This window comes from Flavobacterium frigidimaris (assembly GCF_002217275.1).
In the GTDB taxonomy this organism is placed as follows: domain Bacteria; phylum Bacteroidota; class Bacteroidia; order Flavobacteriales; family Flavobacteriaceae; genus Flavobacterium; species Flavobacterium aquidurense.
On sequence record NZ_MUGV01000001.1, the window covers coordinates 87,440 to 202,782 of the forward strand.

Annotated in this window: 100 protein-coding genes and 2 tRNA genes (2 of these 102 running past the window's edge); 36 read left to right on the top strand and 66 right to left on the bottom strand. The window is 33.5% G+C overall.

What is annotated here, in order from left to right:
• On the top strand, window positions 1–44 hold the 3' end of the coding sequence (locus B0A65_RS00395; protein WP_074660887.1) for a hypothetical protein. The gene continues 1,192 nt to the left of window position 1, outside the view; 44 of the gene's 1,236 nt are visible here — the last part of the coding sequence; its start codon lies off the left edge, out of view; its stop codon occupies window positions 42–44.
• A gap of 148 nt (window positions 45–192) precedes the next feature.
• On the top strand, window positions 193–1,194 hold the full coding sequence (locus tag B0A65_RS00400) for an NAD-dependent epimerase/dehydratase family protein (protein WP_074660886.1): 1,002 nt from the start codon (window positions 193–195) through the stop codon (window positions 1,192–1,194).
• Window positions 1,195–1,203: 9 nt separating this feature from the next.
• Here the strand turns inward: B0A65_RS00400 and B0A65_RS00405 are convergent, their stop codons facing one another.
• The 3 genes from B0A65_RS00405 to B0A65_RS00415 are packed head-to-tail and all read right to left on the bottom strand — an operon-like array spanning window position 1,204 to window position 3,748.
• Window positions 1,204–1,662: a DUF4296 domain-containing protein gene (locus tag B0A65_RS00405; RefSeq protein WP_074660885.1), complete on the bottom strand. Its 459-nt coding sequence runs from the start codon at window positions 1,660–1,662 to the stop codon at window positions 1,204–1,206.
• A 9-nt stretch (window positions 1,663–1,671) separates the two neighbouring features.
• A complete protein-coding gene (locus B0A65_RS00410) occupies window positions 1,672–3,012 on the bottom strand; it encodes a dihydroorotase (RefSeq protein ID WP_074660884.1) in 1,341 nt (446 codons plus the stop codon).
• A 10-nt stretch (window positions 3,013–3,022) separates the two neighbouring features.
• Window positions 3,023–3,748: a polyprenol monophosphomannose synthase gene (locus B0A65_RS00415; protein WP_074660882.1), complete on the bottom strand. Its 726-nt coding sequence runs from the start codon at window positions 3,746–3,748 to the stop codon at window positions 3,023–3,025.
• A 105-nt stretch (window positions 3,749–3,853) separates the two neighbouring features.
• Between B0A65_RS00415 and B0A65_RS00420 the strand changes: the two genes are divergently transcribed.
• From B0A65_RS00420 to B0A65_RS00430, 3 genes are all read left to right on the top strand, one after another.
• Window positions 3,854–4,546, top strand: coding sequence for a DUF4271 domain-containing protein (locus tag B0A65_RS00420; protein ID WP_074660880.1), 693 nt, complete (start codon window positions 3,854–3,856; stop codon window positions 4,544–4,546).
• Between the two features lie 14 nt (window positions 4,547–4,560).
• Window positions 4,561–5,310 carry a uroporphyrinogen-III synthase gene (locus B0A65_RS00425; protein ID WP_074660879.1) on the top strand — a complete coding sequence of 250 codons (750 nt, stop codon included), beginning with the start codon at window positions 4,561–4,563 and terminating at the stop codon, window positions 5,308–5,310.
• 200 nt (window positions 5,311–5,510) lie between these two features.
• The gene (locus B0A65_RS00430) at window positions 5,511–5,981 is read left to right on the top strand and encodes an Lrp/AsnC family transcriptional regulator (RefSeq protein ID WP_041518480.1); all 471 of its coding nucleotides are present in this window, start codon (window positions 5,511–5,513) and stop codon (window positions 5,979–5,981) included.
• A 441-nt stretch (window positions 5,982–6,422) separates the two neighbouring features.
• Here the strand turns inward: B0A65_RS00430 and B0A65_RS00435 are convergent, their stop codons facing one another.
• A complete protein-coding gene (locus B0A65_RS00435; protein ID WP_074660877.1) occupies window positions 6,423–7,109 on the bottom strand; it encodes a zinc metallopeptidase in 687 nt (228 codons plus the stop codon).
• A gap of 274 nt (window positions 7,110–7,383) precedes the next feature.
• Entirely contained in the window at window positions 7,384–10,305 is a 2,922-nt protein-coding gene (gene leuS / locus B0A65_RS00445; RefSeq protein ID WP_074660874.1) for a leucine--tRNA ligase, read from the bottom strand.
• 313 nt (window positions 10,306–10,618) lie between these two features.
• Between leuS and B0A65_RS00450 the strand changes: the two genes are divergently transcribed.
• The 7 genes from B0A65_RS00450 to truB all read left to right on the top strand — a co-directional run bounded on the left by B0A65_RS00450 (window position 10,619) and on the right by truB (window position 17,320).
• On the top strand, window positions 10,619–10,966 hold the full coding sequence (locus B0A65_RS00450; protein WP_074660873.1) for a winged helix-turn-helix domain-containing protein: 348 nt from the start codon (window positions 10,619–10,621) through the stop codon (window positions 10,964–10,966).
• A gap of 87 nt (window positions 10,967–11,053) precedes the next feature.
• Window positions 11,054–13,609, top strand: coding sequence for a TonB-dependent receptor (locus B0A65_RS00455; RefSeq protein WP_074660871.1), 2,556 nt, complete (start codon window positions 11,054–11,056; stop codon window positions 13,607–13,609).
• 12 nt (window positions 13,610–13,621) lie between these two features.
• Complete coding sequence (locus B0A65_RS00460) at window positions 13,622–14,215, top strand: molybdopterin-dependent oxidoreductase (protein ID WP_074660869.1); 594 nt, start codon at window positions 13,622–13,624, stop codon at window positions 14,213–14,215.
• Window positions 14,216–14,519: 304 nt separating this feature from the next.
• Complete coding sequence (locus B0A65_RS00465) at window positions 14,520–15,395, top strand: cell division protein FtsX (protein ID WP_074660868.1); 876 nt, start codon at window positions 14,520–14,522, stop codon at window positions 15,393–15,395.
• Between the two features lie 81 nt (window positions 15,396–15,476).
• Window positions 15,477–15,734: a DUF3098 domain-containing protein gene (locus B0A65_RS00470; RefSeq protein ID WP_074661028.1), complete on the top strand. Its 258-nt coding sequence runs from the start codon at window positions 15,477–15,479 to the stop codon at window positions 15,732–15,734.
• A 93-nt stretch (window positions 15,735–15,827) separates the two neighbouring features.
• Window positions 15,828–16,625: an undecaprenyl-diphosphate phosphatase gene (locus B0A65_RS00475; protein ID WP_074660866.1), complete on the top strand. Its 798-nt coding sequence runs from the start codon at window positions 15,828–15,830 to the stop codon at window positions 16,623–16,625.
• Window positions 16,625–17,320 carry a tRNA pseudouridine(55) synthase TruB gene (gene truB, locus B0A65_RS00480; RefSeq protein ID WP_074660864.1) on the top strand — a complete coding sequence of 232 codons (696 nt, stop codon included), beginning with the start codon at window positions 16,625–16,627 and terminating at the stop codon, window positions 17,318–17,320. Before B0A65_RS00475 ends, truB begins: the two co-directional genes overlap by 1 nt.
• A 371-nt stretch (window positions 17,321–17,691) precedes the next feature.
• Here the strand turns inward: truB and B0A65_RS00485 are convergent, their stop codons facing one another.
• Window positions 17,692–18,309: a thioredoxin family protein gene (locus B0A65_RS00485; protein WP_074660862.1), complete on the bottom strand. Its 618-nt coding sequence runs from the start codon at window positions 18,307–18,309 to the stop codon at window positions 17,692–17,694.
• A gap of 191 nt (window positions 18,310–18,500) precedes the next feature.
• Here B0A65_RS00485 and pyrH point away from each other — a divergent pair, with 191 nt between their 5' ends.
• The 3 genes from pyrH to B0A65_RS00500 all read left to right on the top strand — a co-directional run bounded on the left by pyrH (window position 18,501) and on the right by B0A65_RS00500 (window position 22,462).
• A complete protein-coding gene (gene pyrH / locus B0A65_RS00490) occupies window positions 18,501–19,208 on the top strand; it encodes a UMP kinase (protein WP_026983543.1) in 708 nt (235 codons plus the stop codon).
• Window positions 19,209–19,283: 75 nt separating this feature from the next.
• Window positions 19,284–19,847: a ribosome recycling factor gene (frr, locus tag B0A65_RS00495; RefSeq protein WP_074660859.1), complete on the top strand. Its 564-nt coding sequence runs from the start codon at window positions 19,284–19,286 to the stop codon at window positions 19,845–19,847.
• Between the two features lie 119 nt (window positions 19,848–19,966).
• A complete protein-coding gene (locus B0A65_RS00500; protein WP_074660857.1) occupies window positions 19,967–22,462 on the top strand; it encodes a DUF5686 family protein in 2,496 nt (831 codons plus the stop codon).
• Between the two features lie 138 nt (window positions 22,463–22,600).
• Here B0A65_RS00500 and B0A65_RS00505 read toward each other — a convergent pair whose 3' ends face one another.
• The 4 genes from B0A65_RS00505 to B0A65_RS00520 form a co-directional block, all read right to left on the bottom strand.
• Complete coding sequence (locus B0A65_RS00505; protein WP_074660856.1) at window positions 22,601–24,871, bottom strand: cation:proton antiporter; 2,271 nt, start codon at window positions 24,869–24,871, stop codon at window positions 22,601–22,603.
• A gap of 113 nt (window positions 24,872–24,984) precedes the next feature.
• Entirely contained in the window at window positions 24,985–25,704 is a 720-nt protein-coding gene (locus tag B0A65_RS00510; protein ID WP_074660854.1) for a LytR/AlgR family response regulator transcription factor, read from the bottom strand.
• Window positions 25,667–26,428 carry a sensor histidine kinase gene (locus tag B0A65_RS00515; RefSeq protein WP_074660852.1) on the bottom strand — a complete coding sequence of 254 codons (762 nt, stop codon included), beginning with the start codon at window positions 26,426–26,428 and terminating at the stop codon, window positions 25,667–25,669. Before B0A65_RS00515 ends, B0A65_RS00510 begins: the two co-directional genes overlap by 38 nt.
• Window positions 26,429–26,670: 242 nt before the next feature.
• Window positions 26,671–27,000, bottom strand: coding sequence for a DMT family transporter (locus tag B0A65_RS00520; RefSeq protein ID WP_074660851.1), 330 nt, complete (start codon window positions 26,998–27,000; stop codon window positions 26,671–26,673).
• A gap of 181 nt (window positions 27,001–27,181) precedes the next feature.
• Between B0A65_RS00520 and B0A65_RS00525 the strand changes: the two genes are divergently transcribed.
• From B0A65_RS00525 to rpoN, 3 genes are all read left to right on the top strand, one after another.
• Window positions 27,182–29,566: an efflux RND transporter permease subunit gene (locus B0A65_RS00525; protein WP_074660849.1), complete on the top strand. Its 2,385-nt coding sequence runs from the start codon at window positions 27,182–27,184 to the stop codon at window positions 29,564–29,566.
• A 408-nt stretch (window positions 29,567–29,974) separates the two neighbouring features.
• A complete protein-coding gene (gene asnS, locus B0A65_RS00530; RefSeq protein ID WP_074660847.1) occupies window positions 29,975–31,420 on the top strand; it encodes an asparagine--tRNA ligase in 1,446 nt (481 codons plus the stop codon).
• Between the two features lie 131 nt (window positions 31,421–31,551).
• Entirely contained in the window at window positions 31,552–33,012 is a 1,461-nt protein-coding gene (gene rpoN / locus B0A65_RS00535) for an RNA polymerase factor sigma-54 (RefSeq protein ID WP_074660846.1), read from the top strand.
• A gap of 955 nt (window positions 33,013–33,967) precedes the next feature.
• Here the strand turns inward: rpoN and B0A65_RS00540 are convergent.
• Both B0A65_RS00540 and B0A65_RS00545 read right to left on the bottom strand, forming a co-directional pair.
• Window positions 33,968–34,414 carry a hypothetical protein gene (locus B0A65_RS00540; RefSeq protein ID WP_074660844.1) on the bottom strand — a complete coding sequence of 149 codons (447 nt, stop codon included), beginning with the start codon at window positions 34,412–34,414 and terminating at the stop codon, window positions 33,968–33,970.
• 29 nt (window positions 34,415–34,443) lie between these two features.
• A complete protein-coding gene (locus tag B0A65_RS00545) occupies window positions 34,444–35,034 on the bottom strand; it encodes a thymidine kinase (RefSeq protein WP_026983557.1) in 591 nt (196 codons plus the stop codon).
• Window positions 35,035–35,271: 237 nt separating this feature from the next.
• On the opposite strand from B0A65_RS00545, the gene B0A65_RS00550 reads away from it, so the two are divergent.
• The 8 genes from B0A65_RS00550 to B0A65_RS00585 all read left to right on the top strand — a co-directional run bounded on the left by B0A65_RS00550 (window position 35,272) and on the right by B0A65_RS00585 (window position 43,618).
• Window positions 35,272–36,351, top strand: a complete 1,080-nt coding sequence (locus B0A65_RS00550) for a hypothetical protein (protein ID WP_074660842.1) — start codon at window positions 35,272–35,274, stop codon at window positions 36,349–36,351.
• A gap of 110 nt (window positions 36,352–36,461) precedes the next feature.
• Window positions 36,462–37,181 carry a 16S rRNA (cytidine(1402)-2'-O)-methyltransferase gene (gene rsmI / locus B0A65_RS00555; protein ID WP_074660841.1) on the top strand — a complete coding sequence of 240 codons (720 nt, stop codon included), beginning with the start codon at window positions 36,462–36,464 and terminating at the stop codon, window positions 37,179–37,181.
• A 136-nt stretch (window positions 37,182–37,317) separates the two neighbouring features.
• On the top strand, window positions 37,318–37,662 hold the full coding sequence (locus B0A65_RS00560) for a HopJ type III effector protein (RefSeq protein WP_074660839.1): 345 nt from the start codon (window positions 37,318–37,320) through the stop codon (window positions 37,660–37,662).
• A gap of 262 nt (window positions 37,663–37,924) precedes the next feature.
• Window positions 37,925–39,625 carry a single-stranded-DNA-specific exonuclease RecJ gene (gene recJ / locus B0A65_RS00565; protein ID WP_074660837.1) on the top strand — a complete coding sequence of 567 codons (1,701 nt, stop codon included), beginning with the start codon at window positions 37,925–37,927 and terminating at the stop codon, window positions 39,623–39,625.
• Entirely contained in the window at window positions 39,615–40,895 is a 1,281-nt protein-coding gene (locus B0A65_RS00570) for an MFS transporter (RefSeq protein ID WP_074660835.1), read from the top strand. The genes recJ and B0A65_RS00570 overlap by 11 nt, the downstream gene beginning before the upstream one ends.
• Window positions 40,896–41,810: an alpha/beta fold hydrolase gene (locus B0A65_RS00575; RefSeq protein WP_074660833.1), complete on the top strand. Its 915-nt coding sequence runs from the start codon at window positions 40,896–40,898 to the stop codon at window positions 41,808–41,810.
• 159 nt (window positions 41,811–41,969) lie between these two features.
• On the top strand, window positions 41,970–42,326 hold the full coding sequence (locus B0A65_RS00580) for a hypothetical protein (protein ID WP_074660832.1): 357 nt from the start codon (window positions 41,970–41,972) through the stop codon (window positions 42,324–42,326).
• Between the two features lie 83 nt (window positions 42,327–42,409).
• The gene (locus tag B0A65_RS00585) at window positions 42,410–43,618 is read left to right on the top strand and encodes a cytochrome c3 family protein (RefSeq protein WP_074660830.1); all 1,209 of its coding nucleotides are present in this window, start codon (window positions 42,410–42,412) and stop codon (window positions 43,616–43,618) included.
• Between the two features lie 5 nt (window positions 43,619–43,623).
• Here B0A65_RS00585 and B0A65_RS00590 read toward each other — a convergent pair whose 3' ends face one another.
• From B0A65_RS00590 to B0A65_RS00600, 4 genes are all read right to left on the bottom strand, one after another.
• A complete protein-coding gene (locus B0A65_RS00590; protein ID WP_074660829.1) occupies window positions 43,624–44,367 on the bottom strand; it encodes a UDP-2,3-diacylglucosamine diphosphatase in 744 nt (247 codons plus the stop codon).
• Between the two features lie 122 nt (window positions 44,368–44,489).
• The gene (locus B0A65_RS00595; protein ID WP_074660827.1) at window positions 44,490–44,942 is read right to left on the bottom strand and encodes a 6-pyruvoyl trahydropterin synthase family protein; all 453 of its coding nucleotides are present in this window, start codon (window positions 44,940–44,942) and stop codon (window positions 44,490–44,492) included.
• A gap of 31 nt (window positions 44,943–44,973) precedes the next feature.
• A complete protein-coding gene (locus B0A65_RS23190; RefSeq protein ID WP_207556385.1) occupies window positions 44,974–45,150 on the bottom strand; it encodes a hypothetical protein in 177 nt (58 codons plus the stop codon).
• A gap of 345 nt (window positions 45,151–45,495) precedes the next feature.
• Window positions 45,496–46,260 (bottom strand): enoyl-CoA hydratase/isomerase family protein, encoded by a 765-nt coding sequence (locus tag B0A65_RS00600; RefSeq protein ID WP_074660825.1) that lies wholly within the window; start codon window positions 46,258–46,260, stop codon window positions 45,496–45,498.
• Between the two features lie 227 nt (window positions 46,261–46,487).
• Between B0A65_RS00600 and B0A65_RS00605 the strand changes: the two genes are divergently transcribed.
• Together B0A65_RS00605 and B0A65_RS23080 are read left to right on the top strand one after the other, a co-directional pair.
• Window positions 46,488–46,561, top strand: a tRNA-Ala gene (locus tag B0A65_RS00605).
• Window positions 46,562–46,961: 400 nt separating this feature from the next.
• Entirely contained in the window at window positions 46,962–47,099 is a 138-nt protein-coding gene (locus B0A65_RS23080; RefSeq protein WP_207556386.1) for a hypothetical protein, read from the top strand.
• 88 nt (window positions 47,100–47,187) lie between these two features.
• On the opposite strand, the gene B0A65_RS00615 is transcribed toward B0A65_RS23080, so the two are convergent.
• The 9 genes from B0A65_RS00615 to B0A65_RS00655 form a co-directional block, all read right to left on the bottom strand.
• Complete coding sequence (locus tag B0A65_RS00615) at window positions 47,188–47,895, bottom strand: DUF6090 family protein (protein ID WP_074660822.1); 708 nt, start codon at window positions 47,893–47,895, stop codon at window positions 47,188–47,190.
• A 35-nt stretch (window positions 47,896–47,930) separates the two neighbouring features.
• Window positions 47,931–48,749: a DUF5694 domain-containing protein gene (locus B0A65_RS00620; protein ID WP_074660820.1), complete on the bottom strand. Its 819-nt coding sequence runs from the start codon at window positions 48,747–48,749 to the stop codon at window positions 47,931–47,933.
• A gap of 426 nt (window positions 48,750–49,175) precedes the next feature.
• Window positions 49,176–50,369, bottom strand: a complete 1,194-nt coding sequence (locus B0A65_RS00625; protein ID WP_074660819.1) for an AbiH family protein — start codon at window positions 50,367–50,369, stop codon at window positions 49,176–49,178.
• A gap of 13 nt (window positions 50,370–50,382) precedes the next feature.
• Complete coding sequence (locus tag B0A65_RS00630; protein WP_074660817.1) at window positions 50,383–50,868, bottom strand: hypothetical protein; 486 nt, start codon at window positions 50,866–50,868, stop codon at window positions 50,383–50,385.
• Window positions 50,869–50,907: 39 nt separating this feature from the next.
• Window positions 50,908–51,843, bottom strand: coding sequence for a type I restriction enzyme HsdR N-terminal domain-containing protein (locus B0A65_RS00635; protein ID WP_074660815.1), 936 nt, complete (start codon window positions 51,841–51,843; stop codon window positions 50,908–50,910).
• An 842-nt stretch (window positions 51,844–52,685) separates the two neighbouring features.
• Window positions 52,686–53,642 (bottom strand): lipid A deacylase LpxR family protein, encoded by a 957-nt coding sequence (locus B0A65_RS00640; RefSeq protein WP_074660814.1) that lies wholly within the window; start codon window positions 53,640–53,642, stop codon window positions 52,686–52,688.
• Window positions 53,632–54,405, bottom strand: a complete 774-nt coding sequence (gene mtgA / locus B0A65_RS00645) for a monofunctional biosynthetic peptidoglycan transglycosylase (protein WP_074660812.1) — start codon at window positions 54,403–54,405, stop codon at window positions 53,632–53,634. The genes B0A65_RS00640 and mtgA overlap by 11 nt, the downstream gene beginning before the upstream one ends.
• A 22-nt stretch (window positions 54,406–54,427) precedes the next feature.
• Window positions 54,428–59,299: a T9SS-dependent choice-of-anchor J family protein gene (locus tag B0A65_RS00650; RefSeq protein ID WP_074660810.1), complete on the bottom strand. Its 4,872-nt coding sequence runs from the start codon at window positions 59,297–59,299 to the stop codon at window positions 54,428–54,430.
• Between the two features lie 43 nt (window positions 59,300–59,342).
• On the bottom strand, window positions 59,343–60,455 hold the full coding sequence (locus B0A65_RS00655; protein WP_074660809.1) for an NAD(P)/FAD-dependent oxidoreductase: 1,113 nt from the start codon (window positions 60,453–60,455) through the stop codon (window positions 59,343–59,345).
• 698 nt (window positions 60,456–61,153) lie between these two features.
• Between B0A65_RS00655 and B0A65_RS00660 the strand changes: the two genes are divergently transcribed.
• Window positions 61,154–63,055 carry a S9 family peptidase gene (locus B0A65_RS00660; protein ID WP_074660807.1) on the top strand — a complete coding sequence of 634 codons (1,902 nt, stop codon included), beginning with the start codon at window positions 61,154–61,156 and terminating at the stop codon, window positions 63,053–63,055.
• 180 nt (window positions 63,056–63,235) lie between these two features.
• Window positions 63,236–65,671 carry an ATP-binding response regulator gene (locus B0A65_RS00665; protein WP_074660806.1) on the top strand — a complete coding sequence of 812 codons (2,436 nt, stop codon included), beginning with the start codon at window positions 63,236–63,238 and terminating at the stop codon, window positions 65,669–65,671.
• An 80-nt stretch (window positions 65,672–65,751) separates the two neighbouring features.
• On the opposite strand, the gene B0A65_RS00670 is transcribed toward B0A65_RS00665, so the two are convergent.
• From B0A65_RS00670 to pdxA, 13 genes are all read right to left on the bottom strand, one after another.
• Window positions 65,752–67,107: a sigma-54-dependent transcriptional regulator gene (locus tag B0A65_RS00670; RefSeq protein ID WP_074660804.1), complete on the bottom strand. Its 1,356-nt coding sequence runs from the start codon at window positions 67,105–67,107 to the stop codon at window positions 65,752–65,754.
• A 127-nt stretch (window positions 67,108–67,234) separates the two neighbouring features.
• Entirely contained in the window at window positions 67,235–67,525 is a 291-nt protein-coding gene (locus B0A65_RS00675) for a hypothetical protein (RefSeq protein ID WP_074660802.1), read from the bottom strand.
• Between the two features lie 14 nt (window positions 67,526–67,539).
• Complete coding sequence (locus tag B0A65_RS00680) at window positions 67,540–67,833, bottom strand: hypothetical protein (protein ID WP_074660800.1); 294 nt, start codon at window positions 67,831–67,833, stop codon at window positions 67,540–67,542.
• Window positions 67,834–67,851: 18 nt separating this feature from the next.
• Window positions 67,852–68,142 carry a hypothetical protein gene (locus B0A65_RS00685; protein ID WP_074660799.1) on the bottom strand — a complete coding sequence of 97 codons (291 nt, stop codon included), beginning with the start codon at window positions 68,140–68,142 and terminating at the stop codon, window positions 67,852–67,854.
• A 26-nt stretch (window positions 68,143–68,168) separates the two neighbouring features.
• Complete coding sequence (locus B0A65_RS00690) at window positions 68,169–68,465, bottom strand: hypothetical protein (protein ID WP_074660797.1); 297 nt, start codon at window positions 68,463–68,465, stop codon at window positions 68,169–68,171.
• A 56-nt stretch (window positions 68,466–68,521) separates the two neighbouring features.
• Window positions 68,522–68,818 (bottom strand): hypothetical protein, encoded by a 297-nt coding sequence (locus B0A65_RS00695; protein ID WP_026983586.1) that lies wholly within the window; start codon window positions 68,816–68,818, stop codon window positions 68,522–68,524.
• A 78-nt stretch (window positions 68,819–68,896) separates the two neighbouring features.
• Complete coding sequence (locus B0A65_RS00700; protein WP_074660795.1) at window positions 68,897–69,193, bottom strand: hypothetical protein; 297 nt, start codon at window positions 69,191–69,193, stop codon at window positions 68,897–68,899.
• 297 nt (window positions 69,194–69,490) lie between these two features.
• A complete protein-coding gene (gene accC / locus B0A65_RS00705; protein WP_026983588.1) occupies window positions 69,491–70,837 on the bottom strand; it encodes an acetyl-CoA carboxylase biotin carboxylase subunit in 1,347 nt (448 codons plus the stop codon).
• 104 nt (window positions 70,838–70,941) lie between these two features.
• Complete coding sequence (gene accB / locus B0A65_RS00710) at window positions 70,942–71,427, bottom strand: acetyl-CoA carboxylase biotin carboxyl carrier protein (RefSeq protein WP_074660794.1); 486 nt, start codon at window positions 71,425–71,427, stop codon at window positions 70,942–70,944.
• Window positions 71,428–71,450: 23 nt separating this feature from the next.
• Entirely contained in the window at window positions 71,451–72,449 is a 999-nt protein-coding gene (locus tag B0A65_RS00715; protein ID WP_074660792.1) for a beta-ketoacyl-ACP synthase III, read from the bottom strand.
• A gap of 173 nt (window positions 72,450–72,622) precedes the next feature.
• Entirely contained in the window at window positions 72,623–72,817 is a 195-nt protein-coding gene (rpmF, locus tag B0A65_RS00720; protein WP_007137315.1) for a 50S ribosomal protein L32, read from the bottom strand.
• 9 nt (window positions 72,818–72,826) lie between these two features.
• Entirely contained in the window at window positions 72,827–73,378 is a 552-nt protein-coding gene (locus tag B0A65_RS00725; RefSeq protein ID WP_074660790.1) for a YceD family protein, read from the bottom strand.
• A 106-nt stretch (window positions 73,379–73,484) separates the two neighbouring features.
• Window positions 73,485–74,534 (bottom strand): 4-hydroxythreonine-4-phosphate dehydrogenase PdxA, encoded by a 1,050-nt coding sequence (pdxA, locus tag B0A65_RS00730; RefSeq protein ID WP_074660789.1) that lies wholly within the window; start codon window positions 74,532–74,534, stop codon window positions 73,485–73,487.
• A 57-nt stretch (window positions 74,535–74,591) separates the two neighbouring features.
• On the opposite strand from pdxA, the gene B0A65_RS00735 reads away from it, so the two are divergent.
• Window positions 74,592–75,182: a riboflavin synthase gene (locus B0A65_RS00735; RefSeq protein WP_074660787.1), complete on the top strand. Its 591-nt coding sequence runs from the start codon at window positions 74,592–74,594 to the stop codon at window positions 75,180–75,182.
• 35 nt (window positions 75,183–75,217) lie between these two features.
• Here the strand turns inward: B0A65_RS00735 and B0A65_RS00740 are convergent, their stop codons facing one another.
• From B0A65_RS00740 to B0A65_RS00760, 5 genes are all read right to left on the bottom strand, one after another.
• Window positions 75,218–75,472, bottom strand: coding sequence for a hypothetical protein (locus B0A65_RS00740; RefSeq protein WP_123890242.1), 255 nt, complete (start codon window positions 75,470–75,472; stop codon window positions 75,218–75,220).
• Between the two features lie 183 nt (window positions 75,473–75,655).
• Window positions 75,656–75,729, bottom strand: a tRNA-Ile gene (locus B0A65_RS00745).
• A 147-nt stretch (window positions 75,730–75,876) separates the two neighbouring features.
• Window positions 75,877–76,281 (bottom strand): methylmalonyl-CoA epimerase, encoded by a 405-nt coding sequence (mce, locus tag B0A65_RS00750; RefSeq protein ID WP_074660784.1) that lies wholly within the window; start codon window positions 76,279–76,281, stop codon window positions 75,877–75,879.
• Window positions 76,282–76,315: 34 nt separating this feature from the next.
• Window positions 76,316–78,667, bottom strand: a complete 2,352-nt coding sequence (locus tag B0A65_RS00755) for a hypothetical protein (protein ID WP_074660782.1) — start codon at window positions 78,665–78,667, stop codon at window positions 76,316–76,318.
• Entirely contained in the window at window positions 78,627–79,631 is a 1,005-nt protein-coding gene (locus B0A65_RS00760) for a hypothetical protein (RefSeq protein ID WP_089069597.1), read from the bottom strand. The genes B0A65_RS00755 and B0A65_RS00760 overlap by 41 nt, the downstream gene beginning before the upstream one ends.
• Before the next feature lie 174 nt (window positions 79,632–79,805).
• On the opposite strand from B0A65_RS00760, the gene B0A65_RS00765 reads away from it, so the two are divergent.
• Both B0A65_RS00765 and B0A65_RS00770 read left to right on the top strand, forming a co-directional pair.
• The gene (locus tag B0A65_RS00765; RefSeq protein WP_074660781.1) at window positions 79,806–81,494 is read left to right on the top strand and encodes an Ig-like domain-containing protein; all 1,689 of its coding nucleotides are present in this window, start codon (window positions 79,806–79,808) and stop codon (window positions 81,492–81,494) included.
• Between the two features lie 14 nt (window positions 81,495–81,508).
• Window positions 81,509–81,946: a cytochrome c oxidase assembly factor Coa1 family protein gene (locus B0A65_RS00770; protein WP_074660779.1), complete on the top strand. Its 438-nt coding sequence runs from the start codon at window positions 81,509–81,511 to the stop codon at window positions 81,944–81,946.
• Here the strand turns inward: B0A65_RS00770 and B0A65_RS00775 are convergent.
• From B0A65_RS00775 to B0A65_RS00795, 5 genes are all read right to left on the bottom strand, one after another.
• Window positions 81,943–82,710, bottom strand: coding sequence for a nitrilase family protein (locus tag B0A65_RS00775; protein ID WP_074661025.1), 768 nt, complete (start codon window positions 82,708–82,710; stop codon window positions 81,943–81,945). The genes B0A65_RS00770 and B0A65_RS00775 overlap by 4 nt on opposite strands.
• Window positions 82,711–82,733: 23 nt before the next feature.
• Entirely contained in the window at window positions 82,734–83,507 is a 774-nt protein-coding gene (locus tag B0A65_RS00780) for a DeoR/GlpR family DNA-binding transcription regulator (protein WP_074660777.1), read from the bottom strand.
• A gap of 136 nt (window positions 83,508–83,643) precedes the next feature.
• Window positions 83,644–84,390: a succinate dehydrogenase/fumarate reductase iron-sulfur subunit gene (locus B0A65_RS00785; RefSeq protein ID WP_074660776.1), complete on the bottom strand. Its 747-nt coding sequence runs from the start codon at window positions 84,388–84,390 to the stop codon at window positions 83,644–83,646.
• 48 nt (window positions 84,391–84,438) lie between these two features.
• Entirely contained in the window at window positions 84,439–86,439 is a 2,001-nt protein-coding gene (locus B0A65_RS00790) for a fumarate reductase/succinate dehydrogenase flavoprotein subunit (protein ID WP_074660774.1), read from the bottom strand.
• An 11-nt stretch (window positions 86,440–86,450) separates the two neighbouring features.
• Window positions 86,451–87,116, bottom strand: a complete 666-nt coding sequence (locus B0A65_RS00795; protein ID WP_074660772.1) for a succinate dehydrogenase cytochrome b subunit — start codon at window positions 87,114–87,116, stop codon at window positions 86,451–86,453.
• A 363-nt stretch (window positions 87,117–87,479) separates the two neighbouring features.
• Between B0A65_RS00795 and B0A65_RS00800 the strand changes: the two genes are divergently transcribed.
• Window positions 87,480–88,841, top strand: coding sequence for a hydroxymethylglutaryl-CoA synthase family protein (locus B0A65_RS00800; RefSeq protein ID WP_074660771.1), 1,362 nt, complete (start codon window positions 87,480–87,482; stop codon window positions 88,839–88,841).
• Between the two features lie 198 nt (window positions 88,842–89,039).
• Here the strand turns inward: B0A65_RS00800 and B0A65_RS00805 are convergent, their stop codons facing one another.
• The 7 genes from B0A65_RS00805 to B0A65_RS00840 all read right to left on the bottom strand — a co-directional run bounded on the left by B0A65_RS00805 (window position 89,040) and on the right by B0A65_RS00840 (window position 95,083).
• Window positions 89,040–89,219 carry a hypothetical protein gene (locus B0A65_RS00805; protein WP_074660769.1) on the bottom strand — a complete coding sequence of 60 codons (180 nt, stop codon included), beginning with the start codon at window positions 89,217–89,219 and terminating at the stop codon, window positions 89,040–89,042.
• A gap of 509 nt (window positions 89,220–89,728) precedes the next feature.
• On the bottom strand, window positions 89,729–90,289 hold the full coding sequence (locus tag B0A65_RS00815) for a hypothetical protein (RefSeq protein WP_074660766.1): 561 nt from the start codon (window positions 90,287–90,289) through the stop codon (window positions 89,729–89,731).
• 101 nt (window positions 90,290–90,390) lie between these two features.
• On the bottom strand, window positions 90,391–91,131 hold the full coding sequence (locus B0A65_RS00820) for a LytTR family DNA-binding domain-containing protein (protein WP_074660764.1): 741 nt from the start codon (window positions 91,129–91,131) through the stop codon (window positions 90,391–90,393).
• On the bottom strand, window positions 91,131–91,568 hold the full coding sequence (locus B0A65_RS00825; protein WP_074660763.1) for a GNAT family N-acetyltransferase: 438 nt from the start codon (window positions 91,566–91,568) through the stop codon (window positions 91,131–91,133). The genes B0A65_RS00820 and B0A65_RS00825 overlap by 1 nt, the downstream gene beginning before the upstream one ends.
• Before the next feature lie 46 nt (window positions 91,569–91,614).
• Window positions 91,615–92,673 carry a GTP pyrophosphokinase gene (locus B0A65_RS00830; protein WP_074660761.1) on the bottom strand — a complete coding sequence of 353 codons (1,059 nt, stop codon included), beginning with the start codon at window positions 92,671–92,673 and terminating at the stop codon, window positions 91,615–91,617.
• A 623-nt stretch (window positions 92,674–93,296) separates the two neighbouring features.
• A complete protein-coding gene (locus B0A65_RS00835; RefSeq protein WP_074660758.1) occupies window positions 93,297–94,547 on the bottom strand; it encodes a leucine-rich repeat domain-containing protein in 1,251 nt (416 codons plus the stop codon).
• Window positions 94,544–95,083 (bottom strand): hypothetical protein, encoded by a 540-nt coding sequence (locus B0A65_RS00840; protein WP_074660756.1) that lies wholly within the window; start codon window positions 95,081–95,083, stop codon window positions 94,544–94,546. The genes B0A65_RS00835 and B0A65_RS00840 overlap by 4 nt, the downstream gene beginning before the upstream one ends.
• Before the next feature lie 520 nt (window positions 95,084–95,603).
• Between B0A65_RS00840 and B0A65_RS00845 the strand changes: the two genes are divergently transcribed.
• Complete coding sequence (locus tag B0A65_RS00845; protein WP_074660754.1) at window positions 95,604–96,896, top strand: aminopeptidase P family protein; 1,293 nt, start codon at window positions 95,604–95,606, stop codon at window positions 96,894–96,896.
• A 212-nt stretch (window positions 96,897–97,108) separates the two neighbouring features.
• Window positions 97,109–97,888: an alpha/beta fold hydrolase gene (locus tag B0A65_RS00850; protein WP_074661021.1), complete on the top strand. Its 780-nt coding sequence runs from the start codon at window positions 97,109–97,111 to the stop codon at window positions 97,886–97,888.
• 508 nt (window positions 97,889–98,396) lie between these two features.
• On the opposite strand, the gene B0A65_RS00855 is transcribed toward B0A65_RS00850, so the two are convergent.
• From B0A65_RS00855 to porZ, 11 genes are all read right to left on the bottom strand, one after another.
• The gene (locus B0A65_RS00855; RefSeq protein WP_074660753.1) at window positions 98,397–101,162 is read right to left on the bottom strand and encodes a PD-(D/E)XK nuclease family protein; all 2,766 of its coding nucleotides are present in this window, start codon (window positions 101,160–101,162) and stop codon (window positions 98,397–98,399) included.
• Window positions 101,163–101,225: 63 nt separating this feature from the next.
• A complete protein-coding gene (locus tag B0A65_RS00860; protein ID WP_074660751.1) occupies window positions 101,226–102,707 on the bottom strand; it encodes an OmpA family protein in 1,482 nt (493 codons plus the stop codon).
• Window positions 102,708–102,819: 112 nt separating this feature from the next.
• Entirely contained in the window at window positions 102,820–104,013 is a 1,194-nt protein-coding gene (gene kbl, locus B0A65_RS00865; RefSeq protein ID WP_074660749.1) for a glycine C-acetyltransferase, read from the bottom strand.
• A gap of 71 nt (window positions 104,014–104,084) precedes the next feature.
• Window positions 104,085–107,243, bottom strand: coding sequence for a UvrD-helicase domain-containing protein (locus B0A65_RS00870; RefSeq protein ID WP_074660748.1), 3,159 nt, complete (start codon window positions 107,241–107,243; stop codon window positions 104,085–104,087).
• Between the two features lie 146 nt (window positions 107,244–107,389).
• Complete coding sequence (locus tag B0A65_RS00875; protein ID WP_074660746.1) at window positions 107,390–107,986, bottom strand: lipoprotein signal peptidase; 597 nt, start codon at window positions 107,984–107,986, stop codon at window positions 107,390–107,392.
• A gap of 87 nt (window positions 107,987–108,073) precedes the next feature.
• Window positions 108,074–108,454, bottom strand: coding sequence for a TraR/DksA family transcriptional regulator (locus tag B0A65_RS00880; protein WP_026983623.1), 381 nt, complete (start codon window positions 108,452–108,454; stop codon window positions 108,074–108,076).
• A 9-nt stretch (window positions 108,455–108,463) separates the two neighbouring features.
• Window positions 108,464–111,865, bottom strand: a complete 3,402-nt coding sequence (gene ileS, locus B0A65_RS00885; protein WP_074660745.1) for an isoleucine--tRNA ligase — start codon at window positions 111,863–111,865, stop codon at window positions 108,464–108,466.
• 130 nt (window positions 111,866–111,995) lie between these two features.
• Complete coding sequence (gene recO / locus B0A65_RS00890; protein ID WP_074660743.1) at window positions 111,996–112,709, bottom strand: DNA repair protein RecO; 714 nt, start codon at window positions 112,707–112,709, stop codon at window positions 111,996–111,998.
• A gap of 84 nt (window positions 112,710–112,793) precedes the next feature.
• Window positions 112,794–113,825, bottom strand: coding sequence for an alginate O-acetyltransferase AlgX-related protein (locus B0A65_RS00895; protein ID WP_074660742.1), 1,032 nt, complete (start codon window positions 113,823–113,825; stop codon window positions 112,794–112,796).
• 3 nt (window positions 113,826–113,828) lie between these two features.
• Window positions 113,829–115,262 carry an MBOAT family O-acyltransferase gene (locus tag B0A65_RS00900; protein WP_074660740.1) on the bottom strand — a complete coding sequence of 478 codons (1,434 nt, stop codon included), beginning with the start codon at window positions 115,260–115,262 and terminating at the stop codon, window positions 113,829–113,831.
• Window positions 115,263–115,316: 54 nt separating this feature from the next.
• Window positions 115,317–115,343, bottom strand: the final stretch of a protein-coding gene (porZ, locus tag B0A65_RS00905) for a type IX secretion system anionic LPS delivery protein PorZ (RefSeq protein WP_074660739.1). The gene runs 2,256 nt beyond the window's last position; 27 of the gene's 2,283 nt are visible here — the last part of the coding sequence; its start codon lies beyond the right edge, outside the window; it ends in the stop codon at window positions 115,317–115,319.

A 115,343-nucleotide genomic window follows, 5' to 3' on the forward strand; every position in this document is an offset into this window, starting at 1 on the left:
ATTACAGCAGTGTAGATTTATTATTATCTTATACGGTTTTCTAAAACAATTTTAGTATATTTAAAATGCTGTCAGAATATTTAAAAACATTATTCCGGCAGTATTTTTTATTAGAGTTCAAAGCCCAAAAGCTTTGCAACTTTGTAGCTCTGCACCTTTGCACCTTTAAACCAAAATCGATATATTTACAAAATGGTACTAGTAACTGGAGGAACAGGTTTAGTTGGCGCGCATTTATTACTTCATTTAATCGAAAATGGAGAAAACGTTCGGGCAATTTACAGAAACCCCAATAACATTCAGAAAGCAAAATCTGTTTTTGAACTTTATGGAAAAACGGATTTATTTGAAAAAATTAATTGGCTTGAAGCCGATATTTTAGACGTTCCTTCACTCGAAATTGCCTTTATTGATATCGAATACGTTTACCACTGCGCAGCTTTGATTTCATTTGACCCCAAAAATGAAGATGGACTACGAAAGACAAATATAGAAGGAACAGCCAATATGGTTAATTTTTCTTTAGCCAAAGGAATAAAAAAATTCTGTTTTGTAAGTTCGATAGCTGCTTTGGGAGATCCGGCACCACACGAAAAATATATCACAGAAGAAACCGACTGGAATCCGGAAAAACCACACAGCGATTACGCCATTTCTAAATATGGTGCCGAAATGGAAGTTTGGCGTGCTGTTCAGGAAGGTTTAAATGTAATTATAGTAAATCCGGGCGTTATTTTAGGACCAATTCGAAGTGCAAAAATCTTCCCAGAAGGAAGTGCTGAACTTTATACAAGAGTCGCTAACGGACTTTCATTCTACATGCTTGGAAGCACCGGTTTTATCACTGTAGATGATGTCGTGAGAATATCGTATGAATTGATGAAAAGCAACATTAAAAACGAACGGTTTACTTTGATTGCAGACAATATTATTTTCCGTGATATTTTAAATACGATTGCTGAAGCACTCAAGGTTAAAAAACCACACTTGCACGCAAGTCCTATAGTAATGAATTTTCTTTGGATTGCCGATGGAATATTTTCGACCTTGTTTTTTCAAAAAAGACGTATGACAAAAGCAACTGCCAAAGCTTCTTATTCAAAAAATCTTTATTCTAATGAAAAAATAAAAACCGTTCTGGGAACGGTTTTTCTGGATGTTCATCACTATATAAAAGACGTTTCGAAATTATAGAACCTAAATTTACATAGCTTCCTCTTTTACTGCGCCATTAATTACCGGCTTTCTCACAGGTTCTTTTATCGAATCTTTTAGTTTCAACTTAAGCTTATTCTTTTTTTCTGCTTTTTTCTGTTCAATTTTAACAATCGAATCAACAGCTCTTTGTTTCACTGCTAATCGTTTACCAATTTCATCATACATATCTTTGTATGTATCATAATCTGCGGCATAATAAATATTGCTTTGTGCAAACTGAAGACTATCTACTTTATATTTTCTAAGAATAAATTTCTTTGGATCAGAATTAATAGAATCCAAAGACAATGGATTTTGGTATTTCATTGCATCCAAAAGAGACAAATCATACATAATATCAATCATTTTTCCTTTCTCAATAAGTCTTTTTGGCTCTTTGACCAATTCTTTTTTACAACTTACAGAAAGAAACAAAACCAATATTATAAATACAAAATTCTTCATTTACCTTTTTTATCTGTCAAACAATAATCTTTTTCCAGCACGGATGTCTTTTACTTTGAAATTATTATAAACCATTTCTCCATTCACAAAAGTATGCGTGATTCTGGATTTAAAAGTAAAATTTTCAAACGGTGACCAACCGCATTTATATAAAATATTTTCTGGTTTCACACTCCAGGGCAAACTCGGATTCACAATTACCAAATCGGCAAAATAACCTTCTTTAATAAAACCTCTTTTTTCGATCTTGAAAATTTTAGCCGGATTGTGGCACATTTTTTCCACGATTTTCTCGACACTTATTTTCCCTTGATGATGCGCCTCAAACATTGCCACGACAGCATGTTGTACAAGCGGACCTCCAGAAGGTGCTTTTAAGTACGATTGCATTTTTTCTTCTTTGGTATGAGGGGCGTGATCTGTAGCAATAACATCAATACGACCATCATTTAAGGCTTTCCAAAGTTCAGCACGGTCTTCGGCCGTTTTTACTGCAGGATTCCATTTAATGAAATTTCCTTTCGTTTTATAATCTTCATCGGTAAACCAAAGATGATGTACACAAACCTCAGCTGTGATTTTTTTATCTTCTAATGGAATTTTATTCGTAAACAACTCCATTTCTTTCGCAGTTGAAAGATGAAAAATATGAAGTCTTGCTCCTGTTTTTTTCGCCAAAGCCACCGCTTTTGAAGATGAAATATAACAAGCTTCAGCACTACGAATTAAATGATGCGCCGTTACCGGAATATCTTCACCATATTGCTCTTTGAATGCGGCAAGATTATTTTGAATTGTAGTTTCATCTTCGCAATGAACCGCTATTAACATTGGTGTACTTGAAAAGATTTTCTCTAAAGTTTCTTCTTTATCAACCAACATATTTCCGGTTGAAGAACCAAGAAATATTTTAATCCCAGCTACATTTTTTGGATTCGTTTTTAAAACTTCTTCCAGATTGTCGTTGGTTGCGCCCATCATAAACGAATAATTCGCAAATGATTTTTCGGCTGCAATTTCGTATTTGTCTTCAAGGATTTCCTGAGTAACGGCATTCGGAACCGTATTGGGTTGTTCGATGAAAGAAGTAATTCCTCCTGCAACTGCTGCTCTCGATTCTGATTCTATATCTCCTTTGTGTGTTAATCCTGGTTCTCTAAAGTGAACCTGATCATCAATTGCGCCCGGTATTAAATAACTTCCTTCGGCATCTATTACTTTACAATCAGATGTTTTTAGGCTAATGCTGTCTGAAATTTCAACAATTAAGTCGTTTTCGATCAAAACATCACCTTCAAAAATTGATCCTTCGTTTACAATTTTAGCATTTTTGATTAAAATCCTGTTCATCGCCCTGGCTTTATAATGTATTGAATAATTTTTTTAATCGAAGAGAAATAACTCCAAGTATAGCTTCCTTGATAATGGCATTGCTCATTTTCGAAACTCCTTTAGTACGATCCGTAAAAATAATAGGAACTTCTGTTATTTCAAATTTACCACAATATGTTCGATATTTCATTTCAATTTGAAAAGCATATCCAACAAATTTAATTTTGTTCAGATTTATCTTCTCTAATACTTCTCTCTTATAACAAACAAAACCTGCAGTTGCATCATGAATTTTCATTCCGGTAATGAATTTCACATACACCGAAGCAAAATAAGACATTAACACGCGGCTCAAAGGCCAGTTTACCACATTTACACCTGTTACATAACGAGATCCAACAGCTAATGCCGCACCTCCAAAATGGCAGGCGTCATACAATTTTTCAAGATCATTGGGGTTGTGGGAAAAATCAGCATCCATTTCAAAAATGAAATCATAATTACGTTCTAAAGCCCATTTGAAACCATGAACATAAGCGGTTCCTAAACCTGCTTTTTTAGCTCTTTTTTCTAAAAATAATCTCCCAGGATATTCCTCCTGTAACGTAATCACTTTATTTGCAGTGAAATCTGGCGAATTATCATCAATAATTAGAAGATGAAAAGGTTTATGTTGCGAAAGAACAGCTCTAACTATACTTTCAATATTTTCGATTTCGTTATAAGTGGGAATTATGACAATACAATCATTCATTTTTCTCGGTAATTTCACCGCAAAAGTAAACTTTTTATAGCATTTGATTCATAATAAATATATAATAAAAGTATTGAGACAAAAAATTACTAATTTTGTGTCGTTATGATTGAACAGCTTCACCCCAGAATTCTAGAAAACAAAGATTGGGCAACACTTTTATTTGTGGTGACCTTTGCCGTTGTTGCGATGACAAAATCAGCTTACGAAACTAGATTTAGCGAATTTAGTAAGCTTATTTTCTCAGATAAATACGCGAAAATTTATCGTGATAATAACCACTTGAAAAGCAGCTTTACAATTGGCTTGTTTTTCGTTCAGGTTATTTCGTTTGCTTTTTTCATTCAGCTTACGATGCACATTTTTTCGCAGGATCCAAAAACCGGTGCTTATGGTGTATTAAAAACGGACTGGATTTTATTCATTCAGATCGCGACATTGTTACTTTATTTCATTCTCGCGAAGTATTTAATTGAGAAAATTGTAGCGACTTCCTTCAATATTGATGAGTTTGCCGACCTTTTTAACTTACAAAAAGTAACCTATCGAACGTATATTGGTGTTTTAATTCTGCCAATCAACGCCGTTTTGTTCTATTATGACAATATTCCTAAAATTATTCCACTAGCAATAATAGGCGTTTCGCTGTGTCTAAGCCTCTACTCGTATTTTATTTCGATTAAAACGTATCAAAATGCAATATTCGGTAAGTTATTTTATTTTATTTTATATCTTTGCGCTCTTGAAATAGCCCCTTATTATTTTCTTTATTATTGGATTACAAAAGGGAGTGCTTAGAAAATGTTTATAATATGAAAGTGAAAACAATTTTGGTGTCACAGCCTGAACCTAAAGTGGAGAATTCTCCTTACTTTGAGCTCCAACAAAAACACAAAATAAAAATTGATTTCAGACCATTTATTCATGTGGAAGGGGTTAGCGCAAAAGAGATTCGATTGCAAAAAATCGATCTTAATCATTACACTGCGATCATTTTAACAAGTCGAAATGCTGTAGATCATTTTTTTAGAGTGGCTGATGAAATGCGTTACAAAGTTCCTGAAGGATTGAAGTATTTTTGTCAATCTGAAGCTGTTGCATTTTATCTGCAGAAGTATGTAGTGTACAGAAAGCGTAAAATTTACGTTGGAGCAAAAGATTTTGCAGACTTATCTCCTCTTATCAAAAAATACAAGGACGAAAAATTCTTGTTACCAGCTTCTGATCAATTGAATGCAGATGCACCTATAACCTTAAACAACTTAAAAGTAGATTGGGCACAAGCTGTTTTTTACAAAACGGTAATGAGTGATTTATCTGATTTGGCTGATGTTTATTATGACGTTTTAGCATTTTTTAGTCCAACCGGAATCAAATCATTATTTAAAAACTTCCCGGACTTTAAACAAAACAATACCAGAATTGCTGTTTTTGGAAGCACAACTCAAAAAGAAGCTTTAGATCATGGTTTAAGAATCGATATTCTTGCTCCAACACCTGAAACACCTTCTATGACAATGGCTTTAGAAAAATACATTAATGAAGCAAACAAAGGGAAATAGTCCTTTTACTATACAATTTTTAAAATTCCAAATTCCAACTTTCTTGTTGAGATTTGGAATTTTTTTTTACACAAATCTCAGGTATCTGTATCAAGTTTAAAACTTTGACAAAGATTTTCATATTCAATTAAAAGTTTTATCCATAAATTTGATTTCTATTATAAACCAAAAACAAGAAATCTAGTTTCAAATTACAACTCATGAAAATCAACTCCCTTATAATTGAAATCGACGGTATCGACAAAGAAATTCTTCGCTATTTAATGGATGATGCCCGAAAACCTATTTTACAAATTGCCAACAAAATAGGCATTTCAGGAGCTGCGATTCATCAGCGGTTGAAAAAACTGGAGCAATCGGGTGTGATTTCAGGGTCGAAGTTTACTGTAAACCCAAAAGTTTTAGGCTACAATACCATGGCCTTTATTGGCGTTTATCTGGATAAAGCTTCGAGAAACTCTGAAGCCGTAAAAGACTTGAAAAAAATTCCCGAAGTTTTAGAATGTCATTACACCACCGGAAACTGGTCGGTTTTGATTAAAATCATATGTCGTGATAACGAACATTTAATGCAGCTATTGAATACTAAAATTCAGGCCATTGAAGGCGTTTCAAGAACGGAAACTTTTATTTCTCTGGATCAGCAGATTGACAGGCAGATTCAACTTTAATTAGATAATGCGGCAATTAGAAAATTAGATAATTTTGTAAAATTCTTTAAATTCAAATTTAAGACCTGAGATTAAAACCGTACTATTCTTTATAATTTACTTTATATTATTTCTCACTATAAGAGAAGTTCAATCAACAGGAAGCCCACATGGTCCAAATTTTAGTGACATTTTTTTTCTACTATCCATTCCAATCAGCATAATTTACACTATAATTCTTCTTTATAAATATTTTAAATCTGGAAGCAAAAATTATCTCAGTGCTATATTCGTAGTAACAATGTTATGGATTCTTTTTTACAATTCTTTGAAATTTATATATTAAAAAATAAGCACTAAAAAACCCGACAGGTTTTAAAAACCTGTCGGGCCTGCTATAAATTATCTAATTGACTAATTATCTAATTGACTAATTATCTAATTGCCACATTAATTAATTAATTAATTCCTCCTATTCCCAGAGTAAATCGAAATATAATACAGTAACGTTGCAATAGAACCAATCGCTGCGACCAAATACGTTCTTGCAGCCCATTTTAAAGCGTCTTTTGCACCTGCCTGCTCTTCTTGTGTCAGCATGTGTTTATTTTCTAACCAGGCCAGTGCTCTGTTACTTGCATCGTATTCTACCGGCAAAGTAATGATCGTAAATAATGTTGTTGCTGCAAAAATGACGATTCCGATTAATAATAGTTGTGGAAAAGTCCTGATCATTAAGATTCCTGCCAATAAAATCCATTGCACATAATTAGAAGCAACACTTACAATTGGCACTATTTTAGAACGCATTGTCAGCCATTCATACCCTATCGAATGTTGTACCGCGTGACCGCATTCATGCGCCGCAACAGCCGCAGCTGCAGCGTTACGATGATTGTAAACTGCCTCGCTTAAATTTACTGTTTTATCTGATGGATTATAGTGATCCGTTAATTGACCCGGAGTCGAAATAACACGAACATCTGTGATTCCGTTATCAGCCAGCATTTTTTCAGCAATTTCAGCACCACTCATTCCGTTTCTTAATTGTAGTTTAGAATATAATTCGAACTTGCTCTTCAACTTTGAACTTATCAACCAACTGAACAACATAATTGCTCCGGCAATGATTAAATATCCACTTCCCATGTTTATATATTTTTTAAATTGTTTTTAGAATATGCTTTTTAAATAATCTACAATTTACGAACCATTTTTCTAAAATGCCAAAATGACATCCTAATTTTAAATTAAATTCCAAATATGAAATTCCAAATTCCAATTTGAAGTGATTTTCCGCCACGAATTCACGAATTTTTAAATCAATTCGTGAATTCGTGGCGGAAAATAGGCGCAAAAAAAATTCCAAACCCAATCGTGAAAATTGGAATTTGGAATTTTAAATATTTGGATTTTAAATTATTTACCCTACAAGGTTGATGATTTTTCCCGGAACAATAATCACTTTATTCGGAGTTCTTCCATCTAATTGACGTAACGTTCTTTCATCTTTCATAATGATTTCTTCGATTTGCGCTGCGGTTAAATCCAAAGGCAATTCGATTGTGAAACGCATTTTTCCGTTAAACGAAACTGGATATTCTTTACTGCTTTCCACTAAGTGTTTCGCATCAAAAACAGGGAAATCAACTGTTGCAATTGAAGTGGTATGACCCAATTGCGCCCATAATTCTTCAGCAATATGCGGTGCATATGGAGAAACCAAAATAGCTAACGGCTCTAAGATTGCTTTTGAATGACAATTTTGAGATGACAATTCGTTTACACAAATCATAAACTGAGAAACTGAAGTGTTGAAAGAGAAATTCTCGATATCTTCTGCTACTTTTTTGATGGTTTTATGCAATGATTTTAAGTTGTCTTTTGTGGGTTCGTCGTTGTTTACGATTAAACCATTATTCTCATCAATATACAAACGCCATAGTTTTTTCAGGAAACCAAATACTCCAGAAATTCCAGCGGTATTCCACGGTTTTGCCTGCTCTAACGGACCTAAAAACATTTCGTACAAACGCAATGTATCCGCACCATATTCAGCACAAATATCATCTGGAGTTACAACATTGTATTTTGATTTCGACATTTTTTCGACTTCACGGCCAACGATGTATTTTCCGTTATCGTCTAAAATGAATTCTGCATCAGCGTAATCTTCTCTCCAGGCTTTGAATTTTTCAACGTCTAATTCATCAGAAGAATTAACCATTGAAACATCAGCGTGAATTGGCTGTACTTTATGTTCTCCTATTTTATTTTTAGAAACAAAACTATTAGTTCCTTCAATTCTATAAACAAAAGCACTAGTTCCTAAAATCATTCCCTGATTAATCAGTTTTTTGAATGGTTCTTCAGTTGGAGCAAAGCCTTTGTCTTTTAAGAATTTATTCCAGAAACGAGAGTACAATAAATGTCCGGTTGCGTGTTCGCTTCCTCCAATATATAAATCGACACTTTCCCAGTAAGCCAAAGCTTCTTTGCTTGCAAATTCATTTTCGTTATGTGCATCCATATAACGCATCCAGTACCAAGAACTTCCCGCCCAGCCAGGCATGGTATTTAACTCAAGAGGGAAAATTTCGAAATTATCAACCAAATCTTTATTAACAACTTCATTGTTTTTAGTATCCCAAGCCCAGATTGTTGCATTTCCTAACGGAGGCAAACCATCTTCTGTTGGTAAATATTTCTCTACTTCAGGCAAAATGATTGGCAAATGCTGTGCATCGATCATTTTTGGCAATCCGTTTACATAATAAACCGGGAAAGGCTCACCCCAATAACGCTGACGGGAAAAAACAGCATCACGCAAACGGTAATTTGTTTTTCCGCTTCCTTGTCCTATTTTTTCTAAAGCTGTAATTACAGCCTGAGTTGCATTTTTATAATTTAATCCGTTTAAGAAATCAGAATTCGCAATTTCAACATTGTCTTTTGAACCGTAAGCCGCTTCAGAAATATCAACATTTGCAAAAATATTTTTGATTTCCGGCATTCCGTTTTGACCTTTAAAGAAATTCGAAAAAGCGTAATCTCTCTCGTCTCCACAAGGAACCGCCATTACAGCGCCCGTTCCGTAACCTGCCAAAACGTAATCTCCAATCCAAACCGGAATGGCTTCTTTTGTAAAAGGATGTTCAGCATAAGATCCGGTAAACACTCCAGAAATGGTTTTTACATCGGCCATACGCTCACGCTCTGAACGTTTTGCTGTTTTTTCGATATAGGCTTCAACTGCATTTTTTTGATCAGCAGTTGTAATTTTTGCTACCAAATCATGTTCCGGAGCCAAAGTCATAAAAGTCACTCCAAAAATAGTATCAGGACGAGTTGTGAAAACTTCAATAAAAGAGTCTTTATTCCCAAGTACTAAGTCTGAAAGTGCAGCTTCACTTTGCACTAAGGACTTTGGACTAAGTACTTTAAACTTAACCATTGCACCTACTGATTTTCCGATCCAGTTTCTTTGTGATTCTTTTATTGATTCACTCCAGTCAATATCATTTAATCCTTGCAACAAACGCTCTGCATAAGCAGAAATACGCATGCTCCATTGGGTCATTTTTTTACGAATTACAGGATATCCTCCACGTTCTGAAACGCCGTTTACGATTTCGTCATTAGCCAAAACAGTTCCTAAACCAGGACACCAGTTCACTTCTGTTTCTGCCAAATACGTCATTCTGTATTGCAAAAGAATTTTCTCTTTTTGATCATCAGAATACGAATTCCATTCTGCTGCAGTAAAAATCGCTACGTTATCATCGCAAACTGCTTCTACCAATCCATTTCCTTCTCCTTCAAAAACTTTGACAAGTTCAGCAATATCAAAAGCTTTCCCTTCTTTTCTGCAATACCAGGAATTGAACAATTGGATAAAAATCCATTGTGTATGTTTGTAATAATCCGGATTTGAAGTACGAACCTCACGGCTCCAATCAAATGAAAATCCGATTTTATCTAATTGTTTTCTGTATCCGGCAATTTGTTTACCTTCTTTATCAACTCCACCATCAATATTTACGCGCGTTGTATCTTCCGGACGCTGTCCTGTCTGAATCGCATATTGTTCTGCAGGCAATCCAAAACTGTCGTATCCCATTGGGTGCAAAACATTAAAACCCTGATGTCTTTTGAAACGAGAATAAACATCTGAAGCAATATAACCCAGCGGATGCCCCACGTGTAATCCTGCTCCAGATGGATAAGGAAACATGTCTAAAACATAATGTTTAGGTTTTTCAGAATTGTTACTTGCAGCAAAAGTTTGGTTTTCAGCCCAATATTTTTGCCATTTTTCTTCGATTTCGTTTGGATTGTATTTCATTTCTAAGTGACTAAGATTCTAAGTGACTAAGGCTCTAAGGCTTTTCACTAATTAATTAGCGGCAAATTTACATTTATTGTCGTTTGTACCAAAGCTATTTCGTTGACAAACAAATAAAATAACAAAATACGTATTTTAAATTAAGTAAAAATACTTATATTTACATTTTAATACGTAGAAAAACATAATTTTCCCAAACAATTGCAAAGCAATAAGTTCCGCAGGAACGACCTATATTGTAGGGCTGGACTTCAGTCCAGTTTAAAATAAAGAATAATAATGCCTATTTTTGAATAGCATTAAAAAAATTAAAATGGCTGACAGCAAAAAATACAAAGTTGAAGTTCGGGTTTGGATTGAAGAAACTGAAGGCGCCTTTTTAGGAATTGGAAAAATCTGGCTGCTTGAAAATATTCGAAAAACAGGTTCTATAACCAATGCGGCCAAAGAAATGAAAATGGCGTATCGTCAGGCCTGGCAATTAGTGGAAGAAATGAATCAGCGTGCTGAAAGTCCTTTAGTAGAAAAACTGCTCGGTGGAAAAGGCGGTGGCGGTGCAAAATTGACAGAAGCCGGAGAAAAAGCGATTACTGTTTTTTACGAAATTGAAAAACGCATTAAAGAATTTGCTTTAAAAGAAACCCAAAATCTAAAATTTTAAAACGCATTAATTTCATTTAAAAAACCAAAACCATTTTTTTTAATCATCAGTATTCATTTTAAAACATACTGAAAACTAACCAGGATTATGAACCAAAAATTATATCTGATTTTTCTTTTTATAAGTCTAAAAACCTTTTCTCAAACAGAAAAATCAAAAATAATTCAAGACAGTGTTAAAAAAGAAGAACTCAATGAAGTTGTTATTACTGCTTCCCGTCGTTCTGAAAATTTGATGCATTCTCCTATAAGTATCGAGCAGTTAAAATCGGCGGAAGCCAAAAAAATGGGATCTGCCACTATTTATGAAGCTCTTGAAAATGTAAAAGGTGTTCAGATTATTACGCCTAGTTTGGGTTTTAAAGTCATCAACACAAGAGGTTTTGCCAATTCGACAAACGTTAGATTTGCGCAATTGGTTGATGGAATTGATAATCAGGCACCACATTTAGGCGCACCAATTGCCAATGCGCTTGGAGCGAATGATCTCGATATTGATAAAATCGAAATTATTCCGGGAACTGCAGCCGCTTTGTACGGAATGAACGCCATTAATGGTTTGGCGAATATTCAGACTAAAAATCCATTCGAATATCAGGGTGTAAGTGTTCAGCAATTAACCGGAGTAAATCATGTTGGCAATATTGATCGGTTTTCACCGAAAGTCTATTCACAATTTAATTTAAGATTTGCGAAAGCCTTTAGTGAAAAATTTGCGTTCAAAACAAACATCTCAACTACTGGAGGAACCGATTGGGTTGCTGATGACCGAACTGATTTAGCGCCACTTGCCAATGCTTCAACAAATTTATTTGGGACAGATAATCCTGCTTACGACGAAGTGAACGGTTATGGAAACGAATCGGCGAACAGAAAAACATTAAATCTAAATGGCAAAAATTATGTTGTTGCCAGAACTGGATATCGTGAAACCGATATTTCTGATTATGAAATCAAAAATTATAAGGCTGACGTTGGTTTTTATTTTCGTCCAAAACAAGGACACGAATTAGCGGTAACGTATAAAACTGCTTTAATCAACACGATTTACCAGCGTTCGAACCGATTTCGATTAGACAACTACAACTTAAATCAATACGCTATTGATTATCACACTCCTGTTTTTCAAGTCAAAGTATACGCCACAACTGAGAACACGGGAGACTCTTATAACATGCGTTCATTAGCAGAAAATATGGATCGTGCTTTTAAATCGGACGACAAATGGTTTGCCGATTATTCAACAGCTTATAAAAATGCAATTACGAGCGGTGCAACAGTTGCCGATGCACACAGGATGGCGCGAAATTCATCAGATCAGGGAAGATTTACACCAGGAACAGAAGCTTATGAAAACAAGAAAAACGAATTAATTGACATCAACAATTGGGATATTGGCGCAGCTTTACGCGTAAAATCAACTTTAGTTCATGGTGAAGGTTTGATTAATTGGGACAAAGCTTTCGCTTCTTTCTTCGAAAAAATAGACGCCAAGTTATTGAGTGGCTTCGATTACAGAAATTACATTATTGTTCCGGACGGGAATTATTTCATCAATCCGGTAAATGCTTCTGAGAATTTAACTTACCAAAAATATGGTGGATTTACACAATTGACAAAAAACTTATTTCAGGAGAATTTAACTTTGGGCGCTACTTTAAGAATTGACAAAGCCGATTATTTTGATGCTACATTTACGCCTCAATTTACCGCAGTTTATGCTCCAAAAGAAACCATAAGTTTTAGAACATCTTACCAAACCGGTTATCGTTTTCCGAGTATTTTTGAAGGATTTTCTAATGTGAATTCCGGCGGCGTGAAACGTGTGGGAGGCTTGAGAATTATGTCTGACGGAATTTTCGAGAATTCGTATACCAAAGCTTCCATTGATAAATTTCAGGCACAAGTTAATACGGATGTCAACTCAAATGGTTTAACTCAGGCAGCTGCAATTGAAAAGAATAAAAATACGATTCAGAAAAATCCTTATACTTATTTAGAGCCGGAATTTGTAAAATCTTTTGAGTTTGGATTTAGAGGAATGACCTTAAATAGAAATCTTTTTATTGATGCCGATTTTTATTACAACTCGTATGAAAATTTCATTGCTCAGGTTGAAGCCAGTGTTCCGAATACCAATGATCCGAACTTAATTCCGACTGCTTTATATTCCAAAAACACTCAAAACCGTTATCGCTTATGGACAAATTCTAAAAGTAAAATTTACAATTACGGAGGAAGTTTAGGCTTAAAATATCGAATTGATCAGACTTTTACTGCTTTGACAAATGTTACGTTCACAAAATTAGACCGAACAGATGACAAAGATGGTTTGGAAGACGGTTTCAATACGCCAGAATTTAACGTGAACGGAACTTTAATAGCAAACAATATCTGGAGAAATCTTGGTGCAAGCGTAACGGCGCGTTATCAAAACAATTTTGATTATGTTTCTTTCTTAGTAAGCGGAACTGTTCCAGCCTATTGGTCAATGGATGCACAAATGAATTATGGTTTCAAAAAAGGAATTTCGGCAAAATTAGGAGCCACAAATCTTTTGAACAAACCTTATACTTCAATTTTGGGAGGACCTTCAATTGGCGGATTATATTATTTATCTTTAGTTTGGGAAACAAAAATTTAAATCAATCATAAAATGAAAACACAAAATTACATTCTAATACTCTTTATAGCATTTTCTTGCACCATGTGTAATTCTTCTAAAAAGGAGGACAAAACTGCGGTTGAAAAAATTACTTCAACAGAAAAAGAAGGCGAACATATAAAATTAAGCCCTGCTGATAGTTTAAAATTAGTCAATCATGAAATTGAAATAAAAGGAGAAGTTGAATTTCCGCTTCAATTAAGTATTGATTCTTTACGCAAAATGAAAGTTGCAACAATTTCCAACTTCAAAATAATTGGTCAAAACGGTGATATCAAAAAAGACGATAAAATTTCGAAAGGTGTTTTATTGAAAGATATTTTAGAGAAAGCCAAAATCAAACAAAACGGGCATAAAGACCGTAACTTTTACATCGTTGCCAGAGCTTCTGACGATTATAAAGCCACTTTTTCATGGGCAGAAATTTTCAATAATCCAACCGGAGAAAACACTTATGTGCTTTTTGAAGAAAATGGAAAACCGGTTAAAAATGGCGAAATGGTTTTGATTTGCAAAAACGATATCAAAACGGGACCACGTCATGTTTATTGGTTAAAAAGCATCGAGGTTTACAAAGTAAAATAGTTTTTTTTAGATACTAAGGTACTAAGATTCTAAGCTGCTAAGATTTATAATAAATTAAGCTAACATATTTCACGCAAAGTCGCGAAGTCGCAAAGAATATAAAAACTTTGCGACTTCGCGACTTTGCGAGATTAATAGAAAAACTTTGCAAACTTTGAGCAAAACTTACCGCACTTTGCGCTTAAATACCGTTTTTATTAAATATCTAATCGTATATTTATGGTAAGAAAGTTAAAACTTTGAACGTTATTAACTTCAAATAAAGAAATACTTTATTATTTTTACCACATAATTTAAGCATACTATGAGTTCCAACTTTGATAAATTTCAAAAGCGCAGGTTAATTTCCTCTTATTTTTCGGTTGTATTAAGTGTTTTTCTGGTACTATTCCTTTTAGGAGTACTGGGATTATTCATTATCAATTCTAAAAAACTGGCAAATGATTTTAAAGAAAAAATCGCAATGACGGTTTTCTTTAAAAACGAAGCTAATGATAGTGTTATCAAAGCATTCAACACCGAATTGAAAAGGTCACCTTTCGCAAGATCTTATGCTTATGTTTCTAAAGAAAAAGCAGCAAAAGAACATACTGATATTATCGGAGAAGATTTCCTGACGTTTTTAGGAGAAAACCCATTATTGAACTCTTACGACATTCACCTAAAAGCGGATTATGTTGAAAGAGACAGTATTTCTAAAATTGAAAGCAGTTTGCGTCAAAATACGATGATTGAAGATATTGTTTACGACAAACAATTGGTAAATCTGGTAAATGACAACATCAAAAAAGTAAGTATGTGGATTTTGATTATCAGCGCTTTCCTTGCAATAATTGCTGTTTTATTAATCAATAGTTCATTACGTTTATCCATTCACTCTAATCGTTTCATCATCAAAACCATGCAGATGGTTGGGGCAACAAAATCGTTTATTCGTAAACCTTTTGTAATGCGTAGCGTGAAATTAGGAATGTTAGGTGCCGGATTGGCAATTATTGCTCTAATTGCACTATTGCTTTATGTAGAGACTAATTTCCCTGGATTAGGCATTTTAGAAGACAAAGTTTTAATCGGATTGGTATTATTAGCTGTTTTCGGATTAGGCGTTTTAATTACCTGGGTAAGCACGCACTTCGCAACACAACGCTTCCTGAATTTAAGAACAGACGATCTTTACTAATTTTAGATTACAGACTTTAGATTTAAAAAATAAACTCATAAAACAGAGGATGAGATTGCTTCGTTCCTCGCAATGACAAAAATGAAAAACATTAGTAATAAAGAAGAACAACAACCTCAAAAACAAGAATTCCTTTTTGATGGTATCAATTACAAAATCTTATTAATTGGAATTGGTGTAATCGCCCTTGGATTTATCTTAATGTCCGGTGGAGGAAGTGATAACCCGAATGTTTTTAATGAAGATGTTTTTAGCTTCAGACGTATTCGTTTAGCTCCAACAACTGTTTTAATTGGTTTTGGAATCACGATTTATTCGATCTTCAAAAAATCAAAATAAATAGATTTTCTGGATTATGACTGTCATACTGAGCGTAGCCGAAGGACAACAATCTAAAATCTAAAATCTAAAATCTAAAATCTAAAATTCTACATGAATACATTACAAGCTATCGTTCTTGCCATTATTGAAGGAATTACAGAATTTCTGCCTGTTTCTTCAACTGGCCACATGATTATTGCCTCTTCTTTTTTCGGAATTGCACACGAAGACTTTACAAAACTTTTTACGATTGTTATTCAGCTTGGTGCTATACTTTCCGTTGTTGTTTTATATTTCAAACGTTTCTTTCAAACACTTGATTTTTACTTCAAACTTTTGGTTGCTTTTATTCCGGCCGTGGTTTTAGGTTTATTATTAAGTGATTTTATTGATGGCTTATTAGAAAATCCAGTTACCGTTGCGGTTTCACTTTTAATAGGAGGAATAATTTTATTGAAAGTAGACGAATGGTTCAACAATCCAAATACTGCAGAAACATCTCAGGAAATCACGTATTTACAAGCTTTCAAAATTGGTTTATTCCAGTGTATCGCCATGATTCCCGGAGTTTCACGAAGTGGCGCAAGTATTGTTGGAGGTATGTCGCAAAAATTATCAAGAACAACCGCTGCGGAATTCTCCTTCTTTTTGGCTGTTCCGACCATGTTGGGTGCCACGGTAAAAAAATGTTACGATTATTACAAGGATGGATTTGAATTATCTCACGACCAAATTAACCTGTTAGTTATTGGAAACGTGGTCGCTTTTATTGTAGCACTTTTAGCGATAAAAACCTTCATTGGATTTTTGACTAAAAATGGTTTTAAAGTTTTTGGTTATTACCGAATCATCGCCGGAATCATTTTACTGTTAATTCACTTTTTCATTCACCCGCTTACGATTATATAATGACAACTGAAGAATATTTAGACGGACAAGTTTTACTGATAGACAAACCTTTAAAATGGAGTTCGTTTCAAGCTGTCAATAAATTAAAATACCTTTTAATCAATAAAGTTGGGCTTCCAAAAAAATTTAAAATTGGACACGCCGGAACCTTAGATCCTCTAGCGACTGGATTATTATTGATTTGTACCGGAAAATTTACCAAAAGAATTTCTGAACTTCAGGGTCAGGCCAAAGAATACACGGGAACTTTTTACATTGGAGCCACTACTCCATCGTATGATTTAGAAACAGAGATCGATCAGACTTTTCCAACAGAACATATTGACGAAGCTTTGATTCATGAAACCGTAAAACAGTTTTTAGGCGAAATAGATCAAAAACCGCCTATTTTTTCAGCTATAAAAAAAGATGGTGTTCGCTTATATGAGCACGCACGCGCTGGAGAAACAGTAGAAATTGCCAGTAGAAAAACCACAATTCACGAATTTGAAATTACCAGAATTGCATTACCTGAAATTGACTTTAGGGTAGTTTGCAGTAAAGGTACCTATATCCGTTCCTTAGCTTTTGATTTTGGAAAAGCTATGAATTCCGGTTCGCATTTAACTGTGTTACGCCGAACTAAAATTGGGGATTACGATGTAAAAGATGCGATCGATATTACTTTGTTTGAAGAAAGTCTCAAATTGGAATAAAACAAAATAGCACATTACGGAATGAGGCGATAGTAATGTGCCAGCTTCTAAAATAATTTTGTTTTCCGTACTTGTTTTTTGAGATTAATAGTGCGTCATATTTTTCCCTCCAAACAATAAACCTGAAATAAAATCGTAAAATTTGTCGAATAACTTCATCATGACAGTGTATTTTAATTGTTAAACATTAAATAAACACCAGTAAAAAGAGTAAATCAAAAAATAATAATAGAAGTGGGATTATGACAACAAGGTACAAAATATTATAATCAGAAAAAAGCATTTTAACGGATTATTTATTACTAAAATTCTTATTTTCAGTAAATTAACCTAAAAACAAGAGATTTCAACGATTTATTTTACAAAAGGCCTTACAATCGATTGTACTTTATATTTTCCATAATCTCAACTAATTCTTCCTGAACCGAAGTTCCTTTATCAGCCAGATACCATAATTGTAGATCGGTTTTGATTTTTTCATCAATTACTCCAAAATCCCTTTTATAATTTGCCATTAACTCCGTCGCGCCTTTTGGTCTTGGTCCCCAATCTGCACGAACAATTCCCGCTTCTTTGCAAATCACAATCACTTTTGGAATAGCTCTTCCACCATTTGTCAAATAATGACTCATTAATTCGTCATTTTCATCGCGTAAAACAATTCGAAGATCAACTTTTTTATTTGATTCATTTGCCATTTTATGAATGACAGGAAGTAATTGAGCAGCGTCTCCGCACCAACCTTCGGAAATCACCAGCCAAATATAATGGTTGTATAAATTTTGAAGTTTTGTTATTGTTTCTTCCGAAATTTTAATCGTTTTTTCCAATCGATTCATTCGTGCTTCATTAAGACTTGTATAGTGCGTCAAACTTTCAGATTGGTCGTTACCTGTTGATTTTCCCTCAGATAATAAATCGGTTACTAATTTTCGATATTCGTCATAAGAATGACTGTTGAATAATGCTTTAGCTACAATACTTTTCATTGTTCTTTCGTTTTGGTTCTATAAATTTAAGCATTTTAAAAAGACAACCAAACGTGTTTTGTCTGATTCAACAGAAATAACTTTAAAAAGTCTTTCAGAATTTAAATATAAAAGAGCAATTAATTTTTTGTAAACATTATTTTTAAAAATCAGAATATGTCTATATTTGCACAAATTAACGCAACACAAACATGAAATATAAAAGAATTCTTCTAAAACTTAGCGGCGAAGCCTTAATGGGTGATTTACAATATGGAATTGACCCTAAAAGATTAGCCGAATATGCTGAAGAAATTAAGCAAATTCACAGTAAAGGAGTAGAAATTGCTATTGTTATTGGAGGAGGAAATATTTTTAGAGGCGTTGCTGGTGCAAGTGCCGGTATGGACAGAGTACAAGGCGATTATATGGGAATGCTTGCAACCGTAATTAACGGAATGGCTTTACAAGGCGCACTTGAAGACAAAGGAATGAAAACTCGTTTGCAGACGGCTTTGAAAATGGAATCTATTGCAGAACCCTACATCAAAAGAAGAGCCGACCGTCACCTTGAAAAAGGAAGAATCGTAATTTTTGGAGCCGGAACCGGAAATCCATATTTCACAACTGATACTGCTGCTGTTTTAAGAGGAATCGAAATTAATGCTGATGTTATCCTGAAAGGAACTCGTGTTGATGGTGTTTACGACTGCGATCCTGAGAAAAATGCTTCTGCAGTTAAATTTGATTTCATTTCGTTTGACGATGTTCTTAAAAAAGGATTAAACGTCATGGATACTACCGCTTTCACATTAAGCCAGGAAAATAAATTACCGATCGTTGTTTTTGATATGAACAAAATTGGAAATTTATTAAAAATCTGTGAAGGTGAAAACATCGGAACCGTTGTAAATATATAGTCATCAGTCGCAGTTTACAGTCACACTTGTTGACCTTAACTGAAAACTGAGATTCAAAACTGAAAACTTAAAAAAATGAGTGAAGAAATAGATTTTATATTAGAGAGCACTGAAGAATCAATGAATGGCTCTATTGCGCATTTAGAGAAAGAATTCCTAAACATTCGTGCAGGAAAAGCTTCTCCTGCGATGTTAGGAAGTGTTTTTGTAGATTATTATGGATCTGCAACTCCGCTTTCACAAGTATCAAAAATTAGTGTTCCGGACGCAAGAACAATTACTTTGCAGCCGTTTGAAAAAAACATGCTTCATGTTATTGAGAAAGCGATTATGGTAGCTAATATTGGCTTCAACCCAATGAATAACGGAGACATGATTATTATCAGCGTTCCGCCTTTGACAGAAGACCGCCGTAGAGATTTGGCTAAACAGGCAAAATCTGAAGCAGAGGACGCTAAAATTGGTGTTCGTAACGTACGAAAAGATGCTAATACTGATATTAAAAAATTAGAAAAAGAAGGAACTTCTGAAGATGTTTGTAAATCGGCTGAAGAAGAAGTTCAAAACTTAACGAATGCTTACATCAAAAAAATCGATGAATTATTGGCTACGAAAGAAGCTGAAATCATGAAGGTGTAATTTTTATTCAACATAAATTAAAAATCCGTTTGGTTAAATTATACCAGACGGATTTTTTTATTCTTATTTTTGCATACCAAAATTAGAATGTTTTCGTTTTTGAAACTATAATCCTCTGTATGAAGCTATTTTGTTTATTGACTTTGTTTTTCACGCTTACTATTCAGGCGCAATTTCAAATAAACGGAATTGTAACTGATTCAAACAGAAAACCTCTTCCGTTTGCCACAATCACTACTTTAGACAACAACAATACCATTACAGACGTTGACGGAAAATTTGACCTGAAAATCAATGCAAAAACCAGTACTTTTTCGGTTTCTTACATTGGCTTTCAAACTAAAATTGTTGCTTTAACAGATCATAAAAAGTTTTATTCAATTTCACTTTCTGAAAAAACAGATGATTTAAAGGAAGTTTTTGTTTCTAATGAGAATCCGGCTTTAACGATTATAAAAAAAGTTATTGCAAATAAGAATCTAAACAATCCGCAAAAAAAACTCAGCAGTTTTGAATACAAAACCTACAATAAACTTATTGTTACGGCCAATCCGGATTCTATTGATGGCCGAATTGATTCCTCAGCAGCCTATAAAGATTTCAATAAAAAAACGATAAACATAGATTCATCAGACTATAAGTTTAAAGAAATCATTAGTAAACAACATTTATTTCAAACAGAAAAAGTGTCTCAATATCAGTTTGGTAACAACAAGCTGAAAGAAACTATTCTCGGTACCAAAATGGCAGGTTTTAAACAACCTGTTTACGAAATCATTGCTTTCAATTTACAATCTATTTCAGTTTATGGCTCGAAATATGAATTGTTCGAAACGAAACATCAGAGTCCAATTGCAGATAATGCATTTTCAGATTACAACTATAAATTACTCGACACAGTTCCGATACAAGGCCGGAATACCTACATGATTTACTTTAAAAACAAGAAAAAAAGAAAATCAAACGGACTTGAAGGTGTTTTGTACATTGATCAGGAAAATTTTGCTGTCGCGAAAGCGGTAATGCGAATAAAAGGTGTCCTGGATATCAGCGGCATTCATGAATTTGAATATGTACCGAGTGAGAAAATCTGGTTTCAAAGCAAAACTACTTTCAAAATTGTAAAAGGAAAAAATAATGATGATATCAAGATTCTGGGTGGAACTATTCAGTTTGACGGAGATGTTGAAGACAATTTTGAACCCAGAAAAAAATCAGCTTCAGATTTCACCTATTTACTTTCTGAAAGTAATAATTTCGACATTCATTACAATACCAACACACCCATAAAAAATCCATCACTTTATATCGAAATTAAAGACGATGCCAGTAAAAAACCAGAAGAATTCTGGAATACTTACAGAAAAGAAAGTTTAGACTTAAAAAGCCAGAAAACGTATCAATTACTAGACAGTATTTCGATAAGTAAAAGAATTGAAAAGCGTTTAGGTCTTGGACGAAAAATCATAAACGGTTATTTGCCTATTGGACCAATTGATTTGGATTTAAAGAAAATTATAAGTTACAATAATTACGAAGGATTTCGTTTAGGCGTTGGCGGAATTACAAATGACCGTTTTTCTAAAAACTTCAGAATCGAAGGTTATACCGCTTATGGAACAAAAGATGGTGTTTTTAAATACAGTTTAGGTTCTGGAGTTTTATTGGATAAATCAACCAATACCTGGCTTAACGGATCCTACACTGACGATGTGCGAGAGATTGCAAGTACCGTTTTCGCGGTCGACAAACGGGTATTCAAAATTTACGATCCACGTCCCATTAACATTAGTACTTTTTACAAGTACATTAGTTGGAAAGCAAATGTACAGACAAAAATAATTCCGAAAACCGAAGCTGTTTTTGAATTAGCACGAACATACGTTGAACCAAAATTTGATTATTTATATAATTTAAACGGACAGCTGTATTCGAGTTATGTCATGACAACAGCTATGGCCTCGATTGTTTGGGCGCCATTTAGCGATTTCATGCAAACGCCAACCGGAAGAACTGAAACCGACAAAAGATTTCCGAGATTTACTTTTCAATTCACACAATCTTTACCGAATGTTTTAGAAAATGATTTTACTTTCAGCAAAATAGATTTTAAAACAGAGTATGAGAAAAAGTACCTAAACGGACAAAAAACAAGCTTGCTTTTACAGGGAGGTGTTGCGATGGGAGACGTTCCTATTACACACCTGTACAACACAATGCCAAATAACCTGACTAAAGAAACTGTAATGCAACGTATTACTTTTGCCGGAAGAAACAGTTTTGAAACTATGTATTTTAATGAGTTTTTTTCTAGCCAATATGTATTTTTTCAAGTTAAACACGGTTTTGACCGAATTAGAATCATGAAAAAAGTTCGTCCTTCCTTGGTATTAGTAACAAGAATGGCCTGGGGAAATATGGAAAAACCAGAACAGCATGTTGGCCCGGCTTATAAAACATTAGACAAAGGTTTCTTTGAATCAGGAATCGAATTAAACCGAATTTTCAAAGGTTTCGGTTTAGGCGGCTTTTACCGTTACGGACCAAATCAGTTATTAAAATTTGAAGATAATATTGCGGTTAAGATTTCTTATGTACTTGATTTGGGATTGTAAATTAAATTCCAATCTTTTAAATTCCAAATTCCAATCACAAGCTTTCAATAATTATACTAAAAAGAGAAAAACAAAATCCCAAATTCCAATTTATGAAGATTGGAATTTGGGATTTTTTAAATTGGAATTTTTAAAAACTTATGGTTTCAAAATCAAAACCGAAGGTGTATTATTCAACCAAATGCTTTGTGATTCGATCAATTTTTTCCAACTGTCTAAACTGATAATCATTAAATTTTGTGTTTCTAAAAACTCTTTTTTAATCGTTCTGTCGTGCATAATCATAATATGATTGGGCGCAATTTGTTCGATTGAACGTATACTTTCCTGGATATCACGAGTATTTTTCACTTCGCCACTTGCATCTAAAACTGTAATTTGAGATCCGTTATTGTTGATCAATTTCTTGGCGTATTCAATTAAAAAAGAATCTTCTTTACTAAAAATCGGCATGAAGATTTGATTGACTTCTTCTAAATCCTTATCAATAAAAATCCCGACCGGCATTTTGCTTTTAGCAATAATATGACGTGTTCTTTCATCAAAAGGAGAATTTTCAAAGAGCCCTTCTTTTCCGGTAAACTTATCAATCAAACGATCCGGATTTACAATTCGTGTTGTAAAACCAAGAATTTTTCCAAGCAAAGTACCGTCAAAAATAGATTGCCCCAGACCCACCAACAATAAATCATATTCACCTTGATTGGCTGTATCAATAATGTCTGTATCAATATCATTAGTCACTTTAAAAACACTGACCATATTTTGATTTAAGCGCTGTGATTCTTCAATAACCGGTACTAACATTTTACGTTCGTGATCTTTGACGTCAAAGGAGTGTATTTCAGTACTCAACGATAAGTGCATTGCCGTTACGATCGAATTGTCTCCTTGCTTTTTTACTAAACTGTTCGCAATCTGCAATAGTTTTTTCCCTTTTTCAGGAGTTGCAAACGAAAGTAAAATCTTGTATTTGCTTTTGTTTCCAATTTCCTCGGGAACAGTCGTAACCTTATCTTTAAATATAAAGTTGATAAAATCTAAGGCCGGCCCTGTCATAAATGTCGTTACCAACGCCATAATAACCATCATGGTAAATATTTCAGTAGAAAGAACGCCTAAATCATAACCGATATTTAAAACCACTAATTCCATTAAACCACGTGTATTCATCAAAGCACCAATGGCTAAACTGTCTTTCCAGTTTTGACCTACAAATTTTGCTGCCAAAGCACTTCCTAAAAATTTACCGGTTACGGCAACGGCAATAATTACGGCAGTAACTTTCCATAAATAAGGATCGTTTAGCAAGCCAATTTGCGTACGTAAACCAGTAAAAACAAAGAACAATGGCAATAAAACGATGATGGAAACATCTTCTACTTTTTCAATAAAAATATTTCTGAATTTATTATTTTCCGGCATAATTGCTCCGGCTAAGAAAGCTCCAAACAAAGCGTGAATTCCGATTAATTCTGAAGCATAAGCAGAAAACAAAAGTGTTAAAAAGAAAATGGCGACAACTGGTTTATTCAAACTTTCACGAGTTGAATTCAAATCACCTACACGTTTTAAAAACGGGCGAACTATTTTCAACATTACAATTACATATAAAATAGCCAAGCCAATAACATATAAAGCACTTGTAAATGAACCTGCTTTTACAATCGCAATTACAACGGCTAAAATACACCAGGCCGTAATGTCATCTGCAGCGGCACAGGTTATGGCAATCGTTCCGAGTTTTGTTTTTTGCATGCCTCTTTCCTGAACAATTCTGGCCAAAACCGGAAAAGCCGTAATACTCATGGCAATTCCCATAAACAATCCGAAAGACGAAAACTCTACTCCTTCAGGCGCAAAAGTTCCGTATATAAAATAGGCGAATGATAATCCTAAGGCAAACGGAATTACAATACTGGCGTGACTGATTACAACCGATTCGTGCGCTTTATTTTTCAATACTTTCAAATCCAGCTCCATTCCGATAACGAACATAAAAAGGATCAAACCAATCTGGCTCAGGAATTGTAAGTTTCCTAAAGATTCTTTTGGGAATAAAGCTGCAGAGAATTCCGGAAAGTACATTCCGACCAAAGAAGGGCCTAAAACAATTCCGGCAATCATTTCACCAATTACAGATGGCTGCCCAATTTTTCTGAAAATCCAACCAAATAAACGTGCGACTAAAATTATGGTTACAATCTGAGCCAATAAAATGGCCAATGGATGTTGCAAATTTTCGACCATAGAATGCAGAAAATCATTCCAATGATTGCTTTCAATTTGTTTATGTACGATTCCGCGGCCTACTTCAAGTGAAGCACCTTTTGAAATTACCCAATAAATCAGAGCACCGAAACCTCCAATAATGGTTACATAAAATAAAGAGTTTTTAATGTTATTCATAACTCGTTTTTTTGATTTATTGCCGCAAATATCAGCACTGAAAGTGTAGTGAAAAAGTAAATTTACACCTAATTTTCAATCTATGTAACAAGTCCGAAAAACTTTGTAATAAGTTAGATTTTGACCTTTTTTAAAAAGTCAGAACGATAGGTTTCGCTCAAAATCAAGTTAGTATTTTTATTATTTTCTTCCAGATGATGCAATACAATTTCGTTATGATTAAAGAATTTGATTGCTTTTACAGCCAGAATTTCTTTTTTATTTATTCGGCAGAAATCGGCTTCCGGTAATTCTTTTAAAAGCGTATCAAATTTAACGTTTTTAAGATTCAGAAAACTCCCATCAGTCAGCAAAACAGTTTTATCGCGGCTGTCGCTAATTGCGGTTTTGATATATTGAATTTGATTAAAATACAACAAGGTCTTTCCTTTATCTGTATTCAGCTGAATAAATTGTTTTGCTGTATCTGGTTTATTGAAACGTTCGTAAGCTTTTGAGATCGCTTTTTGCAAACGCTCCAGTTTTACCGGTTTTGTAATATAATCTACCGCATCAATATTAAAAGCTTCGGCTGCATATTCTTTATACGCCGTACAAAAAATTACCAATTTATCATCTAGCATTTCAGCCAAATGCAAGCCGTCAATTCCCGGCATTTCGATATCTGAGATTAATAAATCAAAATCGAGATTCGGAATTTCGGCAAGAAGTTTTTCAGGATTATTGAACGTTTTTACGATTTCTACCTCGGGAATTTGTTCACAAAGCATTTTCAGGTACATCAATCCAGGCAACTCATCGTCCAGCAGCAAGCATTTCAGTTTTGTATTCAAGTAAATCTATTTTTAGATGGGCAATATAAATATCATTTTCTACGAATCGGTCCAGTTTAAAATTATTCTTATAAATAATTTTAAGACGATGTTCTAAGGTGGCATGGCCGTAACCGCTTCGCTCCTTTTTTAATACTTTTTTATCAGAGATTTTATTCGAAACCGTCATCGAAAAAGCATTGTCCTTGAACTCAAAAACAACCGAAATAAAAGCATCTGCACTTTGAAGATCGGCATGTTTAAAGGCATTTTCAATTAAATCAATCGAAATTAACGGCGCCAATAAAGGTTGTTCGTATAATTTATCTTCTTTGTTGATGTTGGTTTTGATCTTTAATTCAAAAAGCGGACTGATTTTGATTTTATTGATTTCGATCAGATTCAGTGCAAAATCAATTTCTTCTTTAGCCGTGACAAATTTCTTTTTGCTTTCGTATAAAATATAATCCAAAACATTAGCCAGTTTATCCAAAGCAAAATATGTCTGATAAGCGTGCGACTGAATCGAATTCAAAATATTCTTAAACAAATGCGGATTTAGTTTTGATTCTAACGTTTCTAACTGCAAGTCATTTACTTTTCTTTCCAAAGCATAAAAACTTTCTTCGGCATCCTCTTTTGATTTTTTGACCTGCATCAATTGATACACCATTAAACAAATGATGGCAACCAATAATAAAATTATGGCTAAAAAAATAAAAGTGATGGTATTGTTTTCCTGCATTGTTATGTAAAGTTTTTTTGCCACAAGTTTGCTTCCCTTGTTCGCTATCGGGTCACAAATTTTCACAAATTAAAATGTCTGTGAAATCGGTGCGGTATTTTTTTTGCCACTCCCGATAGCTATCGGGATAAATGATTTTAAAGATTTTTTTAATCTGTGTAAATCTGTGGCATATTTTTCAAATCTTAAAGTTAATTTATCTGCATAAATCCATTTCATCAGCGTTATCAGTGTGCGATCATTTAATGACTGGAAACAAACTTCAACCCAATAATCGAAGCAATTAATGTTGAAAGAAAAAATATTCTCCAGAAAGTCGCCGGCTCTTTAAAGATAAATATTCCAACTAAAACGGTTCCAACAGCTCCAATTCCTGTCCAAACAGCATAGGCAGTTCCTATTGGTAATTCTTGTGTGGCTTTGTATAATAAAATCATACTGATCGAAAGACAGACAAAAAAACCTACCATCCAATACGTTGAAATAATTCCGGAGGTTTCTTTGGCTTTGCCCAAACAGGATGCAAATCCAACTTCAAAAAATCCAGCAATAATTAATAAAATCCAATTCATTTTCGTCTCATTTTTAAATTAAGTACAAATATGAGAAAAGCTAACGACTAAACAGCAAATAGCAAGAAATTTATCACAAACGAATGACTTGGAAATTTGTGTTAACATTAAGTAAAATACAATCGATTGTTTATGATTTAGAGCAGTTTTCACTACATTTGCAACCATTTTTAAAGATTTTATGAAAAACGCTATTCACGTTGGTTTTTGGGAAAAAGTTGCCCGAATCATTCTTAAAAACAGAATAACAATATTAATTTTAGTTGCTGCACTGACAATTTTCCTTGGTTTTCAATGGAAAAATCTTGCTATGACGTATACTGAAGCCAATTTACTTCCTAAAAATCACATTGCAAATAAAGATTATCAAAAATTCCTTGACAGATTTGGTGAAGAAGGAAACCTGATTGTAATTGGTTTTCAGGACAAAAAATTCTTCACTCCAAAAAATTATGCGGCTTGGAATGAATTGATGACCGGTTTAAAAAAAGCTAAAGAAGTTGATTTGGTCGTTTCTCTAAATGACTTAAAAAAACTGGAAAAAGATACTGTAAACCAAAAATTCGTTCTTAGTCCGTTTATTGATCAAAGTAAAACGGTTGATCCGGCTTATTTGAAAACCGTTCAGCACGATTTATTCAACAACCTTCCTTTTTACGAAGGATTGCTTTTTAATAAAGAAAGCGGAAGTGTTCGTTCCGCTATTTATATGAACAAAGCACTTGTAAATACAGCTGAAAGAAAGACTTTTATTCTGGAAAATTTAGTTCCGAAGATCGATAAATTTGAAAAAACAACCGGAATCGATTTGAAAGTTTCGGGAATGCCCTACATCAGAACGATTAACGCTGCGGATATGAAAGGCGAAATCGGATTGTTTATTGGAGCCGCTTTATTTACGGTTTCGCTGATTTTCTTTTTCTTTTTCCGTTCGTTCAGAGCAACTTTTATTTCAATTTGTATTTTGATTGTTGGCGTAATCTGGTCGTTTGGAACGCTTGGATTGTTTCATTATAAAATCACGATTTTAACAGCTATTATTCCGCCATTAATTATCGTAATCGGAATTACAAATTGTATTTTCCTGATCAACAAATACCAGCAGGAAATTAAACTACACAACAATCAGGCAAAGGCTTTACAGCGTATTATTTCTAAAATTGGAGTTTCGACTTTAATGACGAATTTAACGACTGCGATTGGTTTTGCTACGTTTATGATTACCGGAAACGATTTGCTTTTTGAATTTGGATTGGTGACTTCGATCAACGTAATTTCAGTGTATTTATTGACACTATTAATTGTGCCGATTGTATACAGTTTTATGCCGCTACCAAAAGAAAAACATTTATATCACTTAACTAAAACCTATATTTCAACTTTGTTGGATTTTGTAGAAAATGTGGTAAGAAACAAACGAAAAGTAATTTACACGATTTACGGTTTGCTTTTGGTTTTTAGCGTTATTGGTCTTTCGCAAATGAAAGTTTCAGGAAGTTTGATTGGTGAAATGCCAAAAAGTGCTTCGTTCTTTAAAGATATTTTATTCTACGAAAAAGAATTCAACGGAGTAATGCCGCTTGAAATTATGATTGACACCAAACACAAAAAAGGTGTTATGAAGGCGTCAACGATTCGTAAAATGGACGAGTTGCAAAATACAATTGAAGAAATGCCTGAATTGGCAAAACCGGTTTCGATTGTGAATTTGGTTAAATATTCGAAACAGGCTTTCTACAACGGAAATCCGGAATATTACCAATTGCCGACTTCGCAAGAGCAGACTTTTATTTTGGGTTATGCTAAAAACGCGACTAAAAACAGCAAAGAAAATTTAATGAAAGCTTATGTTGATTCGACCGGACAATATGCCCGAATCACCACTTTCATGAAAGATATTGGAACGGATGAAATGGCGAAAGTCGAGAAAAAATTACATTCAAAAATTGATGAAATTTTCCCGAAAGACCGTTATGAAGTTACCGTTACCGGAAAAGCATTGGTTTTCCAAAAAGGAACATCGTACCTGGTTGACAACTTAATTGAGTCGTTGATTTTTGCGATTTTAGTAATTGCGATTTTAATGCTGTATTTGTTCCGATCGTTCAAAATGGTTTTTGCATCGGTAATTACGAATGTTTTGCCGCTTTGCATTACATCTGGATTGATGGGTTATTTTGGAATTCCATTAAAACCTTCAACGATTTTAGTATTCAGTATTGCGTTTGGAATTTCGGTTGATAATGCGATTCAGTTTATGGCGAAGTACAAGCATGATTTAATTCAAAGCAATGGAAAAGTTAAAAAATCTGTTTTCAGTGCTTTAAGAGAAACCGGAATCAGTACTTTCTATACATCAGTAGTTTTAATTTTAGGATTTGCTACTTTCACACTTTCTAGTTTCAGCGGAACAATTGCACTTGGGGGATTAATTTCCTGCACATTGGCATTTGCGATGTTTGCGAATTTATTGGTTTTACCGGCTTTAGTTTTGACTTTTGAGAAGAAAAAGGCTAAGAAAGAGGATTTGGAGGGATTGGAAGAGAACACTAATTTCACGAATTAACACGGATTAAATAGTACTAACCTTTGTCAAAGTTTTGAACTTTGACAAAGGTTTATACACACAATTTTGGTCTTTGCGAGGAACGAAGCAATCTCACTTGCTAAATCAACTACTGCTTTTAGTCGTGCGGTTGCGTCGTTCCTCGCAATGACAAAAAAAGCGAGATATAAAATTATAAAGCAACAGTTATGCTCTTTTGAAAACTGGAGCCCTAGCCCCGATAGCAGCGGTATCCTTTTTAGGCAGTCGAAAATTTCTCGTTTACCGTAAACGATCTGCCTAAAAAGATATAGCGGATAGCGGGAAACAGCTTCAAAAATTAATTATTATCGTTTATATTTGCAATTCGATATAAAAAATACTGATTTTATTTAATCTAAAATCAGCAATCTAAAATCTAAAATTAAAATGAAACACACAAAAGTTAAAGACTTATTAAACAGTACGACGACGCTACAGGAAGTAAATGCAAAAGGATGGGTGAGAACTTTTAGAAATAATCAGTTCATCGCGCTTAATGACGGTTCTACCATTAATAATATACAATGTGTTGTTGATTTCGAAAATACTCCTGAAGAAACTTTAAAAAGAGTTACAACAGGAGCTGCGGTTTCTGTAACAGGAACTTTGGTAGAAAGCAAAGGAGCTGGTCAGAAATATGAAATTCAGGTTAAAACGCTTGAAATTCTTGGAGATTCTGATGCTGAGAAATTCCCAATGCAACCTAAAAAACACTCTTTGGAATTCTTAAGAGAAAATGCACATTTACGTGTTCGTACCAATGCTTTTGGAGCGATTATGCGTGTGCGTTCGGTATTGTCATTTGCGGTTCACAACTATTTTCAACAAAAAGGATTTGTGTATGTAAATACGCCAATTATTACAGGTTCTGATGCTGAAGGTGCAGGAGAAATGTTTAAAGTTACGGCTTTGCCTTTTGACAATACGCCAAGAACGGAAGACGGAAAAGTAAATTATAAAGAAGATTTCTTCGGAAAAGAAACGAACTTAACGGTATCGGGACAATTAGAAGGAGAAACTTTCGCGATGGCTTTGGGTCAGATTTATACTTTTGGACCTACTTTTAGAGCGGAAAATTCAAATACTTCCCGTCACCTTGCAGAGTTTTGGATGATCGAGCCTGAAGTTGCTTTCAACGATCTTGATGACAACATGGATTTGGCTGAAGATTTTATTCAGTACGTAATTAAATATGCTTTAGACAACTGTAAAGACGATTTGAAATTTTTAGAAGGAAGACTTTTAGAAGAAGAAAAATCAAAACCACAGGCAGACAGAAGCGAAATGGCTTTGTTGGAGAAATTGAATTTCGTTTTGGAGAACAACTTCAAACGTGTTTCTTATACAGAAGCTATTGACATTTTAAGAGATTCAACTCCAAATAAAAAGAAAAAATTCAGCTACATCATTGAAGAATGGGGAGCTGATTTACAATCGGAACACGAACGTTACTTGGTTGAAAAACACTTTAAATGTCCGGTAATTCTATACGATTACCCAGCAAACATTAAAGCGTTTTACATGCGTTTGAACGACAACACAGAACCTGGAAGAGAAACAGTTCGTGCAATGGATATCCTTTTCCCTGGAATTGGAGAAATCGTTGGTGGTTCTGAAAGAGAAGAGCGTTACGATGTTTTGGTAGAGAAAATGAAAGCCTTAGATATCGACGAAGAAGAATTATACTGGTATTTAGATACCAGAAGATTTGGATCAGCGACTCACGCAGGTTTCGGTTTAGGTTTTGAGCGTTTGGTATTGTTTGTAACAGGTATGACAAACATTAGAGACGTAATTCCTTTCCCGAGAACTCCAGGAAACGCAGAGTTTTAATCTAAGGTTCTGAGATACTGAGGTTCTGAGGTTTTACAATAGAAATGAAAAAATAATTTTAATCCGAATTTAATTCGTCAATAAAAAGATACTTAGCGCCTTAGAGCCTTAGCATCTTAGCAACTTTTTTTATGCTAAAGCAATTTTTAAATTTAAAATTATCACAAAAATTATCTCCACAGCAAATTCAGCTGATGAAGTTAATTCAATTGCCTACGCAAGCTTTTGAGCAACGTTTATTAGAAGAAATGAACGAAAATCCGGCTTTGGAAGCTGGTAAAGAAGACGAATACGAAGCTGATGAATTCGCAAATGAAGACTACGACGATTATGATGATGCTGAATCGGACAGAATCGAAGCTGACGACATTAATATAGACGAATACCTAAGCGACGACGATACTCCGGATTACAAAACTCAGGTTAACAATTATAGTGAAGACGAAGAACGCGAAACGCCTTTTGCATCGCCAATTAGTTTTCATCAGGATTTAATCAATCAGCTGAATACTTTTATTCTGAATGACGAAGAGCGCGAAATCGCTGAATTCCTTGTTGGGAGCATTGATGATATGGGTTACATCCGCAGAAGCGTTGCTGATATGGTTGACGATATGGCTTTTACGCAAGGTATTTATACCGATGACGTAATGGTCGAGAAAATGTTGCATGTCATTCACGAACTGGAACCTTCGGGAGTTGGTGCGCGTGATTTGCAGGAATGTTTATTATTGCAATTAAAGCACAAAACGCCAACGGAATATGTTGATTTAGCGATTGATATTATCGAAAATCAGTTTGATGCTTTTACCAAAAAACATTACGATAAATTATTGCAGAAATATGCGGTTTCGAACGAACAGCTTAAAAAAGCCATTAACGAAATCGAAAGACTAAACCCAAAACCAGGAGGATCTTACACTGGAAACAATAAAGTAACCGAGAATGTAGTTCCTGATTTCGCGATCAGAATTGTAGATGGTGAATTAGAATTAACATTAAACGGAAGAAATGCTCCGTCGTTGCACGTTTCTAAAGATTATCAGGAAATGATGCAGACGTATAAAGATTCTCGTGATAAATCGTCAGCACAAAAAGACGCGGTTCAGTTTATCAAACAAAAACTGGATTCGGCTAAATGGTTTATCGATGCGATCAGACAACGTCAGGAAACGTTATTTGTTACGATGAATGCAATTATGCATTATCAGGAAGAATATTTTCTAGATGGTGACGAAACCAAGCTAAAACCAATGATCTTAAAAGACATTGCCGATATGGTTGGCCTTGATATTTCGACGATTTCGCGTGTTGCCAATAGTAAATATGTAGAGACGCCATACGGAACAAAACTAATTAAAGAGTTTTTCTCTGAAGCCATGAAAAATGATCAGGGAGAAGATGTTTCGACTTTAGAAATCAAAAAGATTCTTAAAAACACGATTGAGGAAGAAGATAAAAAGAAACCTTTACCAGACGATCAATTGGCAGAAATCTTAAAAGAAAAAGGTTATCCGATTGCGAGAAGAACGATTGCAAAATACCGCGAGCAACTTGATATTCCGGTTGCCAGAATGAGGAAAAAGATTTAGGTTTTTTAAAATTCAATATAATCACCGTAATCTATATTAAACTGGACTGAAGTCCAGCCCTACAATATGGATCGAGCCGAAGGCTCCTTTATAGTTCCGGAGGAACATTTTATATTGTAGAGCTGGACTTCAGTCCAGTTTAGACAAAGAATATATATAAAATAAAACCCGACAAATTCAAAAATCTGTCGGGTTTTGTTTTATATAGGAATCTCTAAATTATTTATATTGATCGGGTATTATTTTCACAGCAAACAAGAAAACATTCTTTTTATCCTTATAACTATAAATCAAGCTGTAATCCTTGTCTCTGAAAACCTGAAGTCCCGAATTTGCCTTAGCAGTACTTATTAAACTTTTTTCGATTTCAGTCTGTATTACCTCAATTTCTGCACTAATCTATATTAAACTGGACTGAAGTCCAGCCCTACAATATGGATCGAGCCGAAGGCTCTTTTATAGTTCCGGAGGAACATTTTATATTGTAGAGCTGGACTTCAGTCCAGTTTAGGCAAAGAATATATATAAAATAAAACCCGACAAATTCAAAAATCTGTCGGGTTTTATTTTATATCTAAATCTCTAAATTATTTATATTGATCGGGTATTATTTTCACAGCAAACAAGAAAACATTCTTTTTATCCTTATAACTATAAATCAAGCTGTAATCATTGTCTCTAAAAACCTGAAGTCCCGGATTTGCCTTAGCAGTACTTATTAAACTTTTTTCGATTTCAGTCTGTATTACCTCAATTTCTGCACTAATCTATATTAAACTGGACTGAAGTCCAGCCCTACAATATGGATCGAGCCTAAGGCTCTTTTATAGTTCCGGAGGAACATTTTATATTGTAGAGCTGGACTTCAGTCCAGTTTAGACAAAGAATATATATAAAATAAAACCCGACAAATTCAAAAATCTGTCGGGTTTTATTTTATATCTAAATCTCTAAATTATTTATATTGATCGGGTATTATTTTCACAGCAAACAAGAAAACATTCTTTTTATCCTTATAACTATAAATCAAGCTGTAATCATTGTCTCTAAAAACCTGAAGTCCCGGATTTGCTTTAGCGGTACTTATTAAACTTTTTTCGATTTCAGTCTTTATTACATCAATCTCTGCAGATTCTTTGTCCACATTAAGCAAGGTTAAATTATACTGGACTGCTTTTTCCTCAGGTAAATTAGGTAAGCTAACACTGTCTAATCGAATTCCTTCCTGAATTTTCAGTGGGCAATTTTTATTATATTTTACAACCAATTCTGTTACTTCGGTCTTTACTTCTCCCTTACTTTCAGAAAGAAAAAATTGGAAATAAACAGCCAAAGCCACCGCAATTCCAATTACACCAAATAATAAGGTATTTTGTTTTCTTTTAGTTTTTTTGTCTTGCATTGTGTTACGGCTTAGATGGAATTAAAAATCTACTTTTCCTGACTCTTTTTCATTGCATTATAATAGGCAGCACGGCTTAACGGTTCGTATTCTTCCGTTTCACCCAACATTACCAATTTATCATTATCCGTTTTACGGAAACTGTAATTGGCAAGATTTCCTGTTCGGGTACAAACAGCGTGAACTTTAGTTACATATTCGGCTGTAGCCATAAGTGCCGGCATTGGTCCAAAAGGATTTCCTTTAAAGTCCATATCAAGTCCTGCCACTATCACACGAATTCCCTGATTGGCAAGATCATTACAAACGGTAACGATTTCATCATCAAAAAACTGTGCTTCGTCAATTCCGATAACGTCGCATCCTTGCGCTAAAATAGCAATATTGGCTGCTGCCGGAACGGGAGTCGAGCGAATTTCATTGGAATCATGAGACACCACCATTTCGTCATGATAGCGGGTATCAATAGCAGGTTTAAAAATTTCGACTTTTTGTTTGGCAAATTGGGCGCGTTTTAATCTGCGGATTAACTCCTCGGTTTTACCCGAAAACATTGATCCACAAATAACTTCAATCCAACCAAATTGTTCTTTGTGATTTACTGTATTTTCGAGAAACATTTTGTATTTTTCTACCTTTAAAAATGAATAGTTTTTATTACTTTGTACTGGTAATAAATCGACGTGAAAAATTGCTGTTTTTACACTTTTTCAAAAGTAGAAAATTTTTATCAAATCGGAGATTCGCAATCGCTTATTAACAGAAATAAAAAAAAATCTTGTTGATTTCTTTCCGTAATAAAGACATTCAATTACAAAACATATAAATTACCCCTATTCACTATAATTTCAACAGCTATGAAAAAAAAATTGGAAGCCGATTTAATCAGCATTGCACATCGAATTTTAAAACTTAAAAACAAATCCGATATCAATCAATTGTATCTTGAAACGCAGAAATTATACGAGAAACTAGCGGTCTTAAAGTTTATTGATGAAAATTTTGATACTGCAAAACCAACAATCGGACGCAGTGAGATCGAATCTGATATAGAAACTATTTTTGAAAAAGAAGAGATCACTCCGGCAGAAATTAAACAAGAAGCGCCAATTGTTGCTGAAGAAACTGCAGTTGAAGAAACTTCTGAACCGATAATTGCTGAAGAAATAGTTGCTGAAATTCCCGAAGAAATAACTCCGGAAGCAGCTGAAGAAATTATCGAAGAGCCGGTTGTTGAAAAAATTGAAGAGCCGGAAGCTGTTACTGAAACAGAAGAAGTGGAAACAATTGAGGAAACCAAAACTGTCGAAAGTGTTAAAGATCCAATTATTGAAAAAATCAACGAAGCTGTTCTTGAAGCTAAAAAGACTATCGAAGCAAATAGAGATCTTTCGTTTAAAACAAGCAGCGATATTAACCCAATTCCGGATTTTAAACCTGCTTTTGAATTAGATAACTCCGCAGAAAAAATCGAAGAAAAAGAAGAGCCAAAAATTCAAACGACATCAAAATCAAATCCACTTCCTCTTGCATTTGAAGATTTCGGAATCAATTATGCCGATGCGCAGTTTGTAAAAGTAGACAGTTTTGAAGCTGTTTCTTCCACTCCTTTCCCATCACTTAATGAAATTCAAGAGACCACAATTGAAACAGAGATCCTGGAAACTCCGGCTGAACCAAAAGCGGCAACATTAAATGAAAAACTGGCAAAAGGTTTTCATGTTGATTTGAATGACCGAATTGCTTTCACTAAAAACCTTTTCGGAAACAGTTCTGAAGATTACAGCCGCGTTTTAAATCAATTACTGACTTTTGATACATACGCAGAAGCTCAGGAATTTATCGAAAATATGGTAAAACCAGATTATAACAATTGGGAAGGAAAAGACGATTACGCCGAGCGTTTCTTGGGAATTGTAGAGAAGAAATTCTCATAAAAAAACAAAACACGAATTACACTAATTGACACGAATTTCTCTTTGTGAAATTTTCAAAAGCACTTGCAATCTGTGTAAATTCGTGAAATTCGTGTTATAATATAAAAAATATGTCTAAATTATATATCGTTCCAACGCCAATTGGCAATCTTGAAGACATGACTTTTCGTGCCATTCGGATTCTTAAAGAAGTGGATTTGATTTTGGCCGAAGATACCAGAACGAGCGGAAAACTGTTAAAGCATTTTGAAATTGGCACGCACATGCACAGCCATCACATGCACAACGAGCACAAAACAACCGAGAACTTAATTGCACGTTTGAAAGCCGGTGAAACCATCGCTTTAATTTCAGATGCGGGAACTCCGGCGATTTCTGATCCCGGATTTTTATTGACGCGTGCTTGTGTCGAAAATAAAATTGAAGTAGAATGTTTACCTGGTGCAACCGCTTTTGTTCCGGCTTTGGTGAACAGCGGACTGCCAAACGATAAATTTGTTTTTGAAGGTTTCCTGCCTGACAAAAAAGGACGCCAGACGCGATTTTTGGCTTTAGCCGACGAAACAAGAACGATGATTTTATACGTTTCGCCACACAAACTCGTTAAGACTTTGGCGGAATTTATTCAACATTTTGGAGAAGACAGACAAGTTTGTGTTTCAAGAGAATTATCAAAAATGCACGAAGAAAATGTCCGCGGAACGGCGAGAGAAGTTCTAACACATTTTGAAAAAACAGCGCCACGCGGTGAAATCGTTGTGGTGGTTGCCGGAAAAACAATAATTAAAGAACCTAAGAAAAGTAAGTTTTCTAAGGATGATGACGAATAAAATATGAACGTTATAAAGTAACATGGATTAAGTTTTTTAACCGCAAATTCCANNTGGAATTTGCGGTTAAAAAAACAGATCAGAAAAATTACTTCAATCCTCTAAATTTGTAACAAAAAATTAAAGCCTAATAATCATGAGCATTCAAGCCTTTTTAGAAAAAGTAAAACAAACTCCAAACGAAATAACATTCCCGGAAACTATCGCAGTAATTGAGGAAAACTACAACTTTACTCCAACTGCTTTTCAAAACGGAACACAGCACAATGCAGCCGGGGAAAATTCAGGTTCTTGTAAATTATTTTCTTTTGCCAAATTGCAAAACTTAAGCAAAGAAGAAACTTTAGCTTGTTTCGGTGCTTTTTATTTCGAAGAAGTTTTAAAAGATCCAAACGGAACAAACCACCAAAATATTAGAAACTTCATCAACTTAGGCTGGGACGGAATTAAGTTTGAAGGAAATGCGCTGGAGAAAAAATAATTTTAGATTTTAGAGTGTAGATTTTAGATTTTTTTTAAATCTACTTCATTCTAAATTCTAAAACCTTTGTCAAAGTTTGAAACTTTGACAAAGGTAAAAACCAAATGTTTTACCACAGATTAAAAGATTAACACAGATTAAAAAATCCTTTTAAATCTTTTATCCCGATAGCTATCGGTAGTGGCAAAAAAATAAATATCAGATTAAACGATTTTTGATTTCTTCAATCTAAAATCTAATATCTAAAATCTACAATAGAAAAATGCGTTGGACATTAATACCAAAACCTTCTGAAGATAAAATCAAACATTTGGCACAGGCCTTAAATGTAGAAGATTTTGTAGCAACACTTTTGATTCAGCGTGGGATTGAAACTTTTGAAGATGCCAAAAATTTCTTTCGCCCCTCATTAGAACATCTTCATGATCCTTATCTGATGAAAGATATGGACAAAGCGGTTGCCCGAATCGAATCGGCTATTGAAAATCAGGAAAATATTTTGGTTTTCGGCGATTATGATGTTGATGGAACAACGGCTGTTTCTTTGGTTTCTTCTTATTTGAAATCACATTATCCAAACATTGCCACTTATATTCCGGATCGTTATGACGAAGGTTACGGAATTTCCTTCAAAGGAATTGACTTTGCAGATGATAACGGATTCTCCCTAATTATTGCACTCGATTGTGGAATAAAATCCATTGATCATATCGCCTACGCGAAAGAAAAAAACATTGACTTTATCATTTGCGATCACCACAGACCCGGAAATACGCTGCCGGATGCGGTTGCTATTTTAGATCCGAAAAGAGAAGACTGCTCCTACCCTTACGATGAATTGTGCGGTTGTGGCGTAGGTTTTAAATTGATTCAGGCTTTAGGTCAAAATCGAGACGAAACCATCGAAGATCTGGTTCCCTATCTGGATTTGGTAGCTACGGCGATTGCAGCCGATATTGTTCCGATAACGGGTGAAAACCGAGTTTTGGCTTACTTCGGATTGCAGGTAATCAACAGCGATCCGAGACCGGGAATTAAAGCTTTGGTGCATCAGGTAAAAAAGAAAGTTCTGGACATTACTGATGTTGTTTTTATTATTTCACCGAGAATTAATGCGGCAGGAAGAATCAAACACGGAAATCATGCAGTGGAATTGTTAACCGAATTTGATTTTGATCAGGCGCAGCAATTTGCTTCAGAAATCGAACAATACAATGCTGACCGAAAAGATTTAGATAAAAAAATTACTAAAGAAGCTTTTCAGCAAATTATAGAAAATCAGGAAGAAGAACGTTTTTCAACCGTTGTTTTTCAGGAAGACTGGCACAAAGGCGTTATCGGAATTGTTGCTTCAAGATTGATTGAAACTTACTATCGACCGACTTTGGTTTTCACTAAAAGCGGCGACAAATATGCGGCATCGGCAAGATCGGTAAAAGGATTTGATGTTTATAATGCTTTGGATGCCTGCGCGCATCATTTGGAACAATTTGGAGGCCATATGTATGCCGCCGGAATGACTTTAAAAGCAGAGAATTATAAGACTTTTAAAGACGCTTTCGAAAAACAAGTCGAGGAAACCATTTTACCCGAAATGCGAACTCCGGAAATCGAAATTGATGCCGAAATTAATTTTTCAGATATCACGCCAAAATTAATTCGGATTTTAAAACAATTCGAACCTTTTGGTCCACTGAATATGACACCAGTTTTTATGACTACGGAGGTAAAAGATACTGGTTACGCGAAAACGCTGGGTTCAGAAGACGAACATTTGAGGCTTTTCGCGAAACAGTTCAACTCTGAAGGAATTGCTGCAATTGGCTTTGGGCTTGGAAAAAAATTGAATATCACAAAAAATCAAAATACTTTTCAGCTGGCTTATACAATCGCTGAAAACGAGTGGAACGGAACCGTTTCTAATCAACTTATGTTAAAAGATATCAGAACAAATGAAAAATAAAGAAAAGAAAAACGATCCGTATCAGGCATTGCGTTTTAGAGAATTTAATATGTTTTTATTATTGCGCTTTGCAATGGTTTTTGCCTGGTCAATGCAATTTATTGTTATTGAATGGGAAGTTTACAGTATAACTAAGAATCCGCTTTCACTTGGAATTATTGGTTTGATGGAAGTAATTCCAGCTGTTTCGATGGCCTTGTTTGCCGGACATATTGTCGACCAAAGAGAGAAAAAAGGAATGTTGGTATGGTGCATTTTAGGTTTTACAATCATTAGTTTTGGGTTATTTTTATTGACCTGGCCAAAAGTTGTAGGCGATGCATCACCCACTATAATATTATATTCAATTTACTTTTTAGTATTTTTAGGAGGATTGGTTCGTGCCTTTTTAGGGCCAACGATATTTTCTCTTTTATCATTAATTGTACCTAAAAAAGCGTATCCAAATGCTGCTACCTGGAGCAGTTCGGTTTGGCAGATTGGTGCCGTTTTAGGACCTGCAGTTGCAGGATTTTCAATCAACTGGATTGGCGTTCACTGGTCGATGTGTCTTGTTGTTGGCTTTTCTATTTCTGCTTTAATTGCTTTAACCCAAATTGAGAAAAAACCAATTTTGAATCCGAAGATTGGCGAACCGGTTATGGAAAGTTTAAAAGAAGGAATCAAATTCGTATTTAATAATAAAACTATCCTGGGAGTTCTGTCTCTTGATATGGTTGCCGTTCTTTTTGGTGGTGCCGTTGCTTTATTGCCTGTTTTTGCACAGGATATTTTAAAAGTGGGCCCGGAAGGTTTTGGTATTTTAAGAGCTGCGCCGGCAATTGGTGCTTTTATTACGATGCTAATTTCAGCTTACGTTCCATTGTATAAAAAAGCCGGAATGAAACTTTTAATTGCTATTTTCATTTTCGGACTTTGTATTATTGTTTTTGGAGTTTCAACTATTTTCTGGCTCTCTGTTGTAGCGCTGTTTTTAAGCGGAGTTGCTGACGGAATTTCAGTAGTAATTCGCCAGACGATTTTACAATTAAAAACGCCGGACCATATGCGCGGACGTGTTGCTGCAGTAAACTCTATGTTCGTAGGTTCATCTAACGAATTAGGCGCTTTTGAAAGCGGTTTAACAGCTAAATTAATGGGAACGGTAACGTCAGTAGTTTTTGGAGGAAGTATGACGTTATTGACCGTTTTAGGCTTTGGAATACAATCCCCAACTTTTAGAAATTTAGATCTCCGAAAAGATATGGAAGATCATCAAAATATGGAGTAAATGAACAAATTGTTATTGGCTTTCTTTTTTACCATTTCCCTTTTTGCAAACGGGCAGAATCTCTACATCAAAACATATGGAAACAAAAAAGAGAAAGCCCTGATTTTTATTCATGGAGGCCCAAGCGGAAATTCTACTTTATTTGAAGGTACAACAGCTCAAAAATTGGCTGATTTGGGATTTTACGTAATTATTTACGACCGAAGAGGCGAAGGAAGATCTGCAGATCCTGAAGCTAAAATTACCTACGCAGAAGCTTTTGCTGATTTGAATACAATTTATAAAAAATACAACCTAAAAAAAGCCATACTTCTGGCACACAGTTTTGGCGGCTTGGTCGCCACACTTTATACCGAGAAATATCCTCAAAACGTGAGTAACCTTATCCTCGCTGGAGCTTTATTTTCACAACAGGAAACTTACGATCATATTTTAAACTCTTTAAAAATAAGTCACAAAGGCGATTCTAAAACGCTTAATAAAGTATTTTATGTAGAAAAGCTCGATAAAAATTCTGCAGGATATCGAAAACATTGTTTTGATCTGGCAAGTGATAACGATTATTTTAAAATGCCAAATCCAACCAAAGCTTCAAAAAAACTGTATAGTGATTATGAAAAGAGTGATTTCTTCAAAACGAATATTCGAAACAAAAACGCTCCCCTGCTTTTTTATAAAAATGAAAAGCAAAACAATATAGACACGAGATCATGTCTAAAAAAAATAAAGGCAGAAGGTATTCCCATTTATGCTATTTACGGAAAAGAAGATCGCATATTTTCTTCGGCCCAAATCAGTTCCATAAAAAGTATAGCGGGCCAAAAACATTTTGCTTTATTGGATAATTGCTCGCATTATTTATTTGTTGATCAACAAAATCAATTTTTATCTCAAATTGCACAATGGTATAAGTAAACTCATTATCAATTGTATTTTTGATATAAGAAAATAACTTATCAAACTTTTAAATAGCCTTATATGGCTTATATGATGAATAATTTTTCCGAAATTTTATGATTTTCTATTTAGAACTAATATAAATAATATTTATATTTGTTGAAATAAAGGATTGCAATGAGAGAAATAGAACAATTATACCACAACAATTTTGGAATTGCCTTTTACTGGAAAAAGGAAAACGAAACCATTACAGACAAAGTGCAATTGGTTTTTAAAGAAACCGGATTCTATTTTACGGTTCAGGAATTGAATTATTTCTGCGATTTAATCGAAGACAGCATGATTGAAAATGCTTGTTGCGAAGCTTGCGAACTAAAAAACTCCTGTCATAAATTTCTACTCAAAACACCTTGTGCACAAATTGACCTCGCCGTTTCTGTCAAAGAATTAAAATCGATAAAAGATTTGGTTGAAGGCTCTTTATTCCGAATTGAACTGGATGAATATGTTTACGGAGTTGGGATGAATTAAGAAACATTCTAAATATTTTAACAACATTTTTTCATAATTGAAATATATTTTGATTTTCTTCAAAAAAAAGTATATTTACGGCAATGAAAAAATTACGAATTCTTTTTGCCATTACCGTTTTAGCGGTTTTTCTATCTAACTGCACAAACAAATCTGATGAATATATTGATCCACGCGGAACCGATTATGCTGGTTCCGAAAGTTGTATACAATGCCATCAGACACAGTATGATATGGCACTCAAAAGCTCTCATTTTAGAGCAACAGCTCCTGCACTTTTAGGAAATGTGTTAGGAGATTTCGACAAAGGAAATCATACTTTCATCTACGACAAAAATACCAAGCTAGCTATAGAAAAACGCAACGACAGTCTTTATCAGGTTTTATACAAAAACGGAAAAGAAGTTGAAGCACATCCTTTTGACATTGTATTTGGAGCGAAACATGCCCAGACTTCTGTTTATTGGAGAGACGGCAATACGTATGAATTACCCATTTCTTATTACCATTCTATAAAAGGCTGGGCCACTAGTCCGGGATTTCCTGCTGACAAACCTTATTTTGACCGAATGGTGGTTAAAGACTGCTATTCCTGCCATGCCTCAAATGCCAGCAGTCGCAATGTTGAACAAAATTCTGCTGAGAAAAATGTAATGTCAATGGACGTTGAAGATGTAATTGACCCTAAAACGATAGTGTACGGAATTGATTGCGAACGTTGCCATGGGCCAGCCAAAAAACACGCTGAGTTTCACCTGAAAAATCCAAACGTAAAAGTGGCCAACAGCATCACCAGTTTTAAAACCTTAAACAAACAGCAAAGATTAGATGCCTGTGCCCTTTGTCACGGAGGAAATGACGGAATGAAAATGAAATCGCGTTTTGATTTTAAACCGGGAAATAATCTTTCAGAATTTTATAGAAGTACAAGAAGTATAACTGATACAGCCACGTTTGACGTTCACGGAAATCAATTTCGTTTGATGGCACAAAGCAAATGTTTCATCAACAGCGAAAAAATGGATTGCATTACGTGTCATAACCCACACGAAAATGCTTCAAAAAACTTAGCTTCTTATTCTAAAATTTGTATGAGTTGCCACCAAAGCGGTATCAAACATTCTGATAAAACCCTTAAAACAATGTCTGGAAGTTTATTGGCCAGTAATTGTGTAGAATGTCATATGCCGAAAAAATCATCTGGTGCGATTAAATTTCAGCTTTCTGATAGCAAACAATTATCGAATTATATTCTGCGAACACACAAAATCGGAATCTATCCGGCGAAATAAAAAGATTATTTTTCGAACTTTTTCAACTCGAAAGTTTCGCCATCAAAAACACCATAAGTAAAATAACCAATCCAGTCGCCCAGATTCACATATTTAGATTCTTCTCCAACCGGAATAATCATAGGTAAATGACGATGTCCGAAAATAAAGTAATTATAATGTTTGGTTTCAAGTTTGCGCTTGGCGTATAAAACCAGCCATTCGTTTTCTTCTCCTAAAAATTTTACATCTTCGTCGCCCGAAATCAGTTTGTTTTTAACTGACAAATATTGTGCTAAACTCACGCCAACATCAGGATGCAGCCAACGAAAAAGCCATTTTGAAAACGGATTTGTAAAAACTTTTTTCATTCGTTTATAGCCTTTATCACCAGGACCTTTTCCGTCGCCGTGGCCAATTAAAAAGGTTTGACCGTTAAAAGTAAATTCCTTATTATCATGGTACACCGGAATATTCAATTCCGTTTCAAAATAATCATCCATCCATAAATCATGGTTTCCCACGAAAAAGTAAATCGGAATTCCGCTGTCGCGAATCTCAGCCAGTTTGCCTAAAATACGCACAAAACCTTTTGGCACAACGGTTTTGTATTCGAACCAAAAATCAAACAAATCACCCAATAAAAAAATAGCTTCTGCATCTTCCTTTACCTCATCTAACCATGCGACAAATTTCTTTTCACGCGGTAAACTAGACTCCGGTGTTGGAGCCCCAAAATGCTGATCAGAAGCAAAATATATTTTTTTCATATGTGAAATGTGAATTGTGAAATGTGAAAAGTGAAATTTGAGTTGTGAAATGTGAAAAGTGAAAAACGAACTTTAAGTTTTCACATTTAACTTTTCACATCGAACATTTTACATCTAACTTTTTACAAATTATCAGAAGCGTACCATTCTGCAAACGACGATTCTGTTTCCTGAAGTTTAAGAGAAAAAAGTGCGATTCCGGCAGGAAGTCTTGCAATGATTCTTTTAGAAAAATCCACCACCATGTTTTCACTTGTTGGTTGGTAATCTACTAAAATTACGTGATGTCCGCGGTTTTTCAATTCATTTGCCAATTCGATATGCGGAGTTGTTTCGTTAAAAACGGTTGCATGATCAAACTGATCGACGATTTCTTCTTTTACAATTTTCTTTAGATCCGAAAAATCAATTACCATTCCGAATTTCACATTCGACCGGTCTGTAATTGGCGAACCAATAACCGTTACCGATAATTTATAACTGTGCCCGTGAACGTTCTTGCATTTTCCGTCGTAACCGTATAATGCATGCCCGGTTTCGAAGTTAAATTGTTTTGTAATTCTGATATTACTCATCGATTTGAATTTTAGGTTGCAAATTTACGAATTAATAACCGTTTTCATCTCTTTTTTTGGCACGGTTATACATCCAGTACGCAATTCCGATTAAAATCACGAAAGGAATAAACGATCCAATGATCACTCCAATCTGATAACCGCCATCCGGAGCATTCTTAATTTTCTCTGCAACATCAACCTGAACTACTAAAGGGATAATTCTCATACTTAAATAATTATGGAGTGAAATTTAATTTAAACACATAGAAAATATAGTTTTTTTACTTTGAAAAAAGGAAATAAAAAAAGCTCGCTTTTCACACATAGCATAAAATATCTTGAAAATATTTATTCCAGATTAAAGGACTAAAAAAGATTAATCCTTTTAATCTGTGCAATCTGTGGCAAAAAATTTAAACACATAGAAAACATAGGTTTTTTTACTTTGAAAAAAGGAAATTGAAAAAAGCTAGCTTTTCACACATAGCTATGTGTTTTAAAACAAGTGAAACGCCTTTTTTCAACACAATCCAAACTATGTTTCTATGTGTTTAAAACTATTCGCAATACATTACTTCTTAAATTGCGTCAAAGCCTCTCTCGCGAAATCAGACAAGACCAATTTCCCTGTAATGGCTGCACGTTCAATTAGTATTGATTCCCATTGCTCTGTACCTTCCCAAATAATTTTCTTCATTTCGAATAAAGCTTCAGGATTATATGAACTCAGTTTTTGAGCAAAATTTTCTACTTCAGCATCCAGTTCTTCTGCGCTATGTAACGAAGCATAAAGACCTTTTTCCAAAGCCCATGCTGCCGATTTCCAATCGGTTGCTGTCAATGTCATTTCCGTCATCGCCGTTTTACCAATTTTACGGGAAACAGCCGGTTCGATCACAAACGGACCAATTCCGATTGCCAGTTCCGATAATTTAATGGCACTTTCAGTTGAAGCCAAAACATAATCGCAGGTTGCAATAATGCCGACGCCGCCACCAACTGCTTTTCCCTGAACACGACCCACAATTAATTTAGAGCAGTTTCGCATGGCGTTTAACAAATGCGCAAAACCCGAGAAAAATTCCGTTCCCTGTTCTTCATTTTCCACTTGCAAAAGTTCATCAAACGAAGCGCCGGAACAAAATGCTTTCGAACCTTCGCTTTGCAAAACAATAACCGAAACCGCTTCATTTCGGCTTAAAGCGTTAATCTCCAATGTCAACCGATTCAACAATTCACGCGGAAAAGAATTACTCGCCGGATGACCAAATTGCACCGTAGCAACGGCATTATGAAAACTCGTATATAAAGAACCGTTTTGATTTTCTAAACTCATAAAAATAGATTTGAACGTAAAGTTACGGTTTTGGCAACTATTTTCACTTCAAGCGATTTGAAATTTGTTTTTTGAAAATTAATTGACTTTATTTGCTAACGCTTTGGGGGATTAGCTCATTTAATTTCTCAACGCCCAATTAAAAAAGGGGATTAGCTCATTTGGCTAGAGTATCCCGATCTGATCGGGAAGGTGACCGATTCGAATTTAACAAAGGCAACAAAAAAGGGGGATTAGCTCATTTGGCTAGAGTGCTTGCCTGGCAGGCAAGAGGTGACCGGTTCGAATCCGGTATTCTCCACAAAAAAAAACCGTATTACTTTATTGTGATACGGTTTTTTATTTCAAACATGATTTTTATAAAAGACTAATTAATAAAATGGAAGAAGGAGACATCAAAAGCTTTCTTACTATAATTCAGGCAACTATTCTCACTGTCCTAATTACTACAGTCTATTTTATACTTGTAACTTTAAAAAATTACAACATAACGATTGGTTTTTTCCTCGATGGTTTTGTAATTATGAGTCTATTTTATTTTTCATTGACAAGTCTTATATTCTCAGCAATTTTTTATTACCTATACAAGAACGCATCGATGCTGCTTTATCTAGTTCTATTCTTCTTCAGTTTTTTGGCATTACTTTTTCATCTTGCAAAATTCTGGAGGAAGAAAGTACGACAACAAAATACCTGATATCATGGATGGAGTTTCTGAGTCCATTACCATTTTTCTAATCAAAATGATTTTTATTGCCATCATTTCAAATTTTTTAGTGATTTTAAAAAATTGGTATTTCACCAAAGAATTAGATTCTTCAGAGGATTTAGAAGTTTAATATCTAATTTTCTATAATTAATATTCAGGAGCAGATGAATTTATTTTTAAAAGAGTACCAGTCTCATATTACCAAACTGTGGCTGTTTTTATTTATTCATCTCTTTTTCAATTTCTTTAACAAGTTCAATTGCTTCTGGTTTTACATTTTCGTCATAAACCCTTATGTTGTTTTTACCAATTCTGATAAGAAATTCTATTGTCTTTTTAAATTTTGGATCTGAATATAGTTTTGCTTCCGGTTTATCTGCATTTTCTATCATTTTGTCAAAACACTTGAACAGAAAATCATTATAAATTTTATCAACTTCGTTAATTGAGGGTACCCATAGTTGGTAATACGCTAAGATTTTCTGTTTTAATTTTTCGTCTTCAATATAGCCAATTTTACCACTGGACTTAAAACCTTCAAAATTTCCAACATTCATTATTTGTCCATGTGAATAAACCGGGAGATGCACTATATCATTAGACTTATAAATACTGTCAAGTTGCAGGGGCGTTAGTGCTAAAATTTTCTCATACCCTGTGTTTGCCTTTTTGTATTGTTTCTTTTCTTTGTCGAGTTTTTTTATGTCATCCTCCAAATCATTCTTTAAATTACCGAGAAACACAGCTACTTCTTCTTGTTGATGTCTGTGTTCGCTCCAACTGTGTAGCCATATTGAAAGTGTTACTGCAAAAACGATTATGCCTATTTCTACAATGATTTCTTTTATTTTCGCTCCCAATGTGTGTTCTGAATTTTTCACAGTATTATAAATTTTTTCTGAATGTTTTATTATTTCGTCTTGCATATTTTAGTTTTGTAATTTTAACTCTGGCTGGCAATTTATTTTAGTACGCTATTTACTTCAACGACTTCAAAATCGTCATTATTTTGTAACAGGTGTTTTAATATCGGAATATGTCCCTGTCCAAATATCAGGACGACATATTTGTCATTTGCAGTTATTTGATTCATTACATTAGCATAAATCGCTAAATTCCTCAAATACCAATCAGAAACCGATTCAGCACCAATATAATTTTCTCCTGCTCCAACTTTTGCTATGTATTTTAAGTATATTGATAAATTTTTCTGCAAAAGCTCTTTTGTATTTATGTATTTTAGTACTTCTGTTATTGAATTTCGTTTTACTACACTATCAATTTCATGTATAATTTTATTTGCATTAGTACCTAAATCCTTTAATAAATACAACTGATTTTTTTCTTTAGCTGTTACAGCAACTAAACTGTCATGTGTCATTAGATACAAAACATCAACACAATTGATCTGTTTTAAATTTAATTTTTTAGCCAATCTAAAACCAATTTGCTCTCGTTCAGAAACGGTTAATTTATACCTGTTTTCTGAATACGCAATATACAAACTATCAATTTGCTTTTGCTGAGTAAATGGTTTTTCTATCATCACTTTATCCGCATTTGTTCGCTTTAAAGTTTCAGTCAATTGTTCCAGTTCCTGCTGTCTTTTCGGAGCCAAAAAATCATCTGTCTTTAATTCAAAACTATCTAAATGAGGCGTTTCGAAGTGAATTGTCCCAATTAATAAGATTTTAGTTTTAGGCTTAGCTGCTTGTCCAAAACTTGTAGTTACTACTAAAAGCGTAATTAAAAATGTAGAAATTGCTTTAATGAAAGTCATTTTTTTAGTTTGTTTTAATCGTTATTGTTCTCCCAAATTGCCACCAAATTAGGACTAACTCCGAAATTGTTTTTTAGTATATGTCTAATGGGTAAATATATTAGTAAAAACAAAACTTTACTTACGGCTTCCCGTAATAATGTCAAAGAAAGCTTCCGGCGAAATCATTTTGGGTTTCAATTATTTTCTGAAAAGTTGGCTTCAAAAATAAATATGCTACTCGGAAATTCATTTTCATTTCAGACAAGAAATATCCATTTTACATTTTTTTTATTCAGGAGCAGAAGTTTCTTTTTCAAAAGACCATCTGTCCCGCTATCCCTTCCAATCTTTTGTGCCGAACCCCGGCACAAAAGGATTTCCAGTTCTATCGGGGCTAGATTAGAACGTTTTGGTTTTTATAAGATGGTTGAGTTGGGTTGTGGATTATATATTATCCATATCCTTAACTTGTGGAATTAAATCATTTTTACTTTTTTCAACAATTTTTTTCCGCATTAATTGGTTACTATTAAAGTGTCTCGAAATTTCCATTGTTTTATTAGTGAAATCCTCATCATTATAATAATAAATTTTAATTGACTTACAATTCTCATGTTCAAAAATTTCATTTAACATTATTCTATCTGATAAACCACAAGAGTGGCCATAAATACAAACTTGATAATCTCCCGAATTTAAGAATGAAAGAAGTTCTCTGTAATTAGGGGTTTTAAAATATTGAAATGATTTAATATGTTTGAAAAATCGATTATCATTAAGTTCTTCCATCTCTTTATAAACAGAATCCATTTCATCACCAAAACCAAAAATTATTGAATTTTCATTGTCTTGTAAATTACCATGAATGAAATTTTGATTGTACTTAATTTCTTTAGAATTACTCAATAAATTAGTTAACGAATCTGTATAATTAAAGTTCAGAAAGTATCTATGTCCAAGATCTATATCTTCTAAATTATCATGCAAGAATGAAAATTCATTCTTCGTTAAATCCGCGGCAAATTGCTCAATATATCTTTTTGCTTTATCCTTTGAGATCTTTGTTTCTAACTCTTGGAGATAATTTTTCAACTCTAATATTAAAAATGATAACTCTTCATTTAAAGCGTCAATCTTATTGAGCATATTATGATTTGGCTTAAGCTTATTACCTTTAATAATCAATTTCAACAAATCAAAATAGACTCCTTCAACATCCACCCATCCAACTTTACACATTTTTAAAAGATCAGTTATCAAACCGTTTTGTATACTTGGAACAATTTCCACACTTCGTTTATCTAAAAAATCCAGCAATTCCCTTATGTTATTAACAGAATCAATATTAGAAAAATCTCTGTTTGCATTCAATAAAATATCAAATAAGTTATTTTCTTTAAATCCAAAAACTTTTCTATTAGAATTTTCTCTCATAAACTCATTATAGCTACCTGGATATTTTTCAAATGGAGCTGTAAAAATTTCAGAATTCAATGCTTCATTAAAGTTCTTTTTTAATAGCCACAATAAAAAATCATTATAACTTGTTTTTAGATTCAAAGCCAAATCGAATCCGTTTCCAATTAGAAATAATTTATTTATTTTTAATTTACTTGCTGGTAATTTTAGCTTTGTCATTAACTCAAAAAATTTATATTAGTTCACTCTCACTTTTGAAATTTATTTCATTTATCAAATCATCCCAACTTAATAATTCATCCTCTCTAAAATATTGAGGATCGAATTGTCTAACATCAGAATCATTTCTCACTTTACCATTTTTAGTAGTTCCTTTTAACCAATTCCTGTGTCCAACAAAAATATGATTTGCTAAAATTTCTGAATTAATTATTCTGTATGTAGGAGACTCATTTATGTTTGCAGGGATATTTACAAAAACAAAATATTTGTTTTTTGAAGTTTCATTTTCAACTTTTTTAGATAAAATCCATTTTAATTTATTTTGAGTAGTTTTTACTTGAATAGAAATTAATTTGTCTCCATTTAGATTACTCACTAAAATATCAACTCCATCAGAATTTCTCAAAGTTATCGCAGCTAAATAGCCCCTGCGTGAAAGTTCTGCTGCCACATAATATTCACCAGCAATTCCAGATAATTGTTTGTTTAACTTCATATTATATAAAATCTATTATTTACTTTCAAACATAAAAGCTTACTCCAACAAAGCAAGCGTCCTATTTGTCAACTCATTTTTATATTTCAAAACATCATCAACACTACTCAATAAATACTCATTATTTTCAATAACAATTTTCATTTTTGAATCGCTAAAAACTAATTTGCAAATGACTTTTTTGAGATTGTCATCAATACTAATATTGAAAAAGCTTTTAAAATCTTTGAAGAAAATTCTTTGACTTGGTATTTTCTTATTTTGAATCAACAAAGTTCTTATAGTATGATAAGCCTGAATTTCAGATTCAGTTGTTATAATTCCGCCTGTATTTGAGTTTGCTTCTGATAACACTTTTTTCTCATACAAAGATTTAAGCAATGCCGAGTAAATCATCTTTATCATTTTAACCTGCGTTTCTTCTGTAAATTTGGTCTTAAAATTCATATCCTGATGAATAATTTTTAGAAAATTTTTAGAAGGAGCTATTAATTCTTTTAGCAGAGTGGCTTCAAAATCTTCCGCAAAAACGCATTCCTGAGCAGTTTTTATAATTTCATTTACTACAACATATCTTTTATCAAACTTGATTAAAGTTTCTAAATCTCTCTCAGTATAATTAGATAGATTGAATACAAAAAATGGTTTATTGTCAATTATATTTGGTTGTAAAACATCAGAATAAAATCGATATTCAATTCCATTTGTTAATACAGCAATTCTCGAATTTTTAGTATTATTAAAATAACCATTTAATTGTCCTGCTTCTTTATCACTCAATCTACTGTTATACTTTTTAGCTTCAATTAAAATAGTGTCTTTCTTATTCAACAAAATAGCATAATCAATTTTCTGACTCACACGTTCTCCAAAATCAGCATTATATTCTGGTATTAAATCATTCGAAATATAATTTAGGAGATGAAAAAATGGTTCAATTAAAAATTTACGAGTTTGAGCTTCGTTTGTACACAACTCTATTGCTTCATTAATTTAAAACTCTCAATTGATTTTTTTAATTGATTTATAGACTGTTTTGGAATGTTTGTGGTCATGCTTTACTGGTTTGGTTAGTTAGACAATTTCGAAATTAAAAGTAAGCTAATGAAAATAAACCAATTACTGATTTTTTACAATCATAGCTCTAAAAACAAATATCTTTATTTATCTGACCATTCCATTACGGAAAACCATATTAACAAAGTCTAAAATCAAAAGTAACCTTTTAACAATCCATTTGACTACGTACTTTTACCTGAAAAACAATCTGAGATTTAAACTTAAGTTGTAGCAGATTTAAGTTTTTTATCTCTTTTCCTCGCTTTCTTCTCCTCAGCCAAAATTCTTGCCTGTTCTCTATTTATTTGTAACGCCCAAACAAAAGAAATAAACCAGCAAAGCACTGTCCATGCGGTGAGAAGGTTAAACACGAATAAATATTTGCTGTTTTTTTTTATTCCATGACATAATCGTTGGTATAAAATAAACGAATAACATAACTGCTCCTGCCATTACTTTTTCTATCGTTAGATCACGATTTTCCAATGGAAGGTAGATTCTGTTTGCGCTTGGATGAGGCTTGAGGTTAGTAAGACGATTAGAGTGAAAGAGTAATTTTTTTCATAATTTGATTGAATTGAAAAACTTTGTCGAGCTACTTGCGGGGATTTGCTTCGCCAGTCGCTATCGCTCTAGTCTCCTTTGTCGAAATGACAATATTGCGGCAGCTTTGCGACCTCACCGACAAAGAACTTAGCGCTCTTTGCGTAAACCCTTAGCGAACTCTTTGCGGTTAAAAAGACGCCCCCAACAAAATCCTACCTAATCAAAAACCCCAATCGAATCGATCCAAAAAAGTACCCTGAATTCGTATTCGTTTCAGGATCTTTCAATTCGCGGCCTCGGTACAGAAAAGAATACGAAATATTAAAATTGTTGTGGCGGTATTTCAAACCAAACTCGGCGTTGAAACGAAGCGGTTCCAACTCAAAAGTCACCGGACTGGTGTCGCTGAACATACTGCCTTCTATTGTAGCGTCGTAAAATTGGTAATTGACGCTTGGCATTGCATAAAAGTAAAATTCCCTAACATCAAATTGCGGTTGAGCACTTACAGAAGCGTCATGTAAATTAGAATCGTAAACAGGAAGTAATTTCTTGAAACCTATTCGGGCCAGGAATCCAGTAGAAACTCCATCAAAAATAGTCCCCAAATTCGCTTCCGACTGAAAATGAAGATCTACAAAATCGTTGTGCTTACCCGGGAATAATTTCTTTGAATACAGAACATGTGCCTGTACGGCAAAAGCATTAGTAAGTTGGTTTTCCCAGCCGTATACTTTTTTATAACCAATAAGGTGATGAAAACTTTCCTGAGTTTCGCGGCCAAAAGCATTTGGTCCCATAAAACCCAACTGAAAATCAGTCTTTAAAACCGATTCGCTGTTATAGAAAAAACTGCGTCCGGCCTCGGCAAAAAGATAACCCGTAAAAGGGCGATCGTTAATATCGACCGCCGTTTCATTAATATACCTCGGATTGTAAATGTATTGTCCAACACGAAATTCGGTAATCTTTTTATTGATTTTTTCGTTTTCTTTTTTGGATAGATATCTGAAAAAAAGTTCTAAACCGTTTGTATAATACATATCGTTTTTAGACGACGTATATAAATCATTGTCTGTAATAAAACCAAATTCTTTCGTTTTTCCCTGCCCAAAAGATAGTGCTGTGGTGAGAATCAGGAATGCAAAAACAATCTTTTTACTTCCCATTATAATTTATTTTTCCAACGGCACGCATTTCGCGAACAATTCGTTCTTTGCGTCGGTTGATATAACTTGAAGAACCTGTAGCTTTAAATTTTCTTGGATTCGGTAGTATCGCGGCAATTCCGGCAGCCTGCATTGCAGTTAAACTCGAAGCATCACGACGGTACCAATGTTCTGTGGCTGCATAAGCACCATAAACACCATCCCCCATTTCGATACTATTTAAGTAAACTTCCATAATGCGTTCTTTACCCCAGATAATTTCGATTAAAACGGTAAAATAAGCTTCCAATCCTTTACGAAAATAACTTTTTCCCTGCCATAAAAACACATTTTTGGCGGTTTGCTGCGAAATGGTACTTCCGCCACGAATTCGGCGGCCGCGTTCGTTGCTTTTGTAGGCTTTTTGAAGTGCTTTGAAATCGAAACCGTTGTGGTATAAAAAAGTTCCGTCTTCACTGGCAATAACCGCTTTTTGCAAATTCATCGAAATTTTTTCAATCGGTTCCCAATCGTGATCAAAATAAATTTCTTTTCCTGCCATTTTATTTTCAATGGCACGAATCACCATTAAAGGTGTAAAAGGTACCGGCACAAATTTAAAAAAGATCACTGATCCGATCGAAAGTCCGAAAAACCACAAACACAATTTAATAAAAAACCATTTGACTTTCTGGCCAAACGTTCGATTGGTTTTCTTTTTCGCTGCTGGTTTTGGTTTGCTTGCGCTTGTTTTTTTTGGTGCTGGTTTTTTGGTTGCTGCCATTATATTATAAAATCAATTAATCTTACTTTTTTATTACTTTAAAAGTCTCCTTTTTATCATCATTTTTTAAAACAATCAGATATACACCTGTTGGATATTGTTTAAAATCGATACCTATTTTAGAATCAGAGTGCTTACTTTCAAAAAGCAATTGCCCGTTTAAATTATAAACTTCTACATTCGAAATTATTGAATTACTTTCGATATTTAAAATATTTTCTATTGGATTCGGATAGTATTTAAAATCTGTAATCTTATTCTCCTCCACTGATAAATTTTCAACAGTTTTGGCAAAGATAAGATTATCTACAAGAGCCGTATCGCCCAAATCTGATCTACCAATATGCTGAAGTGAAATTCTAATTTGAGTTCCGACATAGGGTGTTAAATCAAACATGTATTTTTGAAAATTATCTCCTTTACCTGTTACGGGTTTTATTACATCTCCCAAAACATTTCCGTTCACTACAACTCTAAACATTGATTCAGTATTGTTATTCACAAAAGTTTGCTTTAGTTCAAAACTCATAAACGAACTGCTTGTGTTTTTAGCATCAACCTTTAAATTTATTTTAGTAATACTGGTTTGGTTTATTTCCCACACGGAGGCTGAGGCTACATTTGTTTTCCCTGAAGGAGAACTATTAGTTAACCACTGATCTTTAAAATTATTGCCTTCCATTTTCACTACTTTATTTGTGGCGGATTGATTATCCACATTAATAGTGATAGGAGTGCCAAAAGAGCCTTCTAAAATAACATCATCAGTAATTCCTTTTTGAAAATCGTAAATTGTTGCTTTTTTAGTTCCATCAACCAAAAGATTATATCCTTCTTTTAATTCAAAATTATCAACAAGTAAATTTGCGCCGTTCGAATTATAAAAATCCATTAAAAAACTATAATCACCCGAAACAAGTGGTGTAAAATAATACGAAAGATCACTGTAATTATATTCTGTCAACCTTCCCGAATAAACCAAAGTAGTTTCCATATTATAATCATTTTGTCCTCTTCCAACAAGTAACTTAACACCATGTGTGCGATACTCATAACTATTTCGGCCTTTCAAACTGAATTTATAAGTTGTTCCTGCAATTAAATGAAACATTGGAACCATCATTTGAGTGTAACCTCTGACGTACAGATAACTGTTATCATCAAATCCATTTCTCAAATAATCCGGTCCGTAATTACTAAAAACTTCCTTCACTGCGGTATTCTCAAGTCTTAAGTCACCACTAAAATATTTAAAACAATCCGGAACTACATTTGCTCCATAAGTGCTTAAACCACTAAATTTCTCAATCCAGGGCAATGCTTTAACAATGCAGGTTGTTTCTATCTTTTTTGGTCCAACAATTACTGAATTCCCCGAATCACAAATTGTCTTAAAATAAAAATCATATGAAGCTCCAGCTTGTAAATTTGAGAGCTTAACTTCATTTATACTTGCATTTAATATAGTTCCTGTTCCTGGCTTAAAACCTGTTAAACCATATTCGACTTGCACTTTTTGTGGTAATGCATTTTTCGAAGTCCAGTTTATTTCTACTGAATTATTGTTAATATTTGAAAAAACTACATCAATAGGTTCATAACAGGATAAGGTTTGATCATAATAAAAATCATCAATTATCGCGCGATTTGTACTTGAATTTGGATCTGCTACAAACTCAAAAGCAATGTGTTTATCTGATCCCGCGTATTCAGAAAAATCAACATTAATTTCTTTTCCGTATTTAGGCAAGTTTCTTAATTCCTGCAACGAGATAGCTTGATAAGGCACAAAAGTTGTAATATCGACAGGATTTTTTATCGTTCCGATAATTAAACTTCCCGATTTTAAACTTGCATCAGTTATTTGTGAATTAAGCCAAAATTTAATTTTCTTGTTTTTATCAAAATCTTCTAAATATGGGGATACCAAGAGTGCAACATCAGGATTGCCCTGAAGATAAAATGCGTTTGGCGCACTATTGATATTTTGTAAATTGTACTTAAAAACCTGAGTCTTGATCAAATCGTTTTTAGTCCAGCAAAAATTAGGTATTTCATTAACAATAGGATACTGATCAAAAGTTTCTACGAAAGGAGCTTTCTGCGAGCAGCCAATTTTAAAAGTATAACGATCAGACCACATACTTGCAACTGCTGTTTCGCAATAGGTACGCACCCTGTAATCATAAGTTCCTTGTGCCAGACCTTCTAAATTAAATGGGTTTGTTTTTACATTAATTATAGTACCAGTTCCTGTAGCAAAACCCTTTACTCCATATTCAATATCCCAGCCTAATGACTGCTTTTTGACATTATTATCTGTCCAGTCTAATGTCGCAATCATTTCGCCAGATTGTTTCGCTCCTAAGGCGTTCGGTTTTGGACAATCATTTTCTGTATATGTAAAATCATCTATAAAGAATCTCGTCAATCGATAATTATCGATGCTTTGCTTAAAACCTATAAATTTATCAGTTCCGTAATAATTAGAAAAATCAACCTCATAATTTACCCATTCTGATTTATCTGCAGCGGGAATGGTAATGGTTTGATACGGTTTAAAAGTAGAATAATCATCAGGATCTGAGAGCGTTCCAACGATAAGCTGTACCGGCTGATCTTTTAATTCTTTCATCGTACGCATCCAAAAGTTAATTTTTTTGTAGTTGTTAAAATCCTTTATCCTTGGAGAAACAAGAACTACTCTGTCTGTTTTTTCTCCCGTTCCTGGTGGATAAACCAAATCTAACTGATTTGTAAGCAGCATTGAATTTGAGCCGCTATGCACTGTACCTGTACCTCCTGATGCAGCGGTATTTATTTTTATAAAATTATTTTTTACGTAAAATCTCTGAGTAAAATAAGGGACAATTCTGGTCCAGCAGCCATTTTTCTCAAACGCTGTTGTTTCAAAATCCTCATTAAAACCTGTTGTAATTCCTAAACATTTGGTTCTGAAATAGCCTTTATCCGACCAATCACTATAGCTTGCACTGCATTTAGAACGAACATAAAAGTCATATTCTGTGTCGTCTAAAATTGATTCGGTCAATTTAGTAGTCGAAGCCGAAGTGTTTACCAAAGTACCAGTTCCATGCACAAATCCTTTTGGACCATATTCAACTTGCCATTCTGATGCAGGTTTATAACTTTGCCAGGTAACCGTTGCAAAATCATAGTCAAAATCTACAGTTTGAGGGTTAAGTGGTTCGAAACAAGAAGGTGCTTTTTCGTAGATAAAATCATCAATGGCAAATTCTGAATCACCTTCATTATTATACCTTAAAGCGATGTAGTGATGATTGTTGCTTTTTAAATAATTATCTAAGTAAATAGTATGCTCTTTCCAGGAAGAAGATTTATTGGGATTGTCAACTTCATTCATCTCAGACGGCAAAATTGTTTTTAAGGGAATAAAAGTTGCCTGATTTTTTGGATCAGACATTGTGCCAATAGTTAGTGAACTTATATTAAAATTGTCATCACCGCTATGAGCAAGCAGACTGAACTTAACTCTCTTATCAGCATCCAAATCAGCAATATATGGAGTTATAAGATAGGCTTTATCCACATTTACTTTGCCTACAAATTGAGAAATTATAATTGCAGCGTCGCCAGTTTTCGGCAGAGGCTTTATGTTCCAGCCTGTATCTTCAAAATTGGTTTGAACCAAACAATTATTAGCAATTATATTCCAACAGGGATCAATATATTTAGTTCCTTCAAAGGAAGTGTTATAGCTGTCAGAAATAACAGTACAAGAAGTTTTAAAACTAATTGTTTTTGTCCAGTTAGAATATAAATCATCAATACAATTGGCGCGCAGTTTTATTTCGTAATCTGTGTTTCCAACTAAATTGTTTAGAATATAAGGACTGCCTTGAATATTTAAAATGTCTGTAGTATGTTTGACTACGTTGGTTATGCTAACTTGAAAATTATTCTGGTTTGGCGCATCAAAACTTATTCTTGCTGAATTTTGCTTTATATCTGTTACAGCAAAATTAGTCTGATCAAAACAATCTGAAGCTTTTTCATAACTAAAATCATCCAGATAAACATCATTATTATCAGCGCCATAATATTTACTTTTAAATAAGAAAACAATATATTGATCAGTGCCTTTATAATTATTAAAATAAATGGTTTGCTGTTGCCATCCTCCACCTGTTTTAACTTCAACCGGAGACAGTAAATGAAAGCTACTTAGATCATTAGGATCCGTCATTGTGCCCGCTAAAAGCTCTGTATCTGAAGAATATCCATTTGTCCAGAATTTTATTTTCCGATCGGTTGCCAAATCATTAAATCTCGGCGAAACAAATGCAATATTTGCGTTGGTCTGATAATTATAATTTGACATAAATATTGACGAACCTGTTTCTCCAGTCGCACTGTGGTTTTGAGTTGTAGAAAAACCTACACCTGCATCGCTGGTAGAATTAGAATAGATTAATCCGCGCCATTCTAGATTTGTTGCATTTTTATCATTAAAATTTGCTGTATATCCAACAGAAAAAACTTTATCACTTGTAGTAAATATTGTTTTTGTCTGAGACCAATCTGTCCAAACGAGGACATTATTAACCAAATGTCGCTCCCTTACTCTAAAATCATATTTTTTTAGAGGATCCAGATTGAATCTGTAAAAAGGTAATCCCGATACACTTGTGGTAATTCCCTGTCCAGTCTTAAATCCGGCTGGTCCATATTCAAATTGCCAATCGTAGGTTGAATAAATATCATAATCATGATATTCGATCAAAACTTCACCAATTAATGACACGGTAACATCAAAATTTGCGTCAGCAGGAATTTGTTTTGCTTTATTGTTTGCTTGTAAAAAAAGTAGGTTAAAAAAAGAAAAAAGAACAACTAATGTAGTTTTTTTCATGTTTGTCTGTAGTTGGTTAAATTATTTGGGACTATAATTATTACTATATTAAATCTGCTAATTCTGTTCCTATTAAACTGCCTATTGCGACTCCCATTCCGCCAAGGCGAACGCCGCAAAACACGTTTTCAGACAATTGCGAAACAACAGGATTCTTACTGTTTCCTACTCCCATAATCCCGCTCCAACGATGCGCGATCTGGAAATCCTGATTTGGTAAAATTACATTTTTCAGCAACTCTTCCAACTTATTTTGTACAATTTTGGTTTGACCAAATTCGGTTGTAGTTTCGGTTTCAAAATCTAAGTTTCTTCCACCGCCCAATAAGATTCGGTCACCAATATTTCTGAAATAATAATAACCACGATCCAGATGAAAAGTGCCCCTAATATCTAAATTTTTGATTGGCTCTGTTATCAAAACCTGAGCTCTTGCGGGTTGCACTGCTCCTTTTGTTAACGTATTGGCAAAACCATTTGTTGCAAACAATATCTTTTTGGATGTAAAACTAAAATCGTTTAATGCAATTTCTACCTGATTTCCTAAATCGGCATATCCTGTTACCGTTTGCTGGTTCAAAATCAAAATGTCGGCGGCAACAGCTTGTTTCAGCAATTCCTGCATCATATTTCCCGTATCAATTTGTGCCTCAAACGGATTAAAAATTAAATATTCCTGAATGTTTTCAAAACCAAATCGATCAATTTCTTTGGTAAAAACATCAGCTTTAAAAAGGGGTTTTAAAATTTCATTGATAAAAGACAATCGTGTGACACAATCATTAAAACCTCTTTCATCTTCTCTCAAAAACAATTCATATCCACCGTGAGGTTTAAAATCAATTGCTGCGTCTCCCAATCTTTTTCGGAGCAACTGCAACCCTTTCCAGCGCTTCTCAATCAAATTGACAACATCTTCTTCTGAATGCGTTTTGAGATCTTCCATAATTTCAGAAAGACTTCCGAAGCAGGCAAAACCGGCATTTTTCGTACTCGCGCCTTGTGGCAACATTCCTCTTTCTAAAACCAGAATTTTCGCCGTCGGGAATCTTTCGCGTAAGCGTAATGCGGCGTGCAAACCTACGATGCCACTTCCTACAATAGTATAATCAACATTCGTGAACCAATTTTTAAGTTCCCAATAACTTAATTCCATTTGCCAAATTTTTATAAAAATAATGATTTTTTATTCGCCACGACTCGAGCGATAGCGAACAGGCGAAGCAATTCACGAATTATTTTTTTGATAATCTTTAAGAATAAAAAATTAGTAAATTCCTCGCTTTGTTTTTTACCACAAATTACACAAATTAACGCAAATTTAATTAATGGAAATTCGGGTAATTCGTGACTAACTTTTAATATTTACCTCCCACAGATTTTGCAGATTTTGTTTCACGCAGATTTTGCAGATTTTATTTGATTTAATAAAAAAATCTGTGTGAATCTGCTCAAATCTTTTTTAGATCTGCGTGAAAAAATAATTCGTGAATTCGTGGCTATTTTTAACTCCTGCTTAATATCTGTCTCACGCATATTCTGCAGATTTAGGCAGATATGATTTAATGAAAAAATCTGTGTGAATCTGCTCAATCTTTTTTAGATCTGCGTGAAAAAATAATTCGTGAATTCGTGGCTATTTTTAATTCCTGCTTAATAATTTGTCTCAAGCAGATTCTGCTAAAATCTTTTTATCCCGATAGCCATCGGGAGCGTGAAAAAAAAATTCGTGAATTCGTGGCGAAAAAAATTTAGTAAACCCTTTGGAATTTTTAACATTTTTTGGGATTTGGAATTTAACTATTTGGAATTTAAATGTTGTATTTTTAGCCCCACGAATATTAGAATTTTATTATGAAAAAAGTATTATTTACAACCTTAATAATGATGAGTTTAAACGCTATCGGACAGAATGTGATGTCACCAGAGTTGTTATGGAAATTAGGAAGAGTGACTGCACTTGGACTTTCGAAAGATGAAAAAAATGTTGTTTTTAAAGTTTCTACTCCTTCTGTAGAAGAAAACAAATCGTCTTCAAAATTTTACACATTGCCAGTAAATGGCGGAACTGCAACTGAAATTAAAGACACAAAAGCTATTTTGGCCGACAAAAATGTTTCGCCTGACGGAAAATTTTTAGTGTACAATGAAGAAGTTAAACTGGAAAAGGTCTTAGGAAAAGATTTTTATCCAAGCCTTACCAAATCAGATGCTCAAATTTATGATGGTTTAGATTACCGTCATTGGGACACTTGGAACGAAGGAAAATTTAACCACGTTTTTTATAAAGAAAACAAAGAAGGTGCAACCGGAATTGACATCTTAAAAGGTGAAAATTTTGATTCTCCGCAAAAACCTTTTGGTGGCGACGAAGATTATATCTGGTCACCTGACGGAAAAAGCATTTTATACGTTTGCAAGAAAAAAGCAGGAACGCAATATGCGACTTCTACAAACACCAATATTTATGAGTACAATTTAGAAACTCAAAAAACAACCAACAGAACCGAAGATAATTTAGGTTATGATACGGCTCCACAATTTTCTCCAACAGGAAATTTAACCTGGTTGCAAATGAAACGTGATGGTTACGAGGCTGACAAAAATGATATTATTGTTGAGTTTAAAGGAATCAAAACAAACTTAACTGCCAACTGGGATGGAACTGTAGATAATTTCATGTGGAGTAAAGACGGCAAAAACGTTTATTTTGTTGCACCAGTTGACGGAACAAAACAACTTTTTGTGGTGAACTTTCCGGGATTGACAAAAATGGCAATTCAGGTTCGCCAAATTACAAAAGGTGATTTTGATGTAAATGATTTAGTTGGTTTTGCTGGTGATGATATTATCGTAACCAGAAATGACATGAATCATGCTCCGGAGATTTATTCCTTTAATTTGAAGAAAAATACCTGGAAACAACTTTCAAATGTAAATACAGATACATACAAAACACTAGCATTAAGCAAAACAGAAAGACGTTACGTAACAACAACTGACGGTAAAAAAATGTTGGTTTGGGTAATTTTACCTCCAAATTTTGATGCTACAAAAAAATACCCAACATTATTATTCTGCCAGGGAGGACCACAATCTGCGTTGACACAATCGTATTCTTTCCGTTGGAATTTCTCTTTAATGGCTGCTAAAGGTTATGTGGTTGTAGCACCAAACCGTCGCGGTATGCCAGGACACGGAGTAGAATGGAATGAGAAAATTAGTAAAGACTGGGGAGGTCAAGTTATGGACGACTACCTCTCTGCAATTGATGATGTTGCCAAAGAAAGCTATGTTGACAAAAGCCGTTTAGGTTGCGTTGGTGCAAGTTACGGTGGATATTCTGTATTTTACTTAGCAGGAATTCACAACAACCGTTTCAAAACGTTTATCGCACACGATGGTGTTTTCAATACTGTTAGTATGTTGGGAACTACTGAAGAAGTTTTCTTTAACAACTGGGATTTTGGTGGTGCCTATTGGGAAAAAGACAATGCTGTTGCTCAAAAAGCATACACTACTTTTAACCCTGCAACTATGGTTGAGAAGTGGAACAAACCAATCTTAATCTTCCAGGGTGGAAAAGATTTCCGTGTGCCAATCGGACAAGGACAAGAAGCTTTTCAGGCTGCTCAGTTAAGAGGAATCAAAAGCCGATTTGTTTACTTCCCGGATGAAAACCACTGGGTTTTAAAACCGCAAAATGCTCAGGTTTGGCAAGGTGAATTTTTCAAATGGCTGAACGAAACACTATAAGTTAGCCTAAAAAATAGATACAGTAGCCGCAGATTATTACATAATCTGCGGCTATTTTGTTTTTAAAACCTTTGAATTATGTAACAGATTCCATTCGATTTCTCTTTTTATAACAGTTTTTTTTGAATAAATTGCAGGGAATTCGAATTTAAAGACTACCCAATCGCAACAATATCATTTATGGAGAGCAAAAAAAGTTACACGGCTATCAAAGTGCTTTTCAGTTATGTGGCATTACTCGCTTTGGTTGTAACTGTTGGATGGTTTTTATACTCTGAAAATGTTGTTTATAACAAACTAGAAGATAAAATTGCTTTAGAAAAGACCAAGATTTTAAGAGTCAGCAAATTATTTTCTAATGTGTATAAAACGGAGAGTTTGGCGCGAAAAACAATTCAGACCAACTCAGAAATTGACTTTAAAAGCTATCTTGTTGAAACCGATTCTTTACGCTCCAGAATTGATACTTTAAAACAAATCGTAACTACACAATATCAAAAAACATTGCTGGACAGCGTTACCTATTATCTGTCTGAAAAAACTAAAAACATTCAGCAATTAAAGACCATAAAAAATAAAGCTGATGATGAAGTTTCGGTAAATTCTGCCATTGATGAAATTACCAAAATGGAGTTTAAGCTCCGAAAATTAGAAATACAGGATTTTACTAAAAACCCAAATCAGTTAGGCAGTTATCAAAAAAATGTACTTCAGAAATATGTCGATTATCTCAATCAGAATATTCCGGATGATAGTACCAATACTTTGAGTAAGCAAGCCTCTGATTCTATCCTGGCCAATTCTAAAAAGCTTTTGAGTTCTGTAAAACAAAGAGCTGAAAAGAAAAAAGAATCTCTGAATTTTCAGGAAAATAAATTATTAAAAAATGAAATCGCAATCTCTGAACAACTCCGAAAAGTGCTCCGAATTATTGAGCGCGAGATCATCATTAACTCCATAAAAAACAATTCCCTTAAAGAAAAATCACTAAAAAAAGTCAACGAGATTGTTACGGCATCCGCCATTATTGGTTTGGTGCTGACCTTGTTTTTCTCGATTTTAATTGTGAGCGATTATTCGAAATCACAAGTTTATAAAAAACAGCTGGAGATTGCGAACTTCAAAACAAAAAACCTGCTTAAAAGCCGAGAGCAATTGATTTCGACTGTAAGTCATGATTTAAAAACGCCTTTAAGTACCATTGTCGGTTATTCGGAACTTTTGAGTAACTCCGATGTGAATACAAAACAATCGTATTTCATTAAAAACATCAAAAATTCCTCTGAATATATCACGCAACTAGTTCAGGATTTACTTGATTTCTCAAAGATTGAAGCAGGAAAAATTACGATTGAAAAAGTGCCCTTTTCATTACCTGATATTATTGATGAAGTGGCTAAAAGTATCCAGACTGTTTACAAGCAAAAAAATATTGAGCTCATTATTAATGTTGATGAAAAACTGCACACCAAAATTGTGGGAGATCCGTTTCGACTGAAACAAATTCTGAGCAATATTGTGGGAAATGCGTATAAATTTACAGAAGAAGGCTTCATTAGAATCAGTGCTTTTTTAAGTGAAGACGATCATTTTTTTACCATTACAATTGAAGATAGCGGAATTGGAATTGAGAAAGGAAATCAGAAATTGGTTTTTGAAGAGTTTGCTCAGGCCAATGAAGGCATCGAAAAAAAATACGGCGGAACTGGTTTGGGATTATCAATCTGCCAGAAAATAATTTCGGTTTTAGGTGGAACTTTAGCACTTGAAAGTACTTTTGGAAAAGGAAGTACTTTTGAAATACAGCTTCCGTTGTTATTTGATACCAGTTCAAATTCGATTCCTGAGGCAAAAAAACCAGTCGTTCGCACTACTAAAAAACAAACTTTCATTGTGATTGATGACGACATTAATCTTCTGAATTTAACCAGTGGCGTTTTAAGGCAAGAAAACCATGAGGTATTGTCTTTTAATAACGCCGTTAAAGCTTTGGAAGCGATTCAGAAAACAAATTTTGATTTTATCATTACAGATATTCAAATGCCGGAAATGGACGGTTTTATGTTTCTTCAAAAACTTAAAAACACTGCAATCTATAAAAATCAACCGGTAATTGCCTTAACCGGAAGAACAGATTTGGATGCTTCGGTTTATGCCAAAGCTGGGTTTACTACTGTGGTTAAAAAGCCATATTCGCCAAAAATACTACTGGAAACCATACATCGTATTTTAGAAAACGATACTTTACCTTTGGTTGACATTAATGATAATGAACAAAAAATCGCGACAAAACTATATTCATTAGCAACTTTAAAAGAATTTTTAGGAAATGATAATGATGCTTTGAAAGAAGTTTTAAAATCATTCATAGAAAGTACCGATGAAAATTTGAATTTATTAGAAAGTGCCATTGCGGAAGAAAATATCTCCGAAATAAATGCTATCGGACATCGAATTTCACCAATGTTCAATCAAATTGAAGCTTATGAAATTGGCGGTATTTTAAAAGTCTTAGATAAAAATGATTTTGAAGTTTCTGATTTAAACGGTATTTTCAGAGCTTTAAAAGCCAAAACTGAATCACTTTTTAAAGCTTTACAAAAGGAGATTATCTAAAACATTTTACCGCAAATTTCACAAATTTCCGCCAATTCGATTTGCGAAATTTGCGGTAAAACTTCAATACTCGAGCAAGTTTAATCTATATTGTATTGCTTCAACTTATTATAAAGTGTCTTTCTGGTGATTTTAAGCAATTTTGCTGCTTCCGATTTATTATTTTGAGTTCTTGAAAGTGCGTGAATAATCGTTTCTTTTTCATTCTCAGACAATGAAAAAGTCTCATTTGAGTTTTGCTGGTTCGACTTCTGAACCTGAAAAAACTCAGCTGGTAAAACATCGCTTTCAATAAAATTTCCGCGAGATAAAAGTGTGGCGCGCTTGACACAGTTTTGCAGTTCACGTAAATTCCCCGGCCAATTGTATTTTTGAAAAATAGCAACTACTTCAGGTGAAAAGCCTATGATTTCTTTATTCAATTGTTGATTGGCTTTTTCAAGAAAGTAATCAGCAAAAACCATCAAATCTTCTTCTCTTTCTTTTAATGACGGAGAAAGAATAGAAAACTCATTGATTCTATGGTATAAATCTTCTCTGAAATCGCCGTTTTTTACTGCCTCACGTAAATCCTCATTTGTAGCAGTTATAATGCGGATATCGACGTTAATTTCCTTATTGCTTCCAACAGGTTTAATTTTTCGTTCCTGAAGCGCTCTCAATAACTGAATTTGATTTTCATAAGAAAGATTTCCTATTTCGTCTAAAAAAAGTGTTCCTCCGTTTGCTGCTTCAAAATAACCCATTTTATCACTGATCGCTCCTGTAAAAGATCCTTTTAAATGCCCGAAAAATTCACTTGCCGCCAACTCTTTCGGAATGGCACCACAATCTACTGCAATAAAATTATTGTTTTTACGCGTACTTTGCTGATGAATACTTTTGGCGATAATTTCTTTTCCTGTTCCGCTTTCGCCAATAATTAACACTGACATATCAGTAGGACTAACCAGGTGAATATGATCTAACAATTTTTTGGAAGCAACAGAAATACCTCTGACAAATTCATTTTCAGAAGAAGTTGTTTCTTTCTTTTTTGGAGCCTTTTTTTCTTTTGCTATTACTTCTTCTGCTTCAGAATTTTTTAAGGCATTTGTAATGACCAATAAAACCTCATCAGGATTAAAAGGTTTCGAAATATAATCGGCTGCTCCATTCTTAATGGCCTTAACCGCAGTATTAACATCTGAATAACCCGTCATAAGTATAACAGGGATTTCAGGGTTTGATATTTTAAATTCAGACATCAGTCCAATACCGTCAGAATCTGGCAAACGCAGATCTGTGAGAATCAAATCGAAAGATTCTTTTTTCATTGCCAGTCGGGCTTCTTCTGCCGAGAAAGCAACGGTTACATCATATGCTTTTTTTATTAGAAACTTCTCTAATAATTTGCAAAACGAAATATCATCTTCTATCAGTAATATCTTTGACATCTGTGTTTAGGCTCTTTTTTGCTAAAATAATACTATTAAAGTTGTATTTTCATAAAATTATGCAAAAAAAAAGAGATTGCACGTCGCAACCTCTTTTTTACCAAAAACATAAATCTAATTCACCTAATTATATTTTCAACCAATTGCCATTGACATCTGAATAAACAGTAGCCTTTTGGTCACCAACTGATATTTCGAGTTTATACTCTTTTTTTTCGTTTGAAAAAGCTTTCACTAGCTTTGCGCCAGGATAAGCTGTTTCTAAAGCTGTTTTCACTGCAGCCGGAACTGCATCTGTAGCAACTTCTTTATATTCATCCTGAACATTAACAGCAATCTTTACAGGTTCAGCTTCTGTAGTTGCATGTATTGATAAACTTCCCAAAATTATTGCTGCTGATAAGATTAACTTTTTCATAATGTTCTTTTAAATTATTTTTTAATGATGTTTCCTGAAGCATCTGTAAAAAAGGTATATTTTTTACCTTCTTTTGAAATTTCAAGTTTGTATTCATCTTTAGCATTTTTCCATGCCTTTTCCAGTTTAGAACCTACAAACGATTTTTCAATTGTAGATTTTACCGCTGCCGGCACTGCATCTGCAGCAACTTCAGTATATTCATCCTGAATGTTTACTGAAATTATTGAACTTGCTACAACCGGAGTTGCTGCATTCATTGACAAACCTCCTAAAAGGATCGCTGCCGATAAAATTAACTTTTTCATACTATGGGGTTTTTATGGTTACTTTTTAAGGATGTTACCTGTTGCATCAGTGTAAACAATCGATTTTTCACCTCTTACAGTAATTTCGATCTTGTACTCTTTTTTGTCGTTTACATATGCTTTATCAAGTTTAACACCTGGATAAGAATTGTCTAAAGCTGTTTTAATAGCTGCCGGAACAGCATCAATTTCTTTATACTCATCCTGAATTTTTATTGAATGCGTTATTGTATTTGTTTGATCAATAACTGCTGCCTGAGTTGACAACCCTCCTAACAGGATAGCTGCCGATAAGATTAACTTTTTCATAATAATAGTTTTTTAGTAGTTAGTGATTATTTTTTTACCCAAGATCCGTCTGCATTAGCATAAAGAGCGCCTACCTTGTCTCCTACTGTAACTTCTAATTTGTATTGAGAAGCAGTATTTTTGTAAGCTTTAGAAAGGATTGCATCCGGATACGCTTTTTTAAGTGCATCAGTAACAGCAGATGGTACTTCTTCTACTTTGATTTCAGTATATTCATCCTGAACGGAAATTGATTTTACGATTGTGTTTTTAACTGGAGAAGTTGAAGCAAATGATGTTAAACTTCCCAAAACGATTGCGGCTGATAAAAATAAATTTTTCATGATATTTAATTTAAAGGTGTATATAATATTTAAAATGTAACTTGATTGGCTATGGATTATTTTTTAATCCACGATCCATCTGCGTTAGCGTAAAGAGAACCAACTTTGTCTCCAACGGCAACTTCTAATTTGTATTCTGATTTTGCATTTTTATATGCTTTAGTAAGCACTGCATCCGGATATGCTTTTTTTAGCGCATCAGTAACTGCAGTTGGTAATTCTACTACTTTAATTTCTGTGTATTCATCCTGAATAGAAATTGTTTTTACGATTGTATTTGAAATTGGTGAAGTTGAAGCAAATGATGTTAAACCTCCCAAAACGATTGCGGCTGATAAAAATAGATTTTTCATAATAGTTGTATTTTAGTATCCTTATTTTTATTTTAGTATTGCTAATTTGAATAAACATAAGGAAAGGTGTTTGTTAAATTATTTTTTAATCCATGTTCCGTCTGCATTAGCATAAAGAGAACCTACTTTCTCTCCAACGGTAACATCTAGTTTGTATTCAGATTTTGCGTTTTTATATGCTTTAGAAAGTACTGCATCCGGAAATGATTTTTTCAAAGCTTCAGTAATTGGAGCCGGTACTTCTTCTAATTTGATTTCAGCATATTCATCCTGAATTGAAATCGTTTTTATAATAGAACTTGTCGTTGGAACGTTTGAAGCGAATGAAGATAAACTTCCTAAAACAATAGCGGCTGATAAGAATAAATTTTTCATAATAATATTTAGTTTAATAGTTGTTTACGCTTTAGATAATGAAATTATTATGCCGTAAGCCAAACATAAGCTCCCAAATCACACAAACCCTTATATTTAAAGACTTTAGTACCAGTGTGCCAAAATTCAGAAATATAAAAAAGTGTGTAATTTTTAAAAAGAGTGTGTAAAAAGTATACACTTTTAGTGTTTACCAAAAGTATTTTAAGCAACAAAGCCCGGTAGATTTGATAATCTATCGGGCTTAAAGTATATCTGTAAAATAAGAAAGGCTGCCAAAATTGACAGCCTTTATACTTATTCGATTGGATTCATTTTAAAAGTATCCATAAATGCAGTTGTATAATCTCCTGCAATATATCTTGGATCATCCATTAATTGTCTGTGGAAAGGTATTGTAGTTTTCACACCTTCGATTACGAATTCATCTAAAGCTCTACGCATTTTGCTGATCGCTTCTTCACGAGATTGTGCTGTCGTAATTAACTTAGCAATCATCGAATCGTAGTTTGGTGGAATACTATATCCAGAGTAAACGTGCGTATCTAAACGAACTCCGTGTCCTCCTGGCATATGAAGCGTAGTAATTTTTCCTGGTGAAGGGCGAAAATCGTTATAAGGATCTTCAGCATTAATACGACATTCTATAGCGTGTAATTGTGGTAAATAGTTTTTTCCTGAAATTGGAATTCCGGCAGCTACCATAATTTGCTCACGAATCAAATCATAATCAATAACTTGTTCTGTAATTGGGTGCTCAACCTGAATACGGGTATTCATTTCCATGAAATAGAAATTTCTGTGTTTGTCAACCAAAAATTCTACAGTTCCAGCTCCTTCGTATTTAATGAATTCAGCAGCTTTTACAGCAGCTTCTCCCATTGCAGCACGTAATTCGTCTGTCATGAATGGAGAAGGTGTTTCTTCAGTCAATTTTTGGTGACGACGTTGAACTGAACAATCTCTTTCAGAAAGGTGACAGGCTTTTCCGTATGAATCTCCAACAACCTGAATTTCGATATGACGTGGTTCTTCAATAAGTTTCTCCATGTACATTCCGTCATTTCCAAATGCAGCAGCAGCTTCCTGACGCGCACTTTCCCATGCTTTCAATAATTCATCTTCTTTCCAAACGGCACGCATTCCTTTTCCACCACCACCAGCAGTTGCTTTAAGCATAACTGGATAACCAAATTCTTTAGCCAATTTTTGTGTTTGTTCGAAAGATTCTAATAATCCGTCAGAACCTGGTACACATGGAACTCCTGCCGCTTTCATTGTCGCTTTTGCAGAAGCTTTGTCTCCCATTTTATCAATCATTTCAGGAGCAGCACCAATAAATTTGATTCCGTGTTCCTGACAAATTTTAGAGAATTTAGCATTCTCTGAAAGAAATCCATATCCTGGATGAATTGCATCTGCATTTGTAATTTCTGCAGCAGCAATAATATTTGACATTTTCAAATACGATAAGTTACTCGGAGGAGGTCCGATACAAACCGCTTCGTCAGCAAACTTTACATGTAGGCTTTCTGCATCAGCTGTAGAGTAAACCGCTACAGTTTTAATTCCCATTTCCTTACATGTACGAATTACACGAAGTGCAATTTCTCCTCTATTCGCAATTAATATTTTTTTAAACATCTTATTTTAATTAGATAATTAGACAAGTTTGATAATTAGATAATTTTAGATGATTAACAAATTGCAAATCAATCTAAAATCTAAAATCTAAAATCTAAATTTATTTATGATGGATCTACTAAGAATAATGGTTGATCAAATTCAACTGGAGACATATCGTCAACAAGAATTTTTACAATTTTACCTGAAACTTCTGATTCGATTTCGTTGAATAATTTCATTGCTTCAATTACGCAAAGAACATCTCCTTTTGAAATAACACTTCCAACTTCAGTAAAAACTGGTTTGTCTGGAGACGGCTTTCTATAGAAAGTTCCAATAATTGGAGATTTAATAGTAATGAATTTAGAATCTTCAGCCGGAACAGATGCTTCACTAGTTACGCTAACAACTGCTGGAGCAGTTTGAGGAGCAACAGCTTGCGGTAATGCTTGCTGAGCTGGTAATTGTTGTACATAAGTAGTTTCAGTTACGTTTCCTTCTAAAGTTGTTCTGATCGTGATTTTTACATCATCCATTTCCAACTTTACTTCTGCAACTCCCGAATTTGCTACAAATTTGATTAGGTTTTGAATTTCTTTTAAATCCATAATGATTTGTTTTTAGTTTTAATTTATTTTGTATCGTAAGCCCATTTCAGGTAAATAGATCCCCAAGTGAATCCACCACCAAAAGCGGCTAAAATAATATTATCTCCTTTTTTGAATTTGCGTTCAAAATCGTTCAATACTAATGGCAAAGTTGCTGAAGTTGTATTACCATATTTTTCAATGTTCATACATACTTTTGACTCTTCAAGGTTCATTCTGCTTGCAGTAGCGTCAATAATACGCTTATTTGCCTGATGTGGTACTAACCAGTCAACATCTTCGTTAGTCAAATTGTTTCGTTTAACGATCAATTCGCTAGCATCAGCCATATTAGTTACAGCATATTTAAAAACGGTTTTTCCGTCCTGAATAATATTGTGTTGTCTGTTTTTAACGGTCTCTTCTGTAGTTGGAATTAGAGAACCGCCGGCAGAAATTTTAAGAAAATCTCTTCCTACACCATCGCTTCGTAAGTACTCGTCTTGTAAACCTAAGCCTTCATAATTTGGTTCGAATAAAACAGCACCTGCTCCATCTCCAAAAATAATACAAGTAGATCTGTCTGTGTAATCTACAATTGATGACATTTTATCGGCACCAATTAATAAAACTTTTTTGTAACGTCCTGACTGTATATAAGCTGCAGCAGTAGACATTCCGTATAAGAAACTTGAACATGCAGCCTGCAAATCGTATGCAAATGCGTTAGTAGCTCCAATTTCTGTTGCAACATAAACTCCCGTAGAGGCCACCGGCATATCTGCAGTAGCTGTTGCCATTATAACCATATCAATCTCTAACGGATCAATATTAGCTTTTGCTATTAAATCCTGTGCTGCTTTTATAGCAAGAAACGATGTTCCTTTATCAGCATCTTTAAGAATTCTTCTTTCTTTAATGCCGGTACGAGTAGTAATCCATTCGTCATTAGTATCGACCATAGTTTCCAACACTTTGTTCGAAAGTACAAAGTCCGGAACATAGGCTCCAACAGCGGTAATTGCGGCTGTGATTGTATTCATTATATTTTATTATTTCTTTTCAAATACAGCATATTTGAAAAATTTTTAAAAGACTTGAAAATTACAAAAAAAAACGAAATTAATTTGTAGATAATTTCTTAAAAAAAGAAAATTATAACCAACAAAAAAAACTCTCACTATGTGAGAGTTCTAGTATAATTTACAAAAACGTATTAAGCAACCGCTACAGATTTATCGATAACAACTTGCCCTCTGTAATACATTTTACCTTCATGCCAGTAAGCTCTGTGGTATAAATGTGCTTCTCCAGTAATAGGACATGTAGCGATTTGAGCTACAGTAGCTTTATAATGTGTTCTTCTCTTATCTCTTCTTGTTTTCGAGATTTTTCTCTTAGGATGTGCCATTTTACTATATTATTTATCCGTTAATAGTTGCTTTAATTTGTCCCAACGCGGGTCAATATCTTCTTCTTTTTTACTCTCTTCTTTCTCTTCTTTGACTTCTTTTACAGTCAGCTCATTCAGTTTTTTTAAAGCTTCGGTTTGTAAACTTCCATCTTTAACTCCTGGATGAACTCGTTTTAGTGGTACCGAAAGGGCAATCATTTCATAAATGTATTGTGCAACATCTATTTCATGCTCTCCATGCGGTAAGATTAACAACTCTTCATTATCGTTGTTAAATTCATCTCCAAAACGAACAATTAATTTCATTTTCCCTTTTATAGGAAGATCAAAATCTTCGCCTGTCAGATCACAAGGCACATTTACAGTTCCTTTGTGTTTGAATTCCAACTCTAACATGTTGCTTTTCTTATCTAAAACTAAACTCACTTTGATATCCGAACTTTGAAATTCGTCGTAATCAAAGTTCTCAAAGAACGCGTTACTTATTTGATACTCAAAATGGTGTTTTCCCAGCTTTAACCCCATAAAAGGAATTAAAAATTCTTTTGATTTGCTCATCTTAACATCAGTTTGACCAATCCGTATCTAAAACTCAGATATCTGAATTGGGGTGCAAAGATATAAAATTATTATAAAACTAATAATCTTATTCACCTTTTTTTGTTTATAACTGTTTTTCTTTTATTTTAAGAGGTTTTTGGCTAATCTCCTCATACTGATTACGCGAACGAAAAATATCAATCGCGAGATAAACTGCCTCTTTGAACGAATTGAAATCTGCCATGTCTTTTCCAGCTATATCGTATGCTGTACCGTGATCTGGCGATGTTCTTACTCTATTTAAACCCGCTGTATAATTTACTCCTTTACCAAAAGATAATGTTTTAAACGGAATCAATCCCTGATCGTGATAGGTCGCTACAATAGCATCATATTTCTCATATTGACCACTTCCAAAAAATCCATCAGCAGGAAAAGGACCAAAAACCATCGTTCCCGCATCAAAAATTTTCTTTAAAGCTGGCTTTAAAACCAGATCATCTTCTTTTCCAATCACTCCACCATCACCCGCATGCGGATTTAATCCTAAAACAGCAATTTTTGGTTTTACAATACTAAAATCCTGAATCAGAGATTTTCTTACTGTTTCTATTTTTTTTGTAATTAATTCTTCTGTCAAATAAGATGAAACTTCATTTAATGGCACATGATCTGTCAATAAACCAACTCTCAAATTATCCTGAACCATCATCATCAATGCATTTCCTTCCAATTCCTGATCTAAATAATCTGTATGTCCGGGAAATTTAAATTCTTCTGATTGAATATTATATTTATTAATGGGAGCCGTTACCAGAACATCAATTGTTCCTTCCTTTAAAGCTTTTGTAGCAGCCACAAAAGATTTTATGGCATATTCTCCAATTTTCTCATCGTTTGCACCTAAATTAATATCAACTCCTTCTTTCCAAAGATTAAAGACATTTACTTTTCCAGGCAAAACCTGGTCTAATTTATCAACACCATGAAACTGAATTGTTGAAGTAAAGCTCTTTTTTACAAAAGAAAGTATTTTGGCATTTGCAAAAATAACCGGCGTACACATCTCTAACATGCGAGAATCTTCGAATGTTTTAAGTATAACTTCGCTTCCAATACCGTTTAAATCTCCAATTGAAATTCCAACAATTATATTTTCTGCTTTTTTATTCATGAGCTCAGATTATTTATTACTAATTTTGATGTGCAAATTTAGTAAAATAAAACAACAATGTTTACAGGAATTATAGAAACCCTTGGAAGGATTCACGAAATACAAAAAGACCAAAACAATCTTCACATCACAGTCGACTCCTCTGTTACAAATGAACTAAAGATTGACCAAAGCGTTTCTCACAATGGAATCTGCTTAACAGTAGTCGCTATAAAAGATTCATTTTATACCGTAACTGCTATCGAGGAAACCATTTTAAAAACAAATATTGGAGACTGGAAAACGGGTGATATTGTTAATTTGGAGAGAGGAATGAAACTTGGCGACCGTCTTGATGGACATATTGTACAAGGTCACGTAGACCAAACCGGGACTTGTATTAAAATTGAAGAAGCAAACGGAAGCTGGAACTACACTTTTGAATACGACAAAAACCTTAACAACATCACTATAGAAAAAGGTTCTATTACAGTAAATGGAGTTAGTTTAACAGTTGTAAATTCTAAAACAAATGAATTTAGCGTATCCATTATACCTTATACTTTTGAAAATACTAATTTCAAAAATTTTAAAGTTGGCACGAAAATAAATTTAGAATTTGATGTTGTAGGAAAATACATTTCCAGGCTTTATTCTATTAACAAATAAAACCAAAAAAATATTTTATAAAAAAAGCTTCAGTTTTACACTGAAGCTTTTTTTATAAAATCATATTTGCGAATTGCATAGATACCAAATAATACTGCGAATCCCGTTAAAATAAATAAACCCTGATCAATAGGCGCTCCGGGAGGCAAATCTGGACTATCAGCATTAGTTTGAACACCATTACTACTCTTAGGCAGAGGCATATTTGCAGGTGGATTTGACGAATAAACATCATAGACATTAATTAACATCAAAAAAAACATAAAAAAAACTGTCTTTACTATCTTCATAAGTTTAGTATGCTAAAAACAAGCACAGTATTTAAATTAGACTTGGGGTCTTTTATTGAAAATTCTCACAAAAAATAGGTTTTTTGCTTTAATTCTGTAGCAAATGTAGAAGTTTTTTGCAGAATTGCAACTGTAACAATAAAAAAAGCTTCATAAATAATTTTATGAAGCTTTTTTACTACGTGGTCCCACCTGGGCTCGAACCAGGGACCACCTGATTATGAGTCAGGTGCTCTAACCAGCTGAGCTATAGGACCGGTTTGAGGATGCAATATTACTACTATTTTTTATTCACTGCAAATATTTTAAGATATGATTTCCATTTAATTTCAAATAGACTCGACTCTATTTCTAAACGTAATTGATTTTCAACACCTTATTTCTTTATCTTCAAACGAGATTTTTTATTTTATTTCCTGACAAAGCTCGACCAAAACCCCGTTTGTACTTTTTGGATGTAAAAAAACCACCCATTTATTATCAGCACCTTTCTTCGGGGCTTCATTTATTAGCACAAATCCTTCCTTTTTCAGACGCTCTATCTCGGCATGAATATCATCAACATCAAAAGCAATATGATGAATACCTTCTCCTTTTTTTTCTAAAAACTTTGCAATTGGACTTTCTGGGTTAGTTGCCGTTAAAAGCTCAATTTTATTTGTGCCCGTTTGAAAAAAAGAAGTTAAAACTCCTTCACTTTCTACTTCTTCTTCTTTATAAGAGGAAACTCCCAGTAATTTTTCGAATAATACATTCGCATCATTCATATTTTTAACAGCAATCCCTATATGTTCAATTTTATTTACCATCACTTCAAATTATTTAAAAAGATACAATTACAACTTATTGATTAATATATGTTTTGAAATAACCACATTCCGCAATAACATCCTGATAATATTTGGTATCTGAATAATCCTTTTTTAATGCCTTGAATCCATTCCATGCGATAAAATTAATTTTATCATCCTCAACACTCCACCAATTCCTAACATTATTATATTTATTATTATAGTATTCGTTACGCTCACACTTTGACAATAAATAGATACATTTTGCCTTTTGCTCTTTTGTACTTGCTGCTTCAAATGCCTTTTGATAATACATTTTAGGTACATCACAATTTGTAATCATCTTTTTCATTGAATCCCTAAATGAGTACGGACTTGAACCATAACCTACGATGCTAATCTCATAAAAAGTTCTTGCATTTCCAAAATGGGTAATATTATAAAATGCATTTCCAAGTAACAAACTATTAGTATAAACCTCTTCTTTTTCAGCCAGTTTATCCTGCATTGCCTTTATCGTAGTTAAAAATTCAATTTGAGAATATTTCTTCTTTTGGTAGGCAGCATGTTCACAATCATGACAATCCTTAATATTTCCATTGAATGGATTTCCTAATAAATTATAATACTGAACAGAATCTGTTTCTTTAATAAAAGCAATTGCTTCAGGGATTTTATTTTTGAAAGTTGCCTGAACTGCCTGGAAATTATTAATATCTTTTAATTTTAAACTATAAATTCCGGCTCCAATTTTTTCTATTTCTGTTTTATCCGACTTCATTAAAAAGGTTTTGATAGCTAAAAGATTCTTCTCGTTATCATAAAAAGCATTTCCGTCATTCCAATAGCTGTAACGGGATTCTCCAAATATCTCAGTCATTACCGGATTTGCAGCTGCTTTATATAATGCTGCCAAATAATTCCTACTCCATGAAGAAGCGTTCTGATAACGAAATTCCTGTCCCTTATATGTTTTCGGAAGTTCGTAATATAACCAGTTCAGATCTGCCAGAATTGTTTTTTCATTATTATTTGTCAGCCTATCAATTTTGCTCATATTATTGACAAAACGAAGCAATCTTAATTGATATTTAGCCAGATCTGTTTTAGGCATTATTTTCTCTGCCTTGTCAAAATTAGTATCGGCATTTACATAATCAGTCTTCAATGTTTGCAAATACCCTAAAGCAATGTTCCACAAATAAGGCTTTTGAGTATTTGACGCAGTAGTAATTTTCGAAACTAAATCAAACGCTTTTTTATCAATTTTACCTTTGTTTAATTCTTTATTTTCAGCCACAGTAAGCTTTTTTACCGGTACATTTTCCTTTGCGCTTTCTTCAAAAGAATTATTAATGTCCTGCTCTTGCTTATTCACCAATCGTGTGAGCAAATAATTTAAATGTTCACTTTTAGGATCTAAGTCGTAAATTTTCTCAATAGCCTGCACGCCATCTTTATAGTAACCATGAATCGCCCAAAGTGCAGCTTTCTCTTTATTATCTTTTGCCATCGCTAACGATTTATTCCAGTCCGCTTCATTTTGGGGATGAAAACTATAAGCCGTCACAATTCTCATTTCAGGACATTTATCAAAAACCTGAGCATATAAATAATTGGATTCAGAATATTTTTTCTGTTGGTACTTTATTCCCGCTACATAAGAAAGTGCCCGATAATACAATGTGTTTTTAGGAACAGATTTTTCTGTTTTATAGAAAAACTCAACTGTTTTTGATTTATTACTACTATAAAAATAAGCTTTGACTGTTAGAAACCAATATCTATTTTTCAGAAAAGAATCCGATGTTGTGTTATAAACATTTTCGATTGACTGAATCATTTTTAAATCACTGAACGTCTTGGCGACCACGGGGTCATAACTCCAATAATCTTGTCCAATAGAAACTGTTTCGATTTTTTGTGCTAAATACAAAAACTCAATAAAACTCTTAATTTTATCTTCTTTCAAATTTAATTTCTTTCCCCATTTTAAAGAAGTTGCATTTGCTTTTTTAGTTTTAAAAAACACATGAAGATCCGTTATTTCAGCTTTATTTTTTCCAGCTTTGCTATCATCAGAATATCTTGGAGTAAGATCTCCAATTAAAAAATAACTTACAGTTGCAGTATCTACTTTTGTCTTCAAATAATTATTCCAATCCGATTTTAAATCTTCATTGAATCTTGAGTTATGTTGGGTATCGAATCCAATTCCATAAAAAACATCTCCCGACAAAAAGAGCGGAGAATAGGATTTATCTGTAAAAGTTTCAGGAGTAAAATTAGAGCTGTCTATAAAATAATCCCAATCACCATCAGCACAAGCATAAATTATTCCATAAACTGCAAATAATGCAACGCTAGAAACAAGAAACAACTTGTTCAAAAATATTCTTTTCATAATTTTTTAAATTGAATTCATCTAAATCGTAAAATATAATTTCTTTCGGAGTATTCGCTACATTTTCATTCAACTCCTCTCCCATCATTTTTAAATCTTCAGCAGAAATTGCTTCAATCTTCAACACATCTCCTTCTTCGTAAAAAATTCCATTTTTGTAATTAGACTTTTTCACTTTAAAAAAGACAGCATTAATCTGTTCAAAATTTTTATCCTCTTCAAGTTCAGCAACATTCAATTTAGAACGCAGACCAATTGCTTTTTGGCCACGAATATGAATTGCCCAGAAATAAATTGGTAACGCAATATCCAAATGCAAAGGATACTTTTTCAGGCTTTTGAGATATTTTTCTGCAATTTCGTGATTGTAAATAGAATTCAAAGAATCCGAAGCAATAGTCCCCATATTATAATACATCAAGACACCTGAATCTACATTTGGAATTTTAGTTTTCTTAAAATATTTTACCTGATGTAATCGAATTGTCGCCGAAAGTTTTTTATGAGAAAGTTTCTTAAATCGTTCTATAAACTGCAGATAATTGTCCTTACTCTCAAGTGTCCAGTCACAATCAATTTGAATTTCACGACAATTTATTTTGTTTTTGCTATTAATTTCATCTACTAAATGAAGTGTTTTCTCAGCAAGATCATCAATATCAACATTTGATTTTAGCAGTACTTTATTTTGAATAAAAACTACCGGGACAATATCAAATTTATCTATATTTTCCTGAAAATGTATTGGACTAACCGGAATTGGTTCTGTTGTTTTTGGATGCAAACCAATATCAAAATATCTAATATAAAGTTTCTCAACATTATTATTTTTTAAAACTTCTTTTTCTGTTTCAGATAGCTTAAAAACTGTTTTCCAGTAATAAAAAGCAATAATTGGCTTATCATTTTTATTACAGGCGATTAGTAAAAAAACAAAGGAAATCAGAAAAGACTTTTTAATCAAAACAAAGAGAAATTATATTTTTGAACCCAAAAGTAAGAAATTATATCAAATTACTCGTTTTGAATTTAAGAAATACGCAAAAACTTAAATGCCCTAAATCCTAATAAATAGATAAAAAATTTCGCTTAAAGCAAATATAATCGTTATTTTGTGCAATCAAATTCAAAAACTGTTATGTTGAAAAACAACTTTAAATATATTCCATTTTTACTGGTATTTTTAATGATGAGCTGTGCCAAAAGAGGAAGCATCACCGGAGGATTAAAAGACACTCTGGCTCCTGTTTTAAAATACAGTATGCCTAAAAACTTCAGCACCGATTTTAAAGCAAAAGAAATTGTTTTGACATTTGATGAATATGTAAAACTTAAAAACACCAATAAGCAATTAATCATTTCGCCGCCAATGAAGCACGAACCGATTATTTTGCCAACAACTGCCAGTAAAGAAATTACTATAAAAATTTTAGACACCTTACATCCCAACACAACATACAGTATGAATTTTGGGCAAAGTATTGCAGATAATAATGAAGGAAACGCATACAACCAATTCAAATATGTTTTCTCGACAGGCCCTTATATTGATTCCCTTTCTATTGGCGGACGAATAAAAGATGCATACGAAAAAAACGTTGACAATTTTGTGTCAGTGATGCTTTATGAAGTAAACGACAAATTTAAAGACTCGGTTATTTACAAAGAATTCCCAAGATACATAACTAATACGTTAGACAGTTTAAGAACTTTTAAATTAGAAAATTTAAAAGCCGGAAAATATCTCTTGGTTGCTTTAAAAGACAAAGGAAACAACAATAAATTTAATCCGAAAGATGACAAAATAGGTTTCATTAAGCATTATATTACAGTACCAAATGATACCCTTTTTGAATTAGAACTTTTTAAGGAATCACAACCTTTAAAAGCTTTAAAACCAATACAGGCTTCCGGGAATAGATTATTTCTTCCCTACGACAGCAAACAGGATTTTACGATTTCTAAGCCTAAAGTAGTACTTAAAAACAAAAATGAAATCCTTGAATCTATTGTAACCCGATTTCCTAAAAAAGACTCTTTGCAAGTTTGGTTTAAACCGCTAAAAGTCGACTCCTTATCTATGGAAATCAGTAATGCGAATTACAATAAAAAATTCACTTTTAAAATTAAAGACCAGAAAAAAGACACACTTAATATTACCACAATGCAAAGCGGAACCCTACATTTCAGGGATCGCTTTACATTAGAATCTGCTACGCCATTGGTAAAATTTGATAAGTCAAAAATTAAATTAACCAATAAAGATTCTATTGCAGTAGATTTTACAACCGAATATGATGAATTCGACCAAAAACTATCTATAGATTTTAAGAAAGAGCCTTTAGAAAAATATAAATTCACCTTTCTGCCAGGTGCTTTAACCGATTTTTACGATAAAACAAACGATACTTTATCATATAAATTAACTACAAGGGAATATGCTGATTATGGGAATTTAGTTTTGAATCTAAAAAATGTAAAACGCTTTCCTATTATTGCAGAAATAACTAATAAAAAAGGAGATGAGGTACTTGCAAGTCAATACTCTGAAGGACAAACCAAACTCACATTTGATTTAGTTGAACCCAATTCATTTACACTTCGAATAACGTACGACGACAATAAAAATAAAATTTATGATTCAGGTAATTTTCTAAAGAAAAACTATGCTGAAGAAGTATTTTATTATCAAAAAGAAATTGATGTAAGAACAAATTGGGATGTTGATGAAACTATCGATATGAGTATTCCATACAATCCGGAACTGGAGAAAAAAGAAGATGCAAAAAAGAAAAAAGAAGCAGTAAAAAAGAGTAAAGCCTTTTAAATAAATTCAAAAAAATGGATAATGACTTAGTCGAAAAGGAAGCCTGGCTCAAAAGAAATTGGAAATGGTCTGTTCCGCTAACTCTTGTATTTATTTTTATTTTTGGACTACTGTTAACTTCAAACTCCGCAGAAAACGTAACTGGTATTATTCAGGCTTACAGCGATAATTCCCTTTGCGAAAAAGCAATTAAAATGGCGAATTCCGATAAAAGAATAACACAAACTATTGGAACAATTCAACCCATTGATAAATTAGCTATTTTAGAAGGAAATGCCGTTTATTCTAATAACAATACTACAGTTTCATTGTCTGTCAGAATTAAAGGCACTAAGGCAAATGGCAAATTAGACATTTCAGCTGATAAAATTGGCTCAGCATGGAAATACAAAAAAATCAGTGTACGAAATAAAAACACTAAAGAAGAGATTGTAGTTGTAAATGAATTTTAAATATTGATTTCAAAACTATCTTTATCACTCAGGAAGTCTAGTTTTTTCCGGGTTTCTAACATCTTGATTTTATCTAATTCGACCCTAAAAACACCTTCCGTTTCTTCTGGCTCCAAGATATAATCTCCTAAATAATCTACGACTTGCGAATGTCCGATATGTTCATAATTATGAGTATCCAAACCAATTCTGTTCACACCAATTACATAACTCAGATTTTCGACAGCACGCGCTTTCAATAAAATATCCCACGCATTTGTACGTACTTTTGGCCAATTGGCCACATACAAAATGAGGTCGTAATTCTCGACGTTTCGCACAAAAACAGGAAATCTCAGATCGTAACAAATCTGCAAACAAATTTTCCAGCCCAGATAATCAACAATTACTTTTTCTTTTCCTCCTGTATAAGTTCGATCTTCGCCAGCAAGAGAAAACAGATGTCGCTTATCATAATATTGTATCTCTCCTGACGGAAAAACAAACAACATCCGATTATAAAACTGGTTATTTTCAGCAATAATCAAACTTCCTGTAATTGCACATTTTCTTTGCTTAGCAACACGCTGCATCCACAGAACGGTTTCGCCCTGCATTGTTTCAGCAACTTCCGAAGCATTCATCGTAAATCCCGTCGAAAACATTTCTGGCAACACAATAAGATTTACTTCTGAATCGATTTGATTTATTTTCGATTCAAATTTTTTTCTGTTTTCGGATGGATCTTCCCAATAAAGATCAGATTGAATGAGCGTGACTATCATATTATGTTTTTTTTGACCTAAAATCAAATAAGAACCAAGTTCGGAAAAGCTTTATTATAAGCCTCTAATTTTTTATTTTTCGGATCAACTTCCGTAACTATATAATCTACTTCGGATAAGCTAGCTATTTTCATTTTTAAAACCGTATTTAGTTTTTCTGTAATGGTAATAATTGCTGTTTTTTTAGAAGCCTGAATCATTGCTTTTTTAACCTGCACCGTTTCCCAATCTGAATCAGAATAACCACCTTCGGCATCTAAAGCATTTGTTCCCAAAATCAATAAATCTGCCTTAATATTAGCCAATTGATGATATACTTCGCCACTTACACACATTTGACTATAAGAAGATATACTTCCTCCAATCATAATAACTTTAATATTTGGCTTATCTAAAAGCTGAACAGCCGTAACAACCGTAATAGTAAAAATGGTAAGATTTAAGTCATTTGGAATTAGTTGGATAAACTCTCTGATTGTCGTTCCGCCGTCAAGTAATAACACCATACCATCATGCAGCAAACTAACTGCTTTCTGAGCAATTAGCTGTTTCGATTCAATTTCATAAGTTTGATTAGAAGATGCGTAATGATACCCTTTTGTCATCGCCCCACCCTTTACCTTAATCAACAAAGATTCTGCCTCTAATTCGTTAATATCACGTCTTACGGTATCTTCTGAAACACCCAACTTAGCAGACAAAGTTTCAAAACTTACCCGCGTATGCAAATTAATCTCCTTTATAATGTGATTTTTTCGCTCCTCCTTGGTATAATTTACTAATTCATTATCATTCATCAGAATTCATTTTACTTAAACAAATTTAGGAATTTAAAGCCATACTATTGATATCTATAATCTAAACGCACCAAAACAAAAAACGCATTCAACTTAATGAATGCGTTTTTATTTATTTAAAACTATTATCTTAAAATTATCCTTTTAAGCTTGCCGATAAATACTCACGGTTCATACGTGCAATATTTTCAAGAGAAATTCCTTTAGGACATTCTACCTCACAAGCTCCAGTGTTGGTACAGTTACCAAAACCTTCTAAGTCCATTTGGTGAACCATGTGAAGCACACGGTCTGTAGCCTCAACTTTACCTTGTGGCAACAAAGCAAACTGAGAAACTTTTGCGCCAACAAATAACATTGCTGATGAGTTTTTACAAGTTGCAACACAAGCTCCACAACCAATACAAGCAGCAGCATCAAATGATTTATCTGCATCGTCTTTGTTAATTGGAATTGTATTCGCGTCAATTGTATTTCCTGAAGTATTTACCGAGATAAATCCTCCAGCGTGTTGAATTCTGTCAAAAGAACTTCTGTCAACAACTAAATCTTTAATTACTGGGAATGCTTTTGCTCTGAATGGCTCGATAAAAATCGTGTCACCATCTTTAAACATACGCATGTGCAATTGACAAGTAGTTACTCCTCTGTCTGGTCCGTGTGCTTCTCCGTTGATGAATAATGAACACATACCGCAGATTCCTTCACGACAATCGTGATCAAATGCTACTGGCTCTTCTCCTTTGTTGATTAATTGTTCGTTAAGAACATCAAGCATTTCAAGGAAAGACATATCTGGTTCGATTCCGTCGATTGGGTAATCAACAATTCCCCCTTTATCTTGGGCGTTTTTCTGACGCCATATTTTTAATGTAAGTTTCATTTTGTGTAAGTTTTAAGCATTAAGTAAGTATCTTGACTTTCTTAAATACTATTTGTAGCTTCTTTGAACTAATTTAATGTTTTCGTAAACTAGAGGTTCTTTGTGTAATACGGCATCACTTGGTTTTCCTTTGTATTCCCAGGCTGCAACGTATGCAAAGTTTTCGTCATCACGAAGTGCTTCTCCTTCTTCAGTTTGGTATTCTTCACGGAAGTGACCTCCACAAGATTCATTACGGTGTAATGCATCTTTCGCGAACAATTCTCCTAACTCTAAGAAATCGGCAACACGTGTCGCTTTCTCTAATTCCTGATTAAATTCGTTAGCGCTTCCAGGAACTTTTACATCTTTATAAAACTCTTCACGTAGCGCCGCAATTTCTTCGATAGCTTCAGTTAAACCTTTAGCGTTACGAGCCATACCTACTTTATCCCACATGATTTTTCCTAATTTCTTGTGGAAATAATCTACAGAATGAGTTCCTTTATTATTGATAAATCTATCGATTTGATCTTTTACTTCTTTCTCTGCCGCTACGAATTCTGGTAAATCTGTAGAAATTTCACCCATTTTAATATCCGGAGCTAAATAATCTCCAATAGTATAAGGAAGTACAAAATATCCATCAGCTAAACCTTGCATCAAAGCAGAAGCTCCAAGTCTGTTTGCTCCGTGATCAGAGAAGTTTGATTCTCCAATTGAGAAACATCCCGGAATTGTAGTCATTAAGTTATAATCAACCCATGTTCCACCCATTGTGTAGTGAACCGCAGGGTAAATCATCATTGGTGTTGTATAAGGATCTTCGTCAACGATTTTGTAATACATCTGGAATAAGTTTCCGTATTTACTTTTCACGATGGCAGCTCCTAATTTAGTTACCAAAGCAGCATCTTTATCATCTAAACCTTTTACATAAGCATCTTCAGTTCCGTAACGTTTAATTGCTGCTGCGAAATCTAAGTAAACTGCTTCACCTGTTTTGTTAACTCCAAAACCAGCATCACATCTTTCTTTTGCAGCACGAGACGCAACGTCACGAGGTACTAAGTTACCAAAAGCAGGATATCTTCTTTCTAAGAAATAATCTCTTTCCGCTTCAGATAAATCAGTTGCTTTTTTCTTTCCTTCACGAATTGCCTGAGCATCTTCTAATTTTGCAGGAACCCAAATACGACCATCATTACGTAACGATTCAGACATCAAAGTCAGTTTTGACTGGTGATCTCCAGAAACCGGAATACAGGTTGGGTGAATTTGTGTGTAACAAGGATTTGCAAAAAATGCTCCTTTTTTATGAATTTTCCAAGCTGCTGTTGCGTTACTTCCCATAGCATTTGTTGACAAGAAAAATACGTTTCCGTATCCTCCAGAACCTACTACTACCGCATGAGCAGAATGTCTTTCTATTTCTCCTGTAACTAAGTTACGAGCGATAATACCTCTTGCTTTTCCGTTTACGATTACGATGTCAAGCATCTCGTGACGGTTGTACATTTTTACTTTACCACGACCAATCTGACGGTTCATTGCTGAATAAGCTCCTAACAATAATTGTTGTCCAGTTTGTCCTTGTGCGTAAAAAGTACGTGAAACCAAAGTTCCTCCAAAAGAACGGTTATCTAAAAGTCCGCCATATTCACGAGCCAATGGCACCCCTTGAGCCACACACTGGTCAATAATATTTGCCGAAACTTCAGCCAAACGGTGAACGTTTGCCTCACGTGCACGGTAGTCACCCCCTTTTACAGTATCGTAAAATAATCTGTAAACCGAGTCACCGTCACCTTTATAATTTTTTGCTGCATTGATTCCCCCTTGTGCTGCAATAGAGTGCGCACGTCTTGGTGAATCCTGGAAGCAAAATGCTTTTACGTTATATCCTAACTCAGCCAAAGTAGCTGCTGCAGAACCTCCAGCTAAACCTGTACCAACAATGATAATATCTAAATTACGTTTGTTAGCAGGGTTTACTAAATTAATATGATCTTTATAATTTGTCCATTTGTCCGATATAGGGCCGTTTGGAATTTTTGAATCTAATGCCATTATAATTGATATTAATTATTGAAATGATGAAATAATGCGATGATGATGAAAAGTGCTGGTACAATTACCGCAAATCCATAACCAACTTTGCTTAAGAAGCGAGAGTATTTATTGTGCATTCCCATTGACTGAAGAGACGATGCGAATCCGTGCCAAAGGTGAAAACCTAAAAGCACGAAAGAAATGCAGTATAATCCCGTACGAATTGGATCATGAAACTTATGCACTAATTCTCCATAATATCTTGTTGCATCTGGCGCATTCCCTACAATATATTTGTAGTTAACTTCTGGAAACCAAAAATCATAAAAGTGCAATCCTAAGAAAGCCAAGATTACTAATCCAGAAATAATCATATTTCTAGAACTCCATGAAGCATTTGCAGCTCCATTGTATTTTGCATACGCAATTGGTCTTGCTGCAGTATTTTGAGCAGTCAGTACAAATCCCATAACAAAATGGAAAATTACTCCGAATGCCAAAACAGGTTGCATTACATATTGAATTAGCGGATTGTAACCCATAAAGTGAGATGCTTCGTTAAAAACATTTTCACTAATAACGGAAATGAAATTTAAGGTAACATGCAGCGCTAAAAACGTGATTAAGAATATTCCCGAAAGTGCCATTGCCACTTTCTTTAAGATGGAAGCATTCAACTGTGCAGATTGTGCCATAAGTGTTTAAGTAGTTTGTTTTAAAAAATTAGACAAAAATAACGCAATTAACAAAGAACTACAACCATTTCGTTGTTATTTATAATCATTTTAAAATAGACTACGTATTACGTACATCTACGTATAAAAAATACTTATTATCAAATAATTTTATTATAAAAAACTAAAAACGCACACTTTACAGAAAATATTTCGCGGTAATATGAGCCCTACAGACAGTCATAAAACTTTGTCAAATTGATATTTTAATTAAACTTTTAATTTATTTTCTTCAAAAGTGTCTTCTCATTTAAATTTTATAGCCGAAAAAAATGGTCAATCCATTACATAATTTTACCTTTATCGGCTTCAAAAAAAATGAGAATGAAAACAGGAATTGATGCTATTTCTTTTGATGTAGCCAACATACACTTACCCATCAGAACTTTGGCTGTTGCCAGAAACATTGAACCCGAAAAATTAGAAAAAGGTCTTGGATTAATTAAAATGACCTTACCAGATGTTCACCAGGATGCTGTAGTTTTTGGAGCAAACGCTTTAACTAAACTTATTTTGGAGAACGAAATAAACCTAAACGAAATCAGCCGGATTTACGTGGGTACCGAAAGCGGTATCGACAGCTCAAAACCCATCAGCTCCTATTTAATCAATTTAATGGAACAGAAATTTGGCGAAGACACGCTTGCCGAATGCGATGTTGTCGATTTTACTTTTGCCTGTATTGGTGGTGTTGACGCTTTACAAAACTGTATTGATTTTGTAAAATTGAATCCGACGAAAAAAGCAATTGTGGTTACGACTGATTTTGCGAAATACGATTTAAATTCAACGGGAGAATATACGCAAGGTGCCGGTGCTCTGGCAATGCTGGTAACTTCAAATCCAAGAATTATTGCTTTTGACGAAAATTGGACTACAAGCACTAAAGGTGTTTTCGACTTTTTCAAACCTTACAGAACTATCTCGAAAGAAACAATTACAAAAAACGAGAACAACGATCCATGGTTTGATAACTTAGAAGCTGAAATTGAAATCCACAAAGACCAGCCGGTTTTTGACGGTCAGTATTCAAATCAATGTTATATGGATCGTACGCGAAATGCTTACTTCTCTTTCAAAAAATTAAAAAATACTACCGAGACTTTATACAATACCTGGAACAGTATTATCATGCACCTTCCCTATTCTTTTCAGGGACGCAGAATGTTATCTGAAATTTATGCTTTAGATAGTGCAGATAAAATCATTGCAGAAAATATCGCGCCTGCAGATTATCAGAATAAAATTAAAGAAGTTGGGAAATCAGACGAATACAAAAAGTTTGTAACCGGGAAATTACAACCTGCAGAATTGGCTTCTTCTTTAATTGGAAACCTGTACACAGGTTCTATTTTCATGGGATTATTATCAACTTTGGCACATTATTACGATACAAAACAAGAAGTTACCGGAACTAAATTTGGATTTTTGGCTTACGGAAGCGGATCGAAATCGAAAGTTTTTGAAGGAACAATTCAACCAGAATGGCAATCGGCTTTAGCAAAAGTGAAACTTTTTGAAAATCTGGAAGAAAGTGTAGAAATTGGTTTTGAAACTTATGAAAGTCTTCATAAAAAACAACAAAAACAAAGTGTTCGAACTCCTAAAAATGAATGGGTTCTAGATCGAATTGAAAAAGAAATTCCTAATTTGATTGGGGCTCGTTATTATAAATGGATTAATTAATAAAATTCCAAATTTTTAAATTCCAAATTCCAATAAACACAAAAACCGAAGCTTAATGTTTCGGTTTTTTTATGCTTTACTATTAAATTTAACCGCTAAGGACGCTAAGAATTACGCAAGGTTCGCAAAGCTTTGCGAACTTATCTTAATACGGTGCATAGATAAAAACTTTTGCGCACTTTGCGGTTAAATAAAAAATCAATCCTTCTTATGCTGTTCCGTATAAGTTTGATTTCCCTTATTTGCCTCGTCATGAACATGCATTCCGTTTGACATTCCGAGCATAAAGGCAGTTATAATTAAAAGTAGTTTTCTTTTTATCCAATGAAGTGGTCGTTTAGATTGCGCTAAACGTGTATTATTTTTGTGTTTATACATTTTAAAATGATAAATGATTAGACATTATTTTATCATCTTATGCGTTGAAGCGCATAAATGCCCAGAAATTTCTAAGCGCTGTATAAACTTTTATATAAATTGTTGGAATTAATTGTTTCATTTATAAAAATAGCTTGTCTTATAAATGAAGTTATATTTTGATGAAGAAGATTTTGTAACTTTCGAATAATGTGAAGTTGAAAACTGCGAACCTGTTTAAACTCCAGATAGTTGACAGGAATTAAAAACGCAATTTTTATTCGGGAAGAAAATTGATTAAAAGCGTATAAACGAGATTTTTTAGAATATAATTCTCGCTTTAATACAACAAAAGAAGACTGATAATAATCTGTCGATTTTGATTGAGAAACCAAAGTACCATCACTTGCAATCACGACGAAAGCGAGAAAGAGATAGATTAGGTATTTTAGGTTTTTATTCAATTTTATTTGAATTATCAAGTTCAAGCGAAAATACAAATTAAAACCACAACTTCACTCTGTCAAAATTTATTTCGAAACTAATTCTTTTTCCTCTTTTCTATATAAAAGCAAACCTAATCCTAAAACAAAAACTACACAACTCAACAACATATAAGTACCATTTTTCAATATAAAAAACGAAAAACCAATTGCCAGCGAAGAAATAAAAACCATTAAAAAACTTATCGTATTTGTTTTGATAAAATTCAACGCATGAAGAGATAGGCCAATAAAAAGTAAAGACGGCCCAACAATCACAAAAGGATACAAAATCGATGGTACATTATTAATATGCTGACTTAATTGTTCTCGGGCAGAATCGTCATTACCGTAACCCGTCATGATAAAATCGATTGTACAGAGTCCGATGTGGGCAATAACACCTAAAGTTGTCACAAAAGAAGCAATTGAATTTAATCTATTCTTACGAAATGCATCATTAAATGATAATAACAAACAAGCACCAATTAAATTAAACCAATGTGCAAAATCGATTGGTTTTTGAAAATTGGGCAAAACTTTTGAAAAAAGTAAATAACTGATCAGAAAAAATAATAATCCGAGAAGGCAAAGTTGTTTTGTTGTCATAATTTATTTTTTAAATTGATGAGACAAAACTAAAATGAAAAATTGCTGTAAATGCCAATATCGTTGACTTTGGTACAAAACCGATTGTTTTAGGTACGAAATTACAAGACCAATAAACTTTCTTTATAATTCTTAGAAACGGGAAGTTCAATTTGAGTTAAAATAATGGTGTTTGAATTTCTCCAGGACTTAAAATGACTTGGATTTATTAAATGGGAACGATGAATCTGAATTAAAAAAGTAAAATCTTCAAGAATCTTTTTGAGTGAAGAACGAAGCAGTTTTGAATGCAATTTTTCGTTTTCTAGATAAAAGATCTCTACATAATTTTGAGCATTGGAAATACAAACCAAATCGGATTTTTTGATTTTCAAAATGTCTAATTTATTTTCTCCTGTGAAGGTGAGAACATCCTCTTTTATCGGAATGAGTTTGATAAGATATCGTCTTGCCAGAATAATTACGGGAGTTAAAATCAAGGCAATTTTAATGAAAATGATAGAGAAGAATTCTGAAAAAGTATATCCGCCTTTTAGAATCGGACTTTTATAAAAGGCATAAATTCCAAACAAATAAATTAGAAAAAAGAAAAAAATATTCGCTATTTCTAAACTGAGATTCCATTTTGAGATTTTCTTGTAAATTCTAATTTGAAGAACAGCCAAAACGCCATAACACAAAAAAGCCAAAACACTAAAACCAAAACTGATTAAGAACCAGGATCGGAAATTTAAAGTTCCGTCGTCAAAAGGTTTTATGATGAAAGCGAAAGCAAAAATCCATAGCGCCATAAGCAACCCAACTACCAAATGATGTTTTATTGATGGATTTAGTTCTTTCATTACTTATAAATCGTAAACTTATTGTGTGATAAAGTAAAACCCAAATTTTCATAAATCAAGACATTTTCTACTCTTCTTTTGTTTGTAGTTACTTCGATACTTTTTAACTTATTTTCTTCTGCATATTGCATGATGTCTTCTATAAGTTGTCTTCCGATGCCTTTACCCCTATACTTTTCATTTATAAAAAACTCTTGGATTTCACCAACTCGCCCGCAATGATGTAATAGATTTTGGGTATGAAAACTGATAAAACCTACTCCTTCATTTTCGTTTTCTGCAATTAGATAAAGATTGTTTGGGTTTGAAATGTTTTCATTGAAGATTGCTGCGAAGACTTCGAAGTCTAATTCTTCGTTTTCTAGTTCGCAGATTGATTTGTAGACGAAATTTAAGTCTTTGATATTTACTTTTCTTATTTGGAGGTTTGAGCACATAATCTTATAGTTGTGAGAATGAATTATAAATCTACATTACTAGATTTTAACTCGAACTTTTGGCTTTTTGAAAATTTTCAAGGAAAATTTCAGGTTTACCAGCAATTGAAATTTCCCCGTAATCCTGATATTCAATAATTTTTGAAATATCTTCCGTTTTTCCTGCTAAAAAATGCTGATAATAAAACAGTACGATTGTCAATCCCATTGTATAATACTTAAAATCTTTAGTAAATATTTTTAAATATCTGAAAAATGTTTCCTTGTCATTTTTTAAAGAATCTTCAATATCCTTAATTGTTTTAATACCAAATAATTCGAATCTTTCTGGTATTCCAATTAAATTATTTAGATCGGGACTATATTCCCAACCAGTAATTTGAGAAATTAAATCACGTGCTTCTATCAAAATATCATTTTCTAAATTAAATTGAAGTAATGATGCTTGATCAATTTTAACATTTTGAGGAGCATTCTTAATTAATTCTCCTACTTCGTTTTCATATTCCGACAATTCTCGTTTGAGCCTATCAAATTCTAAATCAGCAGTTTCAAGCAACGCAGCCAATCTATTGAAATTTCTTTTATATTGATCCGGTATCGCATATTTTCCTTTATATCCAAGATCATGTTCGATTTCAGCCCAAGCATGTTGCAATATTGACCTTATTTGAATTTCACATTTCAAATCTTTATAATTACGATACTCTGGAAGAGAAGCTCTAGAAGAATGCAAATTCACAACTAAATGAAGAGACTTATAACCAAATTGATCATTTTTGAGTTCTCTTTTATCTATTGAATTTTCGAGATCAACTAAAAATTCTCTTGAAACAATACCGGCAATAACATCAACATCACTTTCTAAGTAGGTAATAATTCTTATTCCTACCAAATCAGTTATATCATTTAAGAGATTATATTTACCTAATTTGTCATCTATTTTTTTCGTCAGACTTTCAATTTTTTTAGTCCTTGAACTTATATGATGAATCATTACATTTTCTTGCTCTAGTAAACTTAACAATAAGCCTTCAGCTCTTTCTCTATATAAATCAAGCCGCTTTTCACTTGCCAAAAAATCTGATAAAATTTTATCTTTCATCTACAAACTTTATTTGAAGGGTTCATTCCTTTTATTTTGTTTTTCTATATTATAATTAGCAATCAAATTATATTTGGTACCAATATACAAATTCCCCACAATTGAAAAACTCATTTCTTTTACAAGCAAATAAACTTCTTATGAAACCTTGAGCGTGAGGGATTGAGGCGGTATCCTTTTATGAAGCGGAGCGGAGTAAAAGATATAGCCGAAAGCCCGATTCGCCTTGGCAAACACACCCAATATTTAGATACTAAGATTCTGAGTCAACAATTTCAGATCGTTACTATTATTCCTCAGTCTTCGTTTTATTTTTTATCTGAATAAAATCGAAATCTGCTTCAAGACCGCTTCTTAAATTCACCACAGCTTTTTTCATGAAATGAAACACAATTGCAATCAATAGGACAAAAACAATTGTAACATTTCTAAAGAAAACTAAAAATGAATCTGCAAAATGAGAATGCCAAGCAATCAAAAACCCAAGATATAATATCACCAATAGGCTTTTGACTTTTTAGTTATTGCTGTGAGGATTTCGCTGTCGGTTATTTCGGCTTTTTGAATCATCATTAGCTTGAAAAATAGGTTTTAGTCATCTTCAAAATTTAAACGCAAACTTATCATCTTTCACAATTCAAACTATAACTTACATTTGGATCTTTAAAGTAACTCCATTTAGAATTTGCATAATCAACATTATCTACAATAATACACGAAAGGTTCTTATTGTTTTTAAAATCTATTAATAATGTACCAAAATTAGTGTTATTACCATTTTTTAAATTTAGACTTACAAGACTATTTGAAGAGCAATCAAGATATGCCGTTTTTAAGTTTTTAGAAATATCTAAATGTTTCAATTTATTTGACCTGCAATCTAAATTAAACAACTCTAAATTTCTAGAAACATCCAATTCAGAGAGTTTATTTTCCGAACAGAATAGACTAAAAAGTTTTAAATTTTTAGAAACATCAATCTTCTTTAATTCATTACTGTTTAGATATAACTCCGACAATATTACATTTTTTGAAGTATCTAAATTCTTTATTTTATTTTTATTGCAATCCAATGATTGCAGCTTCACATTTTTAGAAATATCGAAACTGGTTAATTGATTTTGTGAGCAACTTAAAAACTCTAATTTTAAATTTTTAGAAACATCCAAAACTGCTATCTCATTAACAAAGCAGTTTAAAAGAGTTAATCTGACATTTTTCGAAACATCTAAACTTTTTAATTTATTGTCTCTACAGAGCAACTTATTTAAATGCTTATTTTTCGAAAGATCCAAAAACTGAATTTGATTGAAAGAACAATCTAAATGCCTAATTTCTAAATTATTAGAAACATCTAAACTTAATATTTGATTTTTGCCACATTCTAAATTTGAAAGCTTTAAATTTTTAGAAATATCCAAACTTGTTAATTTGTTATCATAACAACCTAAATATGAAATATTTAAATTTTTAGAAACATCTAGATTCGTTAAGTGGTTATTGTAGCATTCTAAATATATTAATTTGGAGTTTTCAGACAAATTTAAACTAGTTATCTTATTTATAATACATTTCAATTTTGATAAATTCAAATTTTTAGAAACATCTAAGTTCGATAGTTCATTTTCAGAACAATCTAAATCCTCTAAAGCAATAAAATCCTGAATTCCAGTCAAATCTGAAATTTTTGAAGCATCGATTTCAAGTTCTTTTATTTTATCGATTGATTTTGTAAGCACTTTTCCATCAACATCACCAGAATCGTAACCTTTGGCAATTAGAGCCCTCTCAAAATTGGCATCAGGAATTAAAGTATATTGCGAGTAAACAACCGTATTTATTAAAAACAGTAAAAAAAAGACTTTTGATTTCATTGATTTTTTTTATTTTTTATTTGAATAAAATCGAAATCCGCTTCTAATTCACTACTCAAATTCGCGACAGCTTTTCTCATTAAAACAAAAAGTAAGACAATTAGTGAAATATAAAGAATGGTTATACTTCTAAAGAAAATCAAAAATAATTCTGGAAAATGAGAATGCCCTAAAATTGAAAATCCAACATAAAGAACCAGAAACACTATTGGCGCATAAACATTGCTATGGTTAAAAGCAGTTACTGAAGTACTTATTGAAACAGTATTGTTCTTAATATTAATTTTTCCAATTGCAATCGAACTATTATTATTAAAAAGTTCATAGCGTTTTCTTATTCTGAAATTATCCTTATAAACAGATCCAATATAATCATTATCACCATCAATGTATTTATCAAACTGCCTCGAAAAAAGATCACTAGAATTACCTTTGTCTACAATTTGTTTAAGGTTATCAAAAAAAACATCTTTATCAATTTCTAACTGATACTCAAATTGTTCTCTCAGTTTTAATTTTTCAAAAATTGCTGCCATTCTATTCGCTGTGTGATTTATTTATAAGGTTAGGTTAAAATATCTTTTACTATTTATAGTACATATGATTTCAAAATCTGCGAGACAATATACAAAATCTACAATTGAAAAATTATTCTCTTATGCAACAAAAAATTCTTTTAAATCCAAGATTCGCGTGAGGGATTGAGGCGGTATCCTTTTATGAAGCGGAGCGAAATAAAAGATATAGCCGAAAGCCCGGCCCGGAGGGACACGCCCTTATTAAGCTTCTAAGATTCTGAGTTGCTAAGCTGCTGAGATTTCCTCAATATTGTCATTTCGATGGAGGAGAAATCCCCGCAAGTAGCTCCGCCACCGGAACGCAATCTTTGTCGAGTTACTTGCGAGGATTTCTCGTGCCTCGAAATGACAAGATTACGCAGACAAAACTGGCCTTAAAAAAATCCCAAACAAATAATAAAACTTTAAGAAATCAACTGTGCGCCACTTATTCAAAAATCACTAATTTTGAAATTCGAAGTTCAAAAATTAAGTTATTATGAAATATCATCAAATAAACAGCGCTCTTTTTGTAAAAAATCGCAGAAAATTCACGGCAGAAATGAAACCTAATTCGGTTGCCGTTTTCAATTCAAATGACATTTACCCAATTAGTGCTGACAGTACTTTGCCGTTTGCGCAACACAGAGATATTTTTTATCTGAGCGGCGTTGATCAGGAAGAAAGCATTTTGCTTTTGTTTCCGGATGCGCCTTATGAGAACCAAAAAGAAATGCTTTTCCTGAAAGAAACCAACGATCATATTGCAGTTTGGGAAGGCGAAAAATTAAGCAAAGAACGCGCCTATCAGGTTTCGGGAATCAGAACGGTTTACTGGTTGCAGGATTTTCATAAAATTTTGAACGAGATGATGACGTATGCAGATACGATGTACATCAACACCAACGAACATTACCGTGCGACTGTTGAAACTGAAACGCGTGAAGCTCGTTTTATAAAATGGTGGAAAGAGCGTTATCCAGCACACAATGTAGCGAAAAGCAACCCAATTTTACAGCGTATTCGTTCTATAAAAGAAAGCGAAGAAATCGATTTGATTCAGCAAGCCTGTGATATTACAGAAAAAGGTTTCCGCAGATTATTATCGTTTGTAAAACCAAATGTTACGGAATATGAAATTGAGGCCGAATTGGCACACGAATTCATTCGTAACCGATCTAAAGGTTTTGCTTACACGCCAATTATTGCTTCGGGAAATAATGCGAACGTTTTGCATTATATCGAAAACAACCAACAATGTAAAGCGGGAGATTTGATTTTATTAGACGTTGCGGCAGAATATGCAAATTATTCAAGCGATATGACGAGAACGATTCCGGTTTCGGGAAAATTCTCTGAAAGACAAAAAGCGGTTTATAATGCAGTTTTGCGTGTTAAGAATGAAGCGACAACAATGTTGACTCCAGGAACGCTTTGGAAACAATATCATATAGAAGTGGGTAAAATCATGACTTCTGAATTGTTAGGTTTGGGTTTAATCGACAAAGCGGATGTTCAGAACGAAAATCAGGATTGGCCAGCTTACAAAAAATATTTCATGCACGGAACTTCACACCACATGGGATTAGATACACACGATTACGGATTACTTCATGAACCAATGAAAGCCAATATGGTTTTTACAGTTGAACCGGGAATTTATATTCCAGCTGAAGGTTTCGGAATTCGTCTGGAAGACAACGTTGTGGTTCAGGAAAAAGGAGCTCCGTTTAACTTAATGCGTAACATTCCGGTTGAAGTGGATGAGATTGAAAGTTTAATGAACTCATAGTCTCGCGATGAGAAAGATTTTTCTATTTGCTTTTTTAATGGGTTAAAGAACAGAAACGGTTTTCAGAAATGAAAGCCGTTTTTTTATCACAAAAATAATTTGACATAAAAAATACAATAACACTATAAAGTAAATAGTAACTCAAAAGCCTATATATTTCTTATACAGCTTGTGCTTTCTTATCTTTGTACCTTAAAATTTAAATTCTTATGTTGAAAAACATCGCCTATAAAAATACCAAAATATCGTATACCGATTCGGGAGAAGGAAATGCAATTGTATTGCTGCACGGCTTTCTGGAAAACAAAAAAATGTGGCAGGAATATGTCCATCTTTTTTCAAGACAATATCGCGTTATTACAATTGACTTATTAGGTCATGGCGAATCAGATTGTTTAGGTTACGTTCATACTATGGAAGAAAATGCAAATGCTGTTCAGGAAGTTTTAGCTTCATTAAAGATTGAAAAAGCAATTATCTTAGGGCATTCTATGGGAGGTTATGTTGGTTTGGCTTTCGCCGAATTATATCCGAAAAATATTCAGAAATTAGTTTTACTAAATTCAACATCAAAAGAAGACAGCGCTGAAAAAAAATTGAATCGAACTCGTGCCATAAAAGCCGTAAAACAAAATTATGTGAGTTTTGTTAGTTTAGCGATTGCCAATTTATTTAGTGAGAATAATAGAACCAGATTAGCAGATGAAATTGAAAAGATAAAAGAACAAGCGTTAAAAACTCCTTTACAAGGAATTATAGCCTCTCTTGAAGGAATGAAAATAAGAAAAGATCGTGAAGTGTTTTTACACGAAAATAGATTTCCGGTTCTATTAGTTTTAGGCAAAAAAGATCCGGTTTTAAATTATGAAGACAGCCTTTCTCAAATTGAAGATACAACTGTCGAATTAGTTTTATTTGAAGATGGACATATGAGTCAAATAGAAAATAAAGAAGAATTAAAACCCATCTTACAGGAGTTTTTTGGCAAATAAAATCAAAAAAGGCCATTTCAAAATAATTTTGAAACAGCCTTTTTATCATTTGTGGGGGCAAAAAATCTTAATTATTGTAATAATATATATTTTTTGATTTAAATATGCTTGACCATATCAAATCGATTGAACCCTTATTTTTAGATGGGCCAAAGATATTTTAATATTCGTAATTGCTCAACAAACACTTGTTAAAAAACGCCTGATTTGAAGACAAAAAATCACTTTTATTTATACTGTACTTTTTAGTCGTTATTAAAACACAGTAAGCAACAAAAACTAACAAAAAGAGAATATTTCTTTAAAAATACAACATTAGGATTCGGAAAATTCAATCAACATATTGATACTTAGCGCTATTTTTTCAAACTTAGAAAAGATTTATATAGTATTTCAAAATACTTCATTCTAAAAACGTCTAGAATTACTTTTGAAAAGAAAAAAAAGCAAACAGATTTTAAAGGAAAAATCATATTAAAAGAAACATCGAAACAAAACCTTTTTATTTTTATAGTATTTTTTCTTCAAAAGGAATGTTAGCATCAAATATTTCGTTTAACAGTAGTACAATTTCTTCCAGATAGTTCTTCAGAATTTCTTTAGTTACGATTGTATCCAATTCTTTCTCTTCTTTAAATCCAAAAGGCAAAAATCCAGATTTTAGGTTTTTAAAAGAAATAATTCCAACTTCTACCGGAAAATCTTTGGCTTCCATTTCAAACATAAACGCATAGGCCAAAACCTGAATAATTTTATCGTTTTTAAGCTCTTGTGTTAATCCCTTCCAGGATTTCAACACTACATTCGTCTTTTCAACTTTTCCGGTCTTATAATCAATGATTCTTATTTTTCCGTTGCGTAACTCAATTCTGTCAACATTTCCTTTAATTAAAACAGGAAAAGGCAAACTTGGATGAATTAACTCACGTGCGTAAGTTTGTTCCAACGCAATTATCTGAATAGCATCGCCATTTTGAATCGATTCTAATTCCATCTTCAGAAAATTAGAAACATTACGTTTCGCCACTTCAAAAGCTAAAAGGTTTCGTCCTTTTTTTATTTCACCTTCTTTATAAACCAATTTAAATTGTTTTAAAACTTCGTCGTCTAACAATTTAAAGCAATTTGAAATATCACTTTCTGAAATAAATTTAGTTATGAAAGGCTCGTAAAGTGCTTTCAAAGTTTCATGAATAATTGTTCCCAATGTATTTAAAGCGATATTTTCTTCTACTTCTTCTACTTCTCTGATACGAAGTATTTTTTGGAAATAAAAGTCAATCGGATTTCGAATATAACTAGTCAATGCCGATGGAGAAAAACCAGCTGTAGCAATTTCCCTTAGACGCTCCATAACTGCCTCTGATTTCGGAACAACCATTGGCTGGTACGCAGTCGTTGGCAAAACAGGATTATAAATATCAAAAGTAAGATTATGTTTTCTTTGTTTCTCCACTTCCAACTGTGTTATAAAACGGCTTCGCTCACCAGCATCTAAACCGTCATTTTCTGTATTATAAATTAAATATATATTTTTAGCCCTTTGTAATAAGTGATAAAAATGATAGGTATAAATGGCGTCTTTTTCTTTGAATGTTGGAAGACCTAATTCTTTCTTTACATCATATGGAATAAAAGAATTTTGAGATTTTCCGGCCGGAAACTTCCCTTCGTTCATAGAAGTTACAATAACCGTTTCAAAATCCAGAACACGACTCTCTAAAACACCCATGATTTGTAATCCACGCAGCGGCTCCCCTTCAAACGATACCTCCGCTACATCAATAACTTGTTTATAAATCGCATATAAAGTATCTATATTATCAATATGTTTATGTTGCAGGTAATAATTAGTCAATTTATTGATGACTTTAAAAATGGCATAAACAAAAGCTTTAGCTATTTTCTCCTCTTCATTGTCATTGCTGAAATTTTCTTTTATTAAGAGTAAAAGTGTCGAAATATTCTCAAGAACTGCCACCGCACCGTTTTCCCACTTTTTAAATAACAGGAGAAATAGATTTGATGGATTGGAATTAAGCTCAACAAGCCTGTTATGAGTAATGAAAGTATAATTATTCTCTTTAATAATCTTAACGAGATTACCCGCGTTGGCATAGGGCTCAACTAAAGGATGAGTCAGAACATCAAGTACATCTTTGTAATAAAGCACATAACTGTCGCTTTTTCTTGAAAGCGCATTGGTATGCATTTTAAACAATTTGGCAATCAATATTTGCGATGGATTATTCTTACCTGAATATCCCATTGTTATATTAAGTGCACCAACAGAAGATGGCAATGCATACAAAACAGGCATAAGAAGATTTTCTTCACCAAGAACAATTGCAACTTTATCAAGAGAAGAAATTTCGTTTTCAGTAATGATATTTTCTATAATACTACCTGCAAGTTTTGCCTGCCCAATCGTTTTTGGAGTGCCTATTACGTGAATATTCTTAGATTGAGAAAAGTCATCTACAATCCATTCAAAAGGATTTGCTTTATAATGTTTCCAGTTTTCTTTAAAACGTCGAACAAAGAGGCCTGCATCGTGATAAGGATCATTTAGAAAAGTTTGATCTACGTCCCAATATATTTTAGCCTGGTCCAGAGCGATAAGATGTTGCACTATTTTTTCTTCTGCAGCATTCAAGGCATTAAAACCAGCAAAAATAAAAGTGCGATTCGAAACTGCATTAGAAAAATGATTTAAATTATTAACTGCTTCACGGTAAATTAGACCTTGATAGCCAATTGATTTATTTAACAAATGTTCATAGAGCGATTTATAATATAATGGCAGCAGTTTCCAAAAATCGATATAATTTTCTAAGAGCTTTGTTTTGTTTTCAACTTCAATTCCCCATTTTTTAATATCCTCAATATCTTTCAGATAAGACAAAACATGCGAAGGGTCTAAAAGATAGCGATCGATTTCATTAAAATCCTGCAAAAGAGTTTTTGCCCAATTAGCAAATAGCTCAAATGATTGTTGATTTTGTTTTTCTGTAACAGAAAGATATACTTCGTAAAATTCAAATAATAATTCAATCGAATCTACAGAACGAATGGATGCCACATCTTGCACAAAATCTTCGATACTAATAATTTCAGGAGAAAGAATCGTTTTGTTAGTTTCTTTTTTTAAAGCTTCTATCAAAAAGACTTTAGCCCTTTTATTTGGCAAAATTATAGTTGTTTCGGCAAGTTTTGCTGAAAAATCACGAATGACAATGGTAGCAATTTTTTCTAAAAAAGAAGTATTTATCATTTGATAAAAATAAAAAAAGCCATTCAATTAAGAATGGCTTTTAGTATTTATTTAAACAGTAAATTATAGTTTACCTTGGTATTTAGAACCAATGTGTCTAATTTCTGTTCTTCTGTTTTGTGCTTTACCTGCAGCAGTTTTGTTGCTTCCAATTGGTTGAGAAGAACCAAATCCTTTAGAAACTAAGTTCTCTGGATTAACACCTCTTTCAATTAAAGCATTCATTACAGCAGCAGCTCTATCTTCAGAAAGTTTTTGATTCAATTTAACAGAACCTGTACTATCTGTGTGTCCTTCAATGCTGAATTTAGCGTTTGGATAGTTGATAAGGATTTGTTTGATTGCATCTAATCTAGCTGGAGTTTCTTTATCTCCTGTTTTGAAAGTAGCTTTTCCTGAGTTAAAGTAAACCGCTCTAGCTTGAACTTTAAGATCTTCTAAAGCTTCAGTAGTTACTTCTGGACAACCTCTGTTAGAAGCAGGACCATAAACTGTAGGACAGTCATCATCTTTATCAGCAACACCATCTTTGTCAGCGTCTAAGAAAGGACAACCACCATTTTCTTTAGGACCAGCAACAGTAGGACATTTGTCATCTTTATCAGCGATTCCGTCTCCGTCAGTATCAGGACAACCTTTTAAAGCAGCTAAACCAGCAACATCTGGACAAGCATCATCTTTATCAGCAATTCCGTCTCCGTCTGTATCAGGACATCCGTTTAATGCAGCTAAACCGAATACATCTGGACAAGCATCACTAGCGTCAACGATTCCGTCTCCGTCAGTATCAGGACATCCGTTGAATTGTTTTAAACCAGCAACATCTGGACAAGCATCGTCTTTGTCATAGATTCCGTCTCCGTCAGTATCTTTACCTCCGAATTTGAATACAAGACCTAAAGTGTGTTGCCAATGAGATGGAGTATCAATTTCTCCATTGTAGTCATTTCTTCCTGGATTATCTCCAGAACCAGCAGCAACAGCCCATTTGTATTTAGTAGCAAGCTCTAAACCAATAGCATCTGTAAACCAGAAAGTAACACCAGCACCTGGGTTAACTGTTCCAAAACTATCATCTCCTATGAAAGTATAACCTCCACCAACAGATAACGAAGGATCAATTACTTTAGATTTAATTAATTCCTGGAAGCTATATTTAATAGTAGCATCAATTCCATAATACATTAAATCACCAGGATTAGTAACTACATTACCTCTTCCATCGTGCCCAACAGCATTTGGTCTGAAATAAACCGCTTTATCAATTTTGTTTACAGAACCTTGTAAACCAACAGAGAAACCGTGACCTACATATCTGTTCACTCCAATGTAAGACAAAGAAGGAAGAATGTTCCAGTTGTCATCAGCAGCGAATAGCTGAGAAAAGTGTTGATCAAAGAAACCATGTCCAGCACCAGAACTGGTTCTAGTGTCAACGGCATTAACTCCAAAAGAGATAGCCCATGGATTGTTACTGTCTTGTGCGTGAGAACTTAAACCCATCACCATCATCACAGCAACTAAAAGTTTGTTAAGATGTTTCATACTTAATTTTTTTAATTACAATTTAGTTAATTACAGACAAAAGTAACACCAAAATTTTTAAATACAAAATGAAATGTTAAAAAAAACCTACAAAAATTATTTAAAATGGGAATTATATAACTTTTAACTTTTGTCCGACAACTTTAAACGCATTTATAGCCTTGTCTAGATGCTCTTTAGAATGGGCAGCTGATAATTGCACTCTAATTCTTGCCTTCTCTTTTGGTACTACCGGAAAGAAAAATCCAATTACGTAAATTCCTTCTTTTAAAAGTTCGTTTGCCATTGTTTGAGATAATTTCGCATCATATAGCATAACTGGTACTATAGCTGAATCTCCATCAATAATGTTAAAACCTGCTTGTTTCATTCCCTCCTTAAAGTAGTTAGTATTCCATTCTAATTTATCTCTTAATGAAGTATCTTTTTCTAATAATTCAAAAACTTTAATAGAAGCTCCTACTATTGCCGGCGCAAGGGAATTTGAAAATAAATAGGGTCTCGAACGTTGACGCAATAATTCAATAATTTCTTTCTTTGCAGTCGTATATCCACCCATTGCACCACCTAATGCTTTACCAAGCGTACCTGTTATAATATCTACTCGCCCCATTACACCTTTTGCTTCCAGCGTACCTTTACCAGTCGCACCAATAAATCCGGCAGCATGACATTCGTCTACCATAACCATTGCATCGTATTTATCTGCCAAATCGCAAATTTTATCTAATGGCGCCACAAGACCGTCCATAGAGAACACTCCATCAGTAACAATTAATTTAAAACGAGCCCCGGCTTCTTTCGCTTTTATTAATTGTTCTTCTAAATCTTCCATATTGCTATTTTCATAGCGATAACGAGCTGCTTTACACAAACGAACCCCATCTATAATGGAAGCATGATTTAAACTATCTGAAATAATTGCGTCATTTTCTCCTAATAACGGTTCAAAAACGCCACCATTTGCATCAAAAGCTGCAGCATATAAGATTGTATCTTCTGTTCCATAAAAATCGGCAATCTTTTTTTCCAATGTTTTATGAATATCCTGTGTTCCGCAAATAAATCGAACAGAAGACATTCCAAAACCGTGCGTATCCATTGTATCTTTCGCTGCCTGAACTACCTCAGGATGAGAAGAAAGCCCTAAATAATTATTGGCACAAAAATTCAAAACCTTTTCTCCAGTAGAAATAGTTATTTCCGCCCCTTGTTCTGAAGTTATGATGCGTTCTTTCTTAAAAATTCCGCTTTCTTCAATTGTTTGCAATTCATTCTGCAAATGCTCTTTAATTTTACCGTACATTTTTACTATATTTAATATGTTAAAAATTAACAACTTACCTCACTTAAGCCGTTAACAACTGATTAATTTTTTCACAAATTTACTACATCGATTTCGGTTCCAATGTATACCAAAGCTCTTTTTAACACTTTGTATCCTAAATCTTCAATCGCATCCTGATACTCTTGAATTTGCTGTGAATATTTAGAATTTATAGCACCCGTTTTATAATCCAACAAGTAGGCCTCTTTGTTCTCAGTCAAAACAATTCGGTCCGGCTTTAAAATCCTTCCTTCTTTCTGAACGATAGTTTGCTCGGTAAGAACATTATTTTTCCCATCAAAACAAACACTTAGCTCGGGATGAGAAACAATTTCATAAAGTGTTTTTAAAACTTTCTCCGTTTGATCAAATGTTATCAACCCATTTTCGATTGCTTTTGTAACCGCCAATTCAACATCTGATTTATCTTTTACAAATGCCAAAATCTCATGAACCACATTTCCATACGAAATTGCCTCTTGCTGATGTGTTCCCCACATCAAAGATTCTTTTTGCGCTATTTTAATGTTTTTCGGATTCAAAACTTCTGAAACAACTGGGATTGTCTTTACCAAATCCAATGTTTTACCAAATGGAGAAAGTTTTGCGCGACTTCCAAATTCGTACTCTAGCTTTTCAGGCTCATAAATTCCTTTGTTTATCAAATATTTAATAAAAAAAGAAGCCATATTACCCGGAAAATCACCATCTTTTCTCTCTTTTATAGTTTGAGAAATAACATACAATTGTTCTTCTGCACGCGTTAGCGCCACATATAAAACATTAATATTATCGAGTAATTCTTCTTGTTTTTTTAAATTAAAAACAGCAGAAGCGCTTTCCCCAAAACCTTCAACAGCACTACTATTATCGATCAAAGCTTTCGGAACACCTAAATCTGAATCTTCCGTGTCAAGCCATAATTTATCTTTTGGCTTTCTGCTATAATCTTCTTCTGCAAAAGGCATAATTACAACAGGAAATTCCAAACCTTTAGACTTATGAATCGTCATAATTCGAACAGCATTATTTCCCTCTGGAGACGGAATACTAAATTTCTCTCCGTTTTTATCCCAGTAACTTAAAAAATCTGCTATACCGGCCTGATTTCTAATATCGCGCTCCAGAACAATATCTAGAAAATATTGTACATAAGCGTTTCCTTCTGACGAAAGAACAAATTTAGAAATGATAATCTCAACTGCTTCATAAAGTGATTTTTTTCGAACATCCTCAAAAGAAAGCGAAACATCAAAAGTTAAGAGCCATTTTTCAAACTCATTTTCATTTCTATACCCCATTCCGGCAGCTATAAAATCATGAATTGGCATATCAAGTTCTTTTGTTGACGCCAGAAAATGAAGAAAATTAGCTTTAGCCTCCAGATCAATACTATTGTTCAGATACTTCAATAAATGAATAATCAAGCGAACTTCTGTTGCGTTCTGAATCATCAAAGTTTCAGATGATAAAAGCGGAATATTTTGTTCCGTCAAATAATTCGCAATAGCAATTCCCTGATCTCTCTTTCGGGTTAAAACTACTATATCCCGATATTCAAAACCATCACGAAGCACTTTCTGAATTGTATTTAAAGTTGCCAAAACATAAAGATCTGATTTTTCAACAACCTCTTCTTCATCAGCAAAATCATTTTTTTCGATTATTGGCAAAAAAGAAATATTTACATATCCTCCCCTTTTTGAATTAGAGTTCTGGTGGCTATGATTTTCATATAAATCTTTATAATCTTCATTAGAAAATTCAGTCGAAATCAACTTAAAAAAAGCATTATTAAAATCAATTACCTCGCTATAACTCCTGTAATTTGTATCTAAATGTTTAATGACCTTTTCCGGATTATTAAACGGATTTGAATCTTTACCTAATTCAATAAATTGTTCTGCTTTTCCTCCACGCCAGCGATAAATAGATTGTTTTGGATCCCCAACAATCATCAGCGTTCCTTTGTTACCAAAATCATCCTGGCCTGAAAGTGCGTTATCAATAAGCGGAATTAAATTTTGCCATTGCATTTCAGAAGTATCCTGAAATTCATCAATGAAAAAATGACGATATCTTTCTCCTAAACGTTCATAAATAAACGGCGCTGGCTGATTCTGAATTTCGCGATGAATGATAGCGTTAAATTCAGAAATAGATAAGATATTTTGTTCTGACTGAATTTTAGCCAACTCATTACTTACCGTATTCAGTAACGAAAGCGGCGTTATATTTTTCAAAAAAGCCTTGTAGAAATCTCTTTTTTCAAAATTTTTATAAATCTTTTCTAAAGTCAAAAGCAGTTCCGGAATAATATTTTCAATCAACGCGCGATCACTTGCCGTTTTATTAATAGCAATATCATCAAATTCGTGAAAAGTTTTATTTCGCGGATTAAACTTTCCTTCGCGAATACTTTCAAGATGATTTGGAAAAGTTCCTCTTGAAAACGATTTTAAATCGATCCCATTTTTATCAATTAAAGCCAAAGCCTGAGCCGCTAGTTCAGCATTTTCTTTTTCTAAGTCAGCACATAAAACCGACATTTTCTTTTTAATGACAACAAATTCCTCAATCGATTTATCATGAAAATGAACAATTTCATTTCGATTGTTTTCATTCAAAACCAACCTTCCAGTTTCCAAAATTTCACGCGAAACATCCCAACTCTTATCATCGTCGGTTTTTTCCATCGTAAAATCAATCAGTAATTTAGTCAACGTTTCGTCCTGACCAGCCTGTGCAATAATTGCATCAACAGCTTCTACCAATAAATTCTCGGTATCCAACGTCACCTCAAAAGTCATTGGTAAATTTAAATCATGAGCAAATGCCCGAATTACTTTGTGCGTGAATTTGTCAATTGTAGAAATATCAAAAGCAGCATAATTATGAATTAAGTGCTTAATAATATTTTGAGATTTGATTTTGATTTTAATTACAGAAAGTCCTGTGTCACGAGACAAGTCTTCCATTAAATCCATGGCTTTCGCTGAAGGTTCGTCTTTGGCAAACTCAGATAAACTTCCAACAATACGGCTTTTCATTTCGTGAACCGCTTTATTGGTAAAAGTTATTGCCAAAATATTACGATAGGCATCATTTCTAGGAGAAGAAAGAATAATTTTAAGATATTCCTTCACCAAAGTATAGGTCTTTCCCGAACCTGCGGAGGCATCATAAATAGAGAAAGACGGACTTTGCATAAGTTTGGCTTTAGTGTTGTAAAAATAGCACAATAAATATCAAATCCCAATAACGCAAAATTCCAAATTCCAATATTTTCATGCAACGAGCACTTTAAATATTGGAATTTGGAATTTATTTATTTTTGACTTTTTAAAAAATAAGCTTAGTGTTTTGGAAATGCCCGTTTATTAAAAACAAGCAAAATACCAACACCTGTAGAAATCGCCATATCGGCAACATTAAAAATAGCATTAAAAAACATAAAATGTTTACCTCCAAAGACAGGCATCCAGGTTGGCAGATTACCTTCCCAAATTGGAAAATAAAACATATCTACAACTAAACCATGAAACCAGGTTCCGTAGGGATGAGGCGAAAAAAGTGTCGCCAGATTATGCGTACTGTCATCAAAAATTACTCCGTAGAAAACAGAATCCAGAATATTTCCGGCGGCTCCGGCAAAGATCAAAGCAATTGCAACAATCAAATAAGTAGAATGGCGCTTTTTAATTGCATCGGCCAACCAATATCCAATTCCAAAAACAGCAAAAATTCTAAAAACGGTTAAAATTAATTTTCCGTATTCTCCAGGAATTTTTGTTCCCCATGCCATTCCTTCATTTTCAATAAAATGAATTTTAAACCAATTGAAAACAGTAACTTCCTCTCCTAAAATAAAATTGGTTTTCACATAGATTTTTGAAATCTGATCAACAAGTAAAACTAAAAATATAAGGAGATACGCTTTTCGTAATGACATTTTATGGGTTTTTGATGCGCAAAAGTAATAATTTAATCAAAAAAAACGCTCCTAAAGGAGCGTTAATTCTTTTGCAATTTGCAAATATTATCGTTGCAAGTTTTTAGCCTCGATACTCATTGTAGCATGAGGAACGATTTTAAGCCTTTCTTTGCTTATTAATTTACCTGTTACTTTACAGATACCATATGTTTTGTTTTCAACACGGAATAATGCGTTTTTTAGATCGCGTATAAACTTTTCCTGTCTGATAGCCAACTGTGAGTTCGCTTCTTTTGACATCGTTTCGCTTCCTTCTTCAAATGCTTTAAAAGTTGGAGAAGTATCATCTGTTCCGTTATTCAAATCATTCATGTAAGCACTTTTTATTAAATCCAGATCGGCTTGTGCTTTTTGTATTTTATTTTGAATTATTTCTTTGAACTCCGCTAAATCAGCATCAGAGTATCTTGTAATTTCATCTATCATTTTATTATATTATTTTGAAATTAATATCACTGTTTTAATATCATCAAACTCAATTTCTGTGCCGCTTTCTAAAGCGTCTACAAAAACCAAATCATCTGTTAATGTCTCAGACTTAATATAGTCTTCATTTTTAAGAATGGCCTCTTCTAACAAACCACTTCTTTTTATTAGAACTTTAATCTTATCGGTTACTTCAAATCCAGAATCTTTACGGATATTTTGAATTCTGTTCACCAATTCTCTTGCGATTCCTTCTTTTTTCAATTCTTCAGTGATTGTAATATCAAGCGCAACCGTAATTCCGTTTGAATTTGCAACCAACCATCCTTCAATATCCTGCGATGTTATTTCGACGTCTTCTAGTGATAAAGTTACAGTTTTTCCAGCAATAACAATATCTAACGTTCCCTGCTTGTCCAACTGATTAATCTGATCTGCCGAAAAAGATTGTATTTCTTTGGAAATCAGCCCCATATCTTTTCCAAAACGAGGTCCTAAAGCTTTAAAATTAGGCTTAATTTGTTTCACCAAGATACCAGAATCATCATCTAAAAGAAGGATTTCTTTCACGTTTACTTCTGCTTTTACAAGCTCAGAAATACCCTCAATTTCAGCTCTCTGATTTTCGTCAAGTACCGGAATCATTACCTTTTGCAAAGGTTGACGAACCTTAATCATTTCCTTTTTACGAAGTGATAAAACCAAAGATGAGATGGTTTGCGCCTTCTGCATTTTGCTCTCTAACGTTTTATTAACAAAGTTTTCGACAAATTTTGGGAACTCAGCCAAGTGAACACTGCTATATTGCTCAGATCCTGTTGAACTCGTTAAATCTCTGTACAATTTATCCATAAAAAATGGAGCAATCGGAGCGCTTAATTTGCTTATCGTTAACAAACAAGTATAAAGCGTTTGGTAAGCTGCAATTTTATCCTGAGCATATTCACCTTTCCAAAAACGACGACGACATAAACGTACGTACCAGTTACTTAAGTTTTCCTGAACGAAGTCAGAAATAGCTCTTGCTGCTTTCGTAGGCTCATAATCTTCATAACATTCATCAACAAATTTGATTAAAGAATGTAATTCAGAAATAATCCACTGATCGATTTCAGGTCTTTCGTTTAACGGGATCTCCGCTTCAGCGTATTTAAACCCATCGATATTCGCATATAACGAAAAGAAGGAGTAAGTGTTGTATAAAGTTCCGAAGAATTTACGACGAACCTCAGCAATTCCTTCAATATCAAATTTTAAGTTATCCCACGGATTTGCGTTTGAAATCATGTACCAACGTGTGGCATCAGGACCATACTCTGCAATCGTTTCAAAAGGATCTGTTGCGTTTCCTAAACGTTTCGACATTTTCTGTCCGTTTTTATCCAAAACCAAACCATTCGAAACTACATTTTTATACGCTACTTTATCAAAAACCAAAGTTCCTATAGCATGTAAAGTATAAAACCATCCACGAGTCTGATCTACACCTTCTGCAATGAAATTCGCAGGAAAATCTTTATTCTCGTCAATTTTATCTTTATTCTCAAAAGGATAATGCCACTGGGCGTAAGGCATTGCTCCTGAATCAAACCAAACATCAATTAAATCGCTCTCACGTTTCATCGGTTGGCCTGAAGCCGAAACTAAAGTTATTTGATCGACAACATTTTTATGTAAATCGATTAAATCATAATTTGTTTCAGACATGTTTCCGATTTCAAAACCTTTGAATGGATTTTCTTTTTGAAAACCAGCTTCGATAGATTTTTCAATCGCATTGTACAATTCTTCAACAGAACCAATAAGAACTTCTTCTTTTTTGTCTTCAGTTCTCCAAATTGGCAACGGAATACCCCAATATCTAGAACGAGATAAGTTCCAGTCGTTGGCATTTTTCAACCAATTTCCAAAACGTCCTTCACCAGTAGACTTAGGCTTCCAATTGATAGTTTCGTTCAGGTCGAACATTCTATCTTTTACATCGGTTACTTTAATGAACCAAGAGTCTAGTGGATAATATAATAACGGCTCATCAGTTCTCCAACTGTGTGGATAACTATGTACGTATTTTTCAACCTTAAAGGCTTTATTTTCTTCTTTTAATCGAATAGCAATTTCAACATCCACAGAACGCTCTGGCGCCTGCCCTGCATCATAATATTCGTTTTTTACATATTTACCAGCTAACTCACCTAAATGAGAAGTGAATTTACCTTGTAAATCTACCAACGGAACAGCAGTTCCGTTTTCATCTAAAACCAACATTGGCGGCACTTCCGGCTTAGCTTCTTTTGCTACTTTAGCATCATCAGCACCAAATGTCGGAGCGGTATGTACAACTCCTGTTCCATCTTCTGTAGTAACAAAATCTCCGGCAATTACTCTAAATGCATTTTCAGCATTTTGATAAGGTAATACATATGGTAATAATTGCTCGTAACGGATCTCTACTAAATCAGCTCCTTTTGCTTCTGCTAATATTTTATACGGAAGTTGCTTGTCGCCATTTTTTACTTTGTCGAAATCAGCATCATCTTCACTTGCAAAAAATCCTTTACCAAATTGTTTTCCAACTAAATTTTTAGCCAAAACAACATTTACAGGCTCAAAAGTATATTGATTGAATGTTTTTACTAGAACGTAATCTATCTTTGGTCCAACTGTCAAAGCGGTATTTGAAGGTAATGTCCAAGGCGTAGTTGTCCAGGCTAAGATGTGAATATCTCCAAAACCTTGTAAAAAGCTTGGTAAAGTTTCAGGTAAAGTTTTGAATTGCGCTACAATAGTAGTATCCGTAACATCTCTATATGCTCCAGGCTGATTTACTTCGTGAGAAGACAATCCAGTTCCTGCTTTTGGAGAATAAGGCTGAATCGTGTATCCTTTGTACAACAAACCTTTATCGTAGATTTGCTTTAAAAGCCACCAAACAGACTCCATATATTTTGGTTTATAAGTCACATATGGATCTTCCATATCTACCCAATAGCCCATTTTCTCGGTCAAATCATTCCATACGTCGGTATAACGCATTACGGTTTTTTTACACGCTTCGTTATACTCTTCGATAGAAATTGTTTTACCAATATCTTCTTTTGTAATCCCAAGTTCTTTCTCGGTACCTAATTCTACAGGCAATCCGTGCGTATCCCATCCGGCTTTTCTTTTTACCTGAAAACCTTTTTGAGTTTTATATCTGCAAAAAATATCTTTAATCGCACGCGCCATCACGTGGTGAATTCCCGGTAATCCGTTTGCTGAAGGCGGACCTTCAAAAAATACGTAAGGTTCTGCTCCTTCGCGAGTAGTTACACTCTTTTCAAATATATTTTCTTTCTTCCAAAAATCAAGAACTTCTGACGCTACTGTTGGTAAGTCAAGTCCTTTGTATTCAGTAAATTTTGTGCTCATTTTATCCTTTTCTTAAACGAGGTGCGAAAGTAAGGAATTTTGAGGAAAATAGATAAAAGATGACAGAAAAAAGAGTACTGAAAGGAAATTTCAGGTATATTCCGCAAAAAAAATTGACGTTTTTGAGGATTTAAGAGAAAACCTCCTTTAAAACCTCTAAAGATTTAGGTCTTTTGAATCCGTCTAAATGAAAACTATAATAATCTATCAGAATTTTCAGTAATATTTGCCTTTCTATCACATGAAAAACTTTCTGATCGTTGTCAAACCTCAGATCAATTAATTTTTTCAGAAGGTTTGTCTCGTGTTCTGTTAAAGAATTTACTCCACTAAAAAGCGTAAAAACACCTTCAATCATTTCAAAATAAGGCAAATCAATTTCAGAAGTATCAGGATAAAAACCAAGATATTTTGTTGCCTCCAAAAGTAAGATTAGATGAAAATTTGCTATTTCATCATGATGATCCAACCAGGTTAGCGCCGTCTCCAAAAACTCGAAAAGCGATTCGTTTTTTTCTTCCTCCTGGATAGAATAATGCAACATCTCTGAAAGAAACATTACAATGGTACTTTTCACTATATCAGTATGAATTGTCTGAAAAGGAACCGCGGTTTTGATTTCCTTAAAATTCTCTAAAGTACCTTTGTTTTTATGCACAGCTTCAATCTCCAAAATAGAAAAAGGCTGAAAATAAGCAATCTTCTGACTTGCCTTTCGATTCGAAAAAGCATCTCGAACAAAATAAGATTTCAGACCACTTGAAAGCGTAAAGCACTTTACAATCAGACTTTTTTCCTGAAATTTTAGGGCTGAAATTACTATTGCTTTGGTTTTGACTTGCATTGCTTTACATTCTAATTCTCCATAATAATGATTTCACCGAATTTAATCCCCTAAAAATCATATATTTATCAGCTTTATATTGGATCAATTTATTGCTTTTTTTATTTCTTCTACTATAATTTTAGAAGCAACTGGAGACCAATGTGTATCATCATAAAAATAAATATCTTTTTTACTTTCTAATTCAGCGGATAAAATTTTCTTTGAATCTATATATACATAATTTTTTTTAAGATTTCCTAAATGATTAAAAAACAATGGTCGTGGAAAAATGGTTTTATCAGCAATATAATCATAATAAAGATCATATTTATCGGGTGCTGGCAAAACAATAAGCTTTATTTTTTTACCTCTAAGCTTATTCGACAAATCATTTAAAACATTATTTAATTTTTGAACTTCCACCACATCATTATTTTCTTCCAAACAAGACAAATCTTTATAAACAAACAATAAATTATTCTCCTTAATACTAAATAAATCATCTCTGGTTAGAACGACATTATAAACATATCTATTGGATAAGTAGTTTTGACTAAAGTAATATCTGAACATTGAAAAAGGAAATTGAATCGTTTTTTTTGAAAAAAAAGCATCTGCATCATCTTCTTTAGAAAGTTTACGATTACGTACTAAATTATCTAATTGAGATGTCATCATTACTTTTGAAGAATCTATCTTTTTTGCGTTAGAAACAAAACTTCTCTCTACATTTTCTAATATAACGTATTCAATATTTTGTTTTTCAAAAAAATCACCATTTAACAATTCATATAATGTCTGAATTTGATTTCCAGAAATAAATCTGTCCATGTGCAAAACACCATATTTTTCTGCAAGATAATTTGTATACCCATAATTACCTTGCTCAGAAAATGAGTCTCCAATAGTTAGGATTTTTTCTGTTTTGTTATTTCTTTTTGAAAATTTATTAAAATAAATTTTACGGGTAAACTCATCATGGAACACATTTCTACATTCTTTGAAAACGTTTGGAAAGCAACCTAACCGTATCAAATCTGGACATTCAGAACTACTGTAAAACAGCGATGTAATCACGTAAAGAAATGCGAATGGAACTACAAATAAGGATGTTTTAAAAATAAATTTTTTCATGAATTAAAACTGAAAATAAATAAATTGTTGCTTCTCACCACTACATAAAAAAATTGCAACTATAATAATATAATAAAATACATATTTAAAACGTGATTCCCATTTTGCTAATTTAGCTAAGGCAAACTCTTCTTCTCTTCCAAACCATTCTATTAAAATAAATATTAAAATTAAAATAAATAAAATTTTAGGTGTAATTACTGGTTTTGAAAATAATGAACCTGAAAATATTTCCGAAATATAACTTAACGCATGTTCTACATTATTTGCTCTAAAAAATACCCACGCAAGAACAGTTAAACTAAACGTTAAAACCATTTGAAAAACTTCTTTAATACTTGGCAAATATTTACCTTGAGCTATGATATCTAAATTATTGCGATTTGTATTAAAAATAATAGACGGCATAATATACAAAGCATTTAAAAAACCCCAAACAATAAAAGTCCAATTGGCTCCATGCCAAAACCCGCTTACTAAGAAAATAATAAAAGTATTTCTAATTTTGATCCATACCCCTCCTTTGCTTCCCCCTAACGGAATGTATAAGTAATCTCTAAACCAAGTAGAAAGAGAAATATGCCATCTTCTCCAGAACTCTGCAATATCTCTTGAAAAATAAGGAAAAGCAAAATTCTTAAGTAAATCTATACCAAAAAGGCGCGCAACTCCTATTGCAATATCTGAATAACCCGAAAAGTCACCATAAATTTGGAACGAAAAAAACACTGCACCTAACAGAAGTGTACTTCCTGAATATTCAACTGAATTATTAAAAATTGTATTAACATATAGGGCACACTGATCTGCAATTACAATTTTTTTAAATAATCCCCATAAAATCTGCCTTAATCCATCAACCGCTTTGTCATAATCAAAACTCCTTTTTTTCTGAATTTGCGGTAAAAGATGAGTAGCTCGTTCTATAGGTCCGGCAACAAGTAAAGGAAAGAAACTCACAAATACAGAATAATCAACAATATTCTTTTCGGCTTTTATTCTGCCTTTATAAATATCAATTACATATGATAAACCGTGAAAGGTGTAAAATGAAATTCCAATAGGTAAGATTACTTTGAATGTCAACGGATTTACATGTAAGCCAATATTAGCGATGGCATCTGCAAATGATTGAACAAAAAAGTTATAATATTTAAAAACACAAAGAAAACCGAGATTTAGAGATATACTTAACCAAAACCAAAAAAATTTTACAGTTTTATTTTTAGATTCTGACATCTTGATTCCTGTAAAATAATCTAATAATGTGGAGAAAATCAATAAAAATAAAAATCGCCAATCCCAACAAGCATAAAAAAAATAACTTGATATAAGCAGTAAGATATTCTGAAGTTTTAATGATTTGTTTGTCGCAAACCAATAGAGAAAAAATACAATAGGCAGAAATATTGCAAAGTTTATGGAATTAAAAAGCATTCTATTTGTTTAAAATTTTATGTTTGATTAATTGTTTTCTATACTTTTAAATCTCTATCGAATAATCATTACTTTTTTAAC

Coding starts and splice junctions, on each gene's coding strand:
- B0A65_RS00675 (WP_074660802.1), bottom strand. CDS start 67,525: ATGAAAAAGTTAATCTTATCAGCAGCAATAATTTTGGGAAGTTTATCA.
- B0A65_RS00740 (WP_123890242.1), bottom strand. CDS start 75,472: ATGAAGATAGTAAAGACAGTTTTTTTTATGTTTTTTTTGATGTTAATT.
- B0A65_RS00585 (WP_074660830.1), top strand. CDS start 42,410: ATGAAAAAATTACGAATTCTTTTTGCCATTACCGTTTTAGCGGTTTTT.
- B0A65_RS00545 (WP_026983557.1), bottom strand. CDS start 35,034: ATGTTTCTCGAAAATACAGTAAATCACAAAGAACAATTTGGTTGGATT.
- B0A65_RS00630 (WP_074660817.1), bottom strand. CDS start 50,868: ATGAAGTTAAACAAACAATTATCTGGAATTGCTGGTGAATATTATGTG.
- B0A65_RS00900 (WP_074660740.1), bottom strand. CDS start 115,262: ATGCTTTTTAATTCCATAAACTTTGCAATATTTCTGCCTATTGTATTT.
- B0A65_RS00765 (WP_074660781.1), top strand. CDS start 79,806: ATGTTGAAAAACAACTTTAAATATATTCCATTTTTACTGGTATTTTTA.
- kbl (WP_074660749.1), bottom strand. CDS start 104,013: ATGTACGGTAAAATTAAAGAGCATTTGCAGAATGAATTGCAAACAATT.
- B0A65_RS00835 (WP_074660758.1), bottom strand. CDS start 94,547: ATGAAATCAAAAGTCTTTTTTTTACTGTTTTTAATAAATACGGTTGTT.
- B0A65_RS00420 (WP_074660880.1), top strand. CDS start 3,854: ATGATTGAACAGCTTCACCCCAGAATTCTAGAAAACAAAGATTGGGCA.
- B0A65_RS00800 (WP_074660771.1), top strand. CDS start 87,480: ATGAAAACAGGAATTGATGCTATTTCTTTTGATGTAGCCAACATACAC.
- B0A65_RS00665 (WP_074660806.1), top strand. CDS start 63,236: ATGGAGAGCAAAAAAAGTTACACGGCTATCAAAGTGCTTTTCAGTTAT.
- B0A65_RS00575 (WP_074660833.1), top strand. CDS start 40,896: ATGAACAAATTGTTATTGGCTTTCTTTTTTACCATTTCCCTTTTTGCA.
- rpmF (WP_007137315.1), bottom strand. CDS start 72,817: ATGGCACATCCTAAGAGAAAAATCTCGAAAACAAGAAGAGATAAGAGA.
- B0A65_RS00725 (WP_074660790.1), bottom strand. CDS start 73,378: ATGAGCAAATCAAAAGAATTTTTAATTCCTTTTATGGGGTTAAAGCTG.
- B0A65_RS00775 (WP_074661025.1), bottom strand. CDS start 82,710: ATGATAGTCACGCTCATTCAATCTGATCTTTATTGGGAAGATCCATCC.
- B0A65_RS00695 (WP_026983586.1), bottom strand. CDS start 68,818: ATGAAAAATCTATTTTTATCAGCCGCAATCGTTTTGGGAGGTTTAACA.
- B0A65_RS00805 (WP_074660769.1), bottom strand. CDS start 89,219: ATGTATAAACACAAAAATAATACACGTTTAGCGCAATCTAAACGACCA.
- B0A65_RS00405 (WP_074660885.1), bottom strand. CDS start 1,662: ATGAAGAATTTTGTATTTATAATATTGGTTTTGTTTCTTTCTGTAAGT.
- B0A65_RS00715 (WP_074660792.1), bottom strand. CDS start 72,449: ATGAATACAATCACAGCCGCAATTACCGCTGTTGGAGCCTATGTTCCG.
- pdxA (WP_074660789.1), bottom strand. CDS start 74,534: ATGAATAAAAAAGCAGAAAATATAATTGTTGGAATTTCAATTGGAGAT.
- leuS (WP_074660874.1), bottom strand. CDS start 10,305: ATGAAATACAATCCAAACGAAATCGAAGAAAAATGGCAAAAATATTGG.
- B0A65_RS00770 (WP_074660779.1), top strand. CDS start 81,509: ATGGATAATGACTTAGTCGAAAAGGAAGCCTGGCTCAAAAGAAATTGG.
- B0A65_RS00670 (WP_074660804.1), bottom strand. CDS start 67,107: ATGTCAAAGATATTACTGATAGAAGATGATATTTCGTTTTGCAAATTA.
- B0A65_RS00580 (WP_074660832.1), top strand. CDS start 41,970: ATGAGAGAAATAGAACAATTATACCACAACAATTTTGGAATTGCCTTT.
- B0A65_RS00465 (WP_074660868.1), top strand. CDS start 14,520: ATGAGTTCCAACTTTGATAAATTTCAAAAGCGCAGGTTAATTTCCTCT.
- pyrH (WP_026983543.1), top strand. CDS start 18,501: ATGAAATATAAAAGAATTCTTCTAAAACTTAGCGGCGAAGCCTTAATG.
- B0A65_RS00435 (WP_074660877.1), bottom strand. CDS start 7,109: ATGGGAAGTGGATATTTAATCATTGCCGGAGCAATTATGTTGTTCAGT.
- mtgA (WP_074660812.1), bottom strand. CDS start 54,405: ATGGCAGCAACCAAAAAACCAGCACCAAAAAAAACAAGCGCAAGCAAA.
- B0A65_RS00815 (WP_074660766.1), bottom strand. CDS start 90,289: ATGACAACAAAACAACTTTGCCTTCTCGGATTATTATTTTTTCTGATC.
- B0A65_RS00650 (WP_074660810.1), bottom strand. CDS start 59,299: ATGAAAAAAACTACATTAGTTGTTCTTTTTTCTTTTTTTAACCTACTT.
- frr (WP_074660859.1), top strand. CDS start 19,284: ATGAGTGAAGAAATAGATTTTATATTAGAGAGCACTGAAGAATCAATG.
- B0A65_RS00540 (WP_074660844.1), bottom strand. CDS start 34,414: ATGCAAGACAAAAAAACTAAAAGAAAACAAAATACCTTATTATTTGGT.
- mce (WP_074660784.1), bottom strand. CDS start 76,281: ATGGTAAATAAAATTGAACATATAGGGATTGCTGTTAAAAATATGAAT.
- B0A65_RS00455 (WP_074660871.1), top strand. CDS start 11,054: ATGAACCAAAAATTATATCTGATTTTTCTTTTTATAAGTCTAAAAACC.
- B0A65_RS00415 (WP_074660882.1), bottom strand. CDS start 3,748: ATGAATGATTGTATTGTCATAATTCCCACTTATAACGAAATCGAAAAT.
- B0A65_RS00755 (WP_074660782.1), bottom strand. CDS start 78,667: ATGAAAAGAATATTTTTGAACAAGTTGTTTCTTGTTTCTAGCGTTGCA.
- B0A65_RS23080 (WP_207556386.1), top strand. CDS start 46,962: ATGGATGGAGTTTCTGAGTCCATTACCATTTTTCTAATCAAAATGATT.
- B0A65_RS00700 (WP_074660795.1), bottom strand. CDS start 69,193: ATGAAAAATTTATTCTTATCAGCCGCTATTGTTTTAGGAAGTTTATCT.
- B0A65_RS00685 (WP_074660799.1), bottom strand. CDS start 68,142: ATGAAAAAGTTAATCTTATCGGCAGCTATCCTGTTAGGAGGGTTGTCA.
- B0A65_RS00625 (WP_074660819.1), bottom strand. CDS start 50,369: ATGACAAAGCTAAAATTACCAGCAAGTAAATTAAAAATAAATAAATTA.
- B0A65_RS00560 (WP_074660839.1), top strand. CDS start 37,318: ATGAGCATTCAAGCCTTTTTAGAAAAAGTAAAACAAACTCCAAACGAA.
- B0A65_RS00830 (WP_074660761.1), bottom strand. CDS start 92,673: ATGAAAGATAAAATTTTATCAGATTTTTTGGCAAGTGAAAAGCGGCTT.
- B0A65_RS00820 (WP_074660764.1), bottom strand. CDS start 91,131: ATGAAAGAACTAAATCCATCAATAAAACATCATTTGGTAGTTGGGTTG.
- B0A65_RS00470 (WP_074661028.1), top strand. CDS start 15,477: ATGAAAAACATTAGTAATAAAGAAGAACAACAACCTCAAAAACAAGAA.
- accB (WP_074660794.1), bottom strand. CDS start 71,427: ATGGATTTAAAAGAAATTCAAAACCTAATCAAATTTGTAGCAAATTCG.
- B0A65_RS00590 (WP_074660829.1), bottom strand. CDS start 44,367: ATGAAAAAAATATATTTTGCTTCTGATCAGCATTTTGGGGCTCCAACA.
- B0A65_RS00505 (WP_074660856.1), bottom strand. CDS start 24,871: ATGAATAACATTAAAAACTCTTTATTTTATGTAACCATTATTGGAGGT.
- B0A65_RS00550 (WP_074660842.1), top strand. CDS start 35,272: ATGAAAAAAAAATTGGAAGCCGATTTAATCAGCATTGCACATCGAATT.
- B0A65_RS00860 (WP_074660751.1), bottom strand. CDS start 102,707: ATGAAACATCTTAACAAACTTTTAGTTGCTGTGATGATGGTGATGGGT.
- B0A65_RS00640 (WP_074660814.1), bottom strand. CDS start 53,642: ATGGGAAGTAAAAAGATTGTTTTTGCATTCCTGATTCTCACCACAGCA.
- B0A65_RS00425 (WP_074660879.1), top strand. CDS start 4,561: ATGAAAGTGAAAACAATTTTGGTGTCACAGCCTGAACCTAAAGTGGAG.
- rsmI (WP_074660841.1), top strand. CDS start 36,462: ATGTCTAAATTATATATCGTTCCAACGCCAATTGGCAATCTTGAAGAC.
- B0A65_RS00660 (WP_074660807.1), top strand. CDS start 61,154: ATGAAAAAAGTATTATTTACAACCTTAATAATGATGAGTTTAAACGCT.
- rpoN (WP_074660846.1), top strand. CDS start 31,552: ATGCTAAAGCAATTTTTAAATTTAAAATTATCACAAAAATTATCTCCA.
- B0A65_RS00895 (WP_074660742.1), bottom strand. CDS start 113,825: ATGAAAAAATTTATTTTTAAAACATCCTTATTTGTAGTTCCATTCGCA.
- B0A65_RS00460 (WP_074660869.1), top strand. CDS start 13,622: ATGAAAACACAAAATTACATTCTAATACTCTTTATAGCATTTTCTTGC.
- B0A65_RS00875 (WP_074660746.1), bottom strand. CDS start 107,986: ATGTCATTACGAAAAGCGTATCTCCTTATATTTTTAGTTTTACTTGTT.
- B0A65_RS00570 (WP_074660835.1), top strand. CDS start 39,615: ATGAAAAATAAAGAAAAGAAAAACGATCCGTATCAGGCATTGCGTTTT.
- recJ (WP_074660837.1), top strand. CDS start 37,925: ATGCGTTGGACATTAATACCAAAACCTTCTGAAGATAAAATCAAACAT.
- recO (WP_074660743.1), bottom strand. CDS start 112,709: ATGCAAGTCAAAACCAAAGCAATAGTAATTTCAGCCCTAAAATTTCAG.
- accC (WP_026983588.1), bottom strand. CDS start 70,837: ATGTTTAAAAAAATATTAATTGCGAATAGAGGAGAAATTGCACTTCGT.
- B0A65_RS00475 (WP_074660866.1), top strand. CDS start 15,828: ATGAATACATTACAAGCTATCGTTCTTGCCATTATTGAAGGAATTACA.
- truB (WP_074660864.1), top strand. CDS start 16,625: ATGACAACTGAAGAATATTTAGACGGACAAGTTTTACTGATAGACAAA.
- B0A65_RS00735 (WP_074660787.1), top strand. CDS start 74,592: ATGTTTACAGGAATTATAGAAACCCTTGGAAGGATTCACGAAATACAA.
- B0A65_RS00595 (WP_074660827.1), bottom strand. CDS start 44,942: ATGAGTAATATCAGAATTACAAAACAATTTAACTTCGAAACCGGGCAT.
- B0A65_RS00780 (WP_074660777.1), bottom strand. CDS start 83,507: ATGAATGATAATGAATTAGTAAATTATACCAAGGAGGAGCGAAAAAAT.
- B0A65_RS00845 (WP_074660754.1), top strand. CDS start 95,604: ATGAAATATCATCAAATAAACAGCGCTCTTTTTGTAAAAAATCGCAGA.
- B0A65_RS00400 (WP_074660886.1), top strand. CDS start 193: ATGGTACTAGTAACTGGAGGAACAGGTTTAGTTGGCGCGCATTTATTA.
- B0A65_RS00870 (WP_074660748.1), bottom strand. CDS start 107,243: ATGCAAAGTCCGTCTTTCTCTATTTATGATGCCTCCGCAGGTTCGGGA.
- B0A65_RS00515 (WP_074660852.1), bottom strand. CDS start 26,428: ATGCAGGAAAACAATACCATCACTTTTATTTTTTTAGCCATAATTTTA.
- B0A65_RS00880 (WP_026983623.1), bottom strand. CDS start 108,454: ATGATAGATGAAATTACAAGATACTCTGATGCTGATTTAGCGGAGTTC.
- B0A65_RS00430 (WP_041518480.1), top strand. CDS start 5,511: ATGAAAATCAACTCCCTTATAATTGAAATCGACGGTATCGACAAAGAA.
- B0A65_RS00840 (WP_074660756.1), bottom strand. CDS start 95,083: ATGGCAGCAATTTTTGAAAAATTAAAACTGAGAGAACAATTTGAGTAT.
- B0A65_RS00655 (WP_074660809.1), bottom strand. CDS start 60,455: ATGGAATTAAGTTATTGGGAACTTAAAAATTGGTTCACGAATGTTGAT.
- B0A65_RS00795 (WP_074660772.1), bottom strand. CDS start 87,116: ATGGCACAATCTGCACAGTTGAATGCTTCCATCTTAAAGAAAGTGGCA.
- B0A65_RS00520 (WP_074660851.1), bottom strand. CDS start 27,000: ATGAATTGGATTTTATTAATTATTGCTGGATTTTTTGAAGTTGGATTT.
- ileS (WP_074660745.1), bottom strand. CDS start 111,865: ATGAGCACAAAATTTACTGAATACAAAGGACTTGACTTACCAACAGTA.
- B0A65_RS00825 (WP_074660763.1), bottom strand. CDS start 91,568: ATGTGCTCAAACCTCCAAATAAGAAAAGTAAATATCAAAGACTTAAAT.
- B0A65_RS00690 (WP_074660797.1), bottom strand. CDS start 68,465: ATGAAAAATTTATTTTTATCAGCCGCAATCGTTTTGGGAAGTTTAACA.
- B0A65_RS00410 (WP_074660884.1), bottom strand. CDS start 3,012: ATGAACAGGATTTTAATCAAAAATGCTAAAATTGTAAACGAAGGATCA.
- B0A65_RS00525 (WP_074660849.1), top strand. CDS start 27,182: ATGAAAAACGCTATTCACGTTGGTTTTTGGGAAAAAGTTGCCCGAATC.
- asnS (WP_074660847.1), top strand. CDS start 29,975: ATGAAACACACAAAAGTTAAAGACTTATTAAACAGTACGACGACGCTA.
- B0A65_RS00450 (WP_074660873.1), top strand. CDS start 10,619: ATGGCTGACAGCAAAAAATACAAAGTTGAAGTTCGGGTTTGGATTGAA.
- B0A65_RS00485 (WP_074660862.1), bottom strand. CDS start 18,309: ATGAAAAGTATTGTAGCTAAAGCATTATTCAACAGTCATTCTTATGAC.
- B0A65_RS00600 (WP_074660825.1), bottom strand. CDS start 46,260: ATGAGTTTAGAAAATCAAAACGGTTCTTTATATACGAGTTTTCATAAT.
- B0A65_RS00785 (WP_074660776.1), bottom strand. CDS start 84,390: ATGAAACTTACATTAAAAATATGGCGTCAGAAAAACGCCCAAGATAAA.
- B0A65_RS23190 (WP_207556385.1), bottom strand. CDS start 45,150: ATGAGAATTATCCCTTTAGTAGTTCAGGTTGATGTTGCAGAGAAAATT.
- B0A65_RS00500 (WP_074660857.1), top strand. CDS start 19,967: ATGAAGCTATTTTGTTTATTGACTTTGTTTTTCACGCTTACTATTCAG.
- B0A65_RS00620 (WP_074660820.1), bottom strand. CDS start 48,749: ATGACTTTCATTAAAGCAATTTCTACATTTTTAATTACGCTTTTAGTA.
- B0A65_RS00855 (WP_074660753.1), bottom strand. CDS start 101,162: ATGATAAATACTTCTTTTTTAGAAAAAATTGCTACCATTGTCATTCGT.
- B0A65_RS00680 (WP_074660800.1), bottom strand. CDS start 67,833: ATGAAAAAGTTAATTTTATCGGCAGCGATCCTTTTAGGAGGTTTGTCA.
- B0A65_RS00615 (WP_074660822.1), bottom strand. CDS start 47,895: ATGCAAGACGAAATAATAAAACATTCAGAAAAAATTTATAATACTGTG.
- B0A65_RS00790 (WP_074660774.1), bottom strand. CDS start 86,439: ATGGCATTAGATTCAAAAATTCCAAACGGCCCTATATCGGACAAATGG.